The sequence below is a fragment of the Streptomyces lanatus genome (assembly GCF_014655715.1).
Lineage (GTDB): Bacteria > Actinomycetota > Actinomycetes > Streptomycetales > Streptomycetaceae > Streptomyces > Streptomyces lanatus.
Window position 1 is genome coordinate 342,095 of record NZ_BNBM01000007.1, and the last position, 114,158, is coordinate 456,252.

At 70.6% G+C, this 114,158-nt stretch carries 99 protein-coding genes, 1 tRNA gene and 1 riboswitch (1 of these 101 cut by a window edge); of the genes, 56 read left to right on the top strand and 44 right to left on the bottom strand.

Annotated elements, in window-relative coordinates:
• On the top strand, window positions 1-95 hold the final stretch of the coding sequence (locus IE325_RS21220) for an SUKH-4 family immunity protein (RefSeq protein WP_190071541.1). 2,746 nt of this gene lie to the left of the window's left edge; the window shows 95 of its 2,841 coding nt (coding positions 2,747-2,841); its start codon lies beyond the left edge, outside the window; its stop codon occupies window positions 93-95.
• Between the two features lie 209 nt (window positions 96-304).
• Complete coding sequence (locus IE325_RS21225) at window positions 305-1,195, top strand: cellulose-binding protein (protein WP_190071542.1); 891 nt, start codon at window positions 305-307, stop codon at window positions 1,193-1,195.
• Between the two features lie 29 nt (window positions 1,196-1,224).
• Here IE325_RS21225 and IE325_RS21230 read toward each other — a convergent pair whose 3' ends face one another.
• From IE325_RS21230 to IE325_RS21245, 4 genes are all read right to left on the bottom strand, one after another.
• A complete protein-coding gene (locus IE325_RS21230; protein WP_190071543.1) occupies window positions 1,225-2,844 on the bottom strand; it encodes a sodium/solute symporter in 1,620 nt (539 codons plus the stop codon).
• Complete coding sequence (locus IE325_RS21235) at window positions 2,841-3,311, bottom strand: DUF485 domain-containing protein (RefSeq protein WP_190071544.1); 471 nt, start codon at window positions 3,309-3,311, stop codon at window positions 2,841-2,843. Before IE325_RS21235 ends, IE325_RS21230 begins: the two co-directional genes overlap by 4 nt.
• Window positions 3,312-3,536: 225 nt before the next feature.
• Window positions 3,537-5,987, bottom strand: a complete 2,451-nt coding sequence (locus IE325_RS21240) for a hypothetical protein (RefSeq protein WP_190071545.1) — start codon at window positions 5,985-5,987, stop codon at window positions 3,537-3,539.
• A 119-nt stretch (window positions 5,988-6,106) separates the two neighbouring features.
• Window positions 6,107-6,595, bottom strand: a complete 489-nt coding sequence (locus tag IE325_RS21245; RefSeq protein WP_190071546.1) for a GNAT family N-acetyltransferase — start codon at window positions 6,593-6,595, stop codon at window positions 6,107-6,109.
• A 133-nt stretch (window positions 6,596-6,728) separates the two neighbouring features.
• Here IE325_RS21245 and IE325_RS21250 point away from each other — a divergent pair, with 133 nt between their 5' ends.
• The gene (locus tag IE325_RS21250) at window positions 6,729-7,886 is read left to right on the top strand and encodes an alpha/beta hydrolase family protein (RefSeq protein WP_190071547.1); all 1,158 of its coding nucleotides are present in this window, start codon (window positions 6,729-6,731) and stop codon (window positions 7,884-7,886) included.
• Here the strand turns inward: IE325_RS21250 and IE325_RS21255 are convergent.
• Complete coding sequence (locus IE325_RS21255; RefSeq protein ID WP_229911908.1) at window positions 7,867-9,447, bottom strand: MFS transporter; 1,581 nt, start codon at window positions 9,445-9,447, stop codon at window positions 7,867-7,869. The two genes, IE325_RS21250 and IE325_RS21255, sit on opposite strands and share 20 nt — an antisense overlap.
• A 448-nt stretch (window positions 9,448-9,895) precedes the next feature.
• Between IE325_RS21255 and IE325_RS21260 the strand changes: the two genes are divergently transcribed.
• Both IE325_RS21260 and IE325_RS21265 read left to right on the top strand, forming a co-directional pair.
• A complete protein-coding gene (locus IE325_RS21260) occupies window positions 9,896-10,684 on the top strand; it encodes an ABC transporter ATP-binding protein (protein ID WP_190071548.1) in 789 nt (262 codons plus the stop codon).
• Entirely contained in the window at window positions 10,681-13,251 is a 2,571-nt protein-coding gene (locus IE325_RS21265; RefSeq protein ID WP_190071549.1) for an ABC transporter permease, read from the top strand. The genes IE325_RS21260 and IE325_RS21265 overlap by 4 nt, the downstream gene beginning before the upstream one ends.
• 88 nt (window positions 13,252-13,339) lie before the next feature.
• Here IE325_RS21265 and IE325_RS21270 read toward each other — a convergent pair whose 3' ends face one another.
• Window positions 13,340-14,794 (bottom strand): DUF2079 domain-containing protein, encoded by a 1,455-nt coding sequence (locus tag IE325_RS21270; protein ID WP_190071550.1) that lies wholly within the window; start codon window positions 14,792-14,794, stop codon window positions 13,340-13,342.
• 203 nt (window positions 14,795-14,997) lie between these two features.
• Between IE325_RS21270 and mfd the strand changes: the two genes are divergently transcribed.
• Window positions 14,998-18,528, top strand: coding sequence for a transcription-repair coupling factor (mfd, locus tag IE325_RS21275; RefSeq protein WP_190071551.1), 3,531 nt, complete (start codon window positions 14,998-15,000; stop codon window positions 18,526-18,528).
• A gap of 54 nt (window positions 18,529-18,582) precedes the next feature.
• The gene (locus tag IE325_RS21280; protein WP_190071552.1) at window positions 18,583-18,900 is read left to right on the top strand and encodes a hypothetical protein; all 318 of its coding nucleotides are present in this window, start codon (window positions 18,583-18,585) and stop codon (window positions 18,898-18,900) included.
• 38 nt (window positions 18,901-18,938) lie between these two features.
• On the opposite strand, the gene IE325_RS21285 is transcribed toward IE325_RS21280, so the two are convergent.
• Window positions 18,939-19,538: a TetR/AcrR family transcriptional regulator gene (locus tag IE325_RS21285; RefSeq protein WP_190071553.1), complete on the bottom strand. Its 600-nt coding sequence runs from the start codon at window positions 19,536-19,538 to the stop codon at window positions 18,939-18,941.
• A 138-nt stretch (window positions 19,539-19,676) separates the two neighbouring features.
• On the opposite strand from IE325_RS21285, the gene IE325_RS21290 reads away from it, so the two are divergent.
• A complete protein-coding gene (locus IE325_RS21290; protein WP_434095393.1) occupies window positions 19,677-20,579 on the top strand; it encodes an SCO6745 family protein in 903 nt (300 codons plus the stop codon).
• A 185-nt stretch (window positions 20,580-20,764) separates the two neighbouring features.
• On the opposite strand, the gene IE325_RS21295 is transcribed toward IE325_RS21290, so the two are convergent.
• A complete protein-coding gene (locus IE325_RS21295; protein ID WP_190071554.1) occupies window positions 20,765-20,947 on the bottom strand; it encodes an Rv0909 family putative TA system antitoxin in 183 nt (60 codons plus the stop codon).
• Window positions 20,948-21,141: 194 nt separating this feature from the next.
• Here IE325_RS21295 and IE325_RS21300 point away from each other — a divergent pair, with 194 nt between their 5' ends.
• The 14 genes from IE325_RS21300 (at window position 21,142) to IE325_RS21365 (ending at window position 36,638) form a co-directional block, all read left to right on the top strand.
• Window positions 21,142-21,909: an HNH endonuclease family protein gene (locus IE325_RS21300; protein ID WP_190071667.1), complete on the top strand. Its 768-nt coding sequence runs from the start codon at window positions 21,142-21,144 to the stop codon at window positions 21,907-21,909.
• A gap of 96 nt (window positions 21,910-22,005) precedes the next feature.
• On the top strand, window positions 22,006-22,749 hold the full coding sequence (locus tag IE325_RS21305) for an N-acetyltransferase (RefSeq protein ID WP_190071555.1): 744 nt from the start codon (window positions 22,006-22,008) through the stop codon (window positions 22,747-22,749).
• A gap of 204 nt (window positions 22,750-22,953) precedes the next feature.
• Entirely contained in the window at window positions 22,954-23,592 is a 639-nt protein-coding gene (locus IE325_RS21310; protein ID WP_190071556.1) for a hypothetical protein, read from the top strand.
• The gene (locus tag IE325_RS21315) at window positions 23,589-25,124 is read left to right on the top strand and encodes a serine/threonine-protein kinase (RefSeq protein WP_190071557.1); all 1,536 of its coding nucleotides are present in this window, start codon (window positions 23,589-23,591) and stop codon (window positions 25,122-25,124) included. Before IE325_RS21310 ends, IE325_RS21315 begins: the two co-directional genes overlap by 4 nt.
• A gap of 159 nt (window positions 25,125-25,283) precedes the next feature.
• Complete coding sequence (locus IE325_RS21320) at window positions 25,284-25,928, top strand: SurA N-terminal domain-containing protein (protein ID WP_190071558.1); 645 nt, start codon at window positions 25,284-25,286, stop codon at window positions 25,926-25,928.
• Window positions 25,929-26,062: 134 nt separating this feature from the next.
• Window positions 26,063-27,058 carry a nucleoside triphosphate pyrophosphohydrolase gene (locus tag IE325_RS21325; RefSeq protein WP_190071559.1) on the top strand — a complete coding sequence of 332 codons (996 nt, stop codon included), beginning with the start codon at window positions 26,063-26,065 and terminating at the stop codon, window positions 27,056-27,058.
• Window positions 27,059-27,100: 42 nt separating this feature from the next.
• Window positions 27,101-29,263, top strand: a complete 2,163-nt coding sequence (locus IE325_RS21330; protein ID WP_190071560.1) for a tetratricopeptide repeat protein — start codon at window positions 27,101-27,103, stop codon at window positions 29,261-29,263.
• Window positions 29,260-30,543, top strand: a complete 1,284-nt coding sequence (locus IE325_RS21335) for a cytochrome P450 family protein (protein ID WP_190071561.1) — start codon at window positions 29,260-29,262, stop codon at window positions 30,541-30,543. Before IE325_RS21330 ends, IE325_RS21335 begins: the two co-directional genes overlap by 4 nt.
• Window positions 30,544-30,711: 168 nt before the next feature.
• Window positions 30,712-31,758 (top strand): transglycosylase family protein, encoded by a 1,047-nt coding sequence (locus tag IE325_RS21340; RefSeq protein ID WP_190071562.1) that lies wholly within the window; start codon window positions 30,712-30,714, stop codon window positions 31,756-31,758.
• Between the two features lie 209 nt (window positions 31,759-31,967).
• Window positions 31,968-32,167, top strand: a riboswitch (cyclic di-AMP (ydaO/yuaA leader).
• Window positions 32,168-32,171: 4 nt separating this feature from the next.
• On the top strand, window positions 32,172-32,849 hold the full coding sequence (locus IE325_RS21345) for a LysM peptidoglycan-binding domain-containing protein (RefSeq protein WP_190071563.1): 678 nt from the start codon (window positions 32,172-32,174) through the stop codon (window positions 32,847-32,849).
• Between the two features lie 292 nt (window positions 32,850-33,141).
• Window positions 33,142-34,422, top strand: coding sequence for a phosphopyruvate hydratase (gene eno, locus IE325_RS21350; protein ID WP_190071564.1), 1,281 nt, complete (start codon window positions 33,142-33,144; stop codon window positions 34,420-34,422).
• A gap of 93 nt (window positions 34,423-34,515) precedes the next feature.
• Window positions 34,516-34,992, top strand: a complete 477-nt coding sequence (locus IE325_RS21355) for an FtsB family cell division protein (RefSeq protein ID WP_190071668.1) — start codon at window positions 34,516-34,518, stop codon at window positions 34,990-34,992.
• Window positions 34,993-35,018: 26 nt separating this feature from the next.
• On the top strand, window positions 35,019-35,537 hold the full coding sequence (locus tag IE325_RS21360) for a DUF501 domain-containing protein (protein WP_190071565.1): 519 nt from the start codon (window positions 35,019-35,021) through the stop codon (window positions 35,535-35,537).
• 144 nt (window positions 35,538-35,681) lie between these two features.
• On the top strand, window positions 35,682-36,638 hold the full coding sequence (locus tag IE325_RS21365; RefSeq protein ID WP_190071566.1) for a Ppx/GppA phosphatase family protein: 957 nt from the start codon (window positions 35,682-35,684) through the stop codon (window positions 36,636-36,638).
• A gap of 95 nt (window positions 36,639-36,733) precedes the next feature.
• On the opposite strand, the gene IE325_RS21370 is transcribed toward IE325_RS21365, so the two are convergent.
• Window positions 36,734-36,958 (bottom strand): hypothetical protein, encoded by a 225-nt coding sequence (locus tag IE325_RS21370; protein ID WP_190071567.1) that lies wholly within the window; start codon window positions 36,956-36,958, stop codon window positions 36,734-36,736.
• A 535-nt stretch (window positions 36,959-37,493) separates the two neighbouring features.
• Here IE325_RS21370 and IE325_RS21375 point away from each other — a divergent pair.
• A complete protein-coding gene (locus tag IE325_RS21375; RefSeq protein WP_190071568.1) occupies window positions 37,494-38,882 on the top strand; it encodes an NAD(P)/FAD-dependent oxidoreductase in 1,389 nt (462 codons plus the stop codon).
• 187 nt (window positions 38,883-39,069) lie between these two features.
• Window positions 39,070-40,368 carry an SAM-dependent methyltransferase gene (locus IE325_RS21380; protein WP_190071569.1) on the top strand — a complete coding sequence of 433 codons (1,299 nt, stop codon included), beginning with the start codon at window positions 39,070-39,072 and terminating at the stop codon, window positions 40,366-40,368.
• Between the two features lie 52 nt (window positions 40,369-40,420).
• On the opposite strand, the gene IE325_RS21385 is transcribed toward IE325_RS21380, so the two are convergent.
• Window positions 40,421-42,952: an ABC transporter permease gene (locus IE325_RS21385; RefSeq protein ID WP_190071570.1), complete on the bottom strand. Its 2,532-nt coding sequence runs from the start codon at window positions 42,950-42,952 to the stop codon at window positions 40,421-40,423.
• The gene (locus IE325_RS21390) at window positions 42,952-43,722 is read right to left on the bottom strand and encodes an ABC transporter ATP-binding protein (protein ID WP_190071571.1); all 771 of its coding nucleotides are present in this window, start codon (window positions 43,720-43,722) and stop codon (window positions 42,952-42,954) included. Before IE325_RS21390 ends, IE325_RS21385 begins: the two co-directional genes overlap by 1 nt.
• Before the next feature lie 393 nt (window positions 43,723-44,115).
• Here IE325_RS21390 and IE325_RS21395 point away from each other — a divergent pair.
• The 3 genes from IE325_RS21395 (at window position 44,116) to IE325_RS21405 (ending at window position 46,617) form a co-directional block, all read left to right on the top strand.
• Window positions 44,116-44,199 (top strand) — tRNA-Leu (locus IE325_RS21395).
• Window positions 44,200-44,355: 156 nt separating this feature from the next.
• Window positions 44,356-45,531, top strand: coding sequence for a 4-hydroxybenzoate 3-monooxygenase (locus IE325_RS21400; protein WP_190071572.1), 1,176 nt, complete (start codon window positions 44,356-44,358; stop codon window positions 45,529-45,531).
• 189 nt (window positions 45,532-45,720) lie between these two features.
• The gene (locus tag IE325_RS21405) at window positions 45,721-46,617 is read left to right on the top strand and encodes a Bax inhibitor-1/YccA family protein (RefSeq protein WP_190071573.1); all 897 of its coding nucleotides are present in this window, start codon (window positions 45,721-45,723) and stop codon (window positions 46,615-46,617) included.
• A gap of 75 nt (window positions 46,618-46,692) precedes the next feature.
• On the opposite strand, the gene IE325_RS21410 is transcribed toward IE325_RS21405, so the two are convergent.
• Window positions 46,693-46,923 (bottom strand): DUF4287 domain-containing protein, encoded by a 231-nt coding sequence (locus IE325_RS21410; protein WP_030049879.1) that lies wholly within the window; start codon window positions 46,921-46,923, stop codon window positions 46,693-46,695.
• A 94-nt stretch (window positions 46,924-47,017) separates the two neighbouring features.
• Between IE325_RS21410 and IE325_RS21415 the strand changes: the two genes are divergently transcribed.
• Complete coding sequence (locus tag IE325_RS21415; RefSeq protein ID WP_190071574.1) at window positions 47,018-47,329, top strand: hypothetical protein; 312 nt, start codon at window positions 47,018-47,020, stop codon at window positions 47,327-47,329.
• 120 nt (window positions 47,330-47,449) lie between these two features.
• Here the strand turns inward: IE325_RS21415 and IE325_RS21420 are convergent, their stop codons facing one another.
• The 3 genes from IE325_RS21420 to IE325_RS21430 all read right to left on the bottom strand — a co-directional run bounded on the left by IE325_RS21420 (window position 47,450) and on the right by IE325_RS21430 (window position 50,904).
• On the bottom strand, window positions 47,450-48,232 hold the full coding sequence (locus IE325_RS21420) for a hypothetical protein (RefSeq protein WP_190071575.1): 783 nt from the start codon (window positions 48,230-48,232) through the stop codon (window positions 47,450-47,452).
• A gap of 282 nt (window positions 48,233-48,514) precedes the next feature.
• A complete protein-coding gene (locus tag IE325_RS21425) occupies window positions 48,515-49,735 on the bottom strand; it encodes an acetyl-CoA C-acetyltransferase (protein ID WP_190071576.1) in 1,221 nt (406 codons plus the stop codon).
• A 143-nt stretch (window positions 49,736-49,878) separates the two neighbouring features.
• Window positions 49,879-50,904, bottom strand: a complete 1,026-nt coding sequence (locus IE325_RS21430) for an SGNH/GDSL hydrolase family protein (protein WP_190071577.1) — start codon at window positions 50,902-50,904, stop codon at window positions 49,879-49,881.
• 176 nt (window positions 50,905-51,080) lie between these two features.
• Here IE325_RS21430 and IE325_RS21435 point away from each other — a divergent pair, with 176 nt between their 5' ends.
• Complete coding sequence (locus IE325_RS21435) at window positions 51,081-52,469, top strand: cystathionine beta-synthase (RefSeq protein ID WP_190071578.1); 1,389 nt, start codon at window positions 51,081-51,083, stop codon at window positions 52,467-52,469.
• Window positions 52,470-52,884: 415 nt separating this feature from the next.
• Here IE325_RS21435 and IE325_RS21440 read toward each other — a convergent pair whose 3' ends face one another.
• From IE325_RS21440 to IE325_RS21460, 5 genes are all read right to left on the bottom strand, one after another.
• On the bottom strand, window positions 52,885-53,331 hold the full coding sequence (locus IE325_RS21440; RefSeq protein ID WP_190071579.1) for a hypothetical protein: 447 nt from the start codon (window positions 53,329-53,331) through the stop codon (window positions 52,885-52,887).
• A gap of 71 nt (window positions 53,332-53,402) precedes the next feature.
• On the bottom strand, window positions 53,403-54,341 hold the full coding sequence (locus IE325_RS21445; protein ID WP_190071580.1) for an ABC transporter substrate-binding protein: 939 nt from the start codon (window positions 54,339-54,341) through the stop codon (window positions 53,403-53,405).
• Window positions 54,342-54,352: 11 nt separating this feature from the next.
• The gene (locus tag IE325_RS21450; protein ID WP_190071581.1) at window positions 54,353-55,015 is read right to left on the bottom strand and encodes an ABC transporter permease; all 663 of its coding nucleotides are present in this window, start codon (window positions 55,013-55,015) and stop codon (window positions 54,353-54,355) included.
• Between the two features lies 1 nt (window position 55,016).
• Entirely contained in the window at window positions 55,017-55,658 is a 642-nt protein-coding gene (locus IE325_RS21455; protein ID WP_190071582.1) for an ABC transporter permease, read from the bottom strand.
• Window positions 55,655-56,689 carry an ABC transporter ATP-binding protein gene (locus IE325_RS21460; RefSeq protein ID WP_190071583.1) on the bottom strand — a complete coding sequence of 345 codons (1,035 nt, stop codon included), beginning with the start codon at window positions 56,687-56,689 and terminating at the stop codon, window positions 55,655-55,657. The genes IE325_RS21455 and IE325_RS21460 overlap by 4 nt, the downstream gene beginning before the upstream one ends.
• Window positions 56,690-56,830: 141 nt before the next feature.
• Here IE325_RS21460 and IE325_RS21465 point away from each other — a divergent pair, with 141 nt between their 5' ends.
• The 3 genes from IE325_RS21465 (at window position 56,831) to IE325_RS21475 (ending at window position 59,896) form a co-directional block, all read left to right on the top strand.
• Window positions 56,831-58,339: an aromatic amino acid ammonia-lyase gene (locus IE325_RS21465; protein WP_190071584.1), complete on the top strand. Its 1,509-nt coding sequence runs from the start codon at window positions 56,831-56,833 to the stop codon at window positions 58,337-58,339.
• Window positions 58,336-59,196 (top strand): MurR/RpiR family transcriptional regulator, encoded by an 861-nt coding sequence (locus IE325_RS21470; protein ID WP_190071585.1) that lies wholly within the window; start codon window positions 58,336-58,338, stop codon window positions 59,194-59,196. The genes IE325_RS21465 and IE325_RS21470 overlap by 4 nt, the downstream gene beginning before the upstream one ends.
• Window positions 59,197-59,308: 112 nt before the next feature.
• Window positions 59,309-59,896 (top strand): hypothetical protein, encoded by a 588-nt coding sequence (locus tag IE325_RS21475; RefSeq protein ID WP_190071586.1) that lies wholly within the window; start codon window positions 59,309-59,311, stop codon window positions 59,894-59,896.
• Between the two features lie 8 nt (window positions 59,897-59,904).
• Here the strand turns inward: IE325_RS21475 and IE325_RS21480 are convergent, their stop codons facing one another.
• The 5 genes from IE325_RS21480 to IE325_RS21500 all read right to left on the bottom strand — a co-directional run bounded on the left by IE325_RS21480 (window position 59,905) and on the right by IE325_RS21500 (window position 63,625).
• Window positions 59,905-60,279 (bottom strand): roadblock/LC7 domain-containing protein, encoded by a 375-nt coding sequence (locus IE325_RS21480; protein WP_190071587.1) that lies wholly within the window; start codon window positions 60,277-60,279, stop codon window positions 59,905-59,907.
• 14 nt (window positions 60,280-60,293) lie between these two features.
• Entirely contained in the window at window positions 60,294-60,761 is a 468-nt protein-coding gene (locus IE325_RS21485) for a roadblock/LC7 domain-containing protein (RefSeq protein WP_190071669.1), read from the bottom strand.
• Window positions 60,762-60,885: 124 nt separating this feature from the next.
• Window positions 60,886-61,677 carry a transcriptional regulator gene (locus IE325_RS21490; protein ID WP_190071588.1) on the bottom strand — a complete coding sequence of 264 codons (792 nt, stop codon included), beginning with the start codon at window positions 61,675-61,677 and terminating at the stop codon, window positions 60,886-60,888.
• Window positions 61,674-62,066 carry a hypothetical protein gene (locus tag IE325_RS21495; RefSeq protein WP_190071589.1) on the bottom strand — a complete coding sequence of 131 codons (393 nt, stop codon included), beginning with the start codon at window positions 62,064-62,066 and terminating at the stop codon, window positions 61,674-61,676. Before IE325_RS21495 ends, IE325_RS21490 begins: the two co-directional genes overlap by 4 nt.
• Before the next feature lie 182 nt (window positions 62,067-62,248).
• Window positions 62,249-63,625, bottom strand: a complete 1,377-nt coding sequence (locus tag IE325_RS21500; RefSeq protein ID WP_190071670.1) for a type III PLP-dependent enzyme domain-containing protein — start codon at window positions 63,623-63,625, stop codon at window positions 62,249-62,251.
• 160 nt (window positions 63,626-63,785) lie between these two features.
• Here IE325_RS21500 and hutU point away from each other — a divergent pair, with 160 nt between their 5' ends.
• From hutU to hutI, 4 genes are read left to right on the top strand one after another with little or no spacing between them, the layout of a single operon-like run.
• The gene (gene hutU / locus IE325_RS21505) at window positions 63,786-65,450 is read left to right on the top strand and encodes a urocanate hydratase (RefSeq protein WP_190071590.1); all 1,665 of its coding nucleotides are present in this window, start codon (window positions 63,786-63,788) and stop codon (window positions 65,448-65,450) included.
• The gene (locus IE325_RS21510; protein WP_373315193.1) at window positions 65,447-66,754 is read left to right on the top strand and encodes an allantoate amidohydrolase; all 1,308 of its coding nucleotides are present in this window, start codon (window positions 65,447-65,449) and stop codon (window positions 66,752-66,754) included. Before hutU ends, IE325_RS21510 begins: the two co-directional genes overlap by 4 nt.
• Window positions 66,751-68,088: a formimidoylglutamate deiminase gene (locus tag IE325_RS21515; RefSeq protein ID WP_190071591.1), complete on the top strand. Its 1,338-nt coding sequence runs from the start codon at window positions 66,751-66,753 to the stop codon at window positions 68,086-68,088. Before IE325_RS21510 ends, IE325_RS21515 begins: the two co-directional genes overlap by 4 nt.
• On the top strand, window positions 68,085-69,374 hold the full coding sequence (hutI, locus tag IE325_RS21520) for an imidazolonepropionase (RefSeq protein WP_190071592.1): 1,290 nt from the start codon (window positions 68,085-68,087) through the stop codon (window positions 69,372-69,374). Before IE325_RS21515 ends, hutI begins: the two co-directional genes overlap by 4 nt.
• Here hutI and IE325_RS21525 read toward each other — a convergent pair whose 3' ends face one another.
• Entirely contained in the window at window positions 69,375-70,952 is a 1,578-nt protein-coding gene (locus IE325_RS21525) for an RICIN domain-containing protein (protein ID WP_190071593.1), read from the bottom strand. It lies immediately after the preceding gene.
• A 227-nt stretch (window positions 70,953-71,179) separates the two neighbouring features.
• Window positions 71,180-72,136, bottom strand: a complete 957-nt coding sequence (locus tag IE325_RS21530; RefSeq protein WP_190071594.1) for an RNA polymerase sigma factor SigF — start codon at window positions 72,134-72,136, stop codon at window positions 71,180-71,182.
• Window positions 72,137-72,373: 237 nt separating this feature from the next.
• Between IE325_RS21530 and IE325_RS21535 the strand changes: the two genes are divergently transcribed.
• The 6 genes from IE325_RS21535 (at window position 72,374) to IE325_RS21560 (ending at window position 78,219) form a co-directional block, all read left to right on the top strand.
• Window positions 72,374-72,760, top strand: a complete 387-nt coding sequence (locus IE325_RS21535; protein WP_190071595.1) for an STAS domain-containing protein — start codon at window positions 72,374-72,376, stop codon at window positions 72,758-72,760.
• A gap of 238 nt (window positions 72,761-72,998) precedes the next feature.
• Window positions 72,999-73,601, top strand: a complete 603-nt coding sequence (locus tag IE325_RS21540; protein WP_190071596.1) for an ATP-binding protein — start codon at window positions 72,999-73,001, stop codon at window positions 73,599-73,601.
• 597 nt (window positions 73,602-74,198) lie between these two features.
• The gene (locus IE325_RS21545) at window positions 74,199-74,885 is read left to right on the top strand and encodes an LPXTG cell wall anchor domain-containing protein (RefSeq protein WP_190071597.1); all 687 of its coding nucleotides are present in this window, start codon (window positions 74,199-74,201) and stop codon (window positions 74,883-74,885) included.
• Between the two features lie 30 nt (window positions 74,886-74,915).
• The gene (locus IE325_RS21550) at window positions 74,916-75,764 is read left to right on the top strand and encodes a COG1470 family protein (RefSeq protein WP_190071598.1); all 849 of its coding nucleotides are present in this window, start codon (window positions 74,916-74,918) and stop codon (window positions 75,762-75,764) included.
• A gap of 8 nt (window positions 75,765-75,772) precedes the next feature.
• Window positions 75,773-76,861, top strand: a complete 1,089-nt coding sequence (locus IE325_RS21555) for a hypothetical protein (protein WP_190071672.1) — start codon at window positions 75,773-75,775, stop codon at window positions 76,859-76,861.
• A 62-nt stretch (window positions 76,862-76,923) separates the two neighbouring features.
• Window positions 76,924-78,219, top strand: coding sequence for a hypothetical protein (locus tag IE325_RS21560; protein WP_190071673.1), 1,296 nt, complete (start codon window positions 76,924-76,926; stop codon window positions 78,217-78,219).
• A gap of 121 nt (window positions 78,220-78,340) precedes the next feature.
• Here the strand turns inward: IE325_RS21560 and IE325_RS21565 are convergent, their stop codons facing one another.
• Window positions 78,341-79,837 carry an oligopeptide:H+ symporter gene (locus IE325_RS21565; protein WP_190071599.1) on the bottom strand — a complete coding sequence of 499 codons (1,497 nt, stop codon included), beginning with the start codon at window positions 79,835-79,837 and terminating at the stop codon, window positions 78,341-78,343.
• 504 nt (window positions 79,838-80,341) lie between these two features.
• On the opposite strand from IE325_RS21565, the gene IE325_RS21570 reads away from it, so the two are divergent.
• Window positions 80,342-81,019 carry a response regulator transcription factor gene (locus tag IE325_RS21570; protein WP_107905766.1) on the top strand — a complete coding sequence of 226 codons (678 nt, stop codon included), beginning with the start codon at window positions 80,342-80,344 and terminating at the stop codon, window positions 81,017-81,019.
• A gap of 49 nt (window positions 81,020-81,068) precedes the next feature.
• On the top strand, window positions 81,069-82,340 hold the full coding sequence (locus IE325_RS21575; RefSeq protein WP_190071600.1) for a sensor histidine kinase: 1,272 nt from the start codon (window positions 81,069-81,071) through the stop codon (window positions 82,338-82,340).
• An 8-nt stretch (window positions 82,341-82,348) separates the two neighbouring features.
• On the opposite strand, the gene IE325_RS21580 is transcribed toward IE325_RS21575, so the two are convergent.
• Window positions 82,349-82,909: a GtrA family protein gene (locus IE325_RS21580; protein WP_190071601.1), complete on the bottom strand. Its 561-nt coding sequence runs from the start codon at window positions 82,907-82,909 to the stop codon at window positions 82,349-82,351.
• A gap of 164 nt (window positions 82,910-83,073) precedes the next feature.
• Here IE325_RS21580 and IE325_RS21585 point away from each other — a divergent pair, with 164 nt between their 5' ends.
• Genes IE325_RS21585 through IE325_RS21595 form a run of 3 tightly spaced genes read left to right on the top strand, consistent with a single transcriptional unit; the run spans window position 83,074 to window position 85,932 of the window.
• On the top strand, window positions 83,074-84,213 hold the full coding sequence (locus IE325_RS21585) for a 5-(carboxyamino)imidazole ribonucleotide synthase (protein ID WP_190071602.1): 1,140 nt from the start codon (window positions 83,074-83,076) through the stop codon (window positions 84,211-84,213).
• On the top strand, window positions 84,210-84,737 hold the full coding sequence (purE, locus tag IE325_RS21590) for a 5-(carboxyamino)imidazole ribonucleotide mutase (protein ID WP_190071603.1): 528 nt from the start codon (window positions 84,210-84,212) through the stop codon (window positions 84,735-84,737). Before IE325_RS21585 ends, purE begins: the two co-directional genes overlap by 4 nt.
• Before the next feature lie 4 nt (window positions 84,738-84,741).
• Window positions 84,742-85,932 (top strand): dipeptidase, encoded by a 1,191-nt coding sequence (locus IE325_RS21595; RefSeq protein WP_190071604.1) that lies wholly within the window; start codon window positions 84,742-84,744, stop codon window positions 85,930-85,932.
• 4 nt (window positions 85,933-85,936) lie between these two features.
• Here IE325_RS21595 and IE325_RS21600 read toward each other — a convergent pair whose 3' ends face one another.
• Entirely contained in the window at window positions 85,937-86,296 is a 360-nt protein-coding gene (locus IE325_RS21600; RefSeq protein ID WP_190071605.1) for a VOC family protein, read from the bottom strand.
• 137 nt (window positions 86,297-86,433) lie between these two features.
• Here IE325_RS21600 and IE325_RS21605 point away from each other — a divergent pair, with 137 nt between their 5' ends.
• Window positions 86,434-86,934, top strand: coding sequence for a CGNR zinc finger domain-containing protein (locus tag IE325_RS21605; RefSeq protein WP_190071606.1), 501 nt, complete (start codon window positions 86,434-86,436; stop codon window positions 86,932-86,934).
• Window positions 86,935-87,096: 162 nt separating this feature from the next.
• Here the strand turns inward: IE325_RS21605 and IE325_RS21610 are convergent, their stop codons facing one another.
• On the bottom strand, window positions 87,097-88,440 hold the full coding sequence (locus IE325_RS21610) for a UDP-glucose dehydrogenase family protein (RefSeq protein ID WP_190071607.1): 1,344 nt from the start codon (window positions 88,438-88,440) through the stop codon (window positions 87,097-87,099).
• A 190-nt stretch (window positions 88,441-88,630) separates the two neighbouring features.
• On the opposite strand from IE325_RS21610, the gene IE325_RS21615 reads away from it, so the two are divergent.
• Complete coding sequence (locus tag IE325_RS21615) at window positions 88,631-89,788, top strand: acyl-CoA dehydrogenase (RefSeq protein ID WP_190071608.1); 1,158 nt, start codon at window positions 88,631-88,633, stop codon at window positions 89,786-89,788.
• A 43-nt stretch (window positions 89,789-89,831) separates the two neighbouring features.
• On the opposite strand, the gene IE325_RS21620 is transcribed toward IE325_RS21615, so the two are convergent.
• The gene (locus IE325_RS21620) at window positions 89,832-90,311 is read right to left on the bottom strand and encodes an RICIN domain-containing protein (RefSeq protein ID WP_190071609.1); all 480 of its coding nucleotides are present in this window, start codon (window positions 90,309-90,311) and stop codon (window positions 89,832-89,834) included.
• Window positions 90,312-90,677: 366 nt separating this feature from the next.
• Here IE325_RS21620 and IE325_RS21625 point away from each other — a divergent pair, with 366 nt between their 5' ends.
• Together IE325_RS21625 and IE325_RS21630 are read left to right on the top strand one after the other, a co-directional pair.
• Window positions 90,678-91,646 carry a DUF8686 domain-containing protein gene (locus IE325_RS21625; protein ID WP_190071610.1) on the top strand — a complete coding sequence of 323 codons (969 nt, stop codon included), beginning with the start codon at window positions 90,678-90,680 and terminating at the stop codon, window positions 91,644-91,646.
• Window positions 91,647-91,681: 35 nt separating this feature from the next.
• Window positions 91,682-92,548, top strand: a complete 867-nt coding sequence (locus IE325_RS21630) for a trypsin-like serine peptidase (protein WP_229911916.1) — start codon at window positions 91,682-91,684, stop codon at window positions 92,546-92,548.
• 7 nt (window positions 92,549-92,555) lie between these two features.
• Here the strand turns inward: IE325_RS21630 and IE325_RS21635 are convergent, their stop codons facing one another.
• Together IE325_RS21635 and IE325_RS21640 are read right to left on the bottom strand one after the other, a co-directional pair.
• Window positions 92,556-93,464, bottom strand: coding sequence for a DUF4344 domain-containing metallopeptidase (locus IE325_RS21635; RefSeq protein WP_190071612.1), 909 nt, complete (start codon window positions 93,462-93,464; stop codon window positions 92,556-92,558).
• Window positions 93,465-93,584: 120 nt separating this feature from the next.
• Window positions 93,585-94,679 carry a S1 family peptidase gene (locus IE325_RS21640; RefSeq protein ID WP_190071613.1) on the bottom strand — a complete coding sequence of 365 codons (1,095 nt, stop codon included), beginning with the start codon at window positions 94,677-94,679 and terminating at the stop codon, window positions 93,585-93,587.
• 312 nt (window positions 94,680-94,991) lie between these two features.
• On the opposite strand from IE325_RS21640, the gene IE325_RS21645 reads away from it, so the two are divergent.
• Window positions 94,992-95,351 (top strand): four-helix bundle copper-binding protein, encoded by a 360-nt coding sequence (locus tag IE325_RS21645; RefSeq protein ID WP_190071614.1) that lies wholly within the window; start codon window positions 94,992-94,994, stop codon window positions 95,349-95,351.
• A 66-nt stretch (window positions 95,352-95,417) separates the two neighbouring features.
• On the opposite strand, the gene IE325_RS21650 is transcribed toward IE325_RS21645, so the two are convergent.
• Window positions 95,418-96,707, bottom strand: a complete 1,290-nt coding sequence (locus tag IE325_RS21650; protein ID WP_190071615.1) for an LCP family protein — start codon at window positions 96,705-96,707, stop codon at window positions 95,418-95,420.
• Window positions 96,708-96,826: 119 nt separating this feature from the next.
• Between IE325_RS21650 and IE325_RS21655 the strand changes: the two genes are divergently transcribed.
• The gene (locus tag IE325_RS21655; protein ID WP_229911909.1) at window positions 96,827-97,384 is read left to right on the top strand and encodes an acyl-CoA thioesterase; all 558 of its coding nucleotides are present in this window, start codon (window positions 96,827-96,829) and stop codon (window positions 97,382-97,384) included.
• A 121-nt stretch (window positions 97,385-97,505) separates the two neighbouring features.
• On the opposite strand, the gene IE325_RS21660 is transcribed toward IE325_RS21655, so the two are convergent.
• Window positions 97,506-98,960 (bottom strand): LCP family protein, encoded by a 1,455-nt coding sequence (locus IE325_RS21660; RefSeq protein ID WP_190071617.1) that lies wholly within the window; start codon window positions 98,958-98,960, stop codon window positions 97,506-97,508.
• A gap of 141 nt (window positions 98,961-99,101) precedes the next feature.
• Here IE325_RS21660 and IE325_RS21665 point away from each other — a divergent pair, with 141 nt between their 5' ends.
• Window positions 99,102-100,130, top strand: coding sequence for a glycosyltransferase family 2 protein (locus IE325_RS21665; protein WP_190071618.1), 1,029 nt, complete (start codon window positions 99,102-99,104; stop codon window positions 100,128-100,130).
• A gap of 14 nt (window positions 100,131-100,144) precedes the next feature.
• Here the strand turns inward: IE325_RS21665 and IE325_RS21670 are convergent, their stop codons facing one another.
• The 4 genes from IE325_RS21670 to IE325_RS21685 all read right to left on the bottom strand — a co-directional run bounded on the left by IE325_RS21670 (window position 100,145) and on the right by IE325_RS21685 (window position 106,528).
• Window positions 100,145-101,725, bottom strand: a complete 1,581-nt coding sequence (locus IE325_RS21670; protein ID WP_190071674.1) for an LCP family protein — start codon at window positions 101,723-101,725, stop codon at window positions 100,145-100,147.
• Between the two features lie 401 nt (window positions 101,726-102,126).
• On the bottom strand, window positions 102,127-103,914 hold the full coding sequence (locus tag IE325_RS21675; RefSeq protein ID WP_190071619.1) for an LCP family protein: 1,788 nt from the start codon (window positions 103,912-103,914) through the stop codon (window positions 102,127-102,129).
• Between the two features lie 228 nt (window positions 103,915-104,142).
• Complete coding sequence (locus IE325_RS21680; RefSeq protein WP_373315194.1) at window positions 104,143-105,285, bottom strand: LCP family protein; 1,143 nt, start codon at window positions 105,283-105,285, stop codon at window positions 104,143-104,145.
• Window positions 105,286-105,772: 487 nt separating this feature from the next.
• Entirely contained in the window at window positions 105,773-106,528 is a 756-nt protein-coding gene (locus IE325_RS21685) for a TIGR03089 family protein (RefSeq protein ID WP_190071620.1), read from the bottom strand.
• A 140-nt stretch (window positions 106,529-106,668) separates the two neighbouring features.
• Here IE325_RS21685 and IE325_RS21690 point away from each other — a divergent pair, with 140 nt between their 5' ends.
• The gene (locus IE325_RS21690; RefSeq protein ID WP_190071621.1) at window positions 106,669-108,189 is read left to right on the top strand and encodes a peptidoglycan recognition protein family protein; all 1,521 of its coding nucleotides are present in this window, start codon (window positions 106,669-106,671) and stop codon (window positions 108,187-108,189) included.
• A 167-nt stretch (window positions 108,190-108,356) separates the two neighbouring features.
• A complete protein-coding gene (gene manB, locus IE325_RS21695; protein WP_190071622.1) occupies window positions 108,357-109,439 on the top strand; it encodes a mannose-1-phosphate guanylyltransferase in 1,083 nt (360 codons plus the stop codon).
• 597 nt (window positions 109,440-110,036) lie between these two features.
• On the opposite strand, the gene IE325_RS21700 is transcribed toward manB, so the two are convergent.
• From IE325_RS21700 to IE325_RS21715, 4 genes are all read right to left on the bottom strand, one after another.
• Window positions 110,037-111,056: a DNA-3-methyladenine glycosylase family protein gene (locus IE325_RS21700; protein WP_190071623.1), complete on the bottom strand. Its 1,020-nt coding sequence runs from the start codon at window positions 111,054-111,056 to the stop codon at window positions 110,037-110,039.
• An 86-nt stretch (window positions 111,057-111,142) separates the two neighbouring features.
• Window positions 111,143-112,453 carry a coenzyme F420-0:L-glutamate ligase gene (locus tag IE325_RS21705; RefSeq protein WP_190071624.1) on the bottom strand — a complete coding sequence of 437 codons (1,311 nt, stop codon included), beginning with the start codon at window positions 112,451-112,453 and terminating at the stop codon, window positions 111,143-111,145.
• The gene (gene cofD, locus IE325_RS21710) at window positions 112,450-113,409 is read right to left on the bottom strand and encodes a 2-phospho-L-lactate transferase (protein ID WP_190071625.1); all 960 of its coding nucleotides are present in this window, start codon (window positions 113,407-113,409) and stop codon (window positions 112,450-112,452) included. Before cofD ends, IE325_RS21705 begins: the two co-directional genes overlap by 4 nt.
• A gap of 34 nt (window positions 113,410-113,443) precedes the next feature.
• Window positions 113,444-113,938 (bottom strand): cysteine dioxygenase, encoded by a 495-nt coding sequence (locus IE325_RS21715; RefSeq protein WP_190071626.1) that lies wholly within the window; start codon window positions 113,936-113,938, stop codon window positions 113,444-113,446.
• Window positions 113,939-114,158: the final 220 nt, after the last annotated feature.

The following is a 114,158-nucleotide window of genomic DNA, read 5'->3' on the forward strand; positions in this document are numbered from 1 at the left end:
AGGCCCAGCTCGCCGCCCTCGACCCGGCGGCGCTCGGCTCGCCGGAGAGCTGGTGGTCGGTGCTGTTGGAGCAGATGTGGGACGGGTTGCTGTGACGCCACTCGGCTGTTTTGTCGTGAATTCGCGCGGCTGCCGCTGACGGCGGCGCACGGCCCCTTCGTATGCCCCTTGCCGCGTCCCTCCGCCCCTTCCGCGGCTCGCCCTGCGCCCGGAGTGTCGCGTTATGAGCCCTTCCGCCCGATCCATCAAGATGTGCGCTAAATCATCATTTTTCGCAGCCGTTCGATGGAGAGGGGTTCTCAGGATGAGCAGCGCACCGGTCTCGCTCCACGACTTCGTCGTCGTACGAGGGCGTGGCTACCGTCCCGAACAGGTCGACGCCTATATCGACGCCCTCTTCCGCGATCGGGACGCCGCCTGGGAACGGGCCGCCCGGCTCACCGTGCTGGCCAAGGAGATGGAGGCCGAGGCGGAGCGGCTGCGGGAGGAGGTGGCGCAGCTCGCCCCGCAGACGTACGAGGCGCTCGGGGAGAGCGCGCGCCGGCTCTTCGAGATGGTGCAGGAGGAGGCCGAGGCCGTGCGGGAGCGGGCGCGGGCGGACGCGCAGCGTCTGCAGGACGACGTGCAGGCGTGGGTGAACGGCCTGCGGGACGCGGCACAGGCGCATGCCGACACCCTGGGCGCGGAGGCCGACGCATACGTCGATCAGCTGCTGCTCCCGGCGCGCGACGAGGCGGACGAGATCCGGGTCGCCGCCCGGCGCGCGGTGCGCGACGAGCGCGGCCTGGAACTCCTCGCGCTGCGCGAGCTGCGGCAGCGCACCACCCGGATGCTCACCGAGCAGGCCTCGGAGCACGCCGAGCGGTGGGCCGCGATGGAGCGGGAGGCCGAGGAGCGGCTGGCCGTGCAGGTGGCGGCGGAGGAGGAGCGGCAGATGCGGGCCGAGGCGTCGTTGGCCGAGGCGAAGCAGGCGTTCGCGGAGGCGGAGGTCTCGTCCCGGCAGGCGCAGGAGGAGGCGGAGGCCCGCGCGGCGGAACTGCTCACGCAGGCCCGGGAGAAGTCCGAGGAGATCGCCCGGGAGACGGAGCGGGTGCTGCGCGAACACGGCGACATGTGGGACGACGTACGGACCCACATCGGCCAGATGCGCAACAGCCTCACGGCACTCACCGGCCAGGCGGCGGCCCTGGAGTGAACGGGCCGCCCCTCCTCCCAGGCCCAGGGTCACCCCTGGTCGGTCCCCCTTCGCACCGCCCCCGCCAGAATCCACCCCTCCACGGCCTCGTACTGCCGCCGCTGCTCCTCGGACTCCCGCTGTCCCGATACGACCGTCCCGATCCACCCGAAGAGGAATCCGGCCGGGATCGACACCAGCCCGGGTGTGGTGAACGGGAACCAGTTGAAGTCGGCGTCGGGGAAGGCCGCGATCGGTGAGCCGGAGACCAGGTTGGTCCACGGCATCAGCGCCAGCACGACCGCCGAGCCGCCGATCAGGGTCCACATCAGGCCGGCCCGGGTGTACCGGCGCCAGAACAGGCTGTAGACGAGGGCCGGGGCGATGGCCGAGGCACCCAGGGTGAAGGACAGGGTGGTCAGCGGCTGGAGGCTGCGGTTCTGGACCAGTGTCGCCAGCACGATCGCCGGGATCCCCACCGCCAGCGCCGACAGCCGCGCGAGCGTCACCTCATGGCGGGCGCTCAGCTCCCGTACCCGGGTGGCGAAGACATCATGGGCGAGGGAGTTCGCACAGGAGAGGATCATGCTCGCCACGGACGCCAGCACGGTCAGGAAGATGGCCGTGGTGACCGCCGTGAAGAGCAGGCTCTCCACCGTCGAGACCTCCGCGCCGAACGCGGCCCGCGACCCCAGCAGATACGCCGTGTTGCCCTGCGGGTCGGCCCCGGCGATCACCTCCCGCCCGATCAGCGCCGTCGCCCCGAACCCGACCACGGTGATCACCAGCACGAACAGCGCCACGCTCGACACAGCCCAGGACATCGAACGCCGCACCTGACGGGCCCCGCTCGCCGTGTACATGCGCATGGTGATGTGGGGCAGCACGGCGCCGCCCAGGACGACCGCCAGCTGGGAGCTGATCATGTCGAGGCGGGGATGCGGACCGCCCGCGAACTGGAGGCCCGACTCCAGGAACGCCGAACCCACCCCGCTGTGTTCGGCCGCCGCGTTGAACAGCGCACCCGGATCCCAGTCGAACCGGTCCAGCACGAGCAGGGCGACCACGGCACCCGACCCGAGCAGCATCACCATCTTCAGGATCTGGATGAGCGCGGTGCCCTTCATCCCGCCGATGGCCGCGTAGCTGATCATCAGCACGCCCAGCCCGATGACACACCCCGTCTTCAGGGAGTCGCTGGAGAAGCCCAGGATGAACGCCAGCAACTGCCCGGTCCCCGCCAGCTGCACCAGCATCAGAGGCAGCAGCGCGGCCAGCGTCACCGCGCACGCCGCGATCCGTACCCCGCGCCCCGGCATACGGCGGGCCAGCGCGTCGCCCATCGTGAACCGGCCCGCGTTGCGCAGGGGTTCGGCCAGCAGGAACATCAGCAGCATCAGCGACAGGGCCGTGCTCAGCGCCAGCACGATCCCGTCGTAGCCGCACAGCGCGACCACACCGGTCGTGCCGAGCACGGTCGCCGCGCTGATGTAGTCGCCGGCGATCGCCAGGCCGTTGCGCATGGGGGACAGCGAGCTGTAGCCCGTGTAGAACTCGTCGAGGTCGTCCCCGTCCGGGCCGGTCATCACGCACAGCAGCAGCGTGACGGTGGCCACGGCGCAGAACGCCACCAGCGACATCGCCTGCGCGTCTCCGCTGAAGTCCGTCATCGTCCGGCCCCCCACTGCCCCGCCTCGCGCTTGGCGTCCAGCGCGGCCTCCTTGCGGATGCGGTCCGCGATCGGGTCGACGTAGCGCCGCGCGGTGTGCTCGTACAGGCCGATCGCCAGCCAGGTGACCGGCAGTTGCAGCAGCGCGAGCAGCAGCCCGGCGGGCAGTCCGTCGGCGACCGGGTCCGTCATGAACCCCGGTGCGAAGGCCGACAGGATCAGGAACAGCGTGAAGTACCCGAGCGCGGTGAGCGTCGCCACTCGCCGCTGCCAGCGGTAGGCGCCGCGCAGGATCCTGAGGTCGCTGTGGTGCCCGAGGGGCGGGTGGTCCGGGGTGCGGTGTCGTGGGGGTGCCGGTGGTTCCGGCGGTACGGGTGGTTGCCAGGGATAGGTGGCGTACGAGGGGGACGGGGCAGGGGGAGAGGAGTGCGGCGAGTACGGCGAATAGGGGTCGTACGGGGAGGACATCCCGTTGCTCCTTGCGTGGCTCGGGTCCGGTGCGGCGGACCGCAGGGAGGTGGGGGGCGGGCGAGCCACGCACGTTACTGCGGAGTACCGGCCATACGCGAGGGTTTCACCAAACTGGTCGGTCGGTATGCGCTTGCTATGCCGAACCGTGTCTGACCTGGGGTGTTACCCCGGTTAACTCAGACTTTTGATGCGTCTGTGCGGCGACTGAGGGCGACCACCGCACTACTTCAGGTGCACCAGCGCCACACTTCCGGGCACCTCGCCCCCACCGTCGAGCCGTGCCCCGAACACCAGCCGGCGGTCGACCCGCCGACGCACCGCCCGCCCCGCCACGACCCCGAACTCCACCCCGACCCGCCCTTCGGCCGGCACCCACACACGCGTGCCACTCGCGCCCCAGGGACGAACCGCCCAACCCGCCCCCATCGGCTCCGCGGCGACGGTCACATGGCGCCCCGAGTCACCGAAGTTGTAGACGTCGAGGGTCATCCGTGTACGACGGCCGAGCCGGTAGCCGTACGGCGGCGGCGCGTCGCCGTCCTCCTTGCCGGGCGCGGCATCGCGGGCGGCGTAGCGCTGGCTGAGGACGATGTGTTCGGCGGGGGACAGCCGGCCCGGGCGGTGGCGCACCCCCGCGTCCGTCCTCTCGGCGGCGACGGACCCGGAACGGGAGACGACGTAGACGGGATCCGGCGAGGCGACCACGGCCGAGCCTTTTGCCCGGATGCGGCGCCCCATGATGTCGTACGCCACCCCCGACACAGGCACGGTCACGCGTGTGTGCCGCTCGGCCCATACGACCGTCACCCGCCGCCCGCATCCGTCGTCGAAGACGAACCCACGGACGCCGGCGGGCAACTGCCGCACCGGCCCGACGAAGTGGGCGGCGCCCAGCAGCGAGGTCAGCGCGGCGAAGGCGCTGTACGCCGGGAGCGGCCCGAAGTCCTGGTCGAGCAGGCCGAAGTAGACACCGTCGTCGTGCAGAGGCGGGCCCGCGAACCAGAACTGCCGCTCGTTCCCCGCGGCCAGCCCTTCCACCATGGACCGCACCAGGAACCGCGCCTGCACCCGCTCCTGCGCCCGCGTCAAAGCCCCCGGGGTCTCCGACACCCCTGCTGTCCCCGATGCGCCCGGTGTCGTCAGGAAGGCCCCGCACTCCGTCATCCACAGCGGCACCCCGTCGGCCCCCTGCTGCCGGGCAAGTGTGTGCTGCTCCTGTGCGGCGCCCGGGAATTCGGGGTCGTCCTGCTGTGCGGGATCCGGATAGCCGTGGAAGGCCCACACGTCGGCGTACCGGACGACGTCGTTCGCCAGCATCAGGTCCTGGAAGGGTCCCGTCTGTGCGATCCCGGGCAGGACGACGAGCGGCGGCTGCTCGCCGGAGTCCCTGATGCCGAGCGCGGCCGCCTTCACGAAGGCCGCGTGGGCGTCGCCGGTGCTGCGGGTGGTGTCGACGTCGGGCTCGTTGGACAGCTGGAGCGCCTCGGGGGCGGCGCGGGCGAGGCGGCGGGCGTAGCGGTAGGCGTGGCGCAGGTCCGCCGGCAGGGGCAGCGAGGCGTCGGTCATCGCCCACTCGGGGGCGGGGGAGAGCACGTCCAGGACGGCGAGGCCGTGGGCACGCAGGGTGCGGGTGACCCGGTCGTGGTGCGCGGTGTCGTAGGCGCCGGGTGTGGGCTCGGCGGCCGGCCAGGACTGTCCGTCGCGGATCCATCCCGCCCCCATGTCCCGTATGGCGGCGGCGAATTCGGGCAGTCGGGAGGGCGGCACGAGGGAGGAGGCCCAGACGTTGACACCGAAGCGGTTGTCGGCCGGGGCGGTGACCGTGGTGGTCCGCCGCGCGGGGAGGCGGGCGAAGGTGCTGGTCACGCCGTCGTCGGTGTGGACGCGGTAATGGCCGGGCGGGAGGTCGGCCGGGAGGGCGACGGTGGTGGTGGTCCGGCCCGCGGGGATGGCCGTGCGGCCGTCGGCGACCTGGTGGCCGAAGTAGTCGGCGACGGTGTAGTGGACGGGGCGCGGGTGTGTGGCGCGACCGTTGAGGGTCAGGCGCAGGCGGGCGGGGCCGCCGGCGCGGTGACGGGGGACATGGGCCTCGCGCAGACCGGAGCCCGGAAGGGCGCGGGGGCGCAGGGTGAGGTGGTCCAGGGACAGGACGTACACGATGTTGTTGTCAAGGATCGTCGGCTCGACGACTCGTAATCTGAACGTGTTGTCCCCACCGCGGAGTTCCCACGAGCCGAGATCGATCACGGACAGATCTCCCCAGGCCGGTGCGGCCGCGTACCAGCGGGGCTGCGAACCGGCGAGTTCGTCGAACGGCCCGTCGTTCACGGACAACTGGAGATAGGAGCCGACCGCTTCCGTGTGCGGGGTCTCGACCGGGGCGGTGGCGACGGCGGTGAGCGCGTAGACATACGCCCGCGGGACACGGATGCGGTAGGTGGCGTACCAGCCGGTGTCCGACGGTGGCAGCTCGGCCGTCAGCAGGGCGAGATAGCGGCCGCCGGAGGCGCGGCGGTCGCGGGCCACGGGGATGTTCGTGCGGGTCGGGGACTCGCCGGGGATCGTGAGCACGGATGGTTCGGCCGAGCGGGCGCTGCCGGATCCGGTACCGGCCGTCACCGCCAGCGCCGCGCTGAGCCCTGCCGCCATGGCCGTACGCCTGTTGAGGTCCATGACTCCAGCAGACGTGCGACACCCATGACAGGGCGTCATACGGGAGGACGGACCGTCCCGGAGATGGTGTTACGGGGTCTGCCCTAGGGTCCGCGGCCAGGCGGCCGTCGGTGACACGGTCAACCCCCGAGAGGCGAGCGCCGGTAGCGGATGCCGGGCTGGTCGCCGATGGTGATGTCCTCCACTGCCGTGAAGGCGTTCCGCTCCAGGACGGCCCGGGAGGCGAGGTTGTCCAGGGTGGTCCTCGCGATCAGGGACGTCAGTGCGTACGTCGTCCCGGCCACCCGGCACATCTCCGCGACGGCTGCCGTGGCGACGCCCTTGCCCGCCGCCCGTTCCCCTATGCGGTAGCCGAGTTCGGCGCAGCCGTCCTCGACGTCGAGCAGGTTGACCCGACCAACGAGTTGACCCGAGTCGTCCAGTACGACGTGGAAGTGGCAGATCCCGGCGTCCTGTTCGGCCAGCAGCGCGGTGTGCCTGGCGGTGAAGTCGGCGAAATAGGCGTCCCCGCGGTCCGGCACCGTGCGGGCGAAGTACTCCCGGTTCTCACGCTCGAAGGCCAGCAGGGCGTCCGCGTGGTCGGCGCGCAGGCGCTCCAAGGTCAGCATGGGGAGAGCGTATGCGCGTACGTGCCGCGGGTCGTCCGACCTGGGTACGACGTCGGCATCACCCTCCGGCACCCCCGCGCTACGACCCCGGCCCGACGCGAGAACAGGGGGCCGCGGCCTAGCGTCCTGCCCCATGAACAGATCACGTCTCTTAGCACTGGCCGCGTCCGTCGCACTCGTCCTCGGACCCGCCCTGACCCTGCCGGCCGCCGGCGCTGAGCCGGCCCCCGCCGCGACCTCCACGGCCCCTGCCACCGCCCCGGCCGAACTGCCCCGCCCCACCGGCCCTCACACAGTCGGCCGAAGCACCCTCCACCTCGTCGACGTCGACCGCCCGGACCCCTGGGTGCCGTCCGCCGGGCCTCGGCAGCTGATGGTGTCCATGTACTACCCCGCCCGCCCCGGCACGAGCGGGCCGACGGCCCCCTACATGACTCGTGAAGAGGCTCGGCTCCTACTGGAGTTGAGGGTGCCGGACGCCACCGTTCCGCCGGAGACCATCAGCGGCGTCCGCACTTGGGCGCACACCGACGCCCGCCCCGCGCGCGGCAGGTTCCCGCTCGTCGTGCTCTCGCCCGGGTTCACCTTCCCGCGCGCCACCCTCACCGGTCTCGCCGAGGACCTGGCCAGTCGCGGATACGTCGTCGCACTGGTCGACCATCCCTACGAGAACGCCGGTACGACCCTGCCCGACGGGCGGACGCTGCCCTGCGCCATCTGCGACGAACTCCCCGAGGTCGGCCCGGACGTGGTCAAGAGCCGTGCCAAGGATCTCTCCTTCGTCGTCGACCGGCTGACCGGCAGGCATCCCGCGTGGCGGCACGCGCGCGTGATCGACCCGAAGCACATCGGCATGGCCGGGCACTCCATCGGCGGCGCCGCGACGGCCACGACGATGGCCGCCGACGCACGCGTGCGGGCAGGCGTGAACATGGACGGCACGTTCCAGGTGCGGGTCCCCGCCTCCGGCCTCGGCGGTCGTCCCTACCTGATGCTCGGACAGCGTGACAGGACCCTCGACGAGGACTGGAACCAGGTCTGGGCCGACCTGGACGGCTGGAAGCGCTGGCTGACCTTCGCCGGTGCCGACCACGGCTCCTTCACCGACGTGCCCCTCCTCGCGGAGCTGATCGGCATCCCGGACACCGCGCAGATGCCCTACGGGCGTTCACAGGCCCTCACGCGCGCGTACGTCGCCGCGTTCTTCGACCTGCACCTGAAGGGCATCCCTCAGCCGGTGCTCGACGGGCCGTCGCCGGACAACCCCGAGGTCAGCGTCCGTCTTCCCTGACGACATCGTCGGCGCCCTCATCGGTGTCTTCACCGGCGCCCTCACCGGCGTCCCCGCCGGCGGCCTCCTGGAGGACGGGGAACCGCCTCGGCGCCAGCAGCAACAGCACCAGAAAGGCCAGCGCCGCCGCGCAGGACGCCCCCAGATACACGGCGTGCACCGCGTCGGCGATGGCCCGCCTGGTCGCCTCCGGTGCCCTTCCGCCGGAATCCAGCGCCCGCGTCACCGAGTCCAGGTCGCTCGCGCCGCCGAGCCGTGACGCCAGTACGCCGTTCGCCACCGCGCCGAACAGCGCCGCGCCGATCGTCTGGCCCGTCTGCCGGCAGAACAGCACCGACGCCGTCGTGGTGCCCCGCTCCGACCAGCCGACCGTCGACTGCACGCCGATGATCAGCGGCAGCTGGAACAGGCCCAGCGCCGCGCCGAGCACCAGCATCAGCAGCGTCGGCTGCCACGCCTGCCCGGGATACGGCAGGAACAGGAACGCCAGCAGGATCAGCGAAGCCGTGCCGATCCCCAGCATCGCCGTGTTGCGGAAGCCGATCCTTCGGTACACGTGTTGGCTGAGCGCCGCCGACACCGGCCAGCTCAACGTCCAGACGGACAGCACGAATCCGGCCGCCACGGGGGCCAGGCCGAGGACCGCCTGAGCGTAGGTGGGCAGGAACACCGTCGGCGCCACCATCAGCAGCCCCAGCGCGCCCAGCGCCAGGTTCACCGCCGCGATCGTCCGGCGCCGCCACACCCACCCCGGGATGATCGGCTCGGCAGCCCGGCGCTCCACCCACACCACGACCGCCACCAGCGCCAGTCCCGTGCCGAACAGGGCGATCGAAGGCCCCGACAGCCACGGCCACGCCACCCCGCCCTGCACCAGCGCCGTCAACAGCACGCCCCCGCACGCGAACACGGCCAGCGCGCCCGCCCAGTCGACACGCGCACGCGTGCCCGTCGTCGCGCGCGCCGGCTCGTGCAGATGGCGCACGATCAGCCACAGGGCCACGGCCCCTATCGGCAGGTTGATCAGGAAGATCCAGCGCCAGTCCGCGTACGCCGCCAGGACGCCGCCCAACCCCGGCCCGGCGACCGCCGACAGCGCCCACACCGTCGACAGCCTGGACTGGATCCTGGGGCGTTCCTTGAGTGGGTACAGATCGGCGGCCAGCGTCTGCACCGTGCCCTGCAGCGCGCCGCCGCCCAGGCCCTGCACGATCCGGAACGCGATCAGCGCCGCCATGTTCCAGGCCACCGCGCACAGCAGCGAGCCCAGCAGGAACACCGCCGCGCCCGCGATCAGCACCGGTTTGCGGCCGAAGGTGTCGGAGAGCTTGCCGTAGATCGGGAGGGTCACCGTCACGGCCAGCAGATAGCCGGAGAACAGCCAGGAGAAGACCGAGAAGCCGCCCAGGTCGCCGACGATCTGCGGTACGGCCGTGGAGACGATGGTGGCGTCGAGCGCGGCCAGCGCCATCGCGAGCATCAGGGCCGCGACCACCGCCCCGCGCCTGTCGGTCCCGGTGCGCTGTGCGGTGTCGCGTATCGCGCCTCTCGTACTGCCCACCGGGTTCCTCTCCTGTTGCTTTCCCCTTGCACCTATCTGCCGCCGACAGCTTCCCACTTGACCCTGACGCGGCGGGAGGGTGGAGGCTCGATGCGTCCGAGGGGGGAGACGACCCCGACGTGCCCTCCGCCGAAGGGTGGAGACCCCTAGGGGGACCTCCGTACTACGTCTCGGGGAGGGTTGGTACCGGCGGAGGACGAGACGCCGGGGTGGCCGTCCTTAACCTGGCTTTACGCCGCTGGGGGGCGGCTTACCGAACCACCGGGGGTGGGGTTTTCCCCCGCACAAGACGGGGCCTGGCGCCAGCGCGCCGGACCCTCTCCCGCCACGAGACTGAACGTCGTACCAGTCTTCGCGATTCACCGAACGACAGATGCTCCGCCCAGCGATCGCCGACTGATCGCTGGCTGATCGCTGACTTTTCCATGACCGACTTAGGAGACATACCGTGACATCGGCTGTGACCATTCCCAGGCACGGGGGCACTGGAGGGCGTACGGCCGTTGCCGCGCGGGCGCGGCAGGTCGTCAAGGCGTACGGGTCGGGGGAGACCCGTGTCGTCGCCCTCGACCACGTCGACGTGGACATCGCGCGTGGCGGCTTCACCGCGATCATGGGCCCCTCGGGGTCCGGCAAGTCCACCCTCATGCACTGCCTCGCCGGGCTCGACACCGTCACCAGCGGTCAGATCTACCTCGACGAGACCGAGATCACCGGCCTGAAGGACAAGAAGCTCACCCAGCTGCGCCGTGACCGGATCGGCTTCATCTTCCAGGCGTTCAACCTGCTGCCGACGCTCAACGCCATCGAGAACATCACGCTGCCCATGGACATAGCGGGCCGCAAGCCCGACAAGCAGTGGCTCGCGCGCGTGGTCGACACAGTTGGACTTTCCGACCGACTCAAGCACCGGCCCACCCAGCTCTCCGGCGGCCAGCAGCAGCGCGTCGCCGTGGCCCGCGCCCTGGCCGCCCGCCCCGAGATCATCTTCGGCGACGAGCCGACCGGAAACCTCGACTCGCGCGCTGGCGCCGAGGTACTGGGTTTCCTGCGCAGGTCGGTCGACGAGCTCGGGCAGACCATCGTCATGGTCACGCACGACCCCGTCGCCGCCTCCTACGCGGACCGGGTGCTGTACCTCGCCGACGGCCGCATCGTCGACGAGATGTACAAGCCGACCGCCGACGCCGTCCTGGACCGCATGAAGGACTTCGACGCCCGGGGGCGTACGTCATGACCGTCCTGAAGACCTCGATGCGCAACTTCTTCGCGCACAAGGGGCGGATGGCCCTGTCGGCCGTGGCCGTGCTGCTGTCGGTGGCCTTCGTCTGCGGCACGCTCGTGTTCACCGACACGATGAACACCACCTTCGACAAGCTCTTCGCCGTCACCACCTCCGACGTCACGGTCAGCCCGAAGGACGCCGAGGACGAGGACGACGGCGCGGGCACCGGCCGGCCGGTCTCGCTGCCCGCCTCGACCGTCGAGCAGGTCGCCGCCGTGGACGGCGTGCGCAAGGCGGAGGGCGCGGTCGCCTCGACCAATGTGACCGTCGTCAACTCCGAGAACAAGAACATGGGTTCCTCCACCGGCGCGCCCACCTTCGCCGGCAACTGGACCGAGAACGACAAGAAGTCCATGGAGATCACCTCGGGGCACGCCCCGCGCGGGCCGACCGAGGTCATGGTCGACGCCGACACCGCCGACAAGCACGACCTCAAGGTCGGCGACGAACTGCGCACCATCGCCGCCACCGGCGACATCCGCGCGCGGATCGTCGGCATCGCCTCCTGGAAGGTGACCAACCCGGGCGCGGCCGTCGTCTACTTCGACACCGAGACCGCCCAGCGCGGCCTGCTCGGCGCCACCGGCCGCTTCACCCAGGTCTCCGTCACGGCGGCGGACGGCGTGAGCGACGCACGGCTCAAGCAGGACATCACCAAGACCCTGGACGGTTCCTACAAGATCCAGACGGCCAAGGAGAACGCCGACGAGAACCGCAAGGACGTCGGCGAGTTCATGGACATCATCAAGTACGCGATGCTCGGCTTCGCCGGAATCGCGTTCCTGGTGGGCATCTTCCTGATCATCAACACCTTCTCGATGCTGGTCGCCCAGCGCACCCGTGAGATCGGCCTGATGCGGGCGATCGGCTCCTCGCGCCGCCAGGTCAACCGGTCCGTGCTGGTCGAGGCGCTGCTGCTCGGCTTCGTCGGCTCCGTGCTGGGCGTGGGCGCCGGTGTCGGCATCGCGATCGGCCTGATGAAGCTCATGTCGATGGCCGGCATGAACCTCTCCACCGACGATCTGACGGTCAAGGTGACGACCCCCGTGGTCGGCCTGATCCTCGGCGTCGTCGTCACCGTCCTGGCCGCCTATCTGCCCGCCCGCAGGGCCGGCAAGGTCTCCCCGATGGCCGCCCTGCGCGACGCCGGCACACCGGCCGACGGCAAGGCGGGCTGGACGCGGGGTCTGATCGGCCTGGTGCTGACCGGAGCGGGCGCCTTCGCCCTCTACATGGCCGCGACGGCCGACAAGGCGAGCGACGGCGCGCTGACCCTGGGCGGCGGTGTGGTGCTGTCCCTGATCGGCTTCGTGGTCATCGGCCCGCTGCTCGCGGGCGGTGTGGTCCGGGTGATCAGCGCGGTCCTGCTGCGGGCCTTCGGACCCGTGGGCCGCCTGGCCGAGCGCAACGCCCTGCGCAACCCGCGCCGTACCGGTGCCACGGGCGCCGCCCTGATGATCGGCCTCGCCCTGGTGGCCTGTCTGTCGGTGGTCGGCTCCTCGATGGTCGCCTCGGCCACCAGCGAACTCGACAAGTCGGTCGGCGCGGACTTCATCGTCATGCGCGGCCAGCAGGGGATCGTCCCGGACGCCGAGAAGGCGATGCGGCAGACGCCCGGCCTGGAGCACGTCAGCCGCTCCAAGGACGTCAACGCCACGCTGACCTCGCCGGACGGCAAGGCAGACGACACGGGACTCACGGCCGCCGACCCGACGTACGCCGAGGACCTGCGCCGCAAGACGACGGAGGGCACCCTGTCCGCCGCGTACGGCAAGGACGCCATGTCGGTCGGCTCCGACTACGCCACCGAGCACGGCGTGCATGTCGGCGACACCATCTCCGTCGCCTTCAAGGGCGGCGAGACGGCGAAACTGAAGGTCGCGGCCATCACGGACGACGACACCTCCTTCGACCAGGGCGCGCGCTACATCAACATCGAGACGCTGCAGAAGTACCTCCCCGCCGACCGGATCCCGCAGAGCGACATGCTGCTCGGCAAGGCGAAGGACGGCCAGGAGGAGGCGGCGTACGCGGCCCTGAAGAAGTCGCTGCACGACTATCCGCAGTACCCGGTCCGCGACCAGACCGACTACAAGCAGGAGCTCAAGGACCAGATGGGCCAGCTCCTGAACATGGTCTACGGTCTGCTCGCCCTGGCGATCATCGTGGCGGTCCTGGGCGTGGTGAACACCCTGGCCCTGTCGGTGGTGGAGCGCACCCGTGAGATCGGCCTGATGCGCGCGATCGGCCTCTCCCGCCGCCAGCTGCGCCGGATGATCCGCATGGAGTCGGTGGTGATCGCCCTGTTCGGCGCCCTGCTGGGGCTGGGGCTGGGCATGGCGTGGGGGGCCACGGCCCAGAAGCTGCTGGCTCTGGAGGGCCTGAACGTCCTCGACATCCCGTGGCCGACGATCATCGGTGTCTTCATCGGCTCGGCCTTCGTGGGCCTGTTCGCGGCACTGGTGCCGGCGTTCAGGGCGGGCCGGATGAACGTGCTGAACGCGATCGCGACCGAATAGCCACCGCACACGGGGGTTGCGGGGGACGGGCCCGGTCCGGAAGGTGATCCCACCTCCCGGACCGGGCCTCACGGCGTCCAGGGAGCCGCTAGCCCTCGGCCCTGCGCTCCAGGAGTACGACCCCGTAGGCGGTGCCCTTGACGGCGTACCGGGCGTCCGGGTGCAGCTGCCGCGCGTAGGCCTCGACGTCGGCATAGCGCTTACGGGAGTTGTCGAGGGCGATGAAGTCGGGGTCGACGCCCTGCGTGTTGCTGATCCAGAAGACCCGGCAGCGTGAGGTGAGGCGGCTTATGGGAGCGATGTTCGCCTCGACGGAGGCGTTGTCGGGCACCTCGGCGAGGAGCCGCTCTATCGCCGTCACGCGCGCGGGCTTGCGGTAGATCTCGCTCTCGGCCAGCGCGGCCAGCGGCAGCGAGGTGGTGAGGGCGACCGAGGCCGCCGCGACGGCTGCGGGCAGATGATGGACGTACGAACGCAGCCACGCGCGCGTGCTGTCGCGCGCGATGCCGAGGGCGTCGACCAGGGCGAGGGTGACGATGGGCATCAGGACGGCGTTGTAGTGCCAGTCGGTGCCCCAGTACTGCGGATAGGACGAGACGAACCGCCAGCCGATCGTGGGCAGCGCGACGAGCAGGATCGGCGACCGCAGGGCGAGCAGCCCGCTGGTCGGGACGAGCAGCCAGCCGAGCGTACGGAGCTTGGTGTCGAGGCCGTCGAAGGGCCCACCGCCGCCGGACTCGTCGACCTTGCTCCAGTAGTCGTAGGTACCGCCGGAGTTGAAGCTCGGGATGACCAGCAGCAGGGTGACCGCCAGGGCCACGACGCCGAAGACGGCGACGCCGATCGCGTACCGGGACGCGCGCGCGGACGTCTCGCGGGCCCGCCAGGCGACGATCAGGGCGATGGCGGTGACGGTGAACCCCAGGTCCTCCTTGACGAGGACCAGGGGCATCGCCCACAGCAGGGCGGCCCGCCAGCGCCGCGCGAGGAGCGCCTCAAGGCTGAACGCGATCAGCGGTACGGCGAAGCAGATCTCGTGGAAGTCGAAGTCGACGGCCTGCTGAAGCCCCCACGACAGCCCGTACGCGATGCCGATCGCCAGCCCCTGCCCCCGCCCCAGCAGCCGGGCCGCGGCGCGGGTGACCGGGACGGCGGAGAGGGCGAACAGCGCGGCCTGGGCGACGAGCAGGGTGAGGGACGAGGGGAAGACCCGGTAGACGGGCGCGAGGAGGACCGTCACCGGGCTGAAGTGATCGCCCAGGATGTTGAACCCGGGTCCCTTGAGGTCGGCGATAGGCGCCTGAAGATGCGCGTAGGACCGGATGACCTGCTCGAAGATGCCGAGGTCCCATGAGCGCTGGCCCAGATGCCGGTAGCGGCCCACGGAGACGATCGCGTAGCCGACGGACAGCACACCGGCGAGGACCCAGGGATCCCACCGGCCGCCACCAGGCTCCACACGGCCGGAGGCGCCTTGCGCGGGGGCCGGTATGTGGGGGTCCGTGGAGGCGTCCGCGGGCGTGGACGTGGCGCGGGTGGACATGAGGGGACCTTACGCGGTGTACATCCCTGGCCCTTACTCGGTGGAGGGTGACGCTCGGGCAGGGGCACGCGGCCGGTGACGGAGAACGTACGTTATCCACAGGCCCCGACGCCCGCCCGCGCAGCGACGTACGCTGGAACACCCGGCTCGTCACAGGTGTCGGGCCCTTCGTGTTGCCCACCCCTGGACGGAAAGCGCCCTCCATGAGTCTGCACGGTCTGCTCGACGCCGTAGTCAAGGACACCGCCCTCGCGGAAGCGATCACGGCGGCCGCAGACGGCAACCGCATGCACGTCGACCTGGTCGGCCCCCCGGCGGCCCGTCCGTTCACGATCGCCGCCCTCGCCCGTGAGACCGACCGCCCGCTCCTCGCGGTGACGGCGACGGGCCGGGAGGCCGAGGACCTGGCGGCGGCCCTGCGCTCCCTCCTCCCCTCGGAGGGCGTCGTGGAGTACCCGTCCTGGGAGACCCTCCCGCACGAGCGCCTCAGCCCTCGCAGCGACACAGTCGGCCGCCGTCTCGCGGTGCTGCGCCGCCTCGCCCACCCCCGTACGGACGACCCGGAGACGGGCCCGGTCTCGGTCGTCGTGGCACCCGTCCGCTCGGTCCTCCAGCCCCAGGTCAAGGGCCTCGGCGACCTGGAGCCGGTGGCGCTGAGGACCGGCCAGAGCGCCGACCTCAACGCCATCGTGGACGCCCTCGGGGCCGCCGCCTACGCACGCGTGGAGCTCGTCGAGAAGCGCGGCGAGTTCGCCGTACGAGGCGGCATCCTGGACGTCTTCCCGCCCACCGAGGAACACCCCCTGCGCGTCGAGTTCTGGGGCGACGACGTCGAGGAGATCCGCTACTTCAAGGTCGCCGACCAGCGCTCCCTCGAAGTCGCCGAGCACGGCCTGTGGGCCCCGCCCTGCCGCGAGCTGCTCCTCACCGACGACGTACGCGCACGCGCACGTGCCCTCGCCGAGGAGCACCCCGAGCTCGGCGAACTGCTCGGCAAGATCGCCGAGGGCATCGCCGTCGAGGGCATGGAGTCCCTCGCGCCGGTCCTCGTCGACGACATGGAGCTGCTGCTCGACGTCCTGCCCAAGGGCGCCATGGCCGTCGTATGCGATCCGGAGCGGGTACGCACGCGTGCCGCCGATCTCGTGGCGACCAGCCAGGAGTTCCTACAGGCGTCCTGGGCCGCCACGGCAGGCGGCGGCGAGGCGCCCATCGACGTAGGCGCGGCCTCCCTGTGGTCCATCGCGGACGTACGTGACCGTGCGCGCGAGCTGGACATGATGTGGTGGTCGGTGTCGCCCTTCGCGGCCGATGAGACGCTCGACGCGGACACCCTCAAGCTCGGCATGCACGCGCCCGAGTCCTACCGCGGCGACACCGCCAAGGCCCTCGCCGACACCAAGGGCTGGCTCGCCGACGGGTGGCGCACCGTCTTCGTGACCGAGGGCCACGGCCCGGCGGCCCGCACGGTCGAGGTGCTCGGCGGCGAGGGCGTCGCGGCCCGCCTGGAGACGGACCTGGGGGAGATCTCCCCGTCCGTCGTGCACGTGGCGTGCGGCTCGATCGACTACGGCTTCGTGGACCCGGTCCTGCGGCTGGCCGTCCTGACCGAGACCGACCTGTCCGGGCAGAAGGCGGCCGGCAAGGACGGCGCCCGGATGCCGGCCCGCCGCCGCAAGACCATCGACCCGCTCACCCTGGAGACGGGCGACTACATCGTCCACGAGCAGCACGGCGTCGGCCGCTACATCGAGATGGTGCAGCGCACCGTCCAGGGCGCCACGCGCGAGTACCTCGTCGTCGAGTACGCCCCCGCCAAGCGCGGCCAGCCCGGCGACCGGCTGTACATCCCCACCGACCAGCTGGAGCAGATCACCAAGTACGTCGGCGGCGAGGCGCCCACACTGCACCGCCTGGGTGGCGCCGACTGGACGAAGACCAAGGCGCGCGCCAAGAAGGCCGTCAAGGAGATCGCCGCCGACCTGATCAAGCTCTACAGCGCGCGCATGGCCGCGCCCGGACACGCCTTCGGCTCGGACACGCCCTGGCAGCGCGAACTGGAGGACGCCTTCCCGTACGCCGAGACCCCGGACCAGCTGACGACCATCGCCGAGGTCAAGGAGGACATGGAGAAGTCGGTCCCGATGGACCGCCTGATCTGCGGCGACGTCGGTTACGGCAAGACGGAGATCGCGGTACGGGCCGCCTTCAAGGCGGTCCAGGACGGCAAGCAGGTCGCGGTCCTGGTGCCCACGACCCTGCTCGTGCAGCAGCACTTCGGGACGTTCTCCGAGCGCTACTCGCAGTTCCCGGTGAACACCCGCGCCCTGTCCCGCTTCCAGAGCGACACCGAGGCGAAGGCCGTCCTGGAGGGACTGAAGGACGGCGCGGTCGACATCGTCATCGGCACACACCGGCTGTTCTCGTCGGAGACCAAGTTCAAGGACCTCGGCCTGGTCATCGTCGACGAGGAGCAGCGCTTCGGCGTCGAGCACAAAGAGCAGCTGAAGAAGCTGCGCGCCAACGTCGACGTACTGACGATGTCCGCGACCCCGATCCCGAGGACCCTGGAGATGGCCGTCACCGGCATCCGCGAGATGTCGACCATCACCACCCCGCCGGAGGAGCGGCACCCGGTCCTGACCTTCGTCGGCCCCTACGAGGAGAAGCAGATCGGCGCCGCGATCCGCCGCGAACTGCTCCGCGAGGGCCAGGTCTTCTACATCCACAACCGCGTCGAGTCGATCGACCGCGCGGCCGCCCGCCTGCGCGAGATCGTCCCCGAGGCGCGCATCGCGACGGCCCACGGCCAGATGTCGGAGCAGGCCCTTGAACAGGTCGTCGTCGACTTCTGGGAGAAGAAGTTCGACGTGCTCGTCTCGACCACGATCGTCGAGTCCGGCATCGACATCTCCAACGCCAACACCCTGATCGTCGAGCGCGGCGACAACTTCGGCCTCTCCCAGCTGCACCAGCTGCGCGGCCGGGTGGGCCGGGGACGGGAGCGCGGCTACGCCTACTTCCTGTACCCCCCGGAGAAGCCGCTGACCGAGACGGCCCACGAGCGTCTCGCGACCATCGCCCAGCACACCGAGATGGGCGCGGGCATGTACGTGGCCATGAAGGACCTGGAGATCCGAGGCGCCGGAAACCTCCTCGGCGGCGAGCAGTCCGGCCATATCGCGGGCGTCGGCTTCGACCTGTACGTCCGTATGGTCGGCGAGGCGGTCGCGGACTACCGCGCGTCCCTGGAGGGCGGTGTCGAGGAGGAGCCGCCGCTGGAGGTCAAGATCGAGCTCCCGGTCGACGCGCACGTCCCGCACGACTACGCCCCCGGCGAGCGGCTCCGCCTCCAGGCGTACCGCGCCATCGCCTCCGCCAACACGGAGGAGGACATCAAGGCCGTACGCGAGGAACTCGTCGACCGCTACGGCAAGTTGCCCGAGCCGGTGGAGAACCTCCTGCTGGTGGCGGGTCTGCGCATGCTGGCCCGCGCGTGCGGCGTCGGCGAGATCGTCCTACAGGGCAACAACATCCGGTTCGCGCCGGTGGAACTGCGCGAGTCCCAGGAACTGAGGGTCAAGCGCCTGTACCCGGGCAGCGTCATCAAGCCGGCGGTGCACCAGGTGCTGGTGCCGCGCCCGAAGACCGCGAAGGTGGGCGGGAAGCCGCTGGTCGGGCGGGAGTTGCTGGGGTGGGTCGGGGAGTTTCTGGCGTCGATTCTGGGGTCGTGAGCGGATCTTGGGGCGGATCTTGAGCGGATCTTTGAGCGGATGGGGAGCCGTACGGTGATTCGAGACCTCTACAACGTCCGGTTGCGGCCCGTGGAGGACACCGCGCCGGCGCTGACCGACGAGGAGGAACAGCGCTACCGGGCTGTGCTGTTCAGCGAACTCGGCAACAAGATCGCCGACCGGGGCTGGGTGCGGTACCCGGCGTACACACCGGAGGAGCGCCGCCGGCTCGTGGACGTGGCCCATCGCCTCTCCGCGTACTGGGGGCGGCAGGTGCTCGTGGAGGCCGAGGACCATTGCGGGCTCAGGCTGTGCCTCGCGGGGTACGAAGCGCCGGAAGTCTCCTCAGGGGCTGAAGGGCTGAGGAGTTGAAGGGCTGAGGGCGGCTCCCGCGGCACGGATGGACTCGGCTATGGCCGTGAGGTCGGTTCGCCGCGGAACAGCGTCGTCGCCAGCGTCCGGAACACCTCCTCGGGATCCTTGTCGCCGATCGGGCCGTCCAGGTTGTGGCCGAGGAGCAGCGTGGCGAAGCCGTGGGCCAGGGACCAGGCGGCGACTCCGGCGAGACGGGTGTCGATGCCGAGTCCCTCGGGGCGCAGGGCGGCGACGGCGCCGCTCAGGGCGTCACCGGCGAGGGCGCGGGCCGTGGTCAGTTCCAGGTCGCCGGTGCGCAGCAGCTCGGGCGTGAACATCACCTGGAAGTGCGCTGGGTGCTCGCGCGCGAAGCGGACGTAGCGCACGCCCGCGTCCCTCAGGTCCGAGGCCTCGATGACCGCGGTCGCCAGCAGCCCGAACCCCTCGGCGGCGATGGCCGTGAGCAGCCCGGTGCGGTCCTTGAAGTGATGGGCCGGCGCCGCGTGCGAGACACCGGCGCGGCGGGCGAGGTCACGCAGGCTCAGCGCGGACGGGCCGTCGGCGGCGATGACGTCCAGCGCGGCGGTGAGGATCGCCCGGCGCAGGTCGCCGTGGTGGTAGGGGCGGCGGGCGGACGACTGTTGTGCGGGTGACATGGGCAGCAGAGTACGCCCCATCTAGTCGGCGACAAGTTGCCCGGCGATTTCTTCGATCTAGTCATTGACAAGTTGTGTGGCGGTGCGGCAATCTTGTCGTTGTCAAGTTGGAGTTCGTGGCAGGGGGGTCGCGTCGTGGTGAAGGTGAAGCGCGAGGACGGTCTGGAGCCGGGTCGTGTACGTCAGCTCTGGCACCTGTTGGAGCCGCTGCATGCGGTGTTGTACTACGCGCCGGAGGTCTTCGAGGAGGCCGCCGCACTCGGATACGGCACCGAGGAGCGCTGGCCGAGCCACTTCCCGTACCGGGCCGCGCCGTTGGGGGCGGTAGGTGCGCGGCAGGTGGCGTCCGCCTTCTACAGCTTCAGTCCGCGCATGGTCGCCGAACACATCGACCCGGCCTGGAAGATCACCGCCCCGGAGGATCTGCTGCGCGCGCGGACGCGAGGTATCGACCGGGCCTACCGTGCGATATTCGGCGACCGGGTGGACAGTCCTGAGCTGGCGGAAGCCGCGGCCCTGGCCCGCCGCGCGGCCGAGGCGGCGGACATCGCGGGCCGCCCGCTCGCCGCGGCCAACGCCGCCCTGGACTGGCCGCGGGCCCCGCATCTCCAGCTCTGGCACGCGGCGACGATCCTGCGCGAACACCGCGGCGACGGCCATATAGCGGCGCTGCAGGCGGCCGGCCTCGACCCCATCGAGTCGCTGGTGTCCTTCGCCGCAATAGGTGCCGCGTCGGTCGAGCGCTTCGAGAGTCGTGGCTGGAGCCCCGAGGAATGGGAGTCCGCGCGGGGCCGGTTGGCCGCCCGTGGTCTGGTCGATGCCGACGCTGAGGCCGACGCCGCTGGTGCCGCCACGGAAGCGGGTCGTGAGCTACGGCGCACGGTCGAGGAGCAGACCGACCAACTCGCCGCCGCGCCCTGGCGATCGCTCACCGCGGCCGAGGTCGACCGCCTCGTGGAACTGCTGGGTGAGTTCTGGGTGGCGGTGCTCTCCTCGGGGCTGCTGCCGGCGGAGACGACGTTGGGTATCGGGAAGGTCTGAGAGGCCAGGAAGGGGGGAGCGTCCGCGAGGGGTGGGCGCTGGCTGAGGGCGGAGCATCCGCGTGGGGGGAGGGCGCCGACCGCACGAAGCCGCCCGCAGGAGGTGGGCCTCCGCGGACGGCCTCTGTTCTCAAGGAGGTTCGATGGCAGCCCGGCTGGGACGTGCTCCTCCGTGGCTCTCCGGCCCTACGGCTGCTCGGGCTTGTCGCGATCCATGCCGAGTTCGCGCTCCATCCGCTGCTGCGCCTCGTCGACCTGGCTCTCGTACTTGTTGCCCGTCTTCTCGTTGACCTTCCGCTCCCCGGCGTCGGACATGTCCTTTGCCTTCTCCTGCGCCTGGCGGTTCTTGAACCTGTCGAAGATGCCCATCCAGAGCTCCTTCCGGAGGTGATTCACCACCGACGATACGCCCGGGTTGTGAAGTATGCGCGATTGGTCCCGTAGTGGTCTGGACCTCTTGAGTGCCGCCGTGCGCCGGGTCGCTACCGTGTGCACGACGGTGTACCAGGGAAGACCGCCCCTGCGGGGCGGAACGCGCGGCAAAAGGGGAGGGACGCATCGTGATGCGTCTGAGGGGCGGGGCGGCGAGCGCCGCGGCGATGCTCGGCATGGTGCTGGTACTGGCGGGCTGTGAGAACGTCGATGTGTCCGTGGACGACGAGTCCTCAGGCTCCGTCCCGGCCAACGGATCGGGCCGTGCGGTGAGCCCACTGGACAACCCCGACGGCACGAAACCGGGGCTCGCGCCCCTCACCTCGGACTCCGACCGGGCCGAGGCGCGGACCCTGATAGCGAAGGTGACCACAAAGGGCCGTGGCCCCAAGACGGGCTACGACCGGGACGAGTTCGGCTACGCCTGGATGGACTCGGCCCCGGGCGGCATCCCGTTCGCCCGCAACGGCTGCGACACCCGCAACGACCTGCTCAAGAGGGACGGCGAGGCGGTTCGCTTCCGGTCCGGCTCCGACTGCGTCGTGACCTCCATGACGCTGCACGACCCGTACACGGGCCGGACCATCGAGTGGACCAAGTCCCGTGCCACGACCGTGCAGATCGACCATGTGATGCCGCTGTCCTACGACTGGCAGATGGGCGCCTCCCGCTGGCCGAAGGGCAAGCGCCAGGACATCGCCAACGACCCCCTCAACCTCATACCGGTGGACGGCCCCACCAACAGTTCCAAGGGTGACTCCGGCCCCGCGTCCTGGCTGCCCCCGGACAAGGGGATCCGCTGCTCGTACGCGGTGCGGTTCGCGCAGGTGTCGCTGAAGTACGAACTGCCCGTGACCACAGCCGACAAGGAGATGATGCTGGGCCAGTGCGGAGGGTGAGCGGCGGGTGAACCGGCGCGGGAGCCGGTCCGGTCGGCCGGGGCAGAGGGCGAAAACGGCTTCCCGGTAAGGGCGCGGGCGCCTACGGTTTCCGCCATGGAACTGAAGGTGTCGAGCGTCGCGGACCGCCCGGAGATGCTCCAGCGGGTGCTGGCCATGGCGGACACCTGGCCGGAGTTCGTGGTCCAGGACCCCGTGGGCAACGCCCACTACGGCCGGATCCCGCGTGAGTTCCCCGAGTACGCGCTGTTCGCGGAGGACGAGCGGGGCGAGGTGGTGGCCCAGGCCTTCAGCGTGCCGTTCGCCCTCGGCACCGAAGGGCGCGGCCGGCTGCCCGCGAGGGGCTGGGACGAGGTGCTGGTGTGGGCGTTCGCCGACCTGCGCGCCGGCGTCCGGCCCGACACGGTCAGCGCCATCTCCGTCGTCATCGCCCCGCACGCCCTGGGCGGCGGCCTGTCCGCCCGGATGCTCTCCGCGATGCGGGACAACGCCCGTGCCCACGGCTTCCGCGAGGTCGTCGCCCCGGTCCGGCCCAACGCCAAGCACCTCGAACCCCGCACCCCCATCGAGGAGTACGCCCACCGCGTACGCCCCGACGGACTGCCCCACGACCCGTGGCTGCGGGTCCACGCCCGTGCCGGAGCCGCCATCGACTCCATCGCCCCGGCCTCCATGACCGTCGCCGGTTCGCTGGAGCAGTGGCGTCGCTGGACCGGGCTGCCCTTCGACACCCGGGGCGACATCGAGGTGCCCGGCGCCCTGGTGCCGGTGCGCTGCGAGCCGGAGCGGGACTACGCGGTGTACGTCGAACCCAACGTATGGATGCGGCACCCGCTCTGAGCGACGCGGAAGGTGAGCCTCCGCACGACCTGCGCCGAAGCGTGCGGCGATCGGAGTGCTCAGCACCACAACGGTTCGGTACATCCGGTGACCGTATGTCGGTGTCGACCTATACGCTCGAAGCGACAATCACATGACCGAGGTTGCCCCGCACCGGGCAGGGTCGGTCGGCCCGTACGCCCACCTCAGGCATCAGGAGCAACCATGCAAGGCCACGGCTATCCGCAGCCGGTGAACCAGCCGACGCCGACCGGTTGGCTCGTCTTCCTGCGCGTGGTCTTCGTCGTGATCTCGGTACTGAGCTTCGGCCTGTTGACGTGGACGATGATGCTCCGTCTGGCCATCGTGACGCGCAAGCCGCTCGACTGGATCCTGTTCGGGGCGTCGATCGTGGTGGAGTTCCTCGGGCTGTATCTGTTGGGCTCCGAGTCCGGCGACGAGATCCACACCGCGGGCGGCTGGATGGGCCTCCTCCTCATCCTGGGCGGCCTCGTGGCCTTCATCGCGTACTACCTCGCCGCGGACATACGCCACTTCCACCAGGCCCGTTCCCCCGGTTACCCGGGGCAGCGGCCCCCGGCCCAGGCCTACGGCTACCCGCAGCCGCAGTCGCCGTACACCGCCACGACGGTTCCGCAGTCGACGCCGATGCCCCGGGCGCCCGACTCCGGGACACCGATGTCCCAGACCCAGACGCCGATACCCCGGACACCGGTGCCGCCGCCCCCGCAGCGCCCGGCGCCCGCGCGCATCGACCAGGTGCGTGCCGAGCTGGACGAGCTCAGTGACTATCTGCGCCAGCACGACGGCCGGCAGGACGGCAACCACGAGGGCCGAAGATGACCGTGGCGGCAGGACGTGTCGTCGCCGACCGCTATGAACTGTCCACGCTCATCGGACAGGGCGGCATGGGACAGGTCTGGACGGCGTACGACCAACGGCTCGACCGACGCGTCGCGGTGAAGCTGCTGCGCCCCGACAAGGTGGCCGGGCAGGAGGCGGACGAGCTGCGCCGCCGGTTCGAGCGCGAGTGCCGGGTGACCGCACAGGTCGACCACCCCGGGCTCGTCACGGTGCACGACGCGGGCAGCGAGGGCGAGGAACTCTTCCTCGTCATGCAGTACGTCGACGGAGTCGACCTCTCCGCCCATCTCGCCGAGCGCGACCCGTACCCCTGGCAGTGGTCGGTGGCAGTCGCCGCGCAGCTGTGCGCCGTACTGAGCGCCGTGCACGCCGTGCCGATCGTCCACCGCGACCTCAAGCCGCGCAATGTCATGGTGAAGCAGGACGGCACCGTCACCGTCCTCGACCTCGGCGTCGCCTCCGTCATGGACGCCGACACCACCCGCCTCACCCACACCGGCACGCCCATCGGCTCACCCGCCTACATGGCCCCCGAGCAGGCGATGGGCGGCGCGGTCGGCCCGTACACCGACCTGTACGCGCTCGGCATCGTGCTGCATGAACTCCTCAGCGGAGACGTGCCGTTCTCGGGCTCGACCGCGCTGGGCGTGCTGCACCGGCATCTGTACGAGCCTCCGCAGCCCGTGCGCCGGATCCGCCCCGAGGTCCCCGAGGCACTCGAAGCCCTGGTCCTGCGCCTGCTGGCGAAGGACCCGCAGCACCGCCCCGCCTCCGCGCAGGAGGTGTACGAGAGCCTGGAAACGCTCCTGCCCGCGCGCGGCACCCCCACCGGAGCGCCCCTCGACCCCACCCGCCCCTTCCTGCGCCCGCACGCCCCCTGGCCGGACCGCGCCCGCACCCCCGCGCCCCAGCCCGCACCCGCCACACCCATCACGCCCGACAGCGACAAGCCGGATGTCGCGCGCGCCGTCGACGAGGTCAAGCGGCTGCTCGGCGAGGGCCGTATCACCCAGGCCGTCGACATCCTCGGCTCGATCCTGCCCACCGCGGCCGAGCAGCACGGCGAGCACTCCCCGGTCGTGCGCAGCCTGCGCAAGCAGTACGCGGCCACGCTCATGGACGACGGCCAGTACCGGCGCGCGCTGCCCGAGCTGCGCCGCCTCGCCGACGAGCGCGCCGCCGAGGCCGGCCAGGCCGACCCGCAGGCGCTGCGCTTCCGCTACGACGTCGCCCAGTGCCTGGAACAGCTCGGCCAGCCGGCGGCCGCGCTCACCGAGTACCGCGCGCTGCTGCCGTACTACGAGAACCAGTACGTCTCGGGCAACCCGGAGCTCGCCCACGACGTGCGCCGCCGCATCGGCCACCTGCTGCTCGCCGTAGGCGATCGCCGCTCCGCCCACGACACCCTGGCCCGGCTGCTGCTCGACGTGGAGCGGCTGCACGGTCCCGGGCACCCGGTCGCGGCGGAGGTGCGACGCACCCTGCAGTGGCTGGGACAGGTGCGCGGCTAGGCCCTGCACGGGGTCACCCCCGCATGGCGGTGCGCCGCGGTGCCCGAAGTCCTGGTGAATCGTTGGTCGAATGGGTTGGCCAGAGCTTGCCCACTGCCTACCATCGATCACCGCAAGACTTTGTGCACTGCCGCACAAGCTCTCCAACGGGAGGTCCCCTTGCACCGCCGCCGTCGCACCGCGCTCCTCCTCTCCGCCGCGATCGCGGCAGCACCCCTGCTCACCGCCTGCGGAAACGACGCGCACCCCGGTGCCGCCGCCGTCGTCGGGGACCAGCGGATCACCGTCTCGCAGCTGGAGAACAGGGTGAGCGAGGTACGCGAGGCCCAGCGCGCGGCCGTGCCGGACGAGGCCGCGTACGCGCAGGTCATCGCCAAGTCCGGCAGCCTCCCGCGCGACGTCCTGCACAACATGGTCCTCGACGAGGTGCTGCACCAGGCCGCCCGGGACGAGGGCGTGACCGTCACCCGCAAGGAGCTCCAGTCGATGCGCGGTGGCCTGGAGGACCAGGTCGGCGGCGCCAAGGCCTTGGAGGCCGCCTGGCTCCAGCAGTACGGCGTCCCGCCGCAGCGCCTCGACGAGAACCTCCGCGTCCAGCTGGAGGCGCAGAAGCTCGCCACCGCTCTCGGCACCGACACCGGCAAGCCCGCCTTCTGGAACGCCATGGCCGCGGCGTCCAAGAAGCTCGACATCGACCTCAACCCGCGCTACGGCAGCTGGGACGTGCAGAAGAGCAGCCGGACGGACGCGAAGACTCCGTGGGTGCGCGAGGTGACGGCAGCGGCGGCACAGCAGCCGATGTGACGGCCGAAGGGTCCGGCTCCGCCCCCTGTGGAAAACTTGGCAGCCGTCTCCCGCGCTGTGGGTAACCCCGGGAGCCCCCTCCCGCCCTGTGGATAACTCAGGGCGTCGTCGGTCGCTTGGGTTACGTTCGGATCGTGAACGCAACCAGTCCCGAAACCGCCGGCGCCACCGACGCCACCCCCGGCCGCATCGTCCTGCTCACCACCAGCCACCGGGTCGCCCCCGGCCTGCTCTCCTGGCCCGCCTGGCAGGCGCTGCGCTCCGCCGACCGTGTGCTGTGCGCGGACGGGGCGCATCCGCAGTTGCCGTATCTGCGGGAGGCCGGGACCGCGGTCGACGAGGCCGCCCCGACCGCCCAGGAGCTGATCGACGCGTGCGCCGGCGGCCGCACGGTCGTGGTCGTGGCGACGGGTGAGGGCGAGCCCGCCCTCACCGACGGCCTCGCCCGCCTCGCCGGCACCGGCCGCGTCGCGATGCCGGACCTGGAACTGCTCCCCGCCTCCTACGACCTGCCCGGCGCCCGCCTCCTCGACCTCGTGCAGGTCATGGACCGCATCCGTGCCGAGTGCCCCTGGTCCTCCCAGCAGACCCACAAGGGCCTGGCGAAGTACGGCATCGAGGAGGCATACGAACTCGTAGAGGCGATCGAGGACGGCGACCGCGACGAGCTCCGTGAGGAACTGGGCGATGTCCTGCTCCAGGTCGTCTTCCACTCCCGTATAGCGGAGGAGGACCCGGAGGCCCCCTTCTCCATCGACGACGTCGCGGGCGGCATCGTCACCAAGCTCATCCACCGCCATCCCCATGTCTTCGGCGAGGAGACGGCGACGACCCCCGAGGAGGTCAAGGAGCACTGGCTGCGCACGAAGGCGGTCGAGAAGCAGCGGGAGTCGGTGACGGAGGGCATCCCCCTCGGCCAGCCGGGCCTGGCCCTCGCGGCGAAGCTGGCGTCCCGGGTCCGGACGGCGGGCCTGGAGGTGCCCCTGCCGACGGGCGAGGGCATCGGCTACGAGCTGCTGGCGATGGCGGTCGAGGCGGAGGCCGCCGGGGTGGATCCGGAGGCGGCGTTGCGGGTCGCCGCGCGGGCTTATCGGGATGCCGTGCGGGCTGCTGAGGGGGTGTCCTCTTAGTACCGTTGGGGCAACGGGCGGGTGCGAGGCGTGGGGGCCGGTGTGGCAGCGGAGCTGGAGGAACTGAGGGACGCGCTGGTGCGCGCGATGAGCACCTCGCCGGAGACGGCGAGGTGGGTCGCGGACCTGATGATGGTGCTGGGCAACCCCGGGGTGGTGGACACCAAGTTCCTGGAGATCCTGCGCGAACGGGATCGGCATCAGTTCTCCGCCCTCCAGGCCCTGGTGAGCGAGCAAGGCGTCGTGAACGGCGACGACGCCACTCAAGTCGCCGGTGACCATGTCGACTTCCGGGAGTCAGCCTTCCACGACCGGGTCGTGGGCGTACAGCACAACCACTACGGCAGCGTTCCCGCCCCGGCGGAGTGGCAGCCGGTCGGGCTGGTGGAGCCCATGGAGTTCGGTGTGCGTCCCACTCGGCATGTGCCCGGGCTGCCCGATGTGCCGCCGTACGTTCCGCGCGACTGCGACGGGGACTTATGGGCCAAGCTCGCGCACAGAGGGCTGGTGCTGATCCTCGGGGAGCCGTACGCGGGGAAGTCGTACACCGCGTGGCAGGCCGTGCGGTCGCTGGAGGGTCACCGGCTGTATGTCCCGGACCCCGGCGAGGATCTGCGGGGACTGCTCGCCGCGATGAAGGGGCGCAGCGGACGGTATGTCGTGTGGTTGGACGAGGTGACCGACCATCTCGGCGAAAGAGGCCTGGATCCACGGCTGCTGGGGCGGATCACCGGCCTGGGCGCGGTCGTGCTGGGGACGATGAGCCCCGACGAGTACTACCGGCGCCGCACCGGCACGACCCCCGGCGACCGGGTCGTCGCCGCGGCTCGCACGGTGGAGCTGCCGCGTGAGTGGAGCGAGGCCGAGCTGGCACGGCTCGCGGCACATGAGGACGACCCGCGGGCGTATCCGGCGTACATGTGGAGCGGTCGGGAGGGGGCGGCCTCCTACTTCGCCGTGGGGCATCTGCTGTTCGACGAGTGGGGCCGCGTGGGGACCCAACTGGACCATCCGCGCGGGCAGTTGCTGGTCCGGGCGGCGGTCGATCTCGCGCGGTGCGGGGTCACCGTGGGCGTCCCGGCAGAGCTGCTGAAGAAGGTGCAGGCGCAGTACAGGGCGGAGGAGAAGGAGTCCTTCGAGGATGCCCTCGCCTGGGCCTCGGCGCCGATGTTCGGGGCCTCGGGCCTGCTGGTGGCGGGGGAGCGGGACGGCACCTGGCGGGCGTACGGGGCGCTGGTCGCGGAGGCGCTCAGGTCGGGCGGTCTGGAGCCGGTTCCGGACGAGGTGTGGTGGACGCTGCTGGACGCGCCGGAGTCCGAGGCTCCGTTCGAACGCGACGCGGTTCTCGACGCGGTCCGTGCCGCACTGCACCCGCGGTTCGAGGCGGGGGACACGGAGCTGATGGTGGCCTTCGCCCGCCGGGTCGACGGCGACGAGCGGGAGGCGATGTTGCGCCGGGCCGCCGACGCGGGACACACGGGGGCGGTGGAGGAGCTGGCGTCCCACCTGCTCGACGCCGGGGACGAGGAATCGGCGCTGTGGTGTCTGGAGACGGCGGCCAGGAGCGGAAGCGTCTGGGCCGCCCGGGAGGCCGGACGGCTGCACCATGACCTGGCGGAGCGATGGCTTCGCAGAGCCGCCGAAGCGGGGGACGGCGCCGCGGCCCATCAGCTGGGCATGCTGCTGCGCGGTGTCGACAACGACGCGGCGCTTCACTGGTTCACCAGGGCGGCCGACGCCGATTACGAGCAGGTCGCCACCAGCCTCGCCGGCCTCCTCTACAACTGGGGGGACCTGGACGGCGCGGAGCACTGGTACCGCCGTGGCATCGCCCTGGGGGACAGCGGGGCCATGCACGACCTGACGTTCCTGCTGAGAGAGAGGGGCGGCCATGAGGAAGAGGTCGAGGCGCTGCTGCGCCGGGCCAAGGACGCGGGCATGGAGATCGCCCAGGTGAACCTCGGGATCTTCCTGGCGTCGAAGGGGGCCGTCGAAGAGGCGGAGGAGCTCTTCCGCGCGGCTGCGGCTCAGGGCAGGGAAGAGGCCATGTTCCAGCTGGGCGTTCTGCTGGAGGCCACCGGCAGATCGCAGTCGGCAGACGAGTGGTACCGGAAGGCCGCCGACTGCGGCGATCACTACGCGAAGAGACGCCTGGCCGAGCGGGCCGCCGACCGAAGCGGCGGGTCGGCTACGGTCGAGGAGTGACCCTCCAGCCCCACCCTCCGACCCCCGGCACCCCCACACCCCCCGACCTGTTCACCTGGGAGTTCGCCACCGACCCCTACCCCGCCTACGCCTGGCTCCGCGAGCACGCCCCCGTGCACCGGACGCGGCTCCCCAGCGGGGTGGAGGCCTGGCTGGTCACGCGGTACGCCGATGCCAAGCAGACCCTCGCCGACAACCGGCTCTCCAAGAACCCGGCGCACCACGACGAGCCGGCGCACGCCAAGGGGAAGACCGGTATCCCGGGAGAGCGCAAGGCCGAGCTGATGACGCATCTGCTCAATATCGATCCGCCGGACCACACCAGGCTCCGCCGGCTGGTCTCCAAGGCCTTCACGCCCCGCAGGGTGGCCGAGTTCGCGCCACGGGTGCAGGAGCTCACCGATCAGCTCATCGACCGGTTCGCGGCGGAGGGCAGCGCGGATCTGATCCATGAGTTCGCCTTCCCCCTCCCCATCTACGCCATCTGCGACCTGCTCGGCGTCCCGCGCGAGGACCAGGACGACTTCCGGGACTGGGCGGGCATGATGATCCGGCACCAGGGCGGGCCGAGGGGCGGGGTCGCGCGCTCCGTGAAGAAGATGCGGGGCTATCTGGCCGACCTCATCCACCGCAAGCGCGAGGCACTTCCGGCCACCCCCGATCCCGGCGAGGACCTCATCTCCGGGCTCATCCGCGCCTCCGACCACGGTGAGCACCTCACCGAGAACGAGGCGGCGGCGATGGCCTTCATCCTGCTGTTCGCCGGTTTCGAGACCACGGTCAATCTCATCGGCAACGGCACCTACGCCCTGCTCACCCACCCCGAGCAGCGCACCCGCCTCCAGTCCTCGCTCAACGCGGGCGACACCGCCCTCCTCGAAACCGGCGTCGAGGAACTCCTCCGCTACGACGGCCCCGTCGAGCTCGCCACCTGGCGCTTCGCCACCGAGCCGCTCACCATCGGGGGGCAGGACATCGCGGCCGGCGACCCCGTCCTGGTCGTGCTGGCCGCCGCCGACCGTGACCCGGAGCGATTCGCCGACCCGGACGTCCTCGACCTCGGCCGCCGCGACAACCAGCACCTCGGTTACGGCCATGGCATCCACTACTGCCTCGGCGCCCCGCTCGCCCGTCTGGAGGGCCAGACCGCGCTCGCCACGCTCCTGACCCGGCTGCCCGATCTGCAACTCGCGGTGGACCCGGCCGAGTTGCGATGGCGGGGCGGACTCATCATGCGCGGACTGCGTACGCTTCCGGTGGAGTTCACCCCACTTGGGTGAGTGCGTCCACCCCGGCAAACATGACACGCGCTCATGTCTGTGATCTTCACGTGATCTACGCGGCATTAACTTGTGACAAGTGATCGTCTGCCTATACGTTCACGGATCAACGACGGTGCCAGGTTTCACGCGCCGCTCGGTCACAGCTGCCTCGCGAAAGGTCCCCGCATGCTCTCCGGGAACGGTCGTCACCGTCGCCCCCGTCAGGCTCCGGCTCTCCTCGTCGCGGCCGGAGTGACCGGATCCGCCATCGCCATCCCGCTGCTCGGCGCCACGGGCGCGAGCGCCGCCGATGGCACCGTGTGGGACAAGGTGGCCGAGTGCGAGAGCGGCGGCTCCTGGAGCGCCGACACCGGCAACGGGCAGTACGGCGGGCTCCAGTTGACCCAGGACGACTGGGAGAAGTACGGCGGCCTGGACTACGCCTCCGCTCCCGACCTGGCCAGCCGCTCCCAGCAGATAGCCGTGGCCCAGAAGATCCTCGCGGACCAGGGGACCGCCCCCTGGGGCACCTGTGCGGTGCTCAACGGGCTCACGAAGACGTCCGGTGCGGTCGACCTCGACACCGGGGTGGCGGAGGACTCGCCCTCCGAGGTGTCCGGGTCATCCGGATTGCTGGATTCATCCCAGTCGTCCGGCTCGTCTGATTCATCGAACTCGTCCGGTTCATCGAGCGAGTCCGGCTCCGACGCCGACGACTCCTCGACCCCCTCCGACGACCCCTCGAACTCGGCGAGCGGCTCACCCGAAGCCGACGATTCATCTGAATCGCCCGGGAAATCATCATCCTCTCCCTCTTCGCCCGGCGAGGGCGGTAAGTCCACGAAGCCCGAAAAGTCGACCGACTCTCAGCCCTCGCAGTCGCCCGACAGCTCCCCCACGGAGACGCCCAAGAGCGACAATCGGGACAACGCCGAGCAGGACGCGGGCTTCTGGAGCCTCGTCGACACCGGGGCGATCGACTCCTCGGAGGCCGGTTCCGGGCGCCATCGCGGTGACAGTGCCGACGAGAGCGAGGCGACCGACGCGACCGCCAAGTCCTCCGGCCGCCATGCCTCGTACCGTGTCCGCTCCGGTGACACGCTCGCCTCGATCGCCGACTCCCTTGACCTCGACGGCGGGTGGCGCGCGCTGTACAAGGCGAACGAGAGCGCCATCGGTGCCGACGCCAACCACATCTTCCCCGGTCAGACCCTGGACGTCCCCGCCGAATAACGCCCGAACAGGGCGAAAAACAGCGGCAGTTCGCGTCATGTTTCGCTGCTATATGTCCGTTTTGATTGCAGTGAGAGATAGATCTCAGAAGCCCTGATCGTCTTTGTCATTCCGGGAATCGAGTGTCTACGGTCGTGATCGCTCGCCACCAGTGCGAGCCCCGACAGCCGTCACGCCGAATCCTGCCGGCGGCCGTACGGGAACAGTCGTCGCGTAAAGCGCCGTAGGCAGGAGCGGGGGACCCAAGGTTTGCGCCGGGTCCGGCAGTTGAGGCCCTTCGGGGCCGGACGGCCGGAGTCGGCTTGGGGTGAAGCCGCGCAACGTGAGCCGAGAGGCGAGCGTGCGCGGCCGGGCAACTCAACCGGCCCGAACCCGACAGCTCACCTCGCAGGCGTCGGTGAGGGGATCTCTCCATGCTGTTTTCCAGCAAGGGCAAGCACCGTCGTCCGTCCAAGGCCGTCCGCGCCATCGCCGTCGTCGGCGTCACCGGTGCCGCCGCCGTAGCCGCCCCGCTGATGGCCGCCGGCAGCGCCTCGGCCGCCACCGCCTCCGAGTGGGACGCCGTCGCCCAGTGCGAGGCCGGCGGCAACTGGTCGATCAACACCGGCAACGGCTACTACGGCGGTCTGCAGTTCTCCGCCTCGACCTGGGCCGCGTACGGCGGCACCGCGTACGCCGCCACCGCCGACCAGGCCACCAAGGCCCAGCAGATCGAGATAGGCGAGAAGGTCCTCGCCGGCCAGGGCAAGGGTGCCTGGCCGAACTGCGGCACCGGCCTGTCCAGCGCCGCGTACAACGGCTCCTCGGCGAGCACCGAGTCCGCGCCTCGCACCACCGAGAAGCAGTCGGCCTCCCGCTCCGCCGACCGCCCGGCCGCCGAGAAGAAGAGCACCAAGACCGTCACCACCCCGACCGGCAAGAAGGTCAAGAAGGGCGACGGCGAGTACAAGGTCGTCAAGGGTGACACCCTCAGCTCGATCGCCGCGGACAAGAAGGTCAAGGGCGGCTGGGAGAAGCTGTTCCAGCTGAACAAGGACATCGTCGAGGACGCCGACCTGATCTACCCCGGTCAGCAGCTGCACCTGAAGTAATACGCACGCGACAGCTGAACCACAGCGCCCTCACATCCGTGGACCACATAGTGAAGGCGTCGTGAGGGTCACCCCCGTCCCCCACGGCCTCCCCGCCTCGGTGCGTCTTCCCCCGTACGCACCGGGGCGGGGTTATTTGTGCCGGGTCTTTGTTCCGTTCGGAAACAATTTACTCTCGGTTCTGTCCACGGGGCGGTCGACCGCTGGTCTGATGCCCTGAGCCGGTTAGGCTCGTCCCGCAGTACCCACCGCGGTCTGCGTACCCGCGTCACATCCGAAGAAGGAGATGCTCGTGCCGTCCATCGACGTCGTCGTAGCCCGGGAAATCCTGGACTCCCGAGGCAACCCCACGGTCGAGGTCGAGGTCGGCCTCGACGACGGCAGCACGGGTCGTGCCGCCGTCCCGTCCGGCGCCTCGACCGGTGCCTTCGAGGCCATCGAGCTCCGCGACGGTGACCCCAACCGTTACCAGGGCAAGGGTGTCGAGAAGGCCGTCCTCGCCGTCATCGAGCAGATCGGCCCGGAGCTCGTCGGCTACGACGCCACCGAGCAGCGCCTGATCGACCAGGCCATGTTCGACCTGGACGCCACCGACAACAAGGGCTCCCTCGGCGCCAACGCCATCCTGGGTGTCTCCCTGGCCGTCGCGCACGCCGCCTCCGAGGCGTCCGACCTGCCGCTGTTCCGCTACCTCGGTGGCCCGAACGCGCACCTGCTGCCCGTCCCGATGATGAACATCCTCAACGGCGGATCCCACGCGGACTCCAACGTCGACATCCAGGAGTTCATGATCGCCCCGATCGGCGCGGAGTCCTTCTCCGAGGCGCTGCGCTGGGGCACCGAGGTCTACCACACCCTCAAGAAGGTGCTGAAGGGCCGCGGCCTGTCCACCGGCCTCGGCGACGAGGGCGGCTTCGCCCCGAACCTCGGCTCCAACCGTGAGGCCCTCGACCTCATCCTCGAAGCGATCAAGGAAGCCGGCTACGCGCCCGGCGAGCAGATCGCCCTCGCCCTCGACGTCGCCGCCTCCGAGTTCTACAAGGACGGCGTCTACACCTTCGAGGGCAAGGCCCGCTCCGCCGCCGAGATGACCGAGTACTACGCCGAGCTCGTCGAGGCGTACCCGCTGGTCTCCATCGAGGACCCGCTGTTCGAGGACGACTGGGACGGCTGGAAGACCATCACCGACAAGCTCGGCGACAAGGTCCAGCTCGTCGGCGACGACCTGTTCGTCACCAACCCCGAGCGCCTGGCCCGCGGCATCGACGACGGCGCCGCCAACGCCCTGCTCGTCAAGGTCAACCAGATCGGCTCGCTCACCGAGACCCTGGACGCCGTCGAGCTGGCCCAGCGCAGCGGCTTCAAGTGCATGATGTCCCACCGCTCGGGCGAGACCGAGGACGTCACCATCGCCGACCTGGCCGTCGCCACCAACTGCGGCCAGATCAAGACCGGCGCCCCGGCCCGCTCCGAGCGCGTCGCCAAGTACAACCAGCTGCTGCGCATCGAGGAGATCCTCGACGACGCCGCGGTGTACGCCGGTCGTAGCGCCTTCCCGCGCTTCAAGGGCTGACACAGGCCTTAGGGCAGCGTCGTACGTACGTCCCCGTACTCGGTCCCGTACCGTGTGCGGGGACGTATGCGTGTGGAACGGGAGGCGGGGAACATGGCCGTGAAGGACCGGGACCGGTTCTCCACCGCGACCAGGATCCGGTTGCTCGGCGAGCAGACGGCGGCCCGTGTCTACCGCTCCCAGACCAAGCGGCAGGCCCGGCGCTCCCGGCTCACCGGACGCGCCGCGCTGCTCGCGCTGGTGCTCTGCTCGCTGGTCGTGGCGCTGGCCTACCCGATAAGGCAGTACGTCTCCCAGCGTGCCGAGATCACCGACATGCAGCGGGAGAAGGAAGAGGCCGCCCGGCGCGTCGAGGAGCTGCGTGACACCAAGGCACGCTGGCAGGACGACGCGTACGCCGAGCAGCAGATCCGGCAGCGGCTGCATCTGGTGATGCCCGGGGAGACCGGGTTCATCGTGGTCGACCCGGACGCGGCGAAGAAGTCGCGGACCGACCGGAGCGAGGCGGACCGTCCCTGGTACGCGAACTTCTGGGACGGGGTCGACAAGGCCGACGCCGCCAAGCACTGAGCATTCGAACCGATAGAAAGACAGGCATGGAAACGCCCCCGTCGCCCACCCCGCGCACCGAGCCCACCGACGCGGACGTCGAGGCCTTCAAGCAGCAGCTCGGCCGTCCTCCGCGCGGGCTGCGCGCGATCGCGCACCGGTGCCCGTGCGGACAGCCGGACGTGGTCGAGACGGCGCCCCGGCTGCCCGACGGCACGCCCTTCCCGACCTTGTACTACCTGACGTGCCCGCGTGCGGCGTCGGCGATCGGGACGCTGGAGGCCGAGGGCGTCATGAAGGACATGACGGCCCGGCTGGAGACGGACCCTGAGCTGGCCGCGGCGTATCGCTCCGCGCATGAGGACTACATCCGGCGGCGCGACGAGATCGAGGAGCTGACCGGGTTCCCCAGCGCGGGGGGTATGCCGGACCGGGTGAAGTGTCTGCATGTGCTGGTGGCGCACTCGCTGGCCGCGGGGCCCGGGGTGAATCCGCTCGGGGACGAGGCGATCGCGATGCTGCCGGAGTGGTGGCGCAAGGGGCCGTGTGTGGTTGCGGGGGAGTGAGTCTCGCCCCCGCCGCCCCTTCCCGTCCCAACCCCGGGGGCTGCGCCCCCGGACCCCCGCTGCCGGCCCTGAACGGGCCTTGTCCTCAAACGCCGGACGGGCTGAAAAACCAAAAGACGCCCCCGTACCTCCGAAAGGCCCCCTATGCCCCGCGTCGCCGCCATCGACTGCGGTACGAACTCCATCCGGCTCCTCGTCGCCGACGTCGACCCCGCCACCGGTGAACTCGTCGATCTGGACCGGCGTATGACCATCGTGCGGCTCGGGCAGGGCGTCGACCGTACGGGGCGGCTCGCCCCGGAGGCGCTGGAGCGGACCTTCGCCGCGTGCCGTGACTATGCGGCGATCATCAAGGAGCACGGCGCCGAGCGGCTGCGGTTCGTCGCCACCTCCGCCTCGCGGGACGCCGAGAACCGGGACGAGTTCGTGCGCGGGGTGATGGACATCCTGGGGGTCGAGCCCGAGGTGATCACCGGGGACCAGGAGGCCGAGTTCTCCTTCACCGGGGCCACGAAGGAGCTGACGGGGCGTGCGGATCTGCACCGGCCCTACCTCGTCGTGGACATCGGCGGCGGGTCGACCGAGTTCGTGGTCGGTGAGGAGCACGTCCGGGCGGCACGCTCCGTGGACGTCGGCTGTGTGCGGATGACCGAGCGGCATCTCGTGCGCGACGGTGCGGTCTCGGATCCGCCGGCCGAGGAGCAGATCGCGGTGATGCGGGCCGACATCGAGGCGGCCCTCGACCTCGCCGAGGAGACGGTGCCGCTGCGCGAGGCCAGGACGCTGGTGGGGCTGGCCGGTTCGGTCACCACGGTGTCGGCGATCGACCAGGACCTGCCCGAGTACGACTCGGCGCGCATCCACCACTCCCGGGTCACCCTCGACCGGGTCCGCGAGATCACCGACCGGCTGCTGCACTCCACCCACGCCGAGCGCGCGGCCGTGCCTTCGATGCATCCGGGGCGGGTCGATGTCATCGCGGCCGGTGCGCTGGTGCTGCTCGCGATCATGGAGCGGATCGGCGCCGAGGAGGTCGTCGTCAGCGAGCACGACATCCTCGACGGCATCGCCTTCAAGGTGGCGGAGGACGCCGCCGAGTAAGCCCTACGGCGTCGAACGGCCCCGGTCCTCACCAGAGGAACCGGGGCCGTCTCGCGGGCCTCATCCATATTGCCGTCGGCGTGCGAAACCGTCCGTCAGTTGCAGAGGATGACGAGGAGGCCGCTGCACCCATCGTCGTCGCCGTAGCCTCCATAGCCCGAACTCACTTGGGCGACCGTGGCCTTGGCGGCGGGATGGGCGGGTGCTGCGGTGGCGGACGCGGCCGTGGCCACGCCCGATGCCAGGGCGATGCCGAGGGCAACGCCGACCGGGACTATTCGCTTCGCGGCCCGCTGCGGGGCCTTCTGTGAGGTGATCATGGCTGCACGTTATGTGTCTTTCCGATCATTTTCGCGCGGAGTGTGGCTACCGGGTGACGGTGACTCAGATCCCGTACGCGAGGTGGCTCGCATCTCGTTTCCTACTGGTTGGTAGCCATCGGCTGAGCGGTGCGGTTAGCGTATGAGCGCCTTTCGGAGGCCTCGTAAGGGCCCTTCGGGCCACCCGCCGAAGAATGTTCGTGAAGTTCTTCACAAGGAAATCGGCCCTGTCGGAGCACTGATCGGTACCGGTTGACCCTTCCGAGGGGTGAACAGGCCCTTGAACATGTTCAGACGGCCGGTGTAAGGGAGCTTCGGGAGCCCTGCGGCGGAGGGCTTTCCGCTCCGCTCGCAGGGGGTCGGGAGAGCCAGAGAGGCAGCTCACGCGGCATTGACAACGGGTCGAACCACCCGCCGGTTCCTGATCGTGACCATGACCTCGGTCACGCGGGCCGGGGATGGTAGCACAGGGCGTGGAAGAGCTTGTGAAGGGGCGCACGAGCGACCCCCCTGAGGCGGGTGGATACTCGATGGCATGAGCACCACGGAGCGTCCCAGGATCCTCGTAGTAGGCGGTGGGTACGTAGGCCTGTACGCAGCTCGGCGCATTCTCAAGAAGATGCGCTATGGCGAGGCGACCGTCACGGTCGTCGACCCCCGGTCGTACATGACCTACCAGCCCTTCCTCCCCGAAACCGCCGCCGGCAGCATCTCCCCGCGCCACGTCGTCGTCCCGCTGCGACGCGTGCTGCCCAAGGCGGAGGTCCTCACCGGCCGGGTCACCACCATCGACCAGGACCGCAAGGTCGCCACGATCGCCCCGCTGGTCGGCGAGGCGTACGAGCTGCCCTTCGACTACCTGGTCATCGCGATGGGCGCGGTCTCCCGCACCTTCCCGATCCCCGGCCTCGCCGAGCAGGGCATCGGTATGAAGGGCATCGAGGAGGCCATCGGCCTGCGCAACCACGTCCTCGAGCAGCTCGACAAGGCCGACTCCACCACCGACGAGGAGATCCGCCGCAAGGCGCTCACCTTCGTGTTCATCGGCGGCGGCTTCGCCGGTGCCGAGACCATCGGTGAGGTCGAGGACATGGCCCGCGACGCGGCCAAGTACTACACCAGCGTCTCCCGCGAGGACATGCGCTTCGTCCTCGTCGACGCCGCCGACAAGATCCTGCCCGAGGTCGGCCCCAAGCTCGGCCAGTACGGCAAGGAGCACCTGGAGGCCCGTGGCGTCGAGGTCTACCTCTCGACCTCCATGGACTCCTGCGTCGACGGCCACGTCGTGCTGAAGAACGGCCTTGAGGTCGACTCCAACACCATCGTGTGGACGGCCGGCGTCAAGCCGAACCCGGCGCTCTCCCGCTTCGGCCTGCCCCTCGGCCCCCGCGGTCACGTCGACTGCGAGCCGACCCTCCAGGTCAAGGGCACCGACTACATCTGGGCCGCCGGCGACAACGCCCAGGTCCCGGACCTCGTCGGCCGCAAGGCGGGCAACGAGAACGCCTGGTGCCCGCCCAACGCCCAGCACGCGCTGCGCCAGGCCAAGGTCCTCGGCGACAACGTGATCTCCGGTATGCGGGGCTTCCCGCAGAAGGACTACTCGCACGCCAACAAGGGCGCGGTGGCCGGCCTCGGCCTCCACAAGGGCGTCGCGATGATCGTCATGGGCAAGATGAGGATCAAGCTCAAGGGCCGTCTCGCCTGGTACATGCACCGTGGCTACCACGGCATGGCGATGCCGACCTTCAACCGCAAGATCCGCGTCTTCGCGGACTGGACGCTCGGCATGTTCCTCAAGCGCGAGGTCGTCGCCCTCGGCGCCCTGGAGACTCCCCGCGAGGAGTTCTACGAGGCCGCCAAGCCCGCGCCGGTCCCCGCCGCGAGCGCCGCCGACAAGGGTGAGAAGGCCAAGGCCTCCTGACCCGAGCCGGTCGCTGAACCGACCGAAGGACCTCCCGCCATCCGTGGTGCGGGAGGTCCTTCGGCGTTCCGGGCCTCCGTCCCGGTTGTTTGCCCAGCCGTAACGCGCGTGGGGGACTGCGCGGGGGGCTCCCAGGTGTTTACGTGGTGTTGGGACATTCCGGGATCAGATCACGGAGGTGTGCGCCATGGCCGACGCCGCTGTGCGGCTGAAGAGCCTTCTCGAACAGTTGCTGGGAGTTCCCTTCCCGGTGCGCATCCGCGCCTGGGACGGTTCGCAGGCGGGGCCGCCGGACGCGCCGACTCTCGTCGTACGCAATCGCCGTGCGGTACGGCGGCTGCTGTTCAAGCCCGGCGAACTGGGCCTGGCCCGGGCCTGGGTGGCCGGGGACATCGACATCGAGGGGGACCTCTACGGCGCCCTCGACCGGCTGGCGGGGATCGTGTGGGAGCGGGGGGAGGATGCCAGGAGCCCGGCTCAGGCGCTCCGGGACCCCGAGGTACGCGCCGCGCTGCGCGGTCTGATCAGGCTCGGCGGACTGCCGCTGCCGCCCGCGCCGCCCCCCGAGGAGGTCCGCCGGGTCCGCGCCCATCTGCACACCAAGCGCACCGACAAGCGCGCCATCAGCCACCACTACGACGTCGGCAACGACTTCTACGAGATCGTCCTCGGCCCGTCCATGGTGTACTCCTGCGCCTACTGGTCGGCCCCGCCCCCGGACGGCACCCTGGAGGCCGCCCAGCGCGACAAGCTCGACCTCGTCTGCCGCAAGCTCGACCTGAGACCCGGTCAGCGGCTGCTCGACGTCGGCTGCGGCTGGGGCTCGATGGCCGTGCACGCGGCCCGCGAGTACGGCGTGAGCGTCGTCGGCATCACCCTCTCCCAGGAGCAGGCGGCGTACGCCCGCAAGCGCGTCGCCGACGAGGGGCTCACCGACCGGGTGGAGATCCGCGTCCAGGACTACCGGGACGTCGGCGACGGGCCCTACGACGCGATCTCCTCCATCGGCATGGCCGAACACGTCGGCGCCGAGCGGTATCTGGAGTACGCCGATGTGCTGCACCGGCTGCTCAAGCCCGGCGGGCGGCTGCTCAACCACCAGATCGGGCGGCGGCCGCAGCGCGATGAATCGACGTACGAGGTCGATGAGTTCATCGACGCCTACGTCTTCCCCGACGGTGAGCTCCAGCCCCTCGGCGTCACCGTCACCCAGCTCGAACGCGCCGGGTTCGAGGTGCGCGACGTGGAGTCGATCCGGGAGCACTACGCCCTGACGCTGCGCCGCTGGGTCGCCAACCTGGAGGCCGGGTGGGCGCGGGCGGTGAAGCTCACCGGCCCGGGGCGCGCCCGTGTCTGGCAGCTGTACATGGCGGCCTGCGCGCTGGCCTTCGAGCGCAATCGCATCGGCGTCAATCAGGTGCTGGCGGTGCGCACACCCGATTCCGGCGACTCGGCGATGCCGCTGCGGGCCCGTACCTGGGGCTGACATGCCGAGGGCCCCGCTCCCTCCCGGGAACGGGGCCCTCGCGCGCGTACGGCTATTCCGCCTTGATCGCGTTCAGCATGTTCAGCTTCGCGGCGTTGCGGGCCGGCCACAGGGCGGCCAGGACGCCCACCAGACCGGCAAGGACCAGGAAGATCCCGATCCGGTCCCAGGGCAGGACCAGCGCGTAGCCCGGGATCTTGTCGGCGAAGGTCTCGCCGATCGCCCAGCCGAGGAAGGCGCCGAGACCGATGCCGACCACCGCGCCGAACACCGAGATGACCACGGCCTCCAGCCGGACCATCCGCTTCACCCGGCGCCGGTCGAGACCGATCGCCCGCAGCATGCCGATCTCCTGCTGCCGCTCGAAGACCGACATCGCGAGGGTGTTGACGACACCCAGCACCGCGATGATCAGGGCCATCGCCAGCAGGCCGTACATGATGTTCAGCAGGGTGTTGATGACACCGCCGAACTCGTTGCGGATGTCCTGCCGGTCCATGACCTTGATCGCGGGGTTGTCGCCCAGCGCGTCGATGAGGACCTGCTCGTTCGCCGAGGTCTGGCCGCCGTCCGTCTTCACGAAGATCTGCCGGATGTACGGCTTGGTCTCGTGTTCGTTCACCACCTTGGTGTCGATGAGGACGGGGGAGAGGAACTCGCTGTCCTTGTAGACGGCGCCGACCGTCAGCGTGGCCTTCTTCTCGTCGGCGAAGGTGAAGGGGACGCTGTCGCCCGGCTTCCAGCCCTTGCTCTTCGCCGTCTTCTCGGCGACCGCGATCTGGCCCTTGGCGAGCGAGTCGACGTCACCGCTGACGACGTCGACGTTCAGGACGCGCTGGATGTCGCCCGGGGTGACCGCGGAGGCGGACACGTAGTCGTCGCCGGCCTGGAGGTAGGCGTCCTGCTGCGGGGAGACCGCGGAGACGCCCTTGGCCTTCTCCAGCGCGGTCAGCGCGGACTGGTCGAGGTCGCCGCCGTTGGCCATCGAGACCATGTAGTCGGCCTTGATGTTGTCCGTGGTCATCTTGTCGATGGCCGTGCCGACCGTGATGCCGAGCACCGACAGGCCGGTCACCAGCGTCAGTCCGATCGCCAGCGCCGAGGCGGTGGCTCCGGTACGGCGCGGGTTGCGGACCGCGTTCAGGCCGGCCAGCTTGCCCGCCACTCCGAAGGGGCCGACGAGCAGCGGACGGACGAGCGCGATGACGGGCCGGGACAGCAGCGGGATCAGGATGATCACGCCGATCAGCGCGAAGAACGCGCCCGCCCCGATGTACATCCGGCCGTCGTCGCCGCCGGTCGAGGCGCCCAGCACGATCCCGGCCGCGCCGAGGCCGGTGATGGCCGTACCGATGGAGTTGCGGACCACCAGCGACTTGGTGGTGGCCGCCGCGTGGAGGCTGTTCATGGCGGCGACCGGCGGGATCTTCGCGGCCCGGCGGCCGGGCAGCCAGGCGGCGAACATCGTGATCAGCACACCGACCGCGATCGCTGAGATCACCGGCGTGGCGGACAGGATCAGCGGACCGTCGGGGATCTTCATGTCGAACGCGGCCATGCCGGAGCGCAGTCCGACCGCGAGGCCGATGCCGAGGCCGAAGCCGATCACCGAGGCGACCAGGCCCACCAGCGCGGCTTCGGCGAGCACCGAGCGGGTGATCTGCTTGCGCGACGCACCGACCGCGCGCATCAGGGCGATCTCCTTGGTGCGCTGGGCGACCAGCATGGTGAAGGTGTTGGAGATCAGGAAGATCCCGACGAACAGCGCGATGCCCGCGAAGCCGAGCAGGACCTGCTTGAGCGAGCCCAGACCCTGCTCGATCTGCTCGGCCTGCTTGTCCGCGAGCGCCTGGCCGGTCTCGGCCTCGGCGGTGTCCGGCAGCAGCGGCTTGACCGCGGCGAGGATCTTCGCATCGTCGGCGCCGGGGGCGGCCGTGACGGTGACGCTCTCGAAGTAGCCCGGCTTGAGGTACTGCTGCTGGGCGACGGCGGTGTCGAAGAGGACGAGGCTGCCGCCGGCGTTCACGGCGCCGTCCTCGGTGGTGAAGACACCGCTGAGGGTGTACTCCTTCACCGGGCCGTTGGTCGCGACGCGCACCCGGTCGCCGACCTTGTACTCGCCCTTGGTCGCGGACTCCTTGTCCAGGGCGATCTGATCGTCCTTCAGCGGTCCTGAGCCGTCGGTGAAGGTGTAGGCGGAGTCCTTGCCGTCCTTGCCGGGGGCGAAGTTGGAGCCCTTGTTGGACCAGCCGACGCCGATCAGCTTCCCGTCGGGGTCGGCGACCCCGGCGAAGCCCTCGACGCGGCCGTACGCCCCGGCGACGCCGTCGATGGCGCTGATCTTGTCGAGGGTCTTCCGGGAGAGGCCGGGCTCCTTCTTGGTGTCGTCGGGGTCGGCGTACGAGGTGACGGAGACGGCGACGTCGTCGTAGCTCTTCGCGCTCTGGTTGCGGAAGGCGTTGGAGAGGGTGTCGGCGAAGACCAGGGTGCCGGAGACGAACGCGACGCCGAGCATGACGGCGAGCACGGTCATCAGCAGCCGGGCCTTGTGCGCGAGTACGTTGCGCAGGGCGGTGCGGAACATCAGCTGGTGCGGCCCTTCGCGTCGAACTGCTTCATGAAGTCGAGCACGTTGTCCGCGGTCGGCCGGTACATCTCGTCGACGATCCGGCCGTCCGCGAGGAACACCACGCGGTCCGCGTACGCCGCGGCCACCGGGTCGTGCGTCACCATCACCACGGTCTGCCCCAACTCCCGTACGGAGTTGCGCAGGAAGCCCAGCACCTCGGCGCCCGAGCGCGAGTCGAGGTTTCCGGTGGGCTCGTCGCCGAAGATGATCTCGGGGCGGGAGGCGAGGGCGCGGGCCACGGCGACGCGCTGCTGCTGGCCGCCGGAGAGCTGGGCGGGGCGGTGCTTGAGCCGGTCGGAGAGGCCGATCATGCGGATCACCGAGTCCACCCACTGCTGGTCCGGCTTGCGGCCCGCGATGTCCATCGGGAGGGTGATGTTCTCCATGGCGGTCAGCGTCGGCAGCAGGTTGAACGCCTGGAAGATGAAGCCGATCTTGTCCCGGCGCAGCTTCGTGAGCTGCTTGTCCTTCAGGGTGCCGAGCTCGGTGTCGCCGATGCGCACCGACCCTGAGGAGAAGGTGTCCAGACCCGCCACGCAGTGCATCAGCGTGGACTTGCCGGAGCCGGAGGGGCCCATGATCGCGGTGAACTCGGCCTGCCGGAAGTCGACGGAGACCCGGTCCAGGGCGACCACCTGGGTCTCGCCCTGTCCGTAGATCTTCGACAGATCCGTGGCCCGTGCGGCCACGGTGGTGGCCCGGTCGGCGATGGGTGCGGTGGTCACGAGAAGAACGCTCCTGAAGGGACGGCGGTGTGTTCGAAGGACGTATCCATCGTCCCGGCCGCGAACCGCCGTGTAGTCCGTCCCTGTTCTGGTCCCGAAGGCAGACTGCGGATGGACCACGGGCGCCTGTGTCATACCTGAGGATGACGGCGGCCCCTGACACCCGTTCGCATCGGGAACAGGTGGAGCGTCCTTGTTCGGGCGGTGAAATTCCGTCATTCCGTATGCGGCGCCGACCACCGCGCGTAAGGCTATTGGCAAGTGCGGATGGCGTGTTCCGTGGGCTGATGCACCCTCAGACATCAATAAAATAAGACAACATCGGTCCGCCCGTCCGCTGTTCGGGGGATGTATCCCGATAGGCTCGGAACCTCGATGCGGAGCCCATGGCCTGCCCAGATGGTGGAATGCAGACACGGCGAGCTTAAACCTCGCTGCCCCTTCGCGGGCGTGCCGGTTCAAGTCCGGCTCTGGGCACTTCCGACTCTCTTCTGCTCCTTCAAGAGTTGACCCCGATTCAAGAGTTCCCGCGCAACCGTTGACAGCGGGCCTGCGCGGTCGGAGACTCGACATCGGAAATTGGTGAATAGAAGTTCACCAGGCGAACGGCGTCCATGTGAAGGGAAGCGACCGATGCGCACCACCGTCGGCATCATCGGAGCGGGCCCGGCCGGCCTCCTCCTCGCCCGGCTGCTCCACAACGCCGGCATCGACTCGGTCGTCCTGGAGAGCCGCGACCGCGCCTACGTCGAGCACCGTCAGCGCGCCGGAATCCTGGAGCAGGGCACGGTGGACGTGCTCCGCGCGGCCGGCGCCGGGGAGCGGATGGACCGCGAGGGACTGCGCCACGACGGCATCGAACTGCGCTACGCCCGCAAACGCCACCGCGTCGACTTCCCCGCACTCACCGGCGGCCGGTCGGTGACGGTCTACGCCCAGACCGAGGTCTGCAAGGACCTCATAGCCCTCCAACTGAAGGAGGGCGGCCCCCTGCTGTTCGAGGCGGAGGCGCTGGCCGTGGAAGGCGCGGACACCGGCAGCCCGCGCGTGCGCTTCCGTCACCAGGGCGCCGAGGACGTGCTCGAATGCGACTACGTCGTCGGCTGCGACGGCTTCTGGGGCGTCGCCCGCAAGGCCATCCCCGCGGAACTGGTCCGCGTCTTCGAGCGGACGTACCCCTTCGGCTGGCTCGGCATCCTCGCCGACGTCGCCCCCTCCCACGACGAACTGGTCTACGCCCGCCACGACCGCGGCTTCGCCCTGCTGTCCATGCGCTCCCCCTCCGTCTCCCGCCTCTACCTCCAGGTGCCGGACGGCACGGATGCCGAGGACTGGAGCGACGACGAGATCTGGGACGAGCTGGAACGCCGCTTCGAGACGGCCGACGACTGGCGCCTGGAGCGCGGCCCCATCACCCAGAAGTCGGTGACACCCATGCGGTCGTACGTCCATGAACCCATGCGGCACGGCCGGCTCTTCCTGGCCGGTGACGCGGCCCACATCGTGCCGCCGACGGGTGCCAAGGGGCTGAATCTGGCCATCGGTGACGTCGTCACCTTCGCGCGTGCGCTGACGTATCAGAGGGAGACGGGATCGGCGGAACTCCTCGACGCCTACTCCGCGACCTGTCTGCGCCGGGTCTGGCAGGCCGAGCGGTTCTCCTACGACATGACGACGCTGCTGCACCGCGCCCCCGAGGCCACGCCGTTCGAGGACCGGCTCCAGCTGGCGCGCCTCGATCGGATCGCGGGGTCGGTGGCGGCGGAGACGGACCTGGCGGAGGCGTACACCGGATTTCCGTTCGGGTGATCTCCGACAGGTTCCGGCCACGTAGCAGGTTGGTCATGAATAGGCCCCGTCGTGGCTGGGAATCACCCGGCCGCGTAGCGTGTTGGCCAGCACGACGAGGGAAAGATCCTCCCCAAGCACTAGGGTCAATCCTTTGCCTACCTATTACTCTTGAGCCAAGGCCGCGCACGGCGGCCATGGAGGAGTGAAATGAGGAGCAGCAACCCGGTCTTCTCGCGACGGGGGTTCAGCCGCGACAACGGCTACGCGGGCTTCAACACCGCGCCGCAGGCCGGGACCGCCGCCGCTGTCGGCACGCAGGGCAACCCGTATGCCCAGCCGCAGGCCGGCAACCCGTACGCGCAGAACCCTTACGCCCAGCAGGCCCCGTACGGCGCACCGCCGCAGGCCCCGGCCACCACCGGCCGCATGACGATGGACGACGTCCTCATGCGCACCGGCACCACGCTCGGCATCCTGGTCGTCACGGCCGCGCTCGCCTGGGCGCTGCTGCCGGTCGACGACGCCAACATCAGCCGGTCCTACGGCATCGCCATCGGCGCCGGTCTGATCGGCATGGTCCTGGCGCTCGTCCAGTCCTTCAAGCGCAAGGCGTCGCCCGCGCTGATCCTGTCGTACGCCGCGCTCGAGGGCGTGTTCCTCGGCGTGGTCTCCAGCGTCGTCGACAACCGCATCGCCAGCGGCGCGGCCATGCAGGCCGTGCTCGGCACGCTCGCCGTGTTCTGCGCGGTGCTCGTGGCGTACAAGGCGGGCTGGATCCGCGTCAACCGCCGCTTCGTCGGCTTCGTGATGGCGGCCGCGCTCGGCTTCATCGTCCTGATGGCGATCAACCTGCTGTTCGCGGTCTTCGGCGGCGGTGACGGCCTCGGCTTCCGCAGCGGCCCGCTCGGCATCCTCTTCGGTGTCATCGGCATCCTGCTCGGCGCCTGCTTCCTCGCCCTGGACTTCAAGCAGGTCGAGGACGGTATCGCCTACGGCGCGCCGCGCGAGGAGGCCTGGCTGGCGGCCTTCGGTCTCACCATGACGCTGGTGTGGATCTACATGGAGTTCCTGAGGCTCATCTCGATCCTCAACAGCAGCGACTGACCTGCGGTCGTAACCGCACCGTCGTAAGCGAAGGGCCCTGGGTTCGTCCCGGGGCCCTTCGTCGTCGGTGCGCGCCTAGAGGAATTTGCGCGCCGCCCTCCTCAGGTCGTACTCATGGACGATCGCCTTCGCGTGGCCGTACGCGAGGTCGTATTCGTGGCGCAGCCAGCTGACCTTCTCCTCGAAGCGAACGAGAGCCGGGCCTTCTTCTACGGTGCGGAGCCAGTCGGAGACTTCACGACCGGTGCAGTGGGGGATGCGGGCGAGCATGTTGCGGTGGGTCTCCTCGGAGAGGACGTGGGACATCGGCGCCTCCGGACGCAAAGGGGATGTAAGCCGGTCCTTCAGGTCACCGTGCCTGAGCGTTCGCCCGTTGGCAACAGTCGCGTACGCTCACGGCGTGGTTGATACGACGCGTTTGACCCGGGCCGTGGATCACTTCGCCGATCGTTTGAGGGCGGCGCCGCAGTCGCGCTTGCAGCGGAGCGCTGCCGCTGAGGCTTTGGGGTTGGCCAGGCGGTTGGCCTCGTGGGCGCAGACCGTGGAGGCGCCCGGGGTGGAGCCTCGGGAGATGCCTGATGCCGGGATGTTTGCGGCGGCCGATCAAATCACCGTTGCCGTACATGACTTGGCGGTGGTTCTTGAGAATGACGACCAGGTCGCTGAAGCGGTTCGGCTGGTGGAGGAGGCGCAGAAGAGGGCGGGCGTCTGATGTTTCGTCGGCGGCTGACGGTTCGTGGGGGCTTGTCGCGCAGTTCCCCGCGCCCCTAAGGGCGCTGCAGGCCCCCGGCGCCTAGAAGTGCCGCCTGTTCCCCCCGCCGGAAAATGCGAATTACAGGCTGGCTATAACCCTGTCCGCCAGGATGTAGACGTTCTCCTCGCCGCAGGCGAAGGTCAGGGTGTACGCGCCCGAGACTCCCGAACCGCCGAGCAGGACCGGGGTCTCGCCGGCGCGCAGGGCCCCGGCGAGACGTTCCGCCGTCTCCCGGTGGCCGGGGGTCATGCACAGGGTCGTGCCGTCGGCGAAGACATAGACGTCGAGGGTGCCCAGGGGGCCCGGGCGGACGTCGGTCAGTTCGGTGGCGGAGGCGGCGAGGTCCTCCAGGGTGGCCACCGTGCGCTCATGGTCGTTCACCACCGGCGACGAGGCCGGGACGAAGTCCGGGTGGGAGGGGTGACGGCGGCGGGCCGCGGCCAGCTCGGGGGACTCCCCGGCGAACTCGTCGGCGTCCGCGGTGGACTCGGTCACCGGCTCCAGATGTTCAAGGCCCGCGAAATCGGCCTGGCGGGGCAGGAACAGCTCGCTGTCGGACAGGCCCAGCAGCGTGGGCGCGTCGGAGGCGTCACGGGCCTCCTGGGCGGCCCAGAAGGCGCGCGCCTCGGCCAGCTCCCGCTCCCGCTCCTCGGCGAGCGCATCGGCGACGGCCGCGCGTATCTCATCGGCGTCGGCGGCGTGGCGGGCCTGCGGGACGAGCCCGCGGGCCGTGGCGGTGTTGTTCTGTGCCAGCTCGGTGTGCAGGGCCGCGACCTGTCGGCGCAGCACCACGAGGGTGCGCAGGACGGCGACGCCCACGGCGCCGGTGGCGGCCGTGGTGAGCAGCAAAGCGATCGGCATGGCGCTCACTGACGTACTCCCGGTTCAAAGTCGACCCCCGACTTCCTACATCAGCTTGAAGGGCGGACTATCCAGCTGTCAGTGCGTAACGTCACGAAACGGGCAGGGTTTTGGGCCCGGAGTTTGGTGCGGAAACTGCTCTGACCTGCGTAAATCCCTTCGCGAAGGGAGATAGGTCACATCCTGGGGGAGATTGGATCACAAAACGGCCCAGAACCTTGGACTTTCGCGGGTTCTGGGCCGAAGGCTCACACGGGGTTGCCTGTTGACTACATACGGGCGTCAGCTGAGGCGTTCGATGACCATCGCCATGCCCTGGCCGCCGCCGACGCACATGGTCTCCAGACCGAACTGCTTGTCGTGGAACTGGAGGGAGTTGATGAGCGTGCCGGTGATGCGGGCGCCGGTCATGCCGAAGGGGTGGCCGACGGCGATGGCGCCGCCGTTGACGTTCAGCTTGTCCAGGTCGATGCCGAGGTCGCGGTAGGAGGGGATCACCTGGGCGGCGAACGCCTCGTTGATCTCGACCAGGTCGATGTCGTCGATGGTGAGGCCGGCGCGGCGCAGGGCCTGGTTGCTGGCCTCGACCGGGCCGAGGCCCATGATCTCCGGGGACAGGCCGGAGACGCCGGTCGACACGATGCGGGCGAGCGGGGTCAGGCCGAGCTCGCGGGCCTTGGTGTCGGACATGATCACGACCGCGGCGGCGCCGTCGTTCAGCGGGCAGCAGTTGCCGGCGGTGACGAGGCCGTCGGGGCGGAAGACCGGCTTGAGGCCCTGGACGCCCTCCATGGTGACGCCGGCGCGAGGGCCGTCGTCCTTGCTGACGACGGTGCCGTCGGGGAGGGTCACCGGGGTGATCTCGCGCTCCCAGAAGCCGTTCTTGATGGCTTCCTCGGCGAGGTTCTGCGAGCGGACGCCGAACTCGTCCAGCTCCTGGCGGGTGATGCCCTTCATCCGGGCGAGGTTCTCGGCGGTCTGGCCCATGGCGATGTAGGCGTCCGGGATCAGGCCGTCCTCGCGCGGGTCGTGCCAGGTCGTGCCCTCCTGCTCGGCGACCGCGGCGGTACGGGCCTCGGCCTCGGCGAACAGCGGGTTGTGCGTGTCCGGGAGGCTGTCGGAGTTGCCCTTGGCGAACCGCGACACCATCTCGACACCGGCAGAGATGAAGACGTCGCCCTCACCGGCCTTGATGGCGTGCAGCGCCATGCGGGAGGTCTGGAGCGAGGAGCTGCAGTACCGGGTGATGGTGCAGCCCGGGAGGTGGTCCATGCCCATCTGCACGGCGACGATACGACCGAGGTTGTTGCCCTGCTCACCGCCCGGGAGGCCGCAGCCGAGCATCAGGTCGTCGATGTCGCGCGGGTCCAGCTCGGGGACCTTGGCGAGCGCGGCCTGGATGATGGTGGCGGTGATGTCGTCGGGGCGCAGGTCCTTGAGGGAGCCCTTGAAGGCGCGGCCGATGGGGGAGCGGGCGGTCGAGACGATCACGGCTTCGGGCATCACGGCTCCAGGTGCATACCGGGGGGTCGGGCAGGGCTGTGAGGGAAGTTACCTGTCCGTAGGCGAAGGGTCACGGGTGTGAGGGTGTGACCCTGGCCGCAATTTTCTAAGCGCTTGCTTTTCTCCTGTCTCCCCTCCCCGGTTTACGACGACGGCGTCACCGGCGCCCGGTCCGGTTCGGGTACCCGCCGACGCCGCCGGCGCTTCAGCAGGGCCCATGGCCCCTTCGGCCCCGTCGGCATGGCGGCCGTGACCTCGGTGCCCGCCTCGGAGGCAGCCTCGGCCGCGGCGCGGGCCACCGGCAGGAAGCCCTCGCGGCGGGTGACGTCGGGGCGTTCCTCCTCCGCGGGCCACAGGCCCAGGGCCGCGCAGACGGTCGGCAGGACCGCCATCGCCGCCGTGGCGTAGCCCTCCGCGGAGGGGTGGTAGTTGTCGGGGCCGAAGAGCTCGCGCGGGTTGGCCGCGAATTCCGGGCCCAGCAGGTCGCCGAGCGACACCGTGCGGCCGCCCTGCTCGATGGCGCCGATCGTCTGCGCGGCCGCCAGCTGACGGGAGGCGCGGCGGGCCAGCCAGCGCAGGGGCTGCTGGACCGGTTCGATCGTGCCCAGGTCGGGGCAGGTGCCGACCACGACCTCCGCGCCGGCCGTGCGCAGCCGCCGTACGGCAGCCGAGAGGTGGCGGACCGAGCGGGTCGGGGGCATCCGGTTCGTGACGTCGTTCGCGCCGATCATGATCACGCAGACGTCGGGTGTCAGGGCCGGGTCGGCGAGGACCAGGGCCACCTGGCGGTCCAGGTCGTCCGAGCGGGCTCCCGGCTGGGCCGCGTTGCGCAGGACCACCGGGCGCTCGGCCACCGCCGCGAGGCCCGACGCCAGCAGCGCCCCCGGCGTCTGTCCCGCCCGGTGCACGCCCTGTCCCGCGGCCGTCGAGTCGCCCAGCAGCGTCAGGCGCAGCGGCGGGTCACCGGGGGTCGTGTAGAGGTGGCCGTAGCGGCCGTCGGCGTTCGGGACGTGGTTGCTGGTGCCGTTGCCCACGTGCCGCCTGGCCATCCGCACCTCGGCGAGCAGCAGGCCCACCGCCGCCGCACCGGCGAGACCGATGCCGCCCCCGCCGTACGCGGCGCCCGCAGCGATCCGCCGGGCCACTCTCGCCCTCGACATGCGCGTCATGCGTCGCCGCCACCTCCTCCTGGCCGTCACAGCCGTACATCAACTGCTTGCCCCGCACGGACCGTGGCCCAATCCCAACCGCGAGTGAACGACTTTCGGCGGCCCCACGCGGACCACCGGGCCTTAGGCTGGCGGAACCACTACGACCACGCCTTTTTCAGCATCCGGAGACAACGGTGCATTTCCACGACTCGATGATCAGTCTCGTCGGCAACACCCCGCTGGTGAGACTCAACAACGTGACCACGGGCATCCAGGCCACCGTCCTGGCCAAGGTCGAGTACTTCAACCCGGGCGGCTCCGTGAAGGACCGCATCGCCCTGCGCATGATCGAGGCCGCGGAGGAGAGCGGTGCGCTCAAGCCCGGCGGCACCATCGTCGAGCCGACCAGCGGCAACACCGGGGTCGGGCTCGCCATCGTGGCCCAGCAGAAGGGGTACAAGTGCATCTTCGTGTGCCCCGACAAGGTGAGCACGGACAAGATCAATGTGCTGCGGGCGTACGGCGCCGAGGTGGTCGTCTGCCCGACCGCCGTCGACCCCGAGCACCCGGACTCCTACTACAACGTCTCCGACCGCCTCGTGCGCGAGACGCCCGGCGCCTGGAAGCCAGACCAGTACTCCAACCCCAACAACCCGCTCTCCCACTACCACTCGACCGGCCCCGAGCTGTGGGAGCAGACGGAGGGGAGGATCACCCATTTCGTGGCGGGCGTGGGCACCGGCGGGACCATCTCGGGCACCGGCCGCTATCTGAAGGACGCCAGCGACGGCAAGGTCAAGGTCATCGGCGCCGACCCCGAGGGCTCCGTGTACTCGGGCGGTTCGGGGCGGCCGTATCTCGTCGAGGGCGTCGGTGAGGACTTCTGGCCGACCGCGTACGACCGGACCGTCGCCGACGAGATCGTCGCCGTGTCCGACAAGGACTCCTTCCAGATGACCCGGCGCCTCGCCCGCGAGGAGGGTCTGCTGGTGGGCGGTTCCTGCGGCATGGCCGTCGTCGCCGCGCTGGAGGTCGCCGAGCGGCTCGGTCCGGACGATGTCGTGGTGGTCCTGCTCCCCGACAGCGGGCGCGGCTACCTCAGCAAGATCTTCAACGACGAGTGGATGGCCGACTACGGCTTCCTTGAGGACGAGGGCCCGAACGCGCGCGTCGCCGACGTCCTCAACGACAAGGAGCACGGCGCCATCCCCTCCCTCGTCCATATGCACCCGGACGAGACGGTCGGTCAGGCCATCGAGGTGCTGCGCGAGTACGGCGTCTCGCAGATGCCGATCGTGAAGCCCGGCGCCGGTCACCCGGACGTCATGGCCGCCGAGGTCGTGGGGTCGGTCGTCGAACGGGAGCTGCTGGACGCCCTGTTCACCAAGCGCGCCTCCCTCGGCGACCCGCTGGAGAAGCACATGTCGGCCCCGCTGCCGCAGGTCGGCTCCGGTGAACCGGTCGGCGACCTGATGTCGGTGCTGGGCGCGGCGGACGCGGCGATCGTGCTGGTCGAGGGCAAGCCGACCGGTGTGATCAGCCGGCAGGACCTGCTGGCGTTCCTCGCCAAGGGCGGGAAGTAGCGGCGAACGTGCGGTGAACGGGGCGTGTCCGCGGCGAACTTGCGATGACCGGGGCCGCTCGGAGCGACGCGGAACTGGTACGAGCGCGTCACGTTCACGCAGCACCCGCTTAACACGGGTCCGGCACATTAGTGGGTGTCGGCAGGGCGGGAGCGGCTCCCCGCCCCCGCCGGCACCAAAACGGCGTCACGGACCTCCGGAGCGGCTCCCGGACCTCCACAGACGCCACGGACGCGCAAGCCCGGCCCTGACCCGGCCCGCGTCCCTCGCGGGGACCGCCGTCGTCCCGCCCCCCGGCAACGGGGGTGCGGCGGTCCCCGCGACACTCTTCTCACCGACGGCCGGTCACACCGTCACACCTCGGCCTCGGCCCAACTCCCGGACAACGCCGGCTTCTCCGCCGCCTCAGGAGGGTTCAGTCCTGCCAGCGGTCCTCGTCCTTCGTCGGCCTGCGGCGCCAGCCCCGGAACAGGCCGGGGTTGGTGCGTACCGCCTGGACGACGTTCACGCCCACGATGCCGACCCAGGTGACCAGCAGGCCGGAGAGGCCGGCCACGCCGCCGCCGATTCCGGACAGGGGGACGGCGACGATCAGTGTGACGATGCCGAAGCCGAAGCGCTCGCCGAAGGAGTCGGAGTCCGTCGGCTTCGGTGAGCGCGAGCCCCGGGCCACCACCATCTGCTGCTCGGCGAGCTGTCGCCGCAGCCGGCGCTCGACAGCGCCGTCGATGCGCTGGTCGACCTTCTCCATGAACGAGTCGACCAGCGCGGACTCGTACTCGTCGCCCAATTCCCTGCGTGCCTGCAAGGTGGCGTTCAGTTCCTTCTTGAGCTCGGTGTCCCGCGCGTCCATTCCGGTCATACGTCCACGGTAGGGAGCGGGGCTCCCCACCGCACGGGGGTTAGCCCCACTATTCGGCAGGGGGCCAGCCGTCACTGCGCAACGAGGCCGTGCTCCTTCGCGTACGCGTTCGCCACGTCCTCGGGGTCCTTCTTGTCCTTGTCGACCAGCCGGTTCAGTTCGGTCAGCTGGGCCGTGGACAGGGTGTTGCCGAGGCGGGCGAGGGCTTTGCGGACGGTGGAGTCGGCCTTGCGGTCGGCGATCAGCGGGACCACGTGCTGGCCGGGGATGAGGTTCTTGGGGTCGGTCAGGACCACCCAGTCGTTGGCCTGGATGTCGGTGTCGGTGGTGAAGAGGTTCGCCACGTCCACGTCGCCCTTCTTCAGGGCGCCCTTGACCAGGGGGCCGGAGGAGTCGAGGGATTTGAATTCCTTGAATTCCACCCCGTAGACCTCCTTCAGGCCCACCGCCCCGACCTCCCGCTTCTTCACCTCGGGCGCCGCGCCGATCACCAGCTTGCCGTTCTGCTTCTTGAGGTCGGCGAGGGACGTCAGGCCGTACTTCTCGGCCGTCTCCCGGGTGACCACGAAGGCGTCCGAGTCCTCGGCCATGCCGTACGGCAGCACCTGGAGGCCGGCGGGGAGGGCGATCGCCAACGCGTTCTGCATCTCGCCCTCCTCCGTCGCGGTCGCCTTGGGGGCGACGTAGTGCAGGAGGGCGCCCTGGTACTCGGGGAGCAGGTCGATGTCGCCGCCCTTGAGGGCGGGGATGAGGATCTCCCGGGTGCCGAGGTTGGGGCGGACGTTCACCTTGACGCCGGCCGCGTCGAGGACGGCGGCGTAGAGGTAGCCGAGCACCTGGTTCTCGGTGAAGTTGGCGGTGCCGATGGTGATGCCGCCCTTGCTGGAGCCGCCGCCGGATCCGGCGGAGCTGTCGCCTTCGAGGGAGGTGATGCCGGAGGAGCAGGCGGACAGTGCGGGGACGGTGACGGCTGCTCCAGCGAGCGCGCCGAGGAGAGTACGACGGTTCATCGGAAAGATCCCTAGGCAGTGCGGTGGCGGAAGAGGAAGCGCTGGAGGCCGGACAGGGCCAGGTCGAGGATCACGGCGACCACGGCGACCAGCACCGCGCCGCCGAGCACCTGCACCAGGTCGCGCTGGGCCAGGCCGTCGAAGACGTAGCGGCCGAGGCCCCCGAAGGAGACGTACGCGGCGATCGTCGCCGTGGCCACGACCTGGATCAGCGCGAGGCGCAGGCCCGTCATGATCAGCGGGAGGGCGAGGGGCAGCTCCACCTGGAGGAGGACCTGGTGGCCGCGCATGCCCTGGCCGCGTGCCGCGTCCTTCACGTCCGGGTCGACGGCCGTCATCCCGGCGTAGGTGTTGGTGACGATCGCCGGGACCGCGAGGGCGACGAGTGCGACGTAGACCGGCAGCATGGACAGCCCGCCGGCCAGGAAGACCAGGACGACGAGGCCCACGGTGGGCAGGGCGCGGCCGAAGGACGCGAGGTTGATCGCGACGAAGGCACCCTTGCCGGTGTGGCCGATCAGCAGGCCGAGGGGGAGGCCGATCGCCGCCGCGATGAGCGTGGCGAGCAGGGAGTACTGGAGGTGTTCGGCCAGGCGGTGCGCGATGCCGTCCGGGCCGGTCCACTGCTCGCTGCCGACCAGCCAGGCGCCGAGGTTCTTGAAGAGTTCGTACATGTCAGGCTTGCCGCCTCCGCCACGGGGTCAGGACGTACTGCAGGGCGACCAGCAGCGCGTCCGCGACCACGGCGAGGAGCAGCGTCAGGACCACTCCTACGATCACCGGGGTCGGGAAGTTGCGCTGGAAGCCGTCGGTGAAGAGCTGGCCGAGGCCGCCGTCGCCGATGTAGGTCGCGACCGAGACCAGGGAGATGGACATGACGGTCGCGATCCGGACGCCGGCCATGATCACGGGGAGGGCGAGCGGGAACTCGACGGTGAGGAGCGTGCGCAGCGGGCGTGTGCCCATCGCCTTCGCCGCCTCCTTCGCCTTCACCGGGACCGAGTCCAGGCCCTCGACGGTGTTCCGGAGGAGGACCACCAGCGTGTAGACCGTCAGGCCGACGACCGTGGTGGTGCGGGTGAGGCCGGAGACCGGGAGCAGGAGCACGAAGATCGCGATCGACGGGATCGTGAACAGGACGTTCGACAGGCCCAGCAGGAAGCCGCGCAGGGGGCGGACGCGGTGGGCGACCACCGCGAGGGGCAGGGAGATCAGGACGCCGAGGAAGACTGCGGTCAGCGCGGCCTGGAGGTGGGAGAGCGTCAGGGTGGTGAGGTCGTCGGTGTGGTCGCCTATCCACGACCAGTCGATGGTCACGCGGTCACCCGCGCTTCCGTGTGCGCCTGGCCCGCGTGCTGGTGGATGTCGTCGCGCGACGTCACGCCGCTGAGCACTCCGGTCGCATCGACTCGGGCTATCAGGCCGGTGGGGGAGGCGATGGACTCGTTGAGCGCGGCGAGGAGCGAATCGCCGTCCCTCAGCGGGCGTACGGGGATCTCCGCGTCCTTCGACGCCCAGTGGACCGGCCTGTTCGCCTCGTCGAGGACCAGGCTCCAGGGGCCGCCCTCCGGCGCCGGGCCCTGGGGGACCTCCGCCAGGGTCTTCAGCGACAGCAGCTTCAGGCCGCGCTCGGCGCCGAGGAAGTCGGCCACGAAGTCGTCGGCGGGGCGGGCGAGGAGTTCGGCGGGCGCGGCGCACTGGACGAGGTGGCCGCCGGTGCGGAAGATCGCGATCTGGTCGCCGAGCCGTACCGCCTCGTCGACGTCGTGGGTGACGAAGACGATGGTCTTGCTCAACTCCTTCTGGAGGCGGAGCAGTTCGTCCTGGAGCTGGGTGCGCACGACCGGGTCGACCGCGCCGAACGGCTCGTCCATCAGCAGCACCGGCGGGTCGGCGGCGAGTGCGCGGGCCACGCCGACGCGCTGCTGCTGGCCGCCGGAGAGCTGGTGCGGGTAGCGGCGGCCGGTGTCGGCGGGCAGGCCCACGGTTTCGAGGAGCTCGGCCGCCTTCGTACGTGCTCTGCGGCGGCTCCAGCCCAGCAGCAGCGGCACGGTGGCGATGTTGTCGAGCACCGTGCGGTGCGGGAACAGGCCCGCCTGCTGGATGACGTAACCGATGGAGCGGCGCAGTTCGGCGGCGTCCTGGCGGGTGACGTCCTTGCCGCCGACCTGGATGGTGCCGGAGGTCGGCTCCACCATCCGGTTGATCATCCGCAGCGTGGTGGTCTTGCCGCAACCGGAGGATCCGACCAGGACGGTCACGCCGCCCTCCGGCATCTGGAGGGAGAGATCGTGGACTGCCGTCGTGCCGTTGGGGAAGCGCTTGTGGACCGCGTCGAACTGGATCATGAGATGTCCCTTGCCCGGCTGTATAACGTCATGCAGAGTTCTCGGTAGGTGAATAACTTGTCAACGGTTTGGTGTAAATCCGGAGTAACGGATGACTGAAGCGCGAGATCGGATGTCCGAGTTGAGGGAGGTTTGGGCTTGATGTCGTCTCGGATCGTGGACGCGTCGAGGGATGTCCACACTGGACTGGTCGTCCTCGACGGGATCGGGCTCGGCGTCGAGGACGTCGCCCGCCTCGCCGACGGGAGCGCGCGGCCGGTTCCCGCGTCCGACGCGATGAAGCGGGCCGAGGAGTCCTGGGACGCGGCCCGTCTCATCGCCGCGACCGGACGCGTCTACGGCCGCTCCACCGGCGTCGGCGCCAACCGGAACGAGGACGTGCCCACCGAGGCCGCCGCCGAACACGGCCTGCGCCTGCTGCGCAGCCACGCCGGCGCCATCGGCGCGGAGCTGCCCGCCCGGGAGGTCCGGGCCATGCTCGCCGTACGCGCGAATCAATTGCTGGCCGGGGGTGCGGGGCTGCGCCCGACCGTCATCACCGCCATGTGCGAGGCGCTGGAGAGCGGCGCCCACCCGGTCGTGAACGAGTTCGGCTCGGTCGGCACCGGCGACCTCGCCGCCCTCGCGCAGACCGGCCTCGCGCTGGCCGGTGAGCACCCCTGGCGCGGCTGCGGGGCGCCCGAGCCGCAGCCGCTGGACAACAACGACGCCCTCGCGTTCATCAGCAGCAACGCCCTCACCCTCGGCCAGGCCGCCCTCGCCCTGCACGAACTGCGCGGACTCGTCGCCGCCACCCAGGTCGTCGCCGCCCTGTCCCTGCTCGCCGTCGACGGCTCCCACGAGGCGTACGCCGCCCCCGTGCACACCGCCCGGCCGCACCGGGGGAGCACCGAAGTCGCCCGCCGAATGCGGGAGTTGATCGGCGCCGAGGACCGGCCGACCCCGCCCCTCGGCCGGATCCAGGACCCGTACGGCTTCCGCTGCCTCCCTCAGATCCACGGCCCCGCGCACGACGCCGCCGACGCCCTGGAGCAGGTGCTCGCGGTGGAGATCAACGCCGCCGCGGAGAACCCGCTGATCTCCCCCGAGGACATGGCGGCCTACCATCACGGCGGCTTCTACCAGGCCCAACTCGCCCTGTCCCTGGACCATTTCAGGCTGGCCCTCACCCAGGTGGCCCGCCTGTCGACCTCCCGGCTCTCCACCCTCAACGAGCCCGCCTACACCCGCCTCAAGCCCTTCCTCGCCGACCAGGCACCCGCCTCGTCCGGCGTGATGATCCTGGAGTACGCCGCCGCTGCCGCCCTCGGTGACCTGCGCGCCTTCTCCGCTCCCGCCTCGCTCGGGCACGCTGTACTCTCCCGGGGCGTGGAGGAGCAGGCCAGCTTCGCCTCGCTCGCCGCGCGGCAGACACTGCGCGCGTGCGGCGCGTACCGTCTCGTCGTCGGCTGTGAACTCGTCGCCGCCGTACGGGCGTTGCGCCAGCGCGGTCTCAGGCCCGAACCTGAGCTTCCGATCGGGCGGGCGATGGAGCTCGCCGAGTCGGTGCTCGACGACGACCCGGCCGACCGCCCGCTCACCGACGACGTGACGGCGGCGGCCGCACTGCTGGACCGGTTCACGGACATCTGGAGAGGGAGCGCGGGATGAGCGCGGACAGGCACACCAACGGGACGGACAGCCCCGCCGCGCGACTCCAGGCGCTCTTCGAGGGGCACCGGCTCACGCCGACCCAGCGGCGCATCGCGCACAGCATGGTGCGGCGGGCCGCCGACGTGCCCTTCCTGTCCAGCGTCGAACTCGCCGAACTGGCCGGGGTCAGCCAGCCGTCCGTGACCCGCTTCGCCGTCGCCCTCGGCTTCGACGGCTACCCGGCGCTGCGCAAGCACCTGCGCGAGGTCGCGCCCGTCGAGCCGGCGCCGGACACCGGCTCGTACAACGAGTACCAGCAGGCCGTCGAGGCCGAGATCGAGAACCTGCGGCATCTCGCGGAGGTGCTGGCCGACCCGCGCCCGGTGCAGAAGGCGGGGCGCCTGCTCGCCGCCTCGCGCCCCCTGCCGGTGCTCGGCCTGCGCGCCGCCGCCTCCCAGGCGTACGGCTTCTCGTACTTCGCCGCCAAGGTCCATCCGGACGTACGGCTGCTGCACGAGGGCGGCACGATGATCCAGGACCGTATCGACGCCGCCGTACGCGCGGGCGCCTCGGCCCTGCTGTGCTTCGCGCTGCCCCGGCATCCGCGCGAGGTGGTGGACACCCTCGCGTATGCCAAGGAGGCCGGGCTGACGGTCGTCACCGTCGCGGACTCCGCGTTCGCGCCGGTCGCCAAGGTCTCCGACCTGCTGCTGCCCGCCGCCGTCGGCACCGGCCTCGCCTTCGACACGGCCTGCGCGCCGATGCTGCTGGGCCGGGTCCTGCTGGAGGCGATGTGCGACGACCTGCCGGACGCGCAGGCCCGGCTGGAGGAGTTCGACGCGCGGGCGGCGGGGCGGGGGCTGTTCGTCGAGTGACGCCGTTCTGAGGTCCCGGGGGCTTCTGGAGGCTTCTGGCGGCTTCTTAAGGTTCGTCTCACGTTGGCTGGCTAACCTGCGCGCTGGACGGATCCGAGGCGGGAGGTCGAACGTGGCACGCGGTGGAGGACAGGGACTGGCCCGGGTGGCCGTCGTCGTACGGGCCGGGGCGGCGCCGCTGTGGTGGCTCGGGGTGTTCGCGGCCGGCATCGGCGTACTGGTGCCGGGGCTCACCGGCCGCAGGATCGGCGTCATGGCGGGCGCCGCGCTGTTCATCGTCGCCCTGGCCGTGGTCGCGTACGTCCGCCGCAAGCGGTACGACGCCCTGATCCGCTCGGCCGCCCGCGCGGGCAAGCACGATGTGCTCCAGGACCGTGCCGTGGCCGTCCGCAACTGGCGCCGGGGGCATCGGTGGTGGCTGCTGCTCGCCTTCCTCGCCGCGCTGGGCAGCGCCTTCGCGGTGCCGGCCGCCGGCGGGATGCTGCTGGCGGGGTGCGGTGCGGGGCTGTGGCTCAAGGCGGCGTGGCTCGGGCGGCGGGAGCGGGCCGACGGCGCCCTGCTGTGGGTGCGGGTCGACTGGCTCGACGCCCGCGGCGGCCGCCCCGCGGGCAAGGCCGTCAAGGCCTACCGCGGCACGGGCATCGCCGCGGGCGACGCGGCCCCGGGCGGGGCCCGCCGCCGCACCGCGGCGCTGGTGTAGCCGGGGGGTCAGACCTCCAGATCCTCCTCGATCTTCTTCAGCTGATGCCTGGCCATGGCCAGGTTGGCGCGCTTGACGTCGAGCACCAGATACAGGAAGAGCCCGTTCCCGCCGCGCCCGCTGATCAGCCGGATCAGGTGGTACTGGTCGGTGAGCGTGATCAGGATGTCCTCGATGCCGCCCTTGAGGCCGAGGTGCTCCATCGTGCGCATCTTCGAGCGGACGACGTCTGTGTTGCCGGCGGCGGCGACATTGAGGTCGAAGCTCTTGCTGCCGCCGAGCGTGCCCAGCGCCATTCCGCTGGTGTAGTCGACCAGGGCGACTCCGGTCGCGCCCTCGATCGAGGCCAGGGCTTCCTTCAGTGCGGTCTCGGTGTTGGCCATGGTGGGTGTTCCTCTCAACTCTCGGTGGTGGTACGGGCGGTTCGTGCGGTTCGGGTGCGGGCGGCCTCCTTGGCGGGGCTCTTGGCCGGACTGCGCTTCGGAGGCGGCGTCGCCTCCGCGTCGACGAGCTCGCCGATGCGGGCCCCGGCGCGGCGGCCCTCCAGGTGCAGCCGGCCGACATTGACGCCGTCCGTGGCGAGCAGCGTCAGCACGGCGGTGCGGCCCGCCGCGTACGTCGCGACATAGCCGTCCGTCCCGTGCAGGAGCAGTTCGCGGAAGTCGCCCCGGCCGGTCGCGTCCGCCGTCCGCATCGCGACGCCGAGCGCGGCGGCGGTGAGCGCGGCCAGGCCGTCCGGTTCGACGCCGGGGGTGTCATGGGCGAGGACAAGGCCGTCCACGCCGGCCGCGAGCGCTCCGGTGAGTTGGGGCACCCGGGCTCTGAGCCGACGGAACTCGTCCAGTAGCGGGGCCTCGGCCGCCATCAGGTCTCTCCTTTCGGCGTGGGGACGCCGGCGCTGCCGCGGCGGACCGGGCATCCCGGCCGGCTCACGGTCGTCGTGCGGGTCACGGTCGACGTACGGCTTGCGGTCGTCGTACGGCTTGCGGTCAAAGGGCCTCCAGCGCATCCCTGACCCTCTTCAGCAGCGCGACATAGGGATCGGCGCCGGTGTCGGGCGGGGGATCGGGGGCGGGCGGCGGCTGGGCGGCGACCAGGCCCGCGGCGGCCAGCCGGCGCAGGTGCACCAGCGTGTGGAACGCCGGTCTGCCCAGCGCCCGCGCGATGTCCACGGCCCTGCGCACGCCGTCCACGTGTTCCAGTACGGCGGCCTGCCGGGACGGCACCACGGGGGCCGCGACCGGGTCGGCCCGGATCAGCGGCGCGGCATCGGTCGCCGGGTCGGGCCAGAGACGGCGCAGCAGGGCGCGGCGGCGCAGCGTCTCGCGCTCCAGCCCGGCCACCGGCACGGGATGCACCGAGGCCAGCCAGTGCGCGCCGCCGTAGCGGAAGCGGCCCGGCGTGCTGCTGGGTGCGAGGGCGAAGTACGCCGCGTCGTACAGCGCGCTCACCTGGGCCAGCTCCAGCGCGCCCGGTGTGACGCCGTACCGCACGAGCCGCTCCATCTCGGCGCTGTCCTCGACGTCCCGCCAGGTCTCGGCGTCGAGGGCACCATGGGCGGTCAGGAGCACGCCGAGGCTGGGTGCGAGCGGGCTCTCGGCGTGCACGACCCGGCCCTCGGCCAGATGGAGCGTGCCGTGCTCGCGGTCCAGGACCCCGGTGGCCCGCTCCTCGGCGAGCCGGGTCAGCATCGGCGAGACGCCGCCCGCGTATCGCTCCCGGGCGGCCGTGCGGTCCCGGACCGGCAGCCGCGGCGGCGGCGTGGTTCCGACCACGGTCATCCCAGCACCAGCCGTTCGGCCATCTCGCCGAGCCGGATGCGGGCCAGCGCGAGATTGCCGTCCGCGCGGGCCAGCCACAGATACAGGAACACGCTGCTGTCGAACGACGTCGGCACGAACCGCAGCACGTGGTAGCTGTCCCGGTTGCTGAGGATCAGGTCCTCGACGGGCGGATCCGCGGGCTCGGTGCCGTCGCCGGGTCCGAACGCCTGTTGCTCGGCGGCCAGCCGCGCCAGCTCGGCCGCCTCGGCCGCCGCCGTCTCGTGGTCGCCGCCCGGAGGGTCGCCCACGGTGCCCAGGGCCAGCCCGCTCGTCCAGTCGACCAGTGCGGCGCCACGCGCACCTGGCAGCCGCATCGTCTCCAGCAAGCACTCGTCGATTCCGGGCACCGTCGCTCCCCTCCCACCTCGGGGTCCGGCTGAGTGACGGCAAAGCTACGCAACGTGTGTGCGGCGAGTGAGCGTTCGGGCATTTTCCAGTGGAACATGCCCGCGGTGACTAACGTGGGTCAACTGACCCTGCTTTCGGGTCACTTGATCGTGTACGGCGTGCTGGTCCCGGTCGGTCCGCGTCAACGGCGCTTCGGCATGGGCAGGGCGGTGAGGGAGGCCGCGTGCGCCCCACCCGATTCGGCCACGATCTCCTCGACCGACTGCGGCTCACGCACCGTCGCGAAGGCGACGCCCCCGGCTCCGTCCGGCGCGAAGCCGTAAACCCCCGGCCGGGCAAGGGAGTTGTACGCGTAGTGGTGGGCGAAGTAGTACGCCCCCGTGTCCAGCGCCGCCGCGAAGTCACCCTGCTCCAGCAACGGCAGCGCGGCCCCCTCGGCCAGCAGATCGCCCGAGAAGCAGGCCGGTCCCGCCACGTCCTGCACCACGGCCGGACCCTCCTTCGGGCGGCCCTTGCCGTCGTACGCGGCGATCCTCAGCGGCCAGCTCCCCGGCATGTACACCGTCCGCGTGGCGACCTGCACCCCCGCGTGCGTCACCGCCACCGGCCGCCCGCCCGCGCTCTTGGCGTACTCCACCCGCGCCACGACCGTCCCGTGCTTGGCCAGCAGCGACCGCCCGAACTCCGTGACCAGCCCGTAGCGCCCGTCGAACAGCCCCGGCACCGCCTCGCTCAGCAGTCGCGCGTACTGCGCGTACGTCGGCGTCGTCGCGTCCGACGCGAAGTTCACCGGCAGTCCGCCGCCGATGTCGAGGGTATCGATCTGGCGCCGCCCGATCCGCCGGTTGATCTCCTCGGCGAGCGCGAACGTCTCGGCGACGCCCTGGGCCATGAGCGACAGCGGGATGCCCTGCGAGCCGGTGTGCGCATGCAGCCGCGTCAGCCACGGACGGTCCGCGTACGCCTGGATCACCCACTCCCGCGCCCCCTCGTCGCGCAGCGCCACCCCGAACTTCGACGTCGCCGTCGCGGTGGACGTCGCCTCGATCGAACCCCCGCCGACCTGCGGATTCACCCTGATCCCGAGCGGTGAGCGACTCGTGGCCGAGCTCATCAGGGCGTCGATGCGGTCCAGCTCCTGCGGATTGTCGGCGTTCACGGCGATGCCCAGCGCCAGCGCCTCCCGCAGCTCGGCCGGCGTCTTCGCGGGCGAGTCCAGCACCGTCGCCTCCGGGCGCAGCCCCGCCGCCCGTGCCAGGGCCAGCTCACCCGGGCTCGCCACCTCCGCGCCGATGCCCTCCTCGCGCAGCAGCCGCAGCACCGGCACCAGCGGGGTCGCCTTCACCGCGAAGGCGTGCAGCACGGGTGTCCCCGGCGCCGTGACCTCCTCGAACGCCGCCCGCAGCGCCGCCGCCGACTCCCGGATGCCGGTGACATCCAGCAGGCCGACGATGGGGGAGCCGGGCCCGAGCAGCCCCTGCTCCACGGCGGCACGCACCGCGTCGTCCCGCCGGTTCGTCACTGTCTCGATTCCGCTGCCCACAACATCCCCCGTCATGTCGTTGTACGAGCCCATGCATCCAGCCAAACACCGCGGAGCCGCCGCTGCTGGGGCACCGATCTATTGACTAGTTCTATTCAGGAAGCCAGGATGTGAATATCAACCTCAACAGTTCCACCTCGACTGTTCGCAGTCACAGTCCGCTGGGAGGCAGACCATGTCAGGACCCCGCCCCGTCCGAGCGCCGCGCGGTACGGAACTGAGTGCCCTGGGATGGCAGCAGGAAGCCGCCCTGCGGATGCTCCAGAACAACCTCGACCCCGAGGTCGCCGAGCACCCCGACAAGCTCGTCGTCTACGGCGGCACCGGCAAGGCCGCCCGCGACTGGCGCTCCTTCGACGCGATGGTGCGCACCCTGCGGACCCTCAAGCAGGACGAGACCATGCTGGTCCAGTCCGGCCGCCCGGTCGGCGTCATGCAGACCCACGAGTGGGCCCCGCGCGTCCTCATCGCCAACTCCAACCTCGTCGGCGACTGGGCCAACTGGGAGGAGTTCCGCCGCCTGGAGCAGCTGGGCCTGACCATGTACGGCCAGATGACGGCCGGCTCCTGGATCTACATCGGCACCCAGGGCATCCTCCAGGGCACCTACGAGACCTTCGCCGCCGTCGCCGCGAAGAAGTTCGGCGGCACCCTCGCCGGCACGATCACCCTCACCGCCGGCCTCGGCGGCATGGGCGGCGCCCAGCCGCTCGCCGTCACCATGAACGACGGCGTCGCGATCTGCATCGACTGCGACCCGCGCGCCATCGAGCGCCGTATCGAGCACCGCTACCTCGACGTCAAGGCGGACAACCTGGCGCACGCCCTCCAGCTCGCCACCGAGGCCCGCGACGCCCGCCGCCCGCTCTCCATCGGCCTGCTGGGCAACGCCGCCGAGCTGCTCCCGCAGATGCTCGCCGAGGGCGCCCCGATCGACATCGTGACCGACCAGACCTCCGCCCACGACCCGCTGGCCTACCTCCCCGTCGGTCTCGCCTTCGAGGACATGGCCGACGCCGCGGCCAAGGACCCGGCCGGGTTCACCACCCGCGCACGCGAGTCCATGGCGAAGCACGTCGAGGCCATGGTCGGCTTCATGGACGCCGGCGCCGAGGTCTTCGACTACGGCAACTCCATCCGTGGCGAGGCCCAACTCGCTGGTTACGAGCGGGCGTTCGCGTTCCCCGGCTTCGTCCCGGCCTATATCCGCCCCCTCTTCTGCGAGGGCAAGGGCCCCTTCCGCTGGGCGGCCCTGTCCGGCGACCCCGCCGACATCGCCAAGACCGACAAGGCCATCCTGGAGCTCTTCCCGGAGAACGAGTCCCTGCACCGCTGGATCAAGATGGCCGGCGAGCGCGTCCACTTCCAGGGCCTGCCCGCCCGCATCTGCTGGCTCGGCTACGGCGAGCGCGACAAGGCCGGCGAGCGCTTCAACGACATGGTGGCGAACGGCGAGCTGGCGGCGCCGCTGGCCATCGGGCGCGACCACCTGGACTGCGGTTCGGTGGCCTCTCCCTACCGCGAGACCGAGGCCATGCTCGACGGCTCCGACGCGATCGCCGACTGGCCGCTGCTGAACGCCATGGTCAACGTCGCGTCCGGCGCCTCCTGGGTGTCCCTCCACCACGGTGGCGGCGTCGGCATGGGCCGCTCCATCCACGCCGGCCAGGTGACGGTGGCCGACGGCACGAAGCTCGGCGGCGAGAAGATCCGCCGCGTGCTGACGAACGACCCCGGCATGGGCGTCATCCGGCACGTGGACGCCGGGTACGACATCGCGGAGTCGGTCGCCGACGAGCGTGCCGTCCGGGTTCCTATGCGCGAGGGTGACGACGCGTGACTCAGCATGTGGGTGGGCACGGCGACTCCCCGGTGGGGGCGGAGGCATCGTCGCCGGGTGCGGGTTCCCCGCCTGGTTCGGGCGGCAGTTCCTTCCACACCATGTGGCGCGACCTGCTCCCTATCGGCCGAAACCCCGCCTCCGGCGGCTACCGCCGCTTCGCCTGGACCGGGGCCGATCTCGACTGCCGGGCCTGGTTCAAGGAGCAGGCCGAGGCGCGCGGGCTCGGCTACGAGGTCGACCGGAACGGCAACCAGTGGGCCTGGCTCGGAGACCCCGCCGCCGGGGACGCCGTCGTCACCGGCTCGCACCTCGACTCCGTGCCCGACGGCGGCGCCTTCGACGGGCCCCTCGGCGTGGTGTCCTCCTTCGCCGCGCTCGACGAACTGCGCGGCAGGGGCGTGCGGTTCGCCAAGCCCCTCGCCATCGTCAACTTCGGCGACGAGGAGGGCGCCCGCTTCGGTCTCGCCTGTGTCGGGTCGCGGCTCACCGCCGGGCAGCTCACCGTCGAGGGCGCGCACAGGCTGACCGACGGGGACGGGGTCAGCCTGCCCCGGGCCATGGAGGCCGCCGGGTACGACCCCGACGGCATCGGCGCCGACCCCGAGCGGCTCGCCCGTATCGGTGCCTTCGTCGAACTGCATGTCGAGCAGGGCCGGGCGCTTGACCTGTCCGGCGACCGGGTCGGCATCGCCAGCGCCATCTGGCCGCACGGCCGGTGGCGGTTCGACTTCCGGGGCGAGGCCAACCACGCCGGCACCACCCGGCTCGTGGACCGGCGCGACCCCATGCTGTCGTACGCCGAGACCGTGCTCGCCGCCCGTCGCGAGGCCGAACTCGCCGGTGCGGTCGCCACCTTCGGCAAGATCGCCGTCGAGCCGAACGGTGTCAACGCCATCCCGTCCCTGGTGCGCGGCTGGCTCGACTCCCGCGCCGAGGACCAGGCGAGCCTCGACGCCGTCGTCGGCGGCATCGAGAAGGCCGCCCGGAGCTACGCGGAGTCCCACGGCATCGACCTCGACGTCGTCCGTGAGTCCTTCACGCCCGTCGTCGAGTTCGACCACGCCCTGCGCGACGAACTGGGCCGCATCCTGGGCAAGGACACCGACCTCACGGTGCCCGCCCTGGGTACCGGTGCCGGACACGACGCCGGAATCCTCTCCGGGACGATTCCGACCGCCATGCTGTTCGTACGCAACCCCACCGGCGTCTCGCACTCCCCGGCCGAGTCCGCCGCCGAGGACGACTGCGTGGCCGGGGTCCTCGCACTCGCCGACGTACTGGAAGGGCTGGCCTCCAGGTGACGACCAAGACCTACTGGCTGGAGCACGCCTGGCTCGATACGCATGTCGAGCCGGGCGTCGCCCTGGACACGAACGACGGTCGCATCGCCGCCGTCCGCACCGCCGTCCCCACCCCGCCCCCCGGCGCCGAGATCCTCCGCGGTCTCACCCTGCCCGGCCTCGCCAACGCGCACAGCCACGCCTTCCACCGTGCCCTGCGCGGCACCGTCCAGGTCGGGTCAGGCACCTTCTGGACCTGGCGTGAGGTCATGTACTCGGTCGCCGATCGCCTGACGCCGGAGACCTATCACACCCTCGCCCGCGCGGTGTACGCCGAGATGGCGCTGGCGGGTGTCACCTCGGTCGGCGAGTTCCACTACGTGCATCACGGACCCGGCGGCATCCCCTACGCCGACCCCAACGCGATGGGCGAGGCCCTGATCGCGGCCGCCGCCGAAGCCGGTATCCGGATCACCCTCCTCGACACCGCCTATCTCTCCTCCGGCTTCGGACAGCCGCCCACGACCCACCAGCTCCGCTTCTCCGACGGCGACGCCGAGGCCTGGGCCGAACGCTCTTCAGTTCTCAAGGAACGGGATCACGCACGGATCGGGGCAGCGATCCACTCCGTACGGGCCGTGCCCGCCGACCAGTTGGAGACCGTGGCGCGCTGGGCCGAGGAGCGGCGGGCACCGCTCCATGTGCACCTGTCCGAGCAGACCGCCGAGAACGAGGCGTGCCTGGAGGCCCACGGCTGCACCCCGACCCAGCTCCTCGCCCTGCACGGCGTCCTCGGCCCGCGCACCACCGGCGTCCACAACACCCACCTCACCGCCGAGGACATCTCCCTCATCGGCGGCAGCGGCACCGGCACCTGTATGTGCCCGACCACCGAACGGGACCTCGCCGACGGCATCGGCCCGGCCGCCGCCCTGCAGAACGAGGGCTCACCGCTCTCCCTCGGCTCCGACAGCCACGCCGTGATCGACCTGCTGGAGGAGGCACGGGCGATGGAGCTCAACGAGCGGCTGCGCACCCGCACGCGGGGTCACTGGACGGCCGCCGCCCTGCTGCGGGCAGCCTCCGCCGACGGCCACGCCGCCCTCGGCTGGGACGAGGCGGGCACCCTGGAACCCGGTGCGCTCGCCGACTTCACGACGATCGCGCTCGACTCGGTCAGGACGGCAGGGCCGCTTCCGCGGCTCGGGGCCGAGACGGCCGTATTCGCCGCGTCGGCAGCAGACGTGTCGCATACGGTCGTGGCAGGTCGGCACGTCGTACGGGACGGGGCCCACACCCTCGTACCGGATGTGCCGAAGGCCCTCGCGGACGCCGTCGAAGCCCTGCGCGCATGACCCCGGGCCGGCCCGGTCCCGCCGTCTCCGCCCCCGCACCCGACACCGCCGACCAGGCAACCAAGGACGCCATGAGCAACGCGACGACCGTCAGCCCCGCCCACTCCGCGAGCACCGCAAGCACGCTCATCACCAACATCGCCAGCCTGGTCACCAACGACCCCTCCCTCGGTGACGGTTCCCCCCTCGGACTGATCCAGGACGCCGCGATCGCCATCGAGGGCGACCGCGTCGTGTGGACCGGTGATCAAAGCAAAGCACCCGCCACTGACAATCGGGTCGACGCAGGTGGCCGGGGCGTCATCCCCGGCTTCGTGGACTCCCACTCGCACCTCGTCTTCGCGGGCGACCGCACGCAGGAGTTCAACGCTCGGATGTCGGGGCGGCCGTACAGCGCCGGCGGTATCCGTACGACCGTCGCGGCCACCCGGGCGGCGAGCGACGGGGAACTGGCGGCCAACCTCACCCGTTACCTCCACGAGGCCCTCCGCCAGGGCACCACCACCTTCGAGACCAAGTCCGGCTACGGCCTGACCGTCGAGGACGAGGCCCGCGCCCTGCGCATCGCCGCCGCCCACACCGACGAGGTCACCTACCTCGGCGCCCACATCGTCTCGCCGGACTTCGCCGACGACCCGGCCAGCTATGTCGCCCTCGTCACCGGCGAGATGCTCGACGCCTGTGCGCCGTACGCCCGTTGGATCGACGTCTTCTGCGAGAAGGGCGCCTTCGACGGCGACCAGGCCCGCGCGATCCTCACCGCGGGCAAGGCGAAGGGCCTGCACCCGCGCGTCCACGCCAACCAGCTCTCCTACGGCCCCGGGGTCCAGCTCGCCGTCGAACTCGACGCCGCCAGCGCCGACCACTGCACCCACCTCACGGACGCGGACGTCGACGCCCTGGCGAGCGGCCGTACGGTCGCCACACTGCTCCCCGGCGCCGAGTTCTCCACCCGCGCCGAGTGGCCGGACGCCCGCCGCCTCCTGGACGCGGGCGCCACCGTCGCCCTTTCCACCGACTGCAATCCGGGCTCGTCCTTCACCTCCTCCGTCCCCTTCTGCGTCGCCCTCGCGGTACGGGACATGGGGATGACCCCCGACGAGGCGGTCTGGTCGGCGACGGCGGGCGGCGCCGCGGCCCTGCGCCGCGACGACATCGGCCGCCTCACCCCGGGCGCCCGCGCGGACCTGCTGCTCCTCGACGCCCCGAGCCATGTGCACCTGGCGTACCGGCCGGGCGTGCCCCTGGTCAGCGGGGTGTGGCGGCGCGGCGTACGCGAGGTCTGATCAGGAGGCCCCCGCCCGCCACCGCTGCCCCGAACCCCCGCCCGCCGGCTCCAGCGAAAGCCCGTCGCCCGCCCCGCCGTTCGGCGTCACCGCCGCCCAAGGGGCGATGACCGGGCGGATCAGGCCGTCCCCGTCCACCATGAACATCAGGTTCCGCCCGTTGCTGCCCTCTACCGAGTCGCAGGTCCAGATGCCGACGCCCCGGTCCGTCGAACCGCGGCTGTCCAGGCAGTAGTCGGGGTCGGCGGCGGACTGGAGGACGCCGCGGTCGGAGTCGACCCGCCAGCGTTGGGAACGGGACGAGTCGCAGCGGACCGTGATGACGTCCGTCCCGTTGTAGAAGTCGTCGCCGTCCACGTCCAGGCAGAGGCCCGAGGAGATGTTCACGACCTGGGCGAACGCGCCGCCCGGAGGGCGTGTGGGAGAGGGCGTGGGCTTGGGGCTCGCCGTCTTCGTCGGGGGCGGAGTCTTCGTACGAGTCGGAGTCGGGGACGCGGACGGGGACTTGGAGGTTCGCGACGGGGACGGGGAGGGAGACGGGGTCGGCGACACCGTCGCCGTCACGGTCACCGCGACCGGAGGCACCCGCACCGGAGTGCTCGCCGAACCGACCGGATCCTGCGCCGACGATCCGCCCTGCGCCACCAGGAACACCACCAGCGGCAGCAGCGCCACTCCCAGCGCCGCCGACACCAGCACGACCCGGCGGCGGTCCGACGGCCAACCCATCGGCGGTCGGGACCGGTTCGCCCTACTCTGCGTCTCTCCCGGGACGGGGGCCTTGTCGCCTGCCACGTAACCCGTCCCGCCCCACGGCAGCAACCCCTCCGCCAGCGCCGCCCGCGGAGCGTCCCGCAGGGCCGACAGTTCCTCGTACGCCGTCGTGCAGTGCGGGCAGCGCGCCATGTGGGTGTGCAGGTCGGCGCTGTCGCGGGGGCTGTCCGGGCGTACGGACTCCTCGATGAGGCGGCCGAAGTCGGGGCAGTCGGGGTCGTCGGAGGCGGCGAGGCGGGCGCGCAGACAGGCGCGGGCCAGCAGTTGGAGCGCCGGGTCCGTGCCGTAGGTGACGTCCTGGCGGGTGAGGCCGAGGAGGGCGGCGGTGCGTTCCAGGGGCTCCTGATCCACGGTCCCGTACCAGATCAGGCCCTGGGTGCGCGGCGGCAGCGACTGGAACGCGGTGAGCATGGGCGGGATCGGGCCGGAGGGGCCGGCCGCGTTCAGGATGAGCAGCACACCCGGGTCGAGGCCGGCCGCGCGCTCGTCCGTCGCCCAGGTCCCGGCCAGCCGGGCGGTCAGCAGCAGGAGTTGATGGCGCCAGGGGACTCCGGGGTCGATGCCGCGTGCCGTCTGACGGGCCGCGAGCGTGAACGCCTGGGCGGCCAACTGCCGTGCCATGGAGTCGTTCGGGGTGCACTGGCGGGCGTAGGCGAGGACGTGCGGGTGGTGGCGGGCGCGCAGTTCCTGGAGTGCCGGGTACGCGGTGGCCGTGTCGGCGCGCAGCAGTTCGGTGAGCCGTGCGTCGGACACGCCCGTGTGTATGCCACTGCCGCGGTCTCCACCGTCGTCGGCCCGAGCCATCCGCCTGCCTCCTTGCAGCCGTGCGACCCGCCCGGAGCTATGACCTACCGGCGGGTATGACGGCTCATAGTGGAGGACGGGAGGCTGTGGGGAAAGGGTTTCTGTGGGTAACCCATGAGCGTTCCATGTCAGCGGGGTGAAAGATCCGAAAGCACTGTGCCCGGTGCCCTGCCGGAAGTCGTCGGCAGGACACCGGGCACAGTGCTACCCGGTCGGTGGTCGACCGGTCATTCCTCGATGGTCAGACCCTTTCTGAGCCTGATCAATGTCCGCGACAGCAGTCGCGACACATGCATCTGGGAGATGCCGAGTTCCTCGCCGATCTCCGACTGGGTCAGTCCGGCGACGAACCTCAGGGAGAGGATCTTCCGGTCCCGGGGCGGGAGTTCGGCGATGAGCGGCTTGAGCGACTCCACGTACTCGATGCCCTCGATGCCGTGGTCCTCGTAGCCGATCCGGTCGGCCAGGGCACCCTCGGCGTCGTCTTCCTCGGGCTGGGCGTCCAGCGAGGAGGCGGTGTACGCGTTCGACGCGGCCATGCCCTCGACGACCTCGTCGTTGCTCAGGCCCAGGCGCTCGGCCAGTTCCGCCACCGTGGGCGCGCGGTCCAGCTTCTGGGCCAGCTCGTCACCGGCCTTGGCCAGGTCGAGCCGGAGCTCCTGAAGACGGCGCGGCACCCGCACCGACCACGACGTGTCGCGGAAGAAGCGCTTGATCTCGCCGATGATCGTCGGCATCGCGAAGGTGGGGAACTCCACGCCGCGGCTGAGCTCGAAGCGGTCGATCGCCTTGATCAGGCCGATGGTGCCGACCTGGATGATGTCCTCCATCGGCTCGCTGCGCGAGCGGAAGCGGGAGGCGGCGAACTTGACCAGCGCGAGGTTGAGTTCGACGAGCGTGTTGCGGACGTACGAGTATTCGTGGGTCCCTTCCTCCAGCGACTCCAGCCGCTCGAAGAGGGTCTTGGACAGGGCCCGCGCGTCCACCGGGCCCACCTCGTCGTACGGCGGGATCTCCGGAAGCCCGGCGAGTGCGTCGTCCTGCTGTGCCAAGTCATGCTCGAAGGCGTGCTCGGAACCTACGTCGCTGCTGCGCTCGATGGGATCCAGCTGTTCCGGTAGGGATGCCGACGTCGCGCTCTGGGTATGCGATGCGTCGAGCCGGGGTGACATGATGTCCTCCATCGTTCTCGGCATATGGCTGCCGAAGCCTGTCGTGCACTGCGGTGTGCGGCGCCTCCAAGCCGGCCGAGTCGGTTACGTGTCTCTACTAGCCCTACCCGCTTTCCCGAGCTCACCGCAAGTGCGCTCTGGTCCGAAATGTCCGATTCTGTGTGGATGTTCGGGTGTTGGAGGGCGTAGGGAAGGCGTAGTGTTCGAGAGCGTCAGTCAGCAGCCACGACGTCGGGAGTGAGACACGGCATGGACCGCGGGACGGTCGGCAGCGCACAGTCTGGCCGACTACTGGTCGAGGTGCGCGAAGAGGGCTCCAGTGCCGTCGTGACACCGGCGGGTGAGTTGGATCACCACACCGCCGATCTGTTGCGTGAGCCACTGGAGGATTGCCTCGGCAAGGGCTTCAGCCGGCTGGTCGTCGACTGCTCGCGGCTCGAGTTCTGTGACTCCACGGGGCTGAACGTGCTGCTGGGGGCGCGCCTGAAGGCGGAGGCCGCCGGTGGCGGGGTGCATCTCGCCGGCATGCTGCCCGTGGTCGCCCGAGTGTTCGAGATCACGGGGGCCGAGGCCGTCTTCACGGTCCATGACTCCCTCGACGCCGCCCTCGCGGACGAGTCCGACGGCGCCGGCTGACCCCTCGCGTCGGTCGCTGCATCAGACGTCACATCATTCGGCCCGAATACAGGGGTGTTCCCTCGGCCGGGTCGGGCAGGAGACATCCTGAAACTGTCGGCTGTGACGTCGGCCACCGGGGGTGGGGGACTGTGACCGACGTATCAGGCAAGGAACATGTAATGGCGTACTGACTCTGCGTACCGCGTCTTTGAATAGTGTGAACGTTGAACTGGTGAATCGGTGAGGTGAAGCGCTGATGAGCACCACCCGGCCTTTCTCGCCGGGCGACCGCGGCCCTGAGCCCAGCGGCGCTTCCGGAGCGTCCGAGGGGGGCGTGCCAGGGACCGGGGGCGCCGAGCGGGGCGCGTCGGTGGCGGGGCCGTCCGACGGGGGCGCCATGCCGTCCCTGGGGCCCGGCGAGCCCGAGGCGTCCGCCGAGGCCTCGGCGGGGCGTCAGGTCCGCCGGCTGGACTTCGAGGGCCAGAGCGGGGTCGTCCCGCTCGCCCGCGACTTCGCCCGGCAGGCGCTGTACGCCTGGGGCTGGCTGCCCGCCGCCACGGCCGACCAGCGGGCCGCGGCCGAGGATGTGCTGCTCGTGGTCTCCGAGCTGGTCACCAACGCCTGTCTGCATGCCGAGGGCCCGGCCGAGATGTGGGTCGCCTGCGACAACAAGGTCATCCGTATCGAGGTCGCCGACAAGGGCACCGGCCAGCCGGCCCCCCGCACCCCGCACCGCGCGGGGCGCCCCGGCGGCCACGGCATGTTCATCGTGCAGCGGCTCTGCCTGGACTGGGGCGTCCTGCGGACGCCGGGAGTCGCGGGCAAGACGGTATGGGCGGAGCTCGGCGCCCCGGCGTAAATCGTTTCCGCTGATCGGGGGCACCCGGGCCGGAACGGGATCGCCGTACGACCGTGCAGTCGTCGTACCGCGACGAAGGCGGGGCCGGCGGCGTCGCGAGCACCCGCTCGCCCGCGGATGATGACGAGGACGAGGCAGTGACCGGTGGCGCTCGGGGCGCCCGGCTTCATCGCCTTGGATGCCGCCTTCCGCGAGGCCAGGGCGCCGAGCGGGCGCGCCGGCGGCGGAGGGGCCCGGCCGAGACCGCCGTGCAGCGGCGTATGGACGCCTCTGTGGCGGACGGGCGGCGGGCGGAGGTCCCGGCTGATCTGCGGGCGAGGCCAGGGCGCTCATCGACCGTCGCCGAGGAACTCGGACTGAGCGACTGCGGCGAGGCCGGAGTGGGCGCTGTGGACGGGAGGCTGCCGTGCCCGAAGTGCCGCCCCCGGCCCGACCCCGAGTTACCCGGGGTCACCCCCTCCACTCCGTGCACGCCGGATCGCCACAACTCCGGTGTGCGCCGTGTCTTCCTTCCTCAGGGCCCCGGGCGTACCTTGACGGCCGATCTGATATGCCGTCAGGTGCGGCGTCAGGAATTCCGTGAGGAACGAGGGGACCGTGTCGAAGCAGAAGCGAACCGCCGTGCTCGCGACCGCCGCGGCCCTGGCCGGCTCGGCGGTGCTGATGGCCGCCCCCGCGGCCCGGGCCGAAGTCGTCGACGTCAACTACTCCTGCAAGACCCCGATCGGCGACAAGAGCGCCGTCTCGCCCATCGACATCAAGGGCGTCAAGAGCGGCAGCGGATACAAGATCACCATGTCGTGGCAGAAGGGCGTCTCGTCCAGCCCCGTCGAACTCGGCAAGGGCGCGATGAACCCGAGCGCCACCATCAAGCTGGGCGGCGCCGACAGCGGCACGATGAACGTGACCGGGCCGGCCAACCAAGAGGCCATTCCCGCCAACACCCCCATCAAGATCAATGACTTGACGGGCACCTACACCCCGAAGAAGACCGGCAAGGTCACCTTCACCGCGGGCATCCTCACCATCAAGGCCCTGGGCACCACGACCACTTGCACGCCCACCAACAGCCCCGGTCCGTCGCTCTCCCTCGACGTGACCGCGGCGGGCGGCGGCGGAGGCGACAGCGGGACCCAGGGCGGCTCCGACTCCGGTTCCGAACTCCCGCAGACCGGACCCGAGGACTCGGCGATCGCCCTCGGCACCCTCGGCGGCACGGTCCTGCTCGCCGGTGCGGCCGGCGCGCTGTGGCTGACGCGCAGGGGGCAGACGGCCCGCCGCTGACCGTTACGTACTGAGCTGCTGGAGCCGCCGATGTCGTCAGCCGCCCGCGTCCTGTGCCTGCCCCTGCTGCTTCCGTTCCTGCTGGCGGCGGGCGCCGCCCCGACCTGGTCCGTCGCGCCCTCGGGCGGCGGGCGCCCGTCCTTCTACACCGAGGGCGAGCCCGGCACGGTCCAGCAGGACACGGTGTCCGTGACGAACCGGGGCGAGAAGCCGCTCACCGTACGCCTGCACGGCACCGGCGTCCCCATCGCCCTCGCCGAGAGCCGGGTGCGGATCCCGGGCCGCACCCGTGCCGAGGTCCCGTTCACGGTGACCGTCCCGACCGGCACGGCCCCCGGCGACCGCTCCGGCGAGATCGTCGCCCGCGACACGGAGGGCCGCGTCGAGACGGTCGGGCTCCGGCTGCGCGTCACCGGCCCGGAGCTGTCCGCGCTGACCGTCGAGCGAGTGGCGGTCGGCCCCGACGGCATCACATACGAGCTGGTCAACCGGGGTACGACCCCTCTCACCCCGACCCTCGCGGTCCGCGCCGACGGCGTCTTCGGCCGCCTCCTCGACCGCGCCCCGCGCACCCTCCCGGTCGACCTGCCCCCGGGCAGCCGCACCAAGCTCACCGAGCCCTGGTCCGACCGGCCCGCCCTGGACTCGGTCGATGTGCGCCTGACGGTGACGGCGGCGGGCGGCGCGAGCGACACGGCGCGGGCGTCGGCACGGTTCGTGCCGTGGGGTGGCGCGGTGGCGGGGGGAGTGGGGGTCGTCGGGGCGATGGGTGCGCTGTTCGCCGTACGGCGTCGGAGGCGTCGTGAGCCGGACGACGGTGGGTCGGCCGTGGCTGAACAGCCCGTGGAGCGGGCCGAGTTGACGGGAGTGGGGACGTGAGGGCCGGGATGCGGATCGCGGCGCTGCTGGCCGTGCTGGCGCTGCTGTCGCCCGTGGTGTCCGCGTCGGCGGCCGATGATCCGCCCACCGTGAAGCTGTCCAAGTCCCAGGCGGGGACGGGCGGTTCGATCACCGTCACCGGCAGCGGCTGGCGACCGCGCACGCTGCTCATGATCCTCATCTGCGGCCAGTCCGTGCCGTCCACCGGAGTGACCGGGGGCACCAACTCCTGTGCCAACGCGGACGGCAGGGCCGTGACGACGGACTCCGAGGGCCGCTTCAGCCGAAAGCTGCCGGTGGCGGAGCCGCCCGTGCCGTGTCCGTGCGTGGTGCATGTGGCGACGGTGACCGGGGCGAAGGCCGAGGCCGACGCGATCTTCCAGGTCGCCGGGCACGCGGTCGAGCCGCTGCCCGCGGAACCGGCGGGCGGACGCCTGTCGGTCCTCACGGACACTCGCCTCGACGGCTCCGGCTCCCTGCTCACCTGGTTCGGCGCCCCGCCCGCGCGGACGCTCGTCTTCACCGTCGGCAATGTGGGCACCTCGCCCGTGAAGAACCCGGTCTTCCAAGTCGGCACCTCCCACGGCGTGTTCGCCCCGCAGTGGGAGGAACAGCAGTGGCGCGGCACCATCCAGCCCGGCCGCAAGGCACGGATCGAGCTGCCCGTGGAGCTCGCCGCCGGGGCGCACGGCGACTACACCGTCTCCCTGAAGTACGGCGGCAAGGTGATGGCCGAACAGCCCTGGGGCGTGGGCCGCCCCTGGGGCGTGACGCTGTTCTGGATCCTGGTCTGCCTGGTCGTACCGGCGGCGGTGTTCCGGGTCGGGATGGCGGTGGTGGACCGGATACGGCCACGGCAGACGGCCCGCCGACGCGGCCTGCGCCTCCCCGAAGTCGCCCTCCGCCTGCCGGGGCTCAGGCCCCGGGAGGAGGCGAGGCACGCGGCTTCCCCCTCCTCGGCCCTGCCGTGGTTCACCCCGGACAACGACCCGGGCACGGCCGGTCGGCTCTCCGCACCGCACGACGACGACAGCGCCACGAGTCGTACGACCCCTACTGGTCCTACGACTCCTACGACCAGGAAGGGACCCCCGTGAGCAAGCGAAGGAGAGTCACACCGGCCCGGCCCGGGAGAGTGAGTGCGGCGGGCGTCGCCCTGATGCTGGGCGGCGCGGGCGTTCTGCTCGGCGTGTCCGCCGGTACCGCCCAGGCGGCCGAGGTGGCGTACGCGACCGAGTGCATCCCGCCGCCCATCTCCGGGCTGCCGCCGGTCCAGGGCACCACGAAGGTGGAGATCACCGCGCCCGCCGAGGCGAAGGTCGGCGACGAGGTGGAGATCGTCTGGAAGTTCGTCCAGGGGGCGTCCAAGAACCCGGACATCCTCGACCTGGAGGCGAACACGGTCCAGCCGACCGGCACCCTGAAGGCGGCCGGCGCGCAGACGACGGACATCGCCATGCAGGGGCCCCGGGAGAACCCGCCGATCCCCAAGAACACCGACATGAAGCTGTCCGACATGAAGGGCAAGCTCAAGCTGACGGCACCGGGCGAGGTGACGCTGACGCCGGACGCGTACAACATCAACGTCAACAAGCCGATCTCCACGGATACGAAGTGCGCGCCGAAGGAGACGGTGCAGAAGGCGGCGACGATCAAGGTGACGGAGGGGGGAGGGCAGCCGACGGACGACCCTACGGATGACCCGACGGGCGATCCCACCGATGACCCGACCGGATCGCCGGAACCGGACCCGACGCCGACTGAGAGCGAGACGGGCGGCGGCACCAGCACCGGTGGCGATGACGGCGGCGGCCAGACCGACTTCACCGGCAAGGAGGTCCAGGTCCCCTACAAGTGCAAGACGCCCATCGGCGACAAGGACGCCACCTCGCCGGTCCAGATCGACGCCAAGAAGAACGGCGGGAGCTTCGACCTGACCGTCCAGTTCAAGAAGTCGGTGATGGACAGTCCCGCCGACATCCCCAAGGACTCCGTCAAGCCGTCGATGGAGGTCGTCCTGGGCGGCGCCGACAAGGGCACGGTCCATGTCGAGGGCCCGACCAACTCCGAGGACATCAAGTCGGGCGACCCGATAGAGATCCCCGACCTCACCGGCACCTACAAGCCGGGCGCGAGCGGCGAGTCGACCCTCTCCCCGGGCGTGCTCACGGTGAAGGCCCTGGGCACGACGACGACCTGCACCCCGACCAAGACCGAGGTCTCCCTCACCCTGGACACGAGCGAGCAGCCCGGCGGAGCCTCCGGCGGCGGCTCGACCGGCGGTTCGGGCGGTTCGGCGGGAGGCTCCGCCGGCGGCTCGTCGACGGACGGCGGCCTGGCGGCGACGGGCGCGGAGGACCACGGGTCGCTGAAGGCGCTGGGTCTGGTGGCGGGGACGGCCCTGCTGCTGGGGGGAGCGGTGTTCACGTTCATGCCGAGGCGCAGGACGCGCTGATTCCCTCAGGGGTGCGGGGCGTATCGATGTGCGGCTCCGCCGCGCGGGCGCACGGCGGCAGAACCAACGGGGCCGTCACACCTACGTAGGTGTGACGGCCCCGTACGGCTCAAGCAGCGCGCTAGCGCACGTCGCCCATGAGCTCCTTGACCCGCTTGCGGTACATCCACACCGCCACACCGGCGACGACGGCGAGCGTCGCCTCCAGGGCCACGATGTTGGTCTTGTTCAGGTCGACACCGGCGATGGAGAGCAGACCGGTCGTGGCGTCACCGGCGGTGACGGCCAGGAACCAGACGCCCATCATCTGCGAGGCGTACTTCGCGGGCGCCATCTTCGTCGTCACCGACAGACCCACCGGGGACAGCAGCAGCTCGCCCACGGTCTGGACGAAGTAGATCGCCACCAGCCACATCGCGGCCGCCTTGTGACCGCCCTCGGCGATCGACAGCGGGGCCAGGAAGAGGAAGAAGGACGCGCCGACCAGGACCAGACCCGAGCCGAACTTCACGATCGTGCTCGGCTCCTTGCCACGCCGGTTCAGCGCCAGCCAGAACCAGGCGAAGACCGGGGCCAGCGCCATGATCAGGACCGGGTTGACCGACTGGTACCAGGAGACCGGGAACTCCCAGCCGAGGACGCTGTTCTCGGCGGAGCCGTCGGCGAAGATCGACAGGGTCGAGCCGCCCTGGTCGTAGATCATCCAGAACACGGCCGCGGCCACGAAGAACCAGATGTACGCGGACATCTTCGACTGCTCGCCGCGGTCCAGGTCCTTGTCGCGCTTGATGCGGACCAGGACCATCGTCGGGATGATCACGCCGAGCAGGGTCAGCGGGACCAGGACCCAGTTCAGGGTGTAGTTGCCGGAGACGCCGACGATCGCGTAGAAGACGACCGCGATACCGGCCCAGATCGCCGCCTTGCGCAGGGTCGAGGACTTCTCCTCGGCGGACAGCGGTGTCGGGACGACGCTGGAGCGCTCCGCCAGGTGGCGCGAGCCGATCAGGAACTGGACCAGACCCAGCGCCATGCCGAGCGCGGCGAGCGCGAAGCCCAGGTGCCAGTTGACGTTCTCACCGATGGTGCCGATGATCAGCGGCGCGGCGAAGGCACCGAGGTTGATGCCCATGTAGAAGACGGTGAAGCCACCGTCGCGGCGCGGGTCGGACGGGCCGTCGTAGAGGTGGCCGACCATCGTGGAGATGTTGGCCTTCAGCAGACCCGAACCGATCGCGACCAGGCCGAGGCCGGCGTAGAACGTGCCGGAGGACGGCAGGGCCAGCGTGAGGTGGCCGAGCATGATGACGCCGCCGGCCACGGCGACGGTCTTGCGCGGGCCCCAGACCCGGTCGCCGAACCAGCCGCCGGGCATGGCGAGCAGGTACACCATCGACACGTAGACCGAGTAGATCGCGGTCGCCGTCGCCACGTTGAGGTGCAGGCCGCCCGGAGCGACCAGGTACAGCGGGAGCAGTGCCCTCATGCCGTAGTAGGAGAAACGCTCCCACATCTCGGTCATGAAGAGAGTGGCCAGTCCGCGGGGGTGGCCGAAGAAGGTCTTCTCGGAGCCGGGGGTGCCCGGGCGGGCCGAGTCCTTCGTCAGGCTGGACGCCATGGTCGATCCTTGCTGGTCGGGACGCGCACCGACGTAGAAACGTGCACGCGCCCGGTGGGGGGCGGCCGGCACCGGCGGACACGGCCGTCCACCCCACGCCCAGGGGCAGTCCGCTCCGGATCACGGAGGGGATGACGGCGACCGTCGGGATCCACGCCCCCGCCTTCGGGGGCCCGGCCACAGGTCATTCCAGTCGGGACCGGTGAGCACCGGTCCCGCACACAAAAGAGACCCTCAGCGTCAAGTGCGCCGAAGGTCCCTGCAGTGCTACAGGCGTAGATTCACCATACGTCAGGACACTGCCGGATATGGAAGGACTTGAGACACGGATCACAGGTGTCGAGGGAACCGCGAACGCCCTTTCCATGGTCCTTCCAGGATCGCACCTCGCAGGCATAGGTCTGTACCACGCGGGTCGAAGGTAAGAGACACGCCGGGAAACGGTGAGAATCCCGGCGGGCGATCACCCTCCAGCTCTTGTCATGGGCGGACTACCATCACTCCATGACCCGAGTACTGCTCGCCGAGGACGACGCGTCCATTTCGGAGCCGCTGGCCCGCGCACTGCGCCGGGAAGGGTACGAGGTCGAGGTGCGGGAGGACGGCCCCACCGCGCTCGACGCTGGAATGCAGGGCGGTATCGATCTGGTCGTACTGGACCTCGGCCTGCCCGGCATGGACGGTCTGGAGGTGGCCCGGCGACTGCGTGCCGAGGGCCACACCGTGCCGGTCCTCATCCTGACCGCGCGCGCCGACGAGGTGGACACCGTCGTGGGCCTGGACGCCGGTGCCGACGACTACGTCACCAAGCCGTTCCGGCTCGCCGAGCTGCTCGCCCGGGTCCGGGCCCTGCTGCGGCGCGGCGCGGCCGAGCCCCAGCAGCCGCCGGCCACCCATGGCGTACGGATCGACGTCGAGTCGCACCGGGCATGGATGGGCGACGAGGAACTCCAGCTCACGGCCAAGGAGTTCGACCTGCTGCGGGTGCTGGTGCGCGACGCCGGCCGGGTGGTGACCCGGGACCAGCTGATGCGCGAGGTCTGGGACACGACCTGGTGGTCCTCCACCAAGACGCTCGACATGCACATCTCCTGGCTGCGCAAGAAGCTCGGCGACGACGCGGCCAACCCCCGCTACATCGCGACGGTGCGCGGCGTGGGCTTCCGTTTCGAGAAGAGCTGAGCCGACGGGCCGAGTCCCGGAATCCAGCCGTACAGGTAAGTAGCAGGGCATGCGCCGTCGACTGATCCAGTCCACCCTCGCCGTCGTTCTCGTCGTGATCGCCGTCTTCGGTGTGTCGCTGGTCATCGTCGAGACCCGGACCATCACCAGCACCGCGCAGGAGCGGGTGGACACCGAGGCGGTCCGGCTCGCCAGCATCGTGGACAGCCGGCTGCTCGGCGACGAGACCGTGGACGCCAAGGTGCTGCAGGATCAGATCCAGGGCGACCGCTACGCCGAGATCCGGATCCCGCAGAAGCCGGTGATCGAGGTCGGCACCAAGCCGACCGGCGATGTCATCAGCGCCACGGAGACCGGCGAGGAGGGCGAGACGGTCACCGTGCAGGAGCCGCGCTCCTCGGTGACCCGCGAGGTCGGCCGTACGCTGCTGATCATCGGGGCCGTGGCCCTGCTCGCGGTGATCGCGGCCGTGCTGCTCGCGGTACGCCAGGCGAACCGTCTCGCCTCCCCGCTCACCGACCTCGCGGAGACGGCGGAACGCCTCGGCTCGGGCGACCCCCGCCCCCGCCACAAGCGGTACGGCGTCCATGAGCTGGACCGGGTCGCGGATGTGCTGGACTCGTCGGCGGAGCGCATCGGGCGCATGCTCACGGCGGAGCGCCGGCTGGCCGCCGACGCCTCCCACCAGCTCCGCACCCCGCTCACCGCGCTCTCCATGCGCCTGGAGGAGATCACCCTCACCGACGATCTCGACACGGTGAAGGAAGAGGCGACCATCGCGCTGACCCAGGTGGAACGCCTCACCGACGTCGTCGAGCGCCTCCTGACCAACTCCCGTGACCCCCGTACCGGCTCCGCCGTCACCTTCGACCTCGACGAGGTCATCCAGCAGCAGCTGGCGGAGTGGCGCCCGGCGTACCGCAGCGCGGGCCGCGCGATCGTGAGCTCGGGCAAGCGCCACCTCCAGGCGGTGGGCACCCCGGGCGCGGTGGCGCAGGTCCTGGCGGCGCTGATCGAGAACTCCCTGATGCACGGCGGCGGCACCGTCGCCCTGCGCACCCGGGTCACCGGCAACCAGGCCGTGATCGAGGTCACCGACGAGGGTCCCGGCATCCCGGCCGATCTGGGCGCCCGTATCTTCGAGCGCGCGATCAGCGGCCGTAACTCCACGGGCATCGGTCTGGCGGTGGCCCGCGATCTGGCGGAGGCGGACGGCGGCCGGCTGGAGATGCTCCAGACGAAGCCCCCGGTCATCGCGCTGTTCCTGTCCCGGACCCAGCCGCCGAAGAAGGCGCAGGAGTCGGGGCCGACGGTCAGATAGCGGCCCGCTCAGCTCACGCGCTGGCCGACCCGGCGCTCCTGCGCCGCGGGCTCGCGCGGGGACTCCAGGAACGATTCGGCGGTCGGCGCCGGCTCCTCCACGGGGAGCGCGCGGAACACCCAGGTGCGGTACGACCAGAACCGGAACAGCGTCGCGATGCCGATGCCGAGGAACTTGAAGATGTTGCTCTGCAGCGGGCTGTCCCAGCCGAAGCCGTAGGTCGCCGCGTACAGCACGCCGTTCTCGATCACCAGGCCGACCGCGCTGAACAGCAGGAACAGGGTCAGTTCCTTGGTGCGGCGGCTCTTGTCGCGGTCGCGGTAGGTGAAGTACCGGAAGCCGATGTAGTTGAAGATGATCGCGACGACGGTGGCGATGACGCTCGCCCGCACCACCTGGAGGTCGGTGACATGCCGCACCAGGTTGAACACGAGGAGGTTGACGAGCAGCCCGGCTCCGCCCACCGCACCGAACTTCGCGACCTCACGAACCAGCCGGTCAAGGCGCTGCCGTACGGATTTCCCGGACACCGGAGGCGACGATTGAAGCCCCGAGGAACCACGTCCCATGGTCGTGAAGGCTCCTGTCGGTCGATATGTCGGTCGGTTTCGTCAACTCAGCCATGCTAACCACCCCCCTTCTCGATTGCCTGTGTGTGAGGTCATACAGCCGGGAAGAGGCCCGGAAAAGTCCGGTAAGAGGGTCGCCCCGGAGCGGCCGATACCCTAGGGGCGTGACGTTCCCGGTAGTCGGCATGGTCGGCGGAGGCCAGCTCGCTCGTATGACACACGAGTCAGGCATTCCGCTCGGCATCAGGTTCAAGCTCCTCAGTGACACCCCGCAGGATTCCGCGGCGCAGGTCGTCAGCGATGTCGTCATCGGCGACTACCGCGACCTCGACACGCTGCGCGAGTTCGCCCGCGGGTGCGATGTGATCACCTTCGATCACGAACATGTACCCACCGAGCACCTCAGGGCCCTGGAGGCGGACGGTATCCCCGTCCGCCCCGGCCCCGACGCGCTCGTGCACGCCCAGGACAAGGGCGTGATGCGCGCGAGGCTCGACGCGATCGGCGTGCCGTGCCCCAGGCATCGCATCGTGACGGACCCCGGTGACGTGGCGGCCTTCGCGGCGGAGGGCGACGGCTTCCCGGTCGTCCTCAAGACGGTCCGCGGCGGCTACGACGGCAAGGGGGTCTGGGTCGTCGACTCCGCCGAGGAGGCCGCCGACCCGTTCCGCGCCGGCGTCCCGGTCCTCGCCGAGGAGAAGGTCGACTACATACGCGAGCTCGCCGCCAACGTCGTACGGTCGCCGCACGGCCAGGCCGTCGCCTACCCGGTCGTCGAGTCCCAGCAGGTGAACGGCGTCTGCGACACCGTCATCGCGCCGGCCCCCGACCTCGACGAGGCCCTCGCCCTGCGGGCCGAGGAGATGGCGCTGCGGATCGCCAAGGAACTGGACGTCGTCGGCCACCTCGCCGTCGAGCTGTTCCAGACCCGCGACGGCCGCATCCTCGTCAACGAGCTCGCGATGCGCCCCCACAACTCGGGCCACTGGACCCAGGACGGCGCGATCACCTCGCAGTTCGCCAACCACGTCCGCGCCGTCCTCGACCTGCCGCTCGGCGACCCGCGCCCGCGCGCGAAGTGGACGGTCATGGTCAACGTCCTCGGCGGCGACTACCCCGACATGTACTCCGCGTATCTGCACTGCATGGCCCGCGACCCGCAGTTGAAGATCCACATGTACGGCAAGGACGTGAAGCCCGGCCGCAAGGTCGGCCACGTCAACACCTACGGCGACGACCTCGACGACGTGCTGGAGCGCGCCCGTCACGCTGCCGGCTATCTGAGAGGCACGATCACCGAATGAGCCCTGTTGTTGGCATCGTCATGGGGTCGGACTCCGACTGGCCCGTCATGGAGGCCGCCGCCCAGGCCCTCGACGAGTTCGAGATCGAGTACGAGGTCGACGTCGTCTCCGCGCACCGCATGCCGCGCGAGATGGTCACGTACGGCGAGCAGGCGGCCGAGCGAGGGCTCAAGGTGATCATCGCGGGGGCCGGGGGAGCCGCTCACCTGCCCGGCATGCTCGCCTCCGTCACCCCGCTCCCGGTGATCGGCGTGCCCGTCCCGCTGAAGTACCTCGACGGCATGGACTCCCTGCTCTCCATCGTGCAGATGCCGGCCGGCGTCCCGGTCGCCACGGTCTCGGTCGCCGGTGCGCGCAACGCCGGGCTGCTCGCCGCCCGTATCCTCGCCGCCCATGACGAGGACCTGCTCCAGCGGATGGGCGAGTTCCAGCAGGACCTGAACGACCAGGCCAGCGAGAAGGGCAAGCGCCTGCGCGCCAAGGTCGAGGGATCGGGCGCCTTCGGCTTCGGCTCGGGGAAGTGACGCGATGACCTCCGCTTCGTTGGAGGCGGCCCGGGAACTCCTGCGCGAGTTCCCGGTCGTCGACGGCCACAACGACCTCCCGTGGGCGCTGCGCGCACAGGTCCGCTACGACCTCGACGCCCGCGACATCGCCGGCCACCAGGGCGCCCATCTGCACACCGACATCCCCCGCCTGCGCGAGGGCGGCGTGGGCGCGCAGTTCTGGTCGGTGTTCGTCCGCTCGGACTACGCCGGCGACAAGGCGGTCAGCGCGACGCTGGAACAGATCGACTGCGTACGGCAGTTGCTGGCGCGGTATCCGGCCGACCTGCGCCCGGCGCTGACGGCGGCGGACATGGAGGCGGCCCGCGCGGAGGGCCGTATCGCCTCGCTGATGGGTGCGGAGGGCGGCCACTCCATCGCCGACTCCCTGGCCACGCTGCGCGGGCTGTACGCGCTCGGCGTCCGCTATATGACCCTCACCCACAACGACAACATCGCGTGGGCCGACTCCGCGACGGACGAGCCCGGCGTGGGCGGTCTGTCGGCCTTCGGCCGCGAGGTCGTGCGGGAGATGAACCGCGAGGGCATGCTGGTCGACCTCTCGCACGTCGCGGCGACGACGATGCGGGACGCGCTGGACACCTCCACCGCCCCGGTGATCTTCTCCCACTCCTCCTCCCGCGCGGTCTGCGACCACCCGCGCAACATCCCGGACGACGTCCTGGAGCGTCTGCCCGGCAACGGCGGCGTCGCCATGGTCACGTTCGTGCCGAAGTTCGTGCTCCAGGCGGCGGTCGACTGGACGCTCGCGGCCGACGAGAACATGCGCGCCCACGGCTTCCACCACCTCGACACCACAGCCGAGGCGATGAAGGTGCACCGCGCCTTCGAGGAGACCACCCCGCGCCCCATCGCCACGGTCTCCACGGTCGCCGACCATCTCGACCACATGCGCGAGATCGTCGGCGTCGACCACCTCGGCATCGGCGGCGACTACGACGGCACCGCCTTCACCCCGGACGGTCTGAACGACGTCTCCGGCTACCCCAACCTCATCGCCGAACTCCTGGACCGCGGCTGGTCCAGGGCCGACCTGGCCAAGCTGACCTGGCAGAACGCGGTACGGGTGCTGGGCGCGGCGGAGGACGTGGCCCGGGACCTGCGGGCGACGCGGGGGCCGTCCAACGCGACCATCGAGCAACTGGACGGCTGACGCCTCAGCAGGCGCACAGGCAGAACGGATGTCCTGCCGGGTCCGCGTACACCCTGAAGGTGCGCGAGCGGTCGTCGGTGTCCAGGGGCTTCGCGCCCAGGGCGAGGACGGCTTCCTCGGCCGTGTCCAGGTCCGGCACCGTCAGGTCGAGGTGGAACTGCTGCGAGTGATCGGGCGCGGGCCACTCCGGCGCGACGAACCCCGGGGCGGCCTGGAACGCCAGCGCCTGCCCGCCGGGCACCTTGAGGTCCACCCAGTCCCCGTCGCCCTCCACGGTGCCGTCGAGCACGCGCGCGTAGAAGTCGGCGAGGGCGCGGGGGTCGGGACAGTCCAGGACGACGACGCCCAGTTCGGCGATGGCCATGACTTCCTCCTTGAAGGGATGGTTACCCGAGTGGTTACCCATGGAATGCGTCAACGGGTAACGCTGTTACCTCATGCTGACGCATTGGGGGTAACGTCGCAAGGGGATTGGCGGGATGCGAGAGATAGCGTGCAGCCATGAGTGAGAGATCGCCCGCGCCCGGGGGCCTGGAGCTGATCCAGTCCCTGGTCAACACGCTGGACATCGAGTCGGGTGCCGACTCGCTGGACACGGCGGAGGGCCGGGCGCGGTTCGGGCTGGCCGAGGCCGACCTGCCGGGCGCGCGGGAGCTGCGGGAGTCGCTGCGGGTGGCCCTGCTCGCCCACGCCGGTCATGCGCCGCACCGCGCGGTGACCCCGCTCGGCGAGCTGCTGACGGCGAGCCCGCTGGTCGTCTCGGTCGACGCCGCCGACGGGTCGGCCACCCTCGCCGCCGCCGACGCGGGGCCGCTGCGCTCCAGGGTGGCGGCGGCCATCGCCCGGTCCCTGGTCGAGGGCACCTGGATCCGGCTGAAGGCCTGCGAGGCCGTCGACTGCCACTGGGCGTACTACGACCGCAGTCCGGCCGGACGCGGTCGCTGGTGCTCGATGCAGGTGTGCGGGGCGCGCGCGAAGATGCGGCGCTACCGGGCCAAGTGAGCCGGAGCCAGGTGGGCCGAGCGGGCCAAGTACGCCATTCTGAAAGGTTGTTGAAGATTCATTCGGCGTGATGGCGTCAGGTGCGGCAGAATGCGAAGGACGCCGTTTCGGCCGACTGAGCCTCGGCCGAAGCGGCGTCGCCTGTGCGGGGCCCAGGCGGATCTAGGCCGTGGGGCGCCCCATCGCCCGGTAGCTCCACCCGGCTTCGCGCCACAGCTCGGGGTCGAGGGCGTTGCGGCCGTCCAGGATGACCCGGGCCGCCGCGACCTCGCCGAGAGCCCTCGGGTCCAGCTCGCGGAACTCGCGCCACTCCGTCAGATGCAGCACGACATCGGCGCCGCGCACCGCCTCGACCGCGCTGTCGGCATAGCCGAGGGTCGGGAAGAGACGGCGGGCGTTGGCCATGCCCTTGGGGTCGTAGACGGTGACCTGGCCGCCCTGGAGGTGGATCTGCCCGGCGACGTTCAGCGCGGGCGAGTCCCGCACGTCGTCCGAGTCGGGCTTGAAGGTGGCGCCGAGCACCGCGACCCGCTTGCCCAGGAAGGACCCGCCGCCCAGCGCCTGCCGGGCGAGCTCCACCATCTGCCCGCGCTGGCGCATGTTGATCGAGTCGATCTCGCGCAGGAAGGTCAGCGCCTGGTCGGCGCCCAGCTCACCGGCGCGGGCCATGAAGGCGCGGATGTCCTTGGGCAGACAGCCGCCGCCGAAACCGATCCCGGCCCGCAGGAACTTCTTGCCGATCCGGTCATCGTGGCCGATGGCCTCGGCCAGCTTGGCGACATCGCCGCCGGCGGCCTCGCAGACCTCCGCCATCGCGTTGATGAAGGAGATCTTGGTGGCCAGGAAGGAGTTGGCGGACGTCTTCACCAGCTCGGCGGTGGGGAAGTCGGTGACGACGAAGGGGGAGCCGTCGGCGATCGGCGTCGCGTACACCTCGCGCAGCAGCTCCTCGGCGCGCTCGCTGCGCACGCCGACGACGATCCGGTCCGGGTGCAGGGTGTCCTGGACGGCGAAGCCCTCGCGCAGGAACTCCGGGTTCCAGGCCAGCTCCACCTCGCCGCCGCCGGGCGCCAGCTCCAGGATGCGGGCCGCGAGCCGGTCGGCGCTGCCCACCGGCACGGTCGACTTGCCGACGACCAGGTTCGGGCCGCGCAGGTGCTTGGCGAGGGACTCGACGGCGGAGTCGACGTAGCTCATGTCGCAGGCGTACTCGCCGTGCTTCTGCGGGGTGTTCACGCAGACGAAGTGCACATCGCCGAACTCGGCGACCTCCGCCCAGTCCATGGTGAAGCGCAGCCGCCCGGTCGAGCCCTCGATGCCGGCGACGTGCTTGCGCAGCAGCTCCTCAAGGCCCGGCTCGAACATCGGGACCTGGCCGCGGCCGAGCATCTCGATCTTCTCGGGCACGACATCGAGCCCCAGTACCTCGAAGCCGAGCTCGGCCATGGCCGCGGCGTGGGTGGCGCCGAGATAGCCGGTACCGATCACGGTGATCTTGAGGGCCATGGGGGGACTCCATAAGGGGGACGGCGGCGTGCGGGCCCGAGCATAGTCGGAGGGTCTGACGGGCAACTTCCCCGCTGTCGCCAAGCTCACGTATCACTGCCGTGAGCCGACCCCTAAAATTTGAGTTACTTAACGGTAATTAGCACCGGCATCACACTTGCCACCCAGCGTCCTTGGAGCGTGAGAGACCTTGGCCGGATCGGCTGACTTCGACCTGTACCGCCCGTCCGAGGAGCACGACATGCTCCGTGACGTCATCCGCTCACTGGCCGAGGCGAAGATCGCACCGCACGCCGCCGCGGTCGACGAGGAGGCCCGCTTCCCGCGGGAGGCACTGGACGCTCTGGTCGCCAATGACCTGCACGCGGTGCACGTGCCCGAGGAGTACGGCGGCGCGGGCGCGGACGCGCTGGCGACGGTGATCGTGATCGAGGAGGTCGCGCGGGTCTGCGCCTCGTCCTCCCTGATCCCCGCGGTGAACAAGCTGGGCTCGCTCCCGGTCATACTCTCCGGCTCCGAGGAGCTGAAGAAGAAGTACATGACCCCGCTCGCCAAGGGCGAGGGCATGTTCTCGTACTGCCTGTCCGAGCCCGACGCCGGTTCCGACGCGGCCGGCATGAAGACCAAGGCGGTCCGGGACGGCGACCACTGGATCCTGAACGGCGTGAAGCGCTGGATCACCAACGCCGGCGAGTCCGAGTACTACACGGTGATGGCGGTCACCGACCCCACCAAGCGCTCCAAGGGAATCTCCGCCTTCGTCGTCGAGAAGTCCGACGAGGGCGTCTCCTTCGGCGCCCCGGAGAAGAAGCTCGGCATCAAGGGCTCCCCGACCCGCGAGGTCTACCTGGACAACGTCCGCATCCCGGCGGACCGCATGATCGGCGAGGAGGGCACCGGCTTCGCCACCGCGATGAAGACGCTGGATCACACCCGCATCACGATCGCCGCCCAGGCCCTCGGCATCGCCCAGGGCGCCCTCGACTACGCCAAGGGCTATGTCCAGGAGCGCAAGCAGTTCGGCAAGCCGATCGCCGACTTCCAGGGCATCCAGTTCATGCTCGCCGACATGGCCATGAAGATCTCGGCCGCCCGCGCCCTGACCTACCAGGCCGCCGCCGCCTCCCAGCGCGTCGACGCCGACCTCACCTACCTGGGCGCCGCCGCCAAGTGCTTCGCCTCGGACGTGGCGATGGAGGTCACGACGGACGCGGTGCAGCTCCTCGGCGGCTACGGCTACACCCGTGACTACCCGTGCGAGCGCATGATGCGCGACGCGAAGATCACGCAGATCTACGAGGGCACCAACCAGGTCCAGCGCATCGTCATGGCGCGCAACCTGCCGTAAGCGAGAGCGACAGAGGGGNNNCCCCCTCTGCTGCGAGCGTCGGCTACCCCTCGTCCTCCGACGACGGATAGACCCGCCACAGTTGCGAGAGGTTCGGGCCGCCCCACATCCGGGTCAGGCCCACCAGCCGGTCGTTGCCCTGGAGGTGGTCGGCGATGGCCAGGGCGTAGCGCGGGTGCACGACGGAGACCAGGTAGAAGTCATTGCCGCGGTCCGCGTGGGAGACCAGCCGCCAGTGCTGGTTGAGGCTGTCCGTGCGCTCCCGGAGGGTCACGGTGTCGGGCGGGTTGGCCCCCACCGTGAGACAGCGCCGGTTGGCGTACGACTCGATCCGCACCGTGCCGTTCGCGTTCGCCGGCAGGAACCACCGATGTGAGGTGTTGTCCTTGGCGAATGGGTCCTGTGCCCAGGTCTGGGTGTGGTTGCCGACACCGTCGTGCCAGTCGTTGCACATGAAGTAGGTGCCGGTGACGTGGTGGGTCATCGTCACCGATCCACCCGCGAGCAGTACGAGATCCGTCAAGTCAGTGCTCCTCGTCCTTGAGAGTCCGTCACGGGAGAGGGCGCCCCTGAACCGACCCTAGGCACCCGGCTGTTGTCCGACACCCCGGCGAACCGGACGTTTCACGAGGCCAGGGCCTGTCCGGTAGGCCCTCGAACGCATGGACGGCACCGCACGAACCGGCTGACCGCACGTCACCCACATGCCACTCATCCGGCGCGGCGACGGCGCGGCGCACCCCGGGATTCGAACGGGCGGTGCGGGACTCACGGGCGGGCCGAAGGGGCAAGACCGGGAAACCGGAAGGCGCCGCGCCGAAACGGCTGGCTCATGCACCGCGGTCCCGCTCCTGTGGCGGCGCACCGCGATCCTGCCGAGGATCTGACCATGGCCGCTCACCGCACCAGGTCCCGCACCCGCCGGTCCACATGGCTGTGGGGTGCGGCGGGCTTCCTGGCGCTGGCGGCGCTCGTGGGCGCGGGGACCGGCCTCTACTTCAGCGAACGGGACGCGCGACAGCGTCCCCTCACCGCGGGCGCCACCGGCCACGGCCGGATCGAGGTGCTGGCCGACGTGGAGAAGACGGACCCCGACGAGCGCACGGCCACGGTCCAGCTGAGTGTGGCGGCGACCGGTGAGTACGCCGACCCGGACGGTACGCATGCCCCGGCCAAGGACGTCACGGTCCACACCAACTCGGCGCTCCAGCCCGAGGTGACGTTCGCCGCGGAAGGCGTCGGCGGGGTCAAGAGCGTGGTGGTTCCCCTGGAGTCGGGCACGTCGTCGGACTATCCCTTCGACCGCTACGACGTCAGCCTCGTCGTCGCCACCACCATCGGCGGTGTCTTGACCCCCACCCGCCTGGTGCTGCGCGACGAGGATCCGCGCTTCACCCTGCGCCGGGCCGCGGTCGTCGCCGACGAGCAATTCGCGGCCGTGCGGGTGCGGGCGATGAGGTCGCGCAGCACCTTCATCATGGCCTGGTTCATGATCGGCGCCATGTGGGCCATTGCGCTGGCCGTTCTGCTGGCGTGCCATCTCGTCGTACGCCAACGCCGCGGCATGGTCTGGGGTGCCCTCGGCTGGATGGCGGGCACCCTCTTCGCCCTGGTCGGCCTCCGCAACGCGGCACCCGGCAGTCCCCCCAACGGCTGCGTCCTGGACTACGCGGCCTTCTACTGGGCCGAGGCCCTGATCGCGCTGAGCCTGACGCTGTTGGTGTTCTACGGGATCGTGACCGAGCACGATCACGGGGGGCCGTTGCCCGCGCGGGGCGGTGGGGGCGCGGTGCGGCCACGGCGGTTGCGGGTCCGGGTACGGCGGCCTGCGGGACGGCGGACCTCGACGCGCGGCTGACCCGGGATTCGCCTACCGTCGGAAGGGTGCGAGGTATGTATCGGCTCGTCGCGCCCATGCTGGCGGTCGCCTCTGTCGTGGCGGTCGCCGCCGGGACCGTACCCCCCACTGACACGGCGATCAGCACGGTGAAGTTCACCGCGGCCGAACGCCGCGAGACGATGGCGTACTGGACGCCGGAGCGGATGCGCGCGGTGGGCGCGTCCACCGAACTCGGCCACGACGCCGCGTCCGTCCGACCCTGGCGGGCTCCCGCGATGAAGACGGTGGGACGCCTCTTCCTCACCAACGAGAAGGGCCAGGACACCTACTGCACCGCCACCGCGGTCCGGAGCCGCAACCGCTCCACGGTGATGACGGCCGGGCACTGCGTACAACTGCCCGCGTCGCCGGAGAACCACTACAGCAACATGGTCTTCGTACCGGGCTACAACGAGGGCGAGCGCCCGTACGGCGTGTATGTGGTCCGGGCGATCGCGGTGCCGCGCAGTTGGGCTCAGGACGCGCGGAACGATGTGGCGGCGGTCGTGGTGGACGAGCGGCCGGGCGGGGAGTCGCTGACGGACGAGGTCGGTGAGCAGGCGGTGGCCTTCGACCGTGAGCCGGGCGCCACGGTGACCGTCTTCGGATACCCCGACAGCCAGGAGCAGCGCGGCGAACACCTCATGTACTGCGCGGGTACGACGTCGAAGGCTCCCGACGGCACCCAGCGCGTCCGCTGTCCGATGGAGGGCGGGTCCAGCGGTGGCCCGTGGCTGGCCGGATTCGACCGGAGGACGGGCCGGGGCACGCTGGTGTCGGTGAACAGCTTCGGCGACGCACCGGAGAACGGCACGGGGATGGACGGTGAGGTGCTGGGCGGGGCGGCGCGACAACTGCACGAGCGGGCGGAGGGATTGTGACCGCCCCTCAATCCTTGAGGTAGGGCTCGAGGAGGGTGCTCCACGCACGGGCGATCTTCGCGTACTCCTCGGGACACCGCTCGGCCCGCTCCTCGGGGAGCACACCGTCCGGGTTGCCCTCGCGCTTCACGATCCACTTGTACCGGCCGGGGTCCGAACCGTAGAGCCAGCAGGACCAGTTGTAGAACCGCTGGATGCTGAGCGAGTGTTCGTCGGCGTACTCGTCGGCGGGCATGTTCCCGGCCGACTCCGCCTCCGCGAGCCCGGACCAGGCGTTGATCGTGTCGATCGCGTACTGCTGGTGTTCGTCGTCGCCGCTGGCCAGCAGCAGGGCGGAGAGCTGGTCGACGGCGTCCTCCTCCTCGCCGGTGGCGGGCAGGTCGTACATGGCGATGAGGCCGTGGCCGAGCTCGTGCAGCAGGACGCCGTTGGTCAGGCCGACGAGGTCCTGCTCCACGGCGGCCTCGCGCTCCTTGGCGCTGCCCTCGGTCTCCTGCTCCTCGTAGATCTGCCGGAGGGTGTCGACGAACTCGTAGCAGTACGTGATGTCCTTCGTCTGCGGGTTCCAGAAGGCGTTGGCCTGTCCGCAGCTCTTCGCCCGCAGCGGCACGTCGTACGGCAGGGCGATGAGGTCGTCGGCGTAGTCCGACACGCCCTCAAGGGCCTTGGTGCGCTTGAGGAATGCCTCGGTCCGCCGGTCCGCGGGTTTCTCCGGCTTCTCGTACGACACCACGAGATCGCCGCGGTCGGCGGACGCAGACGGGGAGGTCGCCGGGCCGGCCTTGAACCGGCGCACCGTGTCCTCCGTGCTCGTCGTGGCCTCGCCGGAGCCGGACGAGCAGCCGGTGACAGCGGTGAGGGCCGCCCCGGCGAGCATGGCGCCTGCCCGGGCTCGGGCCTTCCTCACTGCTGTCACCGGCGGTCACCTCTCACGGTGCGGTCGGGTTCGGGACGTCTCCGCATCCACGGTGGCCGCGGGCCGGTGGCCGGGCAAACGGCGCGGGCCGAACGGGTGGCCCCCCCCTCGCCGGCCGGGTCAGTAGACCTCGGTGCCGCTCCAGGCGAGCGCCTCGTTGACCTGCTGGCCGAGGCTGTCGCAGCCGTCGTTCCAGGTGATCTTGCCGGAGTTCAGGCCGAGCGCCGCGTCGCCGTGGAAGACCGGGCCGCCGCTGTCGCCGCCTTCGATGCAGTTGGTCCACCGGAACAGGCCGCCCACATTGCCGTCGCCGTAGTTGGCGGTGACGTTCTTCTGCAGCACATAGCCGCAGATGTAGCCCGTCTTCCAGCCGCTGCTGCACAGGTATTCGTCGGCGCCGGGGTCACGGGAGTGCGTGATGTCCTGATAGCTGCCGTTGTGCAGATAGACGTTGCCCGGCTTGCCGATGTCGGCGTTGTAGTGCCGTATCAGGCCGTAGTCGTTGGCGGGGTAGGAGCCGCCGGCCTCGTAGCCGAGGTAGACGCCCGCGCCGTTGCGCCAGTCGGCGACCCCGGCCGCTTTGTACAGGCAGTGGCCCGCGGTGAGGAACCACAGCGAGTTCGGGTCGCTCTTCTTGCGGACGTTGAAGCCCAGCGAGCAGTCGACCAGGCCGTTGGAGCTCTCGATGAAGTTGCCGCCGGAGATGGTCTTCTCCAGCCTGCCGTCCGCCCGCGTCACCCGCACCGTGGAGCCGAAGGGCTCGGCGGTGCGCAGCAGACGGGCGTAGTCGGCGGCGGAGACGGTCGCGTCCGCCTGGACGTCGACCCGGTTCGCCTTCACATCCGTGCCCCAGGTGGTGCCGGGGATGGAGATCGACTTGTTGAACGCGTCGGTGACGGCGTCCAGTTCGGCCATGCTGTGCGTCACGCGCCGGGCGATGCCGCCCGCCTCGCGCACCTCGCCCGCGGCGGCCTCGTCGGTGACGTTGACCACGAGCCGGTCGGTCTCCCGGTCGACATAGAAGCCGCCGGTGCGGGACGCGCCGAGCTCGTCGGACAGCGCGGTCGCCGAACGGCCGCTGATGCCGCCGGCGACGGGGATGTCATGGGGGTCGGGTGCCGCGAACGCGTCGGACGGGCTCAACAATGTGCCGGCGAACAGCAGCGCCGCAGCCAGAGGGCTCAGTGCGGCACGCCGTGACCATGAAGATCTCAAGGCGGAATCCTTCTACGCGAGGACAGCGGAAAGTGTTCGCACACACTTGCGACCCAAGAAACGTAGCCGGAGTGATCGTCCGCGGGCGGAACGCGGAGATGACGATCAGGTGATCAGCGGGTGGCGGCCAACCCTCCCTGGAATCAGGCGACTTGAGCCGTACGCCGCCGGGAGCCCGGCACCCGGCGCCCCGATCCCCGTGGACCCGCCCCGCGGAATGTGTACGTCCGCCCGATGGCGCGCGGCGGCGGGTGGGCGTAGGACGGAAGGGCACGGGGCCCGCCCCGGGCTCCCGCACCACCAGGAGGAGCCATGACCCAGCAGGGAATGACGACGATGAGCAAGGAGATGCAGGACTGCGTCGAGGCGTGCATGAACTGCCACAGCGTGTGCGAGGAGACCATGAGCTCCTGCATGCAGATGGGCGGTCAGGCCCAGATGCAGATCATGCGCGCGCTCATGGACTGCGCCGAGACGACCCGTATGTGCGCGGACATGATGATGCGCCGCTCGCCCATGTCGGCCGAGATGTGCGCGATGTGCGCCAGGGCCTGCGAGATGTGCGCCGAAGCGTGTATGTCCATGCCGGACGACCCGCAGATGATGCGCTGCGCCGAGGCGTGTCGCCGCTGCGCCGAGTCCTGTCGCTCGATGGCGGGCGCCACGATGTGAAGCCGTAGGCCGAACAACACTCAAGGGCACCCGACGGGGTGCCCTTGAGGTGTGGGAGACGGCTTCTCACTTGTCCGAGACGGTCACCGTCTCGTCGTTCTTCAGCTGCTCGACCAGCGTCTTCACCTTCGCCTTGTCCCAGACGAGGTTGCCTCCGGAGGAGCCGGAGACCGGCATGTTCATGGACTTGCCGTCGCCGCCGTTCACGCTCTTCATCGCCCAGAACATGGAGGCCAGGTCCCACAGGCCCATGTCCTTGTCGACGATCAGCGAGTCGAGGCCGGCGCTCATCGTGGGGTAGAGCTTGAAGGGGTTGAGGACCGTGCTCGGGGTGGCGACCTGGCTGGCGAGCGCGTTGAGGAACTTCTGCTGGTTCTTCGTGCGGTCCAGGTCGGAGCCGGCCAGCGCGTACCGGGTGCGGACGAACGCGAGCGACTGCTCGCCGTTCAGGGTCTGCTTGCCCTTCTTGAAGTCCGCGCCGGACTTGGAGTCCTTGATGTCCTGCGGGATGTCCATCTCGACGCCGCCGACCGCGTCCACGATGTTCGCGAAGCCGGCGAAGCCGATCTCGACGTAGTGGTCGATGTGCAGACCGGTGTTGAACTCGACCGTGCGCACCAGGAGCGTGGGCCCGTCCTCGGCGTAGGCCGCGTTCAGCTTCGTGTGCCGGCCCGTGCCCTTGAAGGTCTTGCCGGACTCCGAGCCCACATACGTCGGGATCTCCACGTCCGAGTCACGGGGGAGGGAGACCAGCGTGTCGCCGTTGCTGCCGACGTGCAGCAGCATCATGGAGTCGGTGCGCTTGCCGTCGGCGGAACCGGTGTGCAGTTCCTTCTTCTGTTCGGCCGTCATGCCCTCGCGGCTGTCGGAACCGACGATCAGATAGTTGGTGCCCTCGCCGGCCTCCGGCCGCTCTATGACCTTCGACAGGTCGACATCGCGGTTGAGCTTGGAGTCGGCCCAGAAGTAGGTGGCGACGCTCGTCACGACCAGCACCGTCACCAGCGTGATCGAGGCCACCTTGAACCGGCGCCGCCAGTTCGGCGCGGGCCGCGGCTCGCGCATCCCCGTGTCATCGCGGCCACCCCCGGATCCGCCGCCGTAGACCTGGCCGGTGTTGTAGCCGCTGTCGTACCCGTCGTCGTAGGACGTGTCGTCGCCGTAGCCGCCGTGGCCCTGGCCGTTCACATACGACTGCTGGCGCGGCACCCCGCCATAGCCCTGGCCGGGCGGCGGCGCCTGGCCGCGACGGACCTGCCGCATCACGCGCGCGCCCTCGGGCTGCGCGCTCCCGCTGCCGCGTCCGTAACGGCTGCCGCGGTTGTCGTCGGACCATGCCTGGGGCCAGTCATTCATGCGCCCCAGTGTGCAGGGCATGGCCAGGTGTCTTACAAGGTTCGGCGGAAAATAGGGTCACGGCTGTTGCGAAGCCAACACAAAGTCCGCGAATGTCAGGTCGGCATAAGGTGGAGGTCATGACAGACCAGGTCACCGACGCGGAGTCGGGCACTCCGGATATCCCGGGCAAGCCGACGTCGGCCTCCCGCACCACTCTCAGCCACATCATGACCCACAACGACACCAACCTTCTCGGGACGGTGCACGGCGGTGTGATCATGAAACTCGTCGACGACGCGGCGGGCGCCGTGGCCGGCCGTCACTCCGGCGGCCCCGCCGTCACCGCGTCCATGGACGAGATGGCCTTCCTCGAGCCGGTCCGTGTCGGCGACCTCGTCCATGTGAAGGCCCAGGTCAACTGGACCGGCCGGACCTCGATGGAGGTCGGCGTACGCGTCCTCGCCGAGCGCTGGAACGAATCGGCGCCGCCCACCCAGGTCGGCTCGGCCTACCTGGTGTTCGCGGCCGTCGACGCCGACGGCAAGCCGCGCCGAGTGCCGCACGTCATACCGGAGACCGAACGCGACAAGCGGCGGTACCAGGAGGCCCAGATCCGGCGGACGCATCGGCTGGCGCGCCGCCGCGCCATCATGGAGCTGCGGGAGAAGCGGGCGGCGGAGGGGTTCGAGGACTGAGAGAGGGCGGGGAGGGGGCGCGGAGGGCTGTCCGCACACGCCCCCGACTGTTACATACGCCCCGCCCCGCATCGAGCCCTGCGCCGAGCCCTGCCCCGCCCCGCGCCGAGCCCCGTCCCACTCACGAGCACCCCGTCTCGTCCCCGCGCACCACGGTGGAGTGCCCCTGGGCCGGATCCTCGGCGCGTACCTTCCGTACCTGCCGGAAGTCGGCCCCGACGATCACCTTGAGCGTCGGCCCCAGCCCCTTCACGGCCCGCAGCTCGCTGCCGGGCAGCGCGGCCGCCAGGGACCTCGCCGAGCGGTCCCAGCCGGGGTCATGGGCGACGACCGTGCGCTTGAGGCCCCGGTCCTCCGCGAACACCGGGCTTCCCGTGGTGTCGAAGCCCGTCGCCGCCAGCGCGGCGTCCACGCGCTTGCCGAGGCCGTTCTCCTTGGTGCCGTTCTCCACCTGGACATGGATCTGCCCAGGGTCGACCTCGACGGGGACGGTCCTACGCTTCGGGCGGTGCGTGGCCAGCGGTTTGTCCTCGCGCAGGGCCCGGAAGAGCCGTTCGGACCGTGCGGTGTCCCACTTCACGGTGGAGCCGACGCCCTTCACGTCGTACTCCAGATCGCCGATCGGCACGGTCGTGAACTCCGACGACGACGGCGAGAAGTTCCGCATCGCACGCCCGAGGTCGAGCAACTCGCCCGTACCGAACCCCTTGTCGGCCCGTACCGAGCCGAGCACCGCCCGCGTCACGTCCCGGAACCGCATGGGATTCAGCAGGATCCCGGACGACGTGGCCCGCTCGATCAGCGCCGCCATGAACCGCTGCTGCCGCTGCACCCGCCCCAGGTCCGAGTCGCTGTCGACATGCCGCGCCCGCACGAACTGCAGCGCCTGACCGCCCATCAGCCGGTGTGAGCCGGCCGGCAGGTCGAGACCGGTGTACGAGTCCTGCAGATCCTCGGCGGTGCAGATCCGCACGCCGCCGAGGACGTCCACCGTCTTCATGAAGCTGGTGAAGTCGACCTCCAGATAGTGGTCGATCTTGACGTGCGTCATGTGCTCGACGGTGCGCACGGTGAGGTTCGGACCGCCCTCCGCGTACGCCGCGTTGATCTTGATGGGGTGGGTCTCGCCACTGTCGTCCTCTGGCACCTCGGCGTACGAGTCGCGCGGCAGGCTCACCACACTCGCCCGCTCCCGGTCCGCCGAGATGTGCACGATCATGATCGTGTCGGTGCAGTGGCACGGGGCGCCGCCCAGCTTGTACTTGCGGCGCTCCTCGTCGCTGATGCGGTCGCGGCCGTCCGTGCCGACGAGCAGGACGTTCATCCCGTGCCCGGCCTGCGGCCGGTTCTTCATGTCCTTGAACGGGTCCACGCGCTCGATCTTCGCGTCCAGGCTGGTGACCACCGCGTGCCCGATGCCGGCGGAGGCGAGCACCACGACGGACAGTGTCGTCACCGCGCGCATGGCCCAGCGTGGCCGCCTGCGCCGCGCTGGAGCGACCGGCCGCTCGCCGACGCGGGACGGCTGCGGGCGTCGCTGCGCGGGGGACGGGGAGCGGCGGGGCGGCGTGGGCATGAGGCGATACCTCCGCGAGGGCTTGCCCTAGGTCGTACGTGGGATCCGGGTAGCACCGTAGGGCCATACGATCTGCTGCCCGGAGCACCGGCCCCGGCGGGGCGCACCGGTGTCCCCCGTTCGCGGTAACGTGAGGCCCCTATGAACGCCAATCCCGACGTGCAGCCCTCCGCCGTGTCCGTGATCATGCCCGTCCTCAATGAGGAGCGGCATCTGCACGGCGCCGTCCGAGCGATCCTGGCGCAGGAGTACGCCGGCGAGATGGAGGTCGTGATCGCCCTCGGTCCGTCGACGGACCGTACGGACGAGATCGCGGCTCAGCTCGTCGCCGAGGACTCCCGGGTCGTCACGGTCCCGAACCCGACCGGCCGCACCCCCGCCGCCCTCAACGCCGCGATCAAGGCCTCCCGCCATCCGATCGTCGTCCGCGTCGACGGCCACGGCATCCTCTCCCCGAACTACATCGCCACCGCCGTACGCCTCCTGGAGGAGACCGGCGCGCAGAACGTCGGCGGCATCATGCACGCCGAGGGCGAGAACGACTGGGAGCACGCCGTCGCCGCCGCGATGACCTCGAAGATCGGCGTCGGCAACGCGGCCTTCCACACCGGCGGCGCCGCCCAGCAGGCCGAGACCGTGTACCTCGGGGTGTTCCGCCGCGAGGCGCTGGAGCAGCAGGGCGGGTACAACGAGGAGTTCATCCGCGCCCAGGACTGGGAGCTCAACTTCCGGATCCGCGAGGCGGGCGGGCTGATCTGGTTCTCACCCGAGCTGAAGGTGTCGTACCGCCCGAGGCCGAGCGTGAAGGCCCTCGCCAAGCAGTACAAGGACTACGGCCGCTGGCGGCATGTCGTCGCCCGCTACCACTCCGGCTCCATCAACCTGCGCTACCTCGCCCCGCCCACGGCGGTCTGCGCCATCGCGGCCGGTCTGGTGGCCGGGGCCTTGGTCACCCCCTGGGCCCTGGTGATCCCCGGCGGCTACCTCGCGGCGATCGTCGCGGGGTCCGTCCCCGCCGGCAAGGGGCTGCCGCTGAAGGCCCGCCTCCAGATCCCTGTCGCCCTCGCGACCATGCACATGTCGTGGGGCTACGGCTTTCTGACCAGCCCGCGTGCGCTGGCGCGGAAGGTCATCGCGTCGCGGCGGCCGGCTGTCCTCAGCGAGAGCTGAGAACAGCCGGACGACTACCAGCGGTAGGGCGCGTACACATCCATGCACGGGCTGCTGTCCGACCCGTTGATGGCGTCGGCGTTGTCGGGGATGTCCCCGGCCTTCGGCGCCGACTGCTTGGGGTAGGCCGTCCCCGTACGCCAGTCGGCGCCCACGACGAGGGTGACCCCGGAGACGTCGGTGGTCCGCTTCACCGAACTGGTGGGAATCCCCAGCGACTTGGCGACCCGCTGGGCGTCGCCCTCCAGGTCCGCGCTGGGGTAGCGGACGACCGTCTTGTCCACGCTGATCGCCGCCGAGGGATCAGCCACCGCCTGTGCGAAACCCTTGCCGACGAGCTCCTGGGCGATCGCGCGCGCCCGCCCGGACACCGGTCCCTCCGTGCTGGTCCGCGTGCCGTTCTGCACCTGTACGGCGATCTTGTCGTCGGCCGCCGCCGGGTCCTTGGAGGCCTTCTCCTCGGTCTTCGCCTTCTTGTCCGAGTCGGTGCCGTTGGCGTCGAACGGCACGTCGTCGCGGAGCATCGCCCACACCTTCTCGGCGTCGGCGCCGGCCGGCACCACATGGTTGGCGTCCTGCGGGTCCTGCACGTTCGGCATCGTCGTCATGGTGAGGCGGTTCGTCGGCACCGTCTTGAGCTGCATGCCCAGGTCGTACAGCTTCTTGACCGTACCGATCTCCTCGGAGACCGTCAGTGACTTCGTGGCCGCCTCGGCCAGGCCCATCAGCCTGCCGGTGTCGGTGAAGACGTTCTGGTCCTTCAGCGTGCGGATCATCGAGTTCATGTACATGTGCTGGGCCCTGGCCCGCAGGAGGTCACTGCCCCAGGCATGGCGCGTGCGCAGCCACTGGAGTGCCTGCTCGCCCTCGACCTTGCGCGTGCCGGCCTTCATCTTCAGGCCGGAACCCCCGCGGTCCCACACGTTCTGGTTCACACAGACCTCGACCCCGCCGATGGCGTCCGCCATGCTCACGACGCCCGCGAAGTCGATGGTCATCCAGTGGTCGATGTACACCCCGGTGAGGTTCTGCCAGGTGGCCAGGGTGCAACCGGCTCCGCCGCGGGCCAGCGACTCGTTGATGATCTTGTTGGTCGCCTGATAGGTCTTGCCGGTCTCCGGGTCCGTGCACTTGGGGATGTCGACCCGGGTGTCGCGCGGGATGCTCACCACCGCGGCGCTCTTGCGGTCGGCGGACAGGTGGATGAGCATCTGCACATCGCCCAGCGGAGGGTTGCCGCGGTTGTCCCTGCTGCCGCCCAGCGCCACGTTCTCGTCGGAGTTACGGCTGTCGGAGCCGATCAGCAGGATGTTCAGCGGCGTCTGTCCGGCCGCGTTGGCCGCGGTCTTCTGCGCCTTCGAGTCGCCGCTGCTGCGCTCGCCCTTCTCGATGTTGCCGTTCAGGTGCTGGTAGTACAGGTATCCGGCGCCGCCGGTGCCCAGTATCACCACCGCCAGAACCGTCGCCGACCAGCGCAGGGCGCGCCGTCCACGGCGTCCGCCGCCGCGGCCGCGGCCGCCCCTGGAACCCCCGCCGGCGTGCCGGCCGCTCCGGTCGGGCGGCGTGTCCTGGTCGGTCTGCGGGGTGAGCGACATGGTGTCGTCCACCGCGGCGGCCTCCCCACGCACACTGCTCTGCGCCAACTCTTCGCCCTTCCCCGCCCTTTGCCCGACATGGCCGCGCCGCGCGCCGGACCTCCCCGTCCGATGCGGAGCGAACCCTGCCAGACCTGCCTGTCCGACACCGGTTCGCAACCTGTCAGACCCCTATGGGCCCGAGCCAGGTTGGCCACGCGTCGGCAAAATCACACCGGGTACGGCCGCGTGGGGTGTCCGGCCAACGTTCGCTGACACAAGCGTGTCGTGTGTCAGACCAACGAGTGGCGGCCACGGTTGCGTTCCGCACGCCGCGGATTTCCGTACGGACTCCGTACGGGCCCCGCGTGGAACGGGCCCGCCCGACCGCAAGTCGGCGGCAGGGCAGGCCCGTTGAGCCGCTACTTCGCGCACTCGACCTTGTCGGCGGTGGACTTCTCCACGTCCGGCGCCTTCGTCGGCGCGGTGAGCGAGACCCCCGCACCCTTGAAGTCCTTGCCCAGCGTCAGCGTCATCGTGGGCAGGCCCTGGGAGTTGGTCACGCTCTTGCCGGGCTTCATCGCGGACCCCGACAGGCCCATGATGTCGGCGAGCCGACGCGCCTGGTCCGCCTGGTCCGGCGCGTACTCCAGCGTCGTCTTCGCGAGCGCAGCCGGGGCGTTGCCCGCGTTCTCGGACTTCTCCACGCCCTCCTCGGTCTGCAGCCAGGCCAGGGTCTCCTGGGCGCTGCCCGCGGGGGCGCCGCCGTTGAAGACCTGCACCCGCACCTCGGAGGGGTCGGCCTTGGTGCCCTTGAGCCGGGCGGCCACGGCGGCGGCCTCCTTCTGCTTCTGCTGCTTGACCGCGGTGAAGGAGACGTCGTTCTGGATCGCCTGGAAGACCTGGGGAGCCGTGGTCGGGTTCACCACGACCGTCGCCCTGACCTTCTCCGTCGGGTTGTCGATCACCGGAACCGTCGTGAAGGTCAGGTTCTTGGTGTTGAGCTTGCCCAGCTCCAGACCCAGATCCTTCAGCTTGTCGATGCTGTCCAGCTGGGAGTCGACGGTCAGCGCCTTGGTGCCCGCCTCCGCCAGCTTGATCATCTTGGTCGGGCTGGTGAGCGTGTCGTTCGACTTCAGCTTGCGCATCAGCGCGCTCAGGAACTGCTGCTGCAAGGCGATCCGGCTCAGGTCGCCGCCGGTGCCGACGGCATGCCGGGTACGGACGAAGGCCAGCGCCTGCTCGCCCTCGATCTTGTGCTCGCCCTTGGGGAGGTCGAGCTTGGAGTCGGGGTCGTTGATGTCCTTGGCCAGACACACCTCGACACCGCCGACCGCCGTCGTCAGCGTCTTCACCGCGTTGAAGTCGGCCACCATGAAGTTGTCCGGCTTGATCCCAGTCAGCTCGGTGACCGTCCGCGCGGTGCAGCTGGGCGTACGTTCCTCCTGGCCCAGGCTGGTGTTGAAGCGGACGCCCGTCTCGCCCGGGATGACCTTCTGGGAGCCGTCCTCCTGCGTCGTCGGGCAGTCCGGGATGTCCACGATCAGGTCACGCGGGATGCTCAGCGCGGTCGCGTTCGAGCGGTCCTTGGAGACGTGCAGCAGGATCGTGGTGTCCGCGTGTCCCGCGCTGCCCGAGTCGCCGTACTTGTCGTTGCCCGCGCCGGTGCGCTTGTCCGTGCCGATCAGCAGGATGTTGATGGCCTTGTCCTTGCTGAAGCCACCGGTGCTCGCGCCGTCGTCGTTCACGGACTGGATGTTGTCGTTGAGGTGCTCGATATAGAGATACGCGCCCGCCGCGGCGGCGACCACCACGAACGCCATGATGCCGCCGGTCCAGAGCACGGCCTTCTTCGCCTTGCTCTTCTTCTTCACCGGCCGCCGGCCGCGCCGCCCCGGCGGTGGCTCCTCGGGCGCCCCCCTGCGCCTTCGCTGGGCCGGCACCTCACGGCCCGGTGTCTGACGGGTCTCGCGTCCCGGTGCGGCGGTACGACTGCGCACCGCTCCCTGGGCGCCCGCGGCGCCCTGAGCGGTGGAACCGGCCGCACGGGATGCGGCGCCGGTCCGGGAAGCGGCTCTGCGGGGTCCGGGAACCGATGACTGCGGTGCGGAATTACTCAGTCGCAGTTCGTATTCACCGGTGTTCGGATTGAGCACCCACTGGTCTGCGGGATCGATGTCATCCGCCCGCCCACGGCCTTGCGCGTCCACGGTTGTCTGAATCCTCCGTCGGGGCCACGCGGCGCCTACCCCCTCCAAGGCGCTCGGGTCTCTTTCGGTCAAACAGTGCGCAAGCCTAAGTACGGCAGGGAGCACCGGATCGCTCACACTATCCGCCCAGTTCAGCGTGGAGCGACGACGGTGACAAATTCCACGTCCCTACAACTGGGCAATCCGCCGCATTTCTTTGGAGTGGGGTTCGCCGACTTGGTGAGCGCTTTACCCGCAGGGGTTCTCGGCTGCCGTGCTGCCGCGGAAGGTGGGTGCCGGGGGAGTGGGGTCGGAAGGCTCGTCCGGGCGGGCGGGATGCCGCGGAGATCCCGGGTGCATTCCGGACGAATCAGTGACTTCCACCGGAGTGTCGGTACGCAGCCGCTGGAAGAGCCGCTCCGCCTCGGGCTCCACGAGCTGGTCGCGATTGGAGTTGTAGATGTACGACTCTCTGGGAACCGTGAGGAATTGCACGCGTTCGGTGGGGATGTCGCGCACCCCGCGCACGAGTTCGTACAAACCACGCAAGCTGGCCAGAGCCGGGTCCGTGGTCAGGGACGACGTCGCGGCGTCGAGGACGGGATACAGCCGGACCGGATTGAGCAGTACGTCATTGCTCTGCACCTTGTGCACGAGCGCCGCGAGGAAGCGCTGCTGGCGGTCCATACGGTCGGTGTCGCTGCCGTTGCCGAGGGATTTGCGGGCGCGGACGTAGCCGAGGGCCTGCTCGCCGTCGAGGGTCACTTTCCCGGCCGGGAGCCTGAGCTTGGCGGCCTTGTCCCTGATCGGCTTCGCGAGGCAGATCTGGACGCCGTCGAGGGCGTCGACCATCTCCTTGAAGCCGTGGAAGTCGACGACCATGTGGTGGTCCATGCGAATGTCGGTGAGCCGCTCCACGGTGCGGATGGTGCAGGCCGAGCCGCCCATCTGGAAGGCGTAGTTGAACATCGCGAACATCGGTTTGGTGCGGGTGCCGTCCGGGCGGCGGCAGTCGGGGACGTCGACCATGAGGTCGCGGGGTATCGATACGGCGGTGGCGCTGCGGCGGTCGGCCGAGAGGTGCAGCAGGATGGCGGTGTCGGAGCGCTCGGTTCCGGAGTCCTGGCCGTAGCGGCGGTTACCGCTGCCGGCGCGCGAGTCCGAGCCGATGACGAGGATGTTCTGCGCGCCGTGCACCAGTGACGTGGGGCGCTCCTTCTCGTACCGGGCGAGTTCGGCGGCGGCGGCCTCGTCGGGGGTGATGTTGGCGTCGAGCTTCGCGTAGACGCCCCAGCCGATCCCACCGGCGACGACCAACAGAGCCCCGACCCCCAGCCCCCCTCGCCGAATCCAACGCCGTAGCCCCCTGCGCGCACGTGCGGTGTCGGTCACGGCTGGGTCCACCCCTCAATGCGTGCTGCGTGTGGTGTGGGCTGCTGTTACGACCATGGCTTGGATGGGGGGTGGGGGGTGGGTGGTGGTGGGCTGAATGGGTGACGGGTGCCTCCGGCGGTTGGGCGGGGGATGCCTGCGGCGGCCTGCTTGTCTGATTGGGGGTGCGTGTAGCGCCCTGTGGTTCGTCGTGGGTCGGGGCCGCGCCGGGGGGTATCCGTCCTCGGTCGGGCGGTTGCCCTACGGCAGGGAGGCGGGCGTTCGTTGACGCCCGCCGCTGCGGGCGGACACCCCCCGACGCGTCCCCTTACGGCCGTGGGCGCCTGCAACCCCCTAGGGGCGCGGGGAACTGCGCGATCAGCCACGACGTGCCCGCAGCCAATGCGTCCAGCCGCGGGCAGTCGTGCCGCTGGGGCGGCACGGGTGGGCGCGGGCGGCAACCCGTTAGCGCCGGGCTGCGCGACCCACCCCTGGTCGGCGCTCGGCGCTAGCGTGCCGTCGTCGTCACCCGTTCCGTCTCGACGCGCTTGGCCAGGGCGTCCTCCGGCAGGGCGTCGACGTTCCGGCACAGCACCACGGAGCCGCCGGTGGCGAGGGCGCCGTACAGGCCGGCGTTGAGGCCCTCCCAGGTGTCGTACGGCAGGGTGGAGAGGATCCGTGAGCCGGGGCCCGTGAGGCCGAGCGTCGGGGCCTCCGCTCGGGCGCGCTCGACGAGTTCGGCGCCGCTGAACTCCCGGCCGGCCACGATCAGCGCCGGATCCTCGGGATCGACCGGCGCATAGGGCGCGAAACGGTCACCCTGGCTCGGGACCTCGACCGCGTAGTCGGCGAAGCCGGCCGGCGGCTGTGGGAAACGTCCCCCCAGCGGCCGTAGCGCCAAGGCCACCCGCTCACCCCGGCACGCCCGCGCCGCCTCCAGCCCGTCCGGCCCGCTGACCACCACGTCCGCCGACGCCGGATCCCCGCCGACGTCCGCGATCGTGCCCACCGACGAACACGCCAGCAGCCATACCGCCGTCTGCCAGTGCGCGGGCAGCAGCAGCGTGACCCTGTCGCCCGGCCCCGCCCCCAGATCGCCCTGGAGCAGATTCGCGGTCTTGGCCACCCAATTGGCGAGGGTGGCCACGGACAATTCGACGCGTTCCCCGGTGGCGTCGTCGTAGAAGGTCACCAGGGGGCGTCCGGCATCCGCGGCGAGCGCGGAACGCAGCAGGTCGGCAGGGGTGCGATCGGTGGCGTTCACCCGCGCAAGGTTACGCGCAGGCGCCCACCCGCACCCCCCTGCGGGTGGTCCGGGCGCCACCGGTTCGGCGGAGCCGCGAGCCGATGCGACGTCAGTTCCCCGATGGACAGGTTTGTATGACTTTGTCCAACATCAAGAGCATGCGTGGATTCCTTGCTTCTTCGATCGGTGTCACGTGCGCGGTCGCCCTCGCCCTCCCGCTCACCCCACCCGCCGTCGCGGCGTCCGCCAGGCCGTCGCTCGGAGCGGAAACCGCCGCAAGCCGGGGGACGGTGGCCGGGTCGGCGGTGCGGCGTGCGGACGTCGAGTCCTACCTCCCCGGCAGCACCCAGTCGCTGCCTCTCGCCCCCCTCGACCGTGAGCGTGCCGCCGGTGCCCCCGCCGAACAGGGGCTGCCCCGCCGCGACGTGAATCACTTCTCCCTCGTCGGTGTCGTCTGGGACGACCCTCAGACCGAACTGCACGGCCGTGTCCAGGTCCGCACCCGCGCGGTCGGCAGCGGCACCTGGTCCGGCTGGCGGGACGTCGAGACGCACAACGCCGAGCACGCGGCCGACCCGGACACCGCCGAAGCCGCCCAGGCGGCCGACGACGGAGTGCGCGGCGCCACGGCACCCCTGTGGGTCGGGGAGTCGGACGGCGTGGAGGTCCGGGTCACCGCCGAAGCCGCGGAGCACGCCGAGCCCCAGCCCGAGGAGGGCCTGTACGGCGGCGACGACTCCAAGGTGATCCCCTCGGCCATCACTCCGCTGTCCGCATCCCAAGAACTCCCGGAAGGCCTGCACCTCGAACTCGTCGACCCCGGCGACCCCGCCCCCGTACGGGGCGAGCCAGGAGCCGCCCGCCCGGGCTCGCTGAACCCCGGAACCAGCGGTACGTCCGGAACCGGCGGCAACACCATGTCCGCCGACGCCCTGGCCGCCTCCGCCGCCAACGCCCAACTCGCGCCCCTGGGCGCCGCCCAGATCCCCGCCCTGGACCGCGCCGACACCGAGCGGGAACTCCTCGCCCTGCGCGGCAGTGAGCTGACCGCGGAGCAGCGGGCCAAGCCGTACATCGGGCCGCGCCCGCGCATCGTCACACGGCGCGGCTGGGGTGCCGACGAGAGCTGGCGGGAGCGGCAGTTCGCCTACACGCAGAAGGTGAAGGCCGCCTTCGTGCATCACACGGCGTCCGGCAACTACTGGTGCACGCAGGCACCCTCGCTCATTCGCGGTATCTACCGCTACCACGTCATGAGCATGCGCTGGCGCGACATCGGCTACAACTTCCTCGTCGACAAGTGCGGAAACATCTACGAGGGCCGCGCCGGGGGAGTGGCGAAGCCGGTCCTGGGCGCCCACACGCTCGGTTTCAACTCCAACAGCATGGGGATCGCCGTTCTCGGCAGCTACGGCGCGAAGAAGCCGACCGCCGCCACGCTGCGGGCCATCGCCCGGCTCACGGCCTGGAAGTTGGGGCTCTACGGGGCCAACCCGCGTGGAAAGACGTACCTGACGTCCGGCGGCGGGAGTGGCAATCTGTACAGAAAGGGAAAGACCGTACGACTCAATGTCGTCTCCGGTCATCGTGACAGCTTCGCCACCGAGTGCCCCGGCTGGCAGCTCTACCGCAGACTCGGCTCGGCCCGCGCGTCGGCGGCCCACTACCAGGGTCGCTGAAGCGCTGGACATACAGCACATTTCAGGGATATACGGGTGGTCGGCAAAGGGCCAGCGGGGGCCAGCGGGGGGACTTGATTGCCGTCTCGGACGCCGCACAACGGTCTGCATAAACTGGCCGGCCGACAGACAGTTCGGCCGGTCCCGGCAGGAAGCAGAGACGACAGGTGACAGAAGCGATCCTTCTGGTCGGCGGCAAGGGCACTCGGCTGCGTCCGCTCACCGTGCACACACCGAAGCCCATGGTCAGGGCGGCAGGGGTCCCGTTCCTCACGCATCAGCTGGCGAGAGCGAGAGCGGCCGGGGTGGACCACATAGTCCTGGCGACGTCGTATCTGGCCGAGGTCTTCGAGCCGTACTTCGGCGACGGCTCGGCGCTGGGCCTGCACTTGGAGTACGTGACGGAGGACGAGCCCCTCGGCACGGGCGGGGCGATCCGAAACGTGGCCTCCCGTCTCCACTCGGCCCCCGATGACCCGGTCCTGATCTTCAACGGCGACATCCTGACGGGCCTGGACATCAGGACCCTGATCCACACGCACGAAACAACGAGCGCCGACGTCTCCCTCCACCTCACGAAGGTGACGGACCCACGGGCGTACGGCCTGGTCCCCACCGACGACACGGGCCGGGTCACGGCGTTCCTGGAGAAGCCGCAGACCCCCGAGGAGATCGTCACCGACCAGATCAACGCGGGCGCGTACGTCTTCCGCCGCTCGGTCATCGACACGATCCCGGCGGGCCGCCCGGTCTCGGTGGAACGCGAGACCTTCCCGGACCTCCTGTCGGCCGGAGCCCACCTCCAGGGCATGGTCGACTCGACCTACTGGCTGGACCTGGGCACTCCCGCCGCCTTCGTCCGCGGCTCCGCGGACCTGGTCCTCGGCCGCGCTCCGTCCCCCGCGGTCCCCGGCCGCTGCGGCGACCGCCTGATCCTCCCGACGGCCCGAGTGGCCCCCGACGCCAAACTGACAGGCGGCACAGTGGTCGGCGAGGGCGCCTTCGTGGCGGAGGGCGCCCGACTCTCCGGCAGCACCATCCTCCCGGGCGCCGTCATCGAACCCGGCGCCATCATCACCGACTCCCTCATCGGCACCCGGGCCCGCGTAGGCGAACGCTCGGTCCTCACCGGCACAGTCATCGGCGACGGCGCGGTGATCGGCGCCGACAACGAGCTGATGGAGGGCGCAAGGGTCTGGTGCGACGCCCGCATACCAGCAGGAGCGCTCCGCTTCTCCCCGGACCTGTAGAGCAGCCACCAACACGCTGACATCCCCCGGCCCGTCCGACATCCGAGGACGGGCCACTACCGGTTTCCTGAGCGGTGGTACTTGCAGCGAGGGGCCACGTCTCAGCGCCGGTCGGCACCCTTCGGCCTGTCCGGCGTTCGAGGACGGGATCCCGCCATCCGTAACCCTCACCCACCCGTTGGGGGCGGTACTTGCAGCGAGGGGCTGCTTATCAGCGCCGTTCGGCATCCTTCGGCCCGTCCGGCGTTCGAGAACAAGACCGGGCCATCCCTGACCCCCGCCCACCCGTTGGGGGCGGTACTTGCAGCGACCGGCCACTCCTCGAACGCCGGTCGGCGTTCTCAGCCGGTCCGGTGTTCGAGGACGGGATCCCGCCATCCCTAACCCCCACCCGCCCGTTGGGGGCGGTACTTGCAGCGACCGGCCACTCCTCAGCGCCGGTCCGCATCTCTCAGCCCGTCCGGCGTTTGAGGACAAGGCCCGTTCAGGGCCGGCAGCGGGGTCTGGGGGCGCAGCCCCCAGAAGCACGTCCGGGGTCGAAGGGGCGGAGCCCCTGGGGATGGGACGGGTAGGGGCGGCGGGGGCGAGGAAAAAACCTCACAACCCCCCAATATCCCCCCGAGGCATCCGCGGCGCCCGCCGCCCCGGCACCCGCCCACTCAACAAAATCAACCGAGCCGCCCGATGCCGCTGCCCCGCATACGGCTCCAACAACTCCAGCATCACGGAGTCATCCGCCCCCCGATCCCCCACAAGCGCAAACCCCACGATCCCCGGCAGATGCAGATCCCCCACCGTCACCGCATCCGCCGCCCCATGACTACGCTGCACAACCTCCGCGGACGTCCACGGCCCGATCCCCGGCACAACCTCCAACCGAGCCTGCGCCTCAGCCGGAGGCATCCGCACAGCCTCCTCCATCCGCGAAGCAACCCGCACGGCCCGCAGAATCGTCGCCGCCCGCTTGTTGTCGACCCCGGCCCGATGCCACTCCCAGGACGGAATCAACGCCCAGGTCCGCGCATCCGGCATCACACACATCCGCCCGGGCACGGGCCCCGGCGCCGGCTCCCCGTACTTCCGCACCAGCAACCGCCACGCCCGATACGCCTCATCGGTGGTGACCTTCTGTTCGAGCACCGACGGAATCAACGACTCCAGCACCAGCCCGGTCCGCGTCAACCGCAACCCCGGCCGCCGATGCCGAGCCATGGCCACCACCCGATGCCGAGGCACGAACACGGACGGATCATCAGCGGCCCCGAGCAGCTCCGGCAACCGCTCCAGCAGCCACTCCGCCCCCGGCCCCCACGCCTCACCCCGTACCTCGCCCGCGCACACGCCGACCCGCAGCGTCCCGGGCCCGGCGGGCGTAAGACAGGCCCGCCACACGGACCCGTCCGGCATAGCCCGGAACGTAGGATCCCCGGGCCCCCGCCGCAACGGCCCCAACACCAGCCCAAGATCGAGCGGCCCGTCCGGCACCCACCTCCGCACCCGCCCGGGGCCAGGAACAGGAGCCCCCTGCCCCCCTTGCCGAGGCATCCCACCGGGCACGGCGACATGCCCACCACGCACGGTCGTACGCGTGGGCCGCGGAGCGAATCGTCCTGCCACGGATGAGGTCCTAAGAGGTACGGAGGTACGGAGGTACGGGAGGCGCCCTACGAGCGTAGGCGCGGTCGAACGAGAGCAGGCGCGGATCAGCGCACCTCGATGAATCCCCCCGCATCCCGCTCAGGCCGAGCCCGAGGCTCCTCCGCCGCATGCCCGACCGCCACCGCCCCCATCGGATCCCAGCCCTCCGGCAGCCCGAGCACCCCCCGCACCACATCCCGGCAGAACATCGTCGACGACACCCAGGCCGACCCGAGCCGCTCCCCGGCCAGCGCGACCAGGAAGTTCTGTACCCCAGCTCCGGCGGCGACGACGAACATCTCCCGCTCGGCGGTATCCCGCCGCGCGTCCCCGTACGTATGCGCCCCGTCCATGACCAGACAAGGCACCACCAGATACGGCGCGTCGCGCAGCACATCGCCGCGCCGTACCCGCTTGGCGATGGACTCCTCGCTCTTGCCGTCCCGCCGCAGATCGGCGATCCACGCGTCCAGCATCGCGTCGAGCAGCCGCGTCCGGGACTCCGCCGACTCCAGCAGCACGAACCGCCAGGGCGTCGTGTGATGCGGCGCCGGCGCCGTGACGGCCGCGGCGACCGCTCGCCGTACGGCCCCGGGGTCGACGGCGTCGTCCGTGAACGCCCGTACCGTACGGCGCTGGGTCACCGCCTCCCGTACCGCCTCCGAGGTGCCCAGCCGGAACATGTCGTCCCGCGCGCCGCGCACCAGGGCCCGCGCCCCCGCCCCGTCGTCCTCGGCCACCGTGTGCGCGAGGCCACGCACGACGGCGACCGGCAGCCCGGCGGCCTTGCCCTTGACCAGATCCCCGGCGGCGGCGAGTTCGTCGGCGGTCGCCACGACGGTGGCGCTGAGCGGATTGCCGTACGCGTCCGTGCCGCCACGCAGATCGTCCAGCACACGCACGCCCGCGGCGCCGATCGCGACATCGGTGAGTCCGGAGCGCCACGGTCGGCCGAAGGTGTCCGTGACCACGACGCCGACCTCCACGCCCAGGGCGTCGCGCAGCCCGTCGCGGATCGCCCGCGCGGACGCGTCCGGGTCCTCGGGCAGCAGCAGCACGGTCCCGGCGGGTGTGTTGGAGGCGTCGACGCCGGCGGCGGCCATCACCAGGCCCTGCCGGTTCTCGACGATGCGCAGCATGCCGCGGCGCGCCACGACCCGGACCGTCTCCGCGTCGATGGCGGACTCCCGGTCGGCCGCCTCGACGATCCGCCCCTCCGCCTTGGAGACGATCTTCGAGGTGACCAGGAGTACGTCACCGTCGACGAGGCCGGGTTCGGCCGCGGCGATCAGTTTGGCGAGGTCGTCGCCCTGCTGGACCTCGGGAATCCCGGAGACGGCCCAGACCCGGTAACCGCCGGCAGACACCTCGCTCAAATCCCCCGCACCTCCTCCGCCAGCGCCAGCGCCTCACGGGCCATCCGCGCGGTGGCGTCGAGGTCGGTCATCATCAGCGGTACGGCCCGGCACCGGATCCCGGCCGCCTCGACGCGCTCCACGGTGCCCGCGTCCACGGTGTCCACGAGCCAGCCGTCGAGGAGTCCCGAGCCGTAGTGCTCGGCGACCGCCGCGGCCGTCGACTCCACGCCGACCGCCGCGAGCACCTTGTCCGCCATCCCGCGCACGGGCGCGTCCCCGACGATCGGGGAGAGCCCGACGACCGGCACGCCCGCGTCGGCGATCGCCTCGCGGATGCCGGGCACGGCGAGGATCGTGCCGACCGAGACGACCGGGTTGGACGGCGGGAAGACGATGACGTCGGCCTCGGCGATCGCCTCCAGGACGCCCGGCGCGGGCTTGGCCTGCTCCGCCCCGACCGGCACGATCGCCTCCGCCGGCACCGAGGCCCGCAGCCGTACCCAGTACTCCTGGAAGTGGACGGCCTTGCGCTCGCCCTCCTCCACGACGGCGACATGGGTCTCGACGCGGTCGTCGGTCATGGGGATGAGCCGGACGCCGGGCTTCCAGCGGTCGCACAGCGCCTCCGTCACCGCGCTGAGCGGATATCCGGCGCCGATCATCTGCGTCCGCACGATGTGCGTGGCGAAGTCCCGGTCGCCGAGCCCGAACCACTCCGGTCCCACGCCGTACGCCGCGAGCTCCTCCTTGAGGTGGAAGGTCTCGTCGGCCCGGCCCCAGCCCTGTTCCTCGTTGATGCCGCCGCCCAGCGTGTACATCACCGTGTCGAGGTCCGGGCAGACCTTCAGGCCGAAGAGGTGGATGTCGTCCCCGGTGTTGCCGATGACCGTGATGTCCGCGTCCGGCACGGCCTTCTTCAGACCGCGCAGAAAACGGGCACCGCCGATGCCGCCTGCCAGAACCACGATTCGCATGGGGCCAAGTCTTGCAGGCGGGTACGACAACGGGTCAGGCAGTCACCGGACGCGCCTCGCACGCCGTGGTCGTGTGCATCGGCATCTCGGTCAGGCCCGGGTAGTACACGTGCAGGCTCACCGCCGGCTCCAGCGCGTCGTTGACGACTTCGTGGGCGTACCCCGGCGCGAACACCCGCTGCGCTCCCGCCGCCAACGCGCGCGTGCCCCGTTCCGTGCGCTCGGTCAGCGTGCCGTCCAGGACGGTCAGTACGCCGGAGGAGCGGCCGTGGTCGTGCAGCCCGCTGCCCTGTCCGGGGACCCAGGACAGCAGCCACACCTCGTAGCCGGGGCCGGTGCGCAGCCGGTGGTACCAGCGGGAGGTGGCGTCGTACTGGACGAGGTGCTCCCACTGGGAGCGGTCGGCGGCGATGGAGCGGGCCAGGCCGACGAAGTCGGCGACGGTGGCCGGGTGCTCGCGCGGTGGCTGGAGGAGGTGCGGGACTTCGAGGATGTCGCCGGCGATCTGGAGGTCGCTGTCGCTGTTCATGGGTTGCGGTGGTTCCTCAGTGAAAGAAGGTCAGAGGGAACGGAGGCCGAGATGACGGGTGACTCGGCCGCCAGCCGGAGCGGGTGGGCTCAACAGCTGGGACAGCAACAGCTACAGCGCGCGCGGGCAGCACCGTGGGACCCGGCGGTGCGGGTCGAGGTGAGTGCCGAGTTCGCGAGCATGCCCACAAGAACATCGGTTTGCACCCTTGGCTGTCAAC

Excerpts from the sequence above, each read along its gene's own strand:
- IE325_RS21235 (WP_190071544.1), bottom strand. The coding sequence starts at position 3,311 with ATGTCCTCCCCGTACGACCCCTATTCGCCGTACTCGCCGCACTCCTCT.
- IE325_RS21310 (WP_190071556.1), top strand. The coding sequence starts at position 22,954 with ATGCAAGGCCACGGCTATCCGCAGCCGGTGAACCAGCCGACGCCGACC.
- IE325_RS21535 (WP_190071595.1), top strand. The coding sequence starts at position 72,374 with ATGGACCGCGGGACGGTCGGCAGCGCACAGTCTGGCCGACTACTGGTC.
- IE325_RS21425 (WP_190071576.1), bottom strand. The coding sequence starts at position 49,735 with ATGCCCGAAGCCGTGATCGTCTCGACCGCCCGCTCCCCCATCGGCCGC.
- IE325_RS21400 (WP_190071572.1), top strand. The coding sequence starts at position 44,356 with ATGCGCACCACCGTCGGCATCATCGGAGCGGGCCCGGCCGGCCTCCTC.
- IE325_RS21410 (WP_030049879.1), bottom strand. The coding sequence starts at position 46,923 with ATGTCCCACGTCCTCTCCGAGGAGACCCACCGCAACATGCTCGCCCGC.
- purE (WP_190071603.1), top strand. The coding sequence starts at position 84,210 with ATGAGCCCTGTTGTTGGCATCGTCATGGGGTCGGACTCCGACTGGCCC.
- IE325_RS21225 (WP_190071542.1), top strand. The coding sequence starts at position 305 with ATGAGCAGCGCACCGGTCTCGCTCCACGACTTCGTCGTCGTACGAGGG.
- IE325_RS21355 (WP_190071668.1), top strand. The coding sequence starts at position 34,516 with ATGGCCGTGAAGGACCGGGACCGGTTCTCCACCGCGACCAGGATCCGG.
- IE325_RS21480 (WP_190071587.1), bottom strand. The coding sequence starts at position 60,279 with ATGGCCAACACCGAGACCGCACTGAAGGAAGCCCTGGCCTCGATCGAG.
- IE325_RS21645 (WP_190071614.1), top strand. The coding sequence starts at position 94,992 with ATGACCCAGCAGGGAATGACGACGATGAGCAAGGAGATGCAGGACTGC.
- IE325_RS21540 (WP_190071596.1), top strand. The coding sequence starts at position 72,999 with ATGAGCACCACCCGGCCTTTCTCGCCGGGCGACCGCGGCCCTGAGCCC.
- IE325_RS21445 (WP_190071580.1), bottom strand. The coding sequence starts at position 54,341 with ATGAACCGTCGTACTCTCCTCGGCGCGCTCGCTGGAGCAGCCGTCACC.
- IE325_RS21470 (WP_190071585.1), top strand. The coding sequence starts at position 58,336 with ATGAGCGCGGACAGGCACACCAACGGGACGGACAGCCCCGCCGCGCGA.
- IE325_RS21295 (WP_190071554.1), bottom strand. The coding sequence starts at position 20,947 with ATGGGCATCTTCGACAGGTTCAAGAACCGCCAGGCGCAGGAGAAGGCA.
- IE325_RS21670 (WP_190071674.1), bottom strand. The coding sequence starts at position 101,725 with ATGTCGCTCACCCCGCAGACCGACCAGGACACGCCGCCCGACCGGAGC.
- IE325_RS21660 (WP_190071617.1), bottom strand. The coding sequence starts at position 98,960 with ATGCCCACGCCGCCCCGCCGCTCCCCGTCCCCCGCGCAGCGACGCCCG.
- IE325_RS21365 (WP_190071566.1), top strand. The coding sequence starts at position 35,682 with ATGCCCCGCGTCGCCGCCATCGACTGCGGTACGAACTCCATCCGGCTC.
- IE325_RS21265 (WP_190071549.1), top strand. The coding sequence starts at position 10,681 with ATGACCGTCCTGAAGACCTCGATGCGCAACTTCTTCGCGCACAAGGGG.
- IE325_RS21565 (WP_190071599.1), bottom strand. The coding sequence starts at position 79,837 with ATGGCGTCCAGCCTGACGAAGGACTCGGCCCGCCCGGGCACCCCCGGC.
- IE325_RS21450 (WP_190071581.1), bottom strand. The coding sequence starts at position 55,015 with ATGTACGAACTCTTCAAGAACCTCGGCGCCTGGCTGGTCGGCAGCGAG.
- IE325_RS21500 (WP_190071670.1), bottom strand. The coding sequence starts at position 63,625 with ATGACGGGGGATGTTGTGGGCAGCGGAATCGAGACAGTGACGAACCGG.
- IE325_RS21625 (WP_190071610.1), top strand. The coding sequence starts at position 90,678 with ATGGCCGCTCACCGCACCAGGTCCCGCACCCGCCGGTCCACATGGCTG.
- IE325_RS21420 (WP_190071575.1), bottom strand. The coding sequence starts at position 48,232 with ATGCCGATCGCTTTGCTGCTCACCACGGCCGCCACCGGCGCCGTGGGC.
- IE325_RS21385 (WP_190071570.1), bottom strand. The coding sequence starts at position 42,952 with ATGTTCCGCACCGCCCTGCGCAACGTACTCGCGCACAAGGCCCGGCTG.
- IE325_RS21250 (WP_190071547.1), top strand. The coding sequence starts at position 6,729 with ATGAACAGATCACGTCTCTTAGCACTGGCCGCGTCCGTCGCACTCGTC.
- IE325_RS21465 (WP_190071584.1), top strand. The coding sequence starts at position 56,831 with ATGTCGTCTCGGATCGTGGACGCGTCGAGGGATGTCCACACTGGACTG.
- IE325_RS21345 (WP_190071563.1), top strand. The coding sequence starts at position 32,172 with ATGCTGTTTTCCAGCAAGGGCAAGCACCGTCGTCCGTCCAAGGCCGTC.
- IE325_RS21375 (WP_190071568.1), top strand. The coding sequence starts at position 37,494 with ATGAGCACCACGGAGCGTCCCAGGATCCTCGTAGTAGGCGGTGGGTAC.
- IE325_RS21570 (WP_107905766.1), top strand. The coding sequence starts at position 80,342 with ATGACCCGAGTACTGCTCGCCGAGGACGACGCGTCCATTTCGGAGCCG.
- IE325_RS21490 (WP_190071588.1), bottom strand. The coding sequence starts at position 61,677 with ATGACCGTGGTCGGAACCACGCCGCCGCCGCGGCTGCCGGTCCGGGAC.
- IE325_RS21610 (WP_190071607.1), bottom strand. The coding sequence starts at position 88,440 with ATGGCCCTCAAGATCACCGTGATCGGTACCGGCTATCTCGGCGCCACC.
- IE325_RS21460 (WP_190071583.1), bottom strand. The coding sequence starts at position 56,689 with ATGATCCAGTTCGACGCGGTCCACAAGCGCTTCCCCAACGGCACGACG.
- IE325_RS21285 (WP_190071553.1), bottom strand. The coding sequence starts at position 19,538 with ATGTCACCCGCACAACAGTCGTCCGCCCGCCGCCCCTACCACCACGGC.
- IE325_RS21580 (WP_190071601.1), bottom strand. The coding sequence starts at position 82,909 with ATGGGACGTGGTTCCTCGGGGCTTCAATCGTCGCCTCCGGTGTCCGGG.
- IE325_RS21245 (WP_190071546.1), bottom strand. The coding sequence starts at position 6,595 with ATGCTGACCTTGGAGCGCCTGCGCGCCGACCACGCGGACGCCCTGCTG.
- IE325_RS21380 (WP_190071569.1), top strand. The coding sequence starts at position 39,070 with ATGGCCGACGCCGCTGTGCGGCTGAAGAGCCTTCTCGAACAGTTGCTG.
- IE325_RS21560 (WP_190071673.1), top strand. The coding sequence starts at position 76,924 with ATGCTGGGCGGCGCGGGCGTTCTGCTCGGCGTGTCCGCCGGTACCGCC.
- IE325_RS21690 (WP_190071621.1), top strand. The coding sequence starts at position 106,669 with ATGCGTGGATTCCTTGCTTCTTCGATCGGTGTCACGTGCGCGGTCGCC.
- IE325_RS21555 (WP_190071672.1), top strand. The coding sequence starts at position 75,773 with ATGCGGATCGCGGCGCTGCTGGCCGTGCTGGCGCTGCTGTCGCCCGTG.
- IE325_RS21340 (WP_190071562.1), top strand. The coding sequence starts at position 30,712 with ATGCTCTCCGGGAACGGTCGTCACCGTCGCCCCCGTCAGGCTCCGGCT.
- IE325_RS21575 (WP_190071600.1), top strand. The coding sequence starts at position 81,069 with ATGCGCCGTCGACTGATCCAGTCCACCCTCGCCGTCGTTCTCGTCGTG.
- IE325_RS21315 (WP_190071557.1), top strand. The coding sequence starts at position 23,589 with ATGACCGTGGCGGCAGGACGTGTCGTCGCCGACCGCTATGAACTGTCC.
- IE325_RS21240 (WP_190071545.1), bottom strand. The coding sequence starts at position 5,987 with ATGGACCTCAACAGGCGTACGGCCATGGCGGCAGGGCTCAGCGCGGCG.
- IE325_RS21440 (WP_190071579.1), bottom strand. The coding sequence starts at position 53,331 with ATGACCGGAATGGACGCGCGGGACACCGAGCTCAAGAAGGAACTGAAC.
- IE325_RS21650 (WP_190071615.1), bottom strand. The coding sequence starts at position 96,707 with ATGAATGACTGGCCCCAGGCATGGTCCGACGACAACCGCGGCAGCCGT.
- IE325_RS21525 (WP_190071593.1), bottom strand. The coding sequence starts at position 70,952 with ATGGCTCGGGCCGACGACGGTGGAGACCGCGGCAGTGGCATACACACG.
- IE325_RS21360 (WP_190071565.1), top strand. The coding sequence starts at position 35,019 with ATGGAAACGCCCCCGTCGCCCACCCCGCGCACCGAGCCCACCGACGCG.
- cofD (WP_190071625.1), bottom strand. The coding sequence starts at position 113,409 with ATGCGAATCGTGGTTCTGGCAGGCGGCATCGGCGGTGCCCGTTTTCTG.
- mfd (WP_190071551.1), top strand. The coding sequence starts at position 14,998 with ATGAGTCTGCACGGTCTGCTCGACGCCGTAGTCAAGGACACCGCCCTC.
- IE325_RS21600 (WP_190071605.1), bottom strand. The coding sequence starts at position 86,296 with ATGGCCATCGCCGAACTGGGCGTCGTCGTCCTGGACTGTCCCGACCCC.
- IE325_RS21665 (WP_190071618.1), top strand. The coding sequence starts at position 99,102 with ATGAACGCCAATCCCGACGTGCAGCCCTCCGCCGTGTCCGTGATCATG.
- IE325_RS21230 (WP_190071543.1), bottom strand. The coding sequence starts at position 2,844 with ATGACGGACTTCAGCGGAGACGCGCAGGCGATGTCGCTGGTGGCGTTC.
- IE325_RS21530 (WP_190071594.1), bottom strand. The coding sequence starts at position 72,136 with ATGGAGGACATCATGTCACCCCGGCTCGACGCATCGCATACCCAGAGC.
- IE325_RS21605 (WP_190071606.1), top strand. The coding sequence starts at position 86,434 with ATGAGTGAGAGATCGCCCGCGCCCGGGGGCCTGGAGCTGATCCAGTCC.
- IE325_RS21630 (WP_229911916.1), top strand. The coding sequence starts at position 91,682 with ATGTATCGGCTCGTCGCGCCCATGCTGGCGGTCGCCTCTGTCGTGGCG.
- IE325_RS21430 (WP_190071577.1), bottom strand. The coding sequence starts at position 50,904 with ATGACGCGCATGTCGAGGGCGAGAGTGGCCCGGCGGATCGCTGCGGGC.
- IE325_RS21270 (WP_190071550.1), bottom strand. The coding sequence starts at position 14,794 with ATGTCCACCCGCGCCACGTCCACGCCCGCGGACGCCTCCACGGACCCC.
- IE325_RS21550 (WP_190071598.1), top strand. The coding sequence starts at position 74,916 with ATGTCGTCAGCCGCCCGCGTCCTGTGCCTGCCCCTGCTGCTTCCGTTC.
- IE325_RS21405 (WP_190071573.1), top strand. The coding sequence starts at position 45,721 with ATGAGGAGCAGCAACCCGGTCTTCTCGCGACGGGGGTTCAGCCGCGAC.
- hutU (WP_190071590.1), top strand. The coding sequence starts at position 63,786 with ATGTCAGGACCCCGCCCCGTCCGAGCGCCGCGCGGTACGGAACTGAGT.
- hutI (WP_190071592.1), top strand. The coding sequence starts at position 68,085 with ATGACCCCGGGCCGGCCCGGTCCCGCCGTCTCCGCCCCCGCACCCGAC.
- IE325_RS21370 (WP_190071567.1), bottom strand. The coding sequence starts at position 36,958 with ATGATCACCTCACAGAAGGCCCCGCAGCGGGCCGCGAAGCGAATAGTC.
- IE325_RS21305 (WP_190071555.1), top strand. The coding sequence starts at position 22,006 with ATGGAACTGAAGGTGTCGAGCGTCGCGGACCGCCCGGAGATGCTCCAG.
- IE325_RS21655 (WP_229911909.1), top strand. The coding sequence starts at position 96,827 with ATGACAGACCAGGTCACCGACGCGGAGTCGGGCACTCCGGATATCCCG.
- IE325_RS21300 (WP_190071667.1), top strand. The coding sequence starts at position 21,142 with ATGCGTCTGAGGGGCGGGGCGGCGAGCGCCGCGGCGATGCTCGGCATG.
- IE325_RS21595 (WP_190071604.1), top strand. The coding sequence starts at position 84,742 with ATGACCTCCGCTTCGTTGGAGGCGGCCCGGGAACTCCTGCGCGAGTTC.
- IE325_RS21715 (WP_190071626.1), bottom strand. The coding sequence starts at position 113,938 with ATGAACAGCGACAGCGACCTCCAGATCGCCGGCGACATCCTCGAAGTC.
- IE325_RS21485 (WP_190071669.1), bottom strand. The coding sequence starts at position 60,761 with ATGGCGGCCGAGGCCCCGCTACTGGACGAGTTCCGTCGGCTCAGAGCC.